The organism is Aeromonas sp. TW 6 (genome assembly GCF_013168745.1).
In the GTDB taxonomy this organism is placed as follows: Bacteria; Pseudomonadota; Gammaproteobacteria; order Enterobacterales; family Aeromonadaceae; genus Aeromonas; species Aeromonas caviae.
Genome location: NZ_JABERS010000016.1, coordinates 1 through 90,880, shown reverse-complemented (window position 1 = coordinate 90,880; position 90,880 = coordinate 1). Strand labels below are relative to the sequence as shown.

General features: G+C 59.3%; 82 protein-coding genes and 1 pseudogene. 45 read left to right on the top strand and 38 right to left on the bottom strand.

All coding sequences use genetic code 11. The features are described from left to right. The 3 genes and pseudogenes from HKD46_RS10205 to HKD46_RS10195 form a co-directional block, all read left to right on the top strand. The coding region (locus HKD46_RS10205) for an RNA-guided endonuclease TnpB family protein (RefSeq protein ID WP_185219256.1) at positions 1–401 on the top strand (401 nt) is incomplete at its 5' end. 52 nt (positions 402–453) lie between these two features. Beyond that, a pseudogene (locus HKD46_RS21565) lies at positions 454–3,099 on the top strand (response regulator); the annotation flags it as partial. Further along, on the top strand, positions 3,096–4,112 hold the full coding sequence (locus HKD46_RS10195; protein ID WP_113978922.1) for an HD domain-containing phosphohydrolase: 1,017 nt from the start codon (positions 3,096–3,098) through the stop codon (positions 4,110–4,112). The pseudogene HKD46_RS21565 and the gene HKD46_RS10195, both read left to right, overlap by 4 nt. Here HKD46_RS10195 and HKD46_RS10190 read toward each other — a convergent pair. From HKD46_RS10190 to HKD46_RS10175, 4 genes are all read right to left on the bottom strand, one after another. Next, complete coding sequence (locus HKD46_RS10190) at positions 4,088–4,732, bottom strand: MBL fold metallo-hydrolase (protein ID WP_113978923.1); 645 nt, start codon at positions 4,730–4,732, stop codon at positions 4,088–4,090. The two genes, HKD46_RS10195 and HKD46_RS10190, sit on opposite strands and share 25 nt — an antisense overlap. After that, complete coding sequence (gene mnmH, locus HKD46_RS10185; RefSeq protein WP_113978925.1) at positions 4,726–5,856, bottom strand: tRNA 2-selenouridine(34) synthase MnmH; 1,131 nt, start codon at positions 5,854–5,856, stop codon at positions 4,726–4,728. Before mnmH ends, HKD46_RS10190 begins: the two co-directional genes overlap by 7 nt. Continuing rightward, positions 5,853–6,890, bottom strand: a complete 1,038-nt coding sequence (selD, locus tag HKD46_RS10180; RefSeq protein WP_113978927.1) for a selenide, water dikinase SelD — start codon at positions 6,888–6,890, stop codon at positions 5,853–5,855. The genes mnmH and selD overlap by 4 nt, the downstream gene beginning before the upstream one ends. Before the next feature lie 348 nt (positions 6,891–7,238). Beyond that, positions 7,239–8,423: an acyltransferase gene (locus HKD46_RS10175; protein WP_113978928.1), complete on the bottom strand. Its 1,185-nt coding sequence runs from the start codon at positions 8,421–8,423 to the stop codon at positions 7,239–7,241. Between the two features lie 259 nt (positions 8,424–8,682). On the opposite strand from HKD46_RS10175, the gene HKD46_RS10170 reads away from it, so the two are divergent. After that, on the top strand, positions 8,683–9,318 hold the full coding sequence (locus HKD46_RS10170; RefSeq protein WP_171865370.1) for a glutathione S-transferase family protein: 636 nt from the start codon (positions 8,683–8,685) through the stop codon (positions 9,316–9,318). A 468-nt stretch (positions 9,319–9,786) separates the two neighbouring features. Here the strand turns inward: HKD46_RS10170 and HKD46_RS10165 are convergent, their stop codons facing one another. Next, positions 9,787–10,980: a class I SAM-dependent methyltransferase gene (locus tag HKD46_RS10165; RefSeq protein WP_171865369.1), complete on the bottom strand. Its 1,194-nt coding sequence runs from the start codon at positions 10,978–10,980 to the stop codon at positions 9,787–9,789. A 184-nt stretch (positions 10,981–11,164) separates the two neighbouring features. Then, the gene (locus HKD46_RS10160) at positions 11,165–12,595 is read right to left on the bottom strand and encodes a methyl-accepting chemotaxis protein (RefSeq protein ID WP_171865368.1); all 1,431 of its coding nucleotides are present in this window, start codon (positions 12,593–12,595) and stop codon (positions 11,165–11,167) included. Positions 12,596–12,680: 85 nt separating this feature from the next. On the opposite strand from HKD46_RS10160, the gene HKD46_RS10155 reads away from it, so the two are divergent. Next, on the top strand, positions 12,681–12,953 hold the full coding sequence (locus HKD46_RS10155) for an acylphosphatase (protein WP_010674727.1): 273 nt from the start codon (positions 12,681–12,683) through the stop codon (positions 12,951–12,953). Positions 12,954–12,965: 12 nt separating this feature from the next. Then, positions 12,966–13,700, top strand: coding sequence for a CHAD domain-containing protein (locus HKD46_RS10150; RefSeq protein WP_045524856.1), 735 nt, complete (start codon positions 12,966–12,968; stop codon positions 13,698–13,700). A 71-nt stretch (positions 13,701–13,771) separates the two neighbouring features. On the opposite strand, the gene metG is transcribed toward HKD46_RS10150, so the two are convergent. Continuing rightward, a complete protein-coding gene (metG, locus tag HKD46_RS10145) occupies positions 13,772–15,805 on the bottom strand; it encodes a methionine--tRNA ligase (protein WP_113978933.1) in 2,034 nt (677 codons plus the stop codon). 185 nt (positions 15,806–15,990) lie between these two features. On the opposite strand from metG, the gene apbC reads away from it, so the two are divergent. The 4 genes from apbC (at position 15,991) to HKD46_RS10125 (ending at position 20,265) form a co-directional block, all read left to right on the top strand. Continuing rightward, a complete protein-coding gene (apbC, locus tag HKD46_RS10140) occupies positions 15,991–17,073 on the top strand; it encodes an iron-sulfur cluster carrier protein ApbC (protein ID WP_113978935.1) in 1,083 nt (360 codons plus the stop codon). 108 nt (positions 17,074–17,181) lie between these two features. Further along, positions 17,182–17,826, top strand: a complete 645-nt coding sequence (udk, locus tag HKD46_RS10135) for a uridine kinase (protein WP_010674731.1) — start codon at positions 17,182–17,184, stop codon at positions 17,824–17,826. Between the two features lie 63 nt (positions 17,827–17,889). After that, positions 17,890–18,471, top strand: a complete 582-nt coding sequence (dcd, locus tag HKD46_RS10130) for a dCTP deaminase (protein WP_045524859.1) — start codon at positions 17,890–17,892, stop codon at positions 18,469–18,471. A gap of 321 nt (positions 18,472–18,792) precedes the next feature. Further along, the gene (locus HKD46_RS10125) at positions 18,793–20,265 is read left to right on the top strand and encodes an inorganic phosphate transporter (RefSeq protein ID WP_171865367.1); all 1,473 of its coding nucleotides are present in this window, start codon (positions 18,793–18,795) and stop codon (positions 20,263–20,265) included. Positions 20,266–20,912: 647 nt separating this feature from the next. Here the strand turns inward: HKD46_RS10125 and rne are convergent. Further along, positions 20,913–24,056, bottom strand: coding sequence for a ribonuclease E (gene rne, locus HKD46_RS10120; protein WP_161653383.1), 3,144 nt, complete (start codon positions 24,054–24,056; stop codon positions 20,913–20,915). A 414-nt stretch (positions 24,057–24,470) separates the two neighbouring features. On the opposite strand from rne, the gene rluC reads away from it, so the two are divergent. Then, positions 24,471–25,415 (top strand): 23S rRNA pseudouridine(955/2504/2580) synthase RluC, encoded by a 945-nt coding sequence (gene rluC, locus HKD46_RS10115; protein ID WP_201896700.1) that lies wholly within the window; start codon positions 24,471–24,473, stop codon positions 25,413–25,415. A gap of 52 nt (positions 25,416–25,467) precedes the next feature. On the opposite strand, the gene HKD46_RS10110 is transcribed toward rluC, so the two are convergent. Next, positions 25,468–26,049: a nucleoside triphosphate pyrophosphatase gene (locus HKD46_RS10110; protein ID WP_041215169.1), complete on the bottom strand. Its 582-nt coding sequence runs from the start codon at positions 26,047–26,049 to the stop codon at positions 25,468–25,470. A gap of 111 nt (positions 26,050–26,160) precedes the next feature. Between HKD46_RS10110 and HKD46_RS21340 the strand changes: the two genes are divergently transcribed. From HKD46_RS21340 to HKD46_RS10030, 17 genes are all read left to right on the top strand, one after another. Beyond that, positions 26,161–26,415 (top strand): hypothetical protein, encoded by a 255-nt coding sequence (locus tag HKD46_RS21340; RefSeq protein ID WP_234716530.1) that lies wholly within the window; start codon positions 26,161–26,163, stop codon positions 26,413–26,415. Positions 26,416–26,445: 30 nt separating this feature from the next. After that, positions 26,446–26,862 carry a hypothetical protein gene (locus HKD46_RS10105; RefSeq protein ID WP_234891602.1) on the top strand — a complete coding sequence of 139 codons (417 nt, stop codon included), beginning with the start codon at positions 26,446–26,448 and terminating at the stop codon, positions 26,860–26,862. 196 nt (positions 26,863–27,058) lie between these two features. Then, a complete protein-coding gene (gene yceD / locus HKD46_RS10100) occupies positions 27,059–27,580 on the top strand; it encodes a 23S rRNA accumulation protein YceD (protein ID WP_029314532.1) in 522 nt (173 codons plus the stop codon). 20 nt (positions 27,581–27,600) lie between these two features. Continuing rightward, the gene (rpmF, locus tag HKD46_RS10095; protein ID WP_005300935.1) at positions 27,601–27,768 is read left to right on the top strand and encodes a 50S ribosomal protein L32; all 168 of its coding nucleotides are present in this window, start codon (positions 27,601–27,603) and stop codon (positions 27,766–27,768) included. A gap of 9 nt (positions 27,769–27,777) precedes the next feature. Further along, positions 27,778–28,797 carry a phosphate acyltransferase PlsX gene (gene plsX, locus HKD46_RS10090; protein ID WP_010674739.1) on the top strand — a complete coding sequence of 340 codons (1,020 nt, stop codon included), beginning with the start codon at positions 27,778–27,780 and terminating at the stop codon, positions 28,795–28,797. Between the two features lie 6 nt (positions 28,798–28,803). Then, positions 28,804–29,763, top strand: coding sequence for a beta-ketoacyl-ACP synthase III (locus HKD46_RS10085; protein WP_010674740.1), 960 nt, complete (start codon positions 28,804–28,806; stop codon positions 29,761–29,763). Positions 29,764–29,829: 66 nt separating this feature from the next. Further along, a complete protein-coding gene (gene fabD, locus HKD46_RS10080) occupies positions 29,830–30,765 on the top strand; it encodes an ACP S-malonyltransferase (protein ID WP_042017641.1) in 936 nt (311 codons plus the stop codon). A gap of 13 nt (positions 30,766–30,778) precedes the next feature. After that, the gene (gene fabG, locus HKD46_RS10075) at positions 30,779–31,513 is read left to right on the top strand and encodes a 3-oxoacyl-ACP reductase FabG (RefSeq protein WP_039041169.1); all 735 of its coding nucleotides are present in this window, start codon (positions 30,779–30,781) and stop codon (positions 31,511–31,513) included. A gap of 157 nt (positions 31,514–31,670) precedes the next feature. Continuing rightward, the gene (gene acpP, locus HKD46_RS10070) at positions 31,671–31,907 is read left to right on the top strand and encodes an acyl carrier protein (RefSeq protein ID WP_005300909.1); all 237 of its coding nucleotides are present in this window, start codon (positions 31,671–31,673) and stop codon (positions 31,905–31,907) included. A gap of 81 nt (positions 31,908–31,988) precedes the next feature. Beyond that, the gene (gene fabF, locus HKD46_RS10065; RefSeq protein WP_171865366.1) at positions 31,989–33,230 is read left to right on the top strand and encodes a beta-ketoacyl-ACP synthase II; all 1,242 of its coding nucleotides are present in this window, start codon (positions 31,989–31,991) and stop codon (positions 33,228–33,230) included. A gap of 66 nt (positions 33,231–33,296) precedes the next feature. Continuing rightward, complete coding sequence (gene pabC, locus HKD46_RS10060) at positions 33,297–34,103, top strand: aminodeoxychorismate lyase (protein ID WP_041211426.1); 807 nt, start codon at positions 33,297–33,299, stop codon at positions 34,101–34,103. After that, a complete protein-coding gene (gene mltG / locus HKD46_RS10055) occupies positions 34,093–35,094 on the top strand; it encodes an endolytic transglycosylase MltG (RefSeq protein ID WP_029314535.1) in 1,002 nt (333 codons plus the stop codon). The genes pabC and mltG overlap by 11 nt, the downstream gene beginning before the upstream one ends. After that, entirely contained in the window at positions 35,094–35,735 is a 642-nt protein-coding gene (gene tmk, locus HKD46_RS10050; protein WP_045524868.1) for a dTMP kinase, read from the top strand. Before mltG ends, tmk begins: the two co-directional genes overlap by 1 nt. After that, positions 35,720–36,667, top strand: a complete 948-nt coding sequence (gene holB, locus HKD46_RS10045; RefSeq protein WP_042017644.1) for a DNA polymerase III subunit delta' — start codon at positions 35,720–35,722, stop codon at positions 36,665–36,667. Before tmk ends, holB begins: the two co-directional genes overlap by 16 nt. 12 nt (positions 36,668–36,679) lie before the next feature. Further along, positions 36,680–37,459 carry a TatD family hydrolase gene (locus HKD46_RS10040; protein ID WP_103243122.1) on the top strand — a complete coding sequence of 260 codons (780 nt, stop codon included), beginning with the start codon at positions 36,680–36,682 and terminating at the stop codon, positions 37,457–37,459. Positions 37,460–37,757: 298 nt separating this feature from the next. Beyond that, positions 37,758–38,786: a tyrosine-type recombinase/integrase gene (locus HKD46_RS10035; protein ID WP_261999920.1), complete on the top strand. Its 1,029-nt coding sequence runs from the start codon at positions 37,758–37,760 to the stop codon at positions 38,784–38,786. Positions 38,787–38,949: 163 nt separating this feature from the next. Continuing rightward, on the top strand, positions 38,950–39,234 hold the full coding sequence (locus HKD46_RS10030) for a RepB family protein (RefSeq protein WP_143237543.1): 285 nt from the start codon (positions 38,950–38,952) through the stop codon (positions 39,232–39,234). Positions 39,235–39,468: 234 nt separating this feature from the next. Here HKD46_RS10030 and rsmF read toward each other — a convergent pair whose 3' ends face one another. The 4 genes from rsmF to HKD46_RS10010 all read right to left on the bottom strand — a co-directional run bounded on the left by rsmF (position 39,469) and on the right by HKD46_RS10010 (position 44,863). Further along, positions 39,469–40,899, bottom strand: coding sequence for a 16S rRNA (cytosine(1407)-C(5))-methyltransferase RsmF (gene rsmF, locus HKD46_RS10025; RefSeq protein WP_171865371.1), 1,431 nt, complete (start codon positions 40,897–40,899; stop codon positions 39,469–39,471). 129 nt (positions 40,900–41,028) lie between these two features. Continuing rightward, positions 41,029–43,581 carry an MlaD family protein gene (locus tag HKD46_RS10020; protein WP_171865364.1) on the bottom strand — a complete coding sequence of 851 codons (2,553 nt, stop codon included), beginning with the start codon at positions 43,579–43,581 and terminating at the stop codon, positions 41,029–41,031. Positions 43,582–43,632: 51 nt separating this feature from the next. Further along, positions 43,633–44,241, bottom strand: coding sequence for a paraquat-inducible protein A (locus HKD46_RS10015; RefSeq protein ID WP_010674753.1), 609 nt, complete (start codon positions 44,239–44,241; stop codon positions 43,633–43,635). After that, a complete protein-coding gene (locus tag HKD46_RS10010) occupies positions 44,219–44,863 on the bottom strand; it encodes a paraquat-inducible protein A (RefSeq protein ID WP_010674754.1) in 645 nt (214 codons plus the stop codon). Before HKD46_RS10010 ends, HKD46_RS10015 begins: the two co-directional genes overlap by 23 nt. Positions 44,864–45,083: 220 nt before the next feature. On the opposite strand from HKD46_RS10010, the gene HKD46_RS10005 reads away from it, so the two are divergent. The 3 genes from HKD46_RS10005 (at position 45,084) to HKD46_RS09995 (ending at position 47,501) form a co-directional block, all read left to right on the top strand. Further along, positions 45,084–45,389 (top strand): YebG family protein, encoded by a 306-nt coding sequence (locus HKD46_RS10005; RefSeq protein WP_128271377.1) that lies wholly within the window; start codon positions 45,084–45,086, stop codon positions 45,387–45,389. 280 nt (positions 45,390–45,669) lie between these two features. Continuing rightward, a complete protein-coding gene (locus HKD46_RS10000) occupies positions 45,670–46,965 on the top strand; it encodes a site-specific integrase (RefSeq protein WP_171865363.1) in 1,296 nt (431 codons plus the stop codon). A gap of 179 nt (positions 46,966–47,144) precedes the next feature. Next, the gene (locus HKD46_RS09995; protein ID WP_171865362.1) at positions 47,145–47,501 is read left to right on the top strand and encodes a DUF3653 domain-containing protein; all 357 of its coding nucleotides are present in this window, start codon (positions 47,145–47,147) and stop codon (positions 47,499–47,501) included. Positions 47,502–47,626: 125 nt separating this feature from the next. Here HKD46_RS09995 and HKD46_RS09990 read toward each other — a convergent pair whose 3' ends face one another. From HKD46_RS09990 to HKD46_RS09950, 9 genes are all read right to left on the bottom strand, one after another. After that, on the bottom strand, positions 47,627–48,058 hold the full coding sequence (locus tag HKD46_RS09990) for a hypothetical protein (RefSeq protein WP_171865361.1): 432 nt from the start codon (positions 48,056–48,058) through the stop codon (positions 47,627–47,629). Positions 48,059–48,306: 248 nt separating this feature from the next. Continuing rightward, positions 48,307–48,480 (bottom strand): hypothetical protein, encoded by a 174-nt coding sequence (locus tag HKD46_RS09985; RefSeq protein WP_171865360.1) that lies wholly within the window; start codon positions 48,478–48,480, stop codon positions 48,307–48,309. A gap of 29 nt (positions 48,481–48,509) precedes the next feature. Then, on the bottom strand, positions 48,510–49,712 hold the full coding sequence (locus tag HKD46_RS09980) for a zonular occludens toxin domain-containing protein (RefSeq protein ID WP_171865359.1): 1,203 nt from the start codon (positions 49,710–49,712) through the stop codon (positions 48,510–48,512). Between the two features lie 9 nt (positions 49,713–49,721). Beyond that, positions 49,722–50,042, bottom strand: a complete 321-nt coding sequence (locus HKD46_RS09975) for a DUF5455 family protein (RefSeq protein ID WP_139736329.1) — start codon at positions 50,040–50,042, stop codon at positions 49,722–49,724. Beyond that, positions 50,042–51,394 carry a hypothetical protein gene (locus HKD46_RS09970; RefSeq protein WP_171865358.1) on the bottom strand — a complete coding sequence of 451 codons (1,353 nt, stop codon included), beginning with the start codon at positions 51,392–51,394 and terminating at the stop codon, positions 50,042–50,044. The genes HKD46_RS09975 and HKD46_RS09970 overlap by 1 nt, the downstream gene beginning before the upstream one ends. A gap of 64 nt (positions 51,395–51,458) precedes the next feature. Then, positions 51,459–51,701 carry a hypothetical protein gene (locus tag HKD46_RS09965; RefSeq protein ID WP_106886770.1) on the bottom strand — a complete coding sequence of 81 codons (243 nt, stop codon included), beginning with the start codon at positions 51,699–51,701 and terminating at the stop codon, positions 51,459–51,461. Between the two features lie 271 nt (positions 51,702–51,972). Beyond that, positions 51,973–52,287: a chemotaxis protein gene (locus tag HKD46_RS09960; protein ID WP_171865357.1), complete on the bottom strand. Its 315-nt coding sequence runs from the start codon at positions 52,285–52,287 to the stop codon at positions 51,973–51,975. A gap of 54 nt (positions 52,288–52,341) precedes the next feature. Then, positions 52,342–54,612 (bottom strand): replication endonuclease, encoded by a 2,271-nt coding sequence (locus HKD46_RS09955; RefSeq protein ID WP_171865356.1) that lies wholly within the window; start codon positions 54,610–54,612, stop codon positions 52,342–52,344. After that, positions 54,609–54,956 carry a hypothetical protein gene (locus tag HKD46_RS09950; protein ID WP_171865355.1) on the bottom strand — a complete coding sequence of 116 codons (348 nt, stop codon included), beginning with the start codon at positions 54,954–54,956 and terminating at the stop codon, positions 54,609–54,611. Before HKD46_RS09950 ends, HKD46_RS09955 begins: the two co-directional genes overlap by 4 nt. Before the next feature lie 127 nt (positions 54,957–55,083). On the opposite strand from HKD46_RS09950, the gene HKD46_RS09945 reads away from it, so the two are divergent. The 3 genes from HKD46_RS09945 to fabA all read left to right on the top strand — a co-directional run bounded on the left by HKD46_RS09945 (position 55,084) and on the right by fabA (position 58,145). Continuing rightward, positions 55,084–55,446 carry a DUF3693 domain-containing protein gene (locus HKD46_RS09945; protein WP_171865354.1) on the top strand — a complete coding sequence of 121 codons (363 nt, stop codon included), beginning with the start codon at positions 55,084–55,086 and terminating at the stop codon, positions 55,444–55,446. 80 nt (positions 55,447–55,526) lie between these two features. Beyond that, on the top strand, positions 55,527–57,506 hold the full coding sequence (locus HKD46_RS09940; RefSeq protein ID WP_029314542.1) for a Lon protease family protein: 1,980 nt from the start codon (positions 55,527–55,529) through the stop codon (positions 57,504–57,506). Between the two features lie 78 nt (positions 57,507–57,584). After that, positions 57,585–58,145, top strand: coding sequence for a 3-hydroxyacyl-[acyl-carrier-protein] dehydratase FabA (gene fabA / locus HKD46_RS09935; RefSeq protein ID WP_010674758.1), 561 nt, complete (start codon positions 57,585–57,587; stop codon positions 58,143–58,145). An 80-nt stretch (positions 58,146–58,225) separates the two neighbouring features. On the opposite strand, the gene rmf is transcribed toward fabA, so the two are convergent. From rmf to HKD46_RS09865, 14 genes are all read right to left on the bottom strand, one after another. Next, positions 58,226–58,405, bottom strand: a complete 180-nt coding sequence (gene rmf, locus HKD46_RS09930; protein ID WP_005315693.1) for a ribosome modulation factor — start codon at positions 58,403–58,405, stop codon at positions 58,226–58,228. Positions 58,406–58,561: 156 nt separating this feature from the next. Continuing rightward, entirely contained in the window at positions 58,562–60,211 is a 1,650-nt protein-coding gene (locus HKD46_RS09925) for a DUF3466 family protein (protein WP_010674760.1), read from the bottom strand. A gap of 8 nt (positions 60,212–60,219) precedes the next feature. Continuing rightward, positions 60,220–62,130, bottom strand: a complete 1,911-nt coding sequence (locus HKD46_RS09920; protein WP_128295909.1) for an ABC transporter ATP-binding protein — start codon at positions 62,128–62,130, stop codon at positions 60,220–60,222. Between the two features lie 72 nt (positions 62,131–62,202). Continuing rightward, on the bottom strand, positions 62,203–62,430 hold the full coding sequence (locus HKD46_RS09915) for a glutaredoxin family protein (RefSeq protein ID WP_010674762.1): 228 nt from the start codon (positions 62,428–62,430) through the stop codon (positions 62,203–62,205). Further along, positions 62,430–64,601: a bifunctional 23S rRNA (guanine(2069)-N(7))-methyltransferase RlmK/23S rRNA (guanine(2445)-N(2))-methyltransferase RlmL gene (rlmKL, locus tag HKD46_RS09910; RefSeq protein ID WP_010674763.1), complete on the bottom strand. Its 2,172-nt coding sequence runs from the start codon at positions 64,599–64,601 to the stop codon at positions 62,430–62,432. The genes HKD46_RS09915 and rlmKL overlap by 1 nt, the downstream gene beginning before the upstream one ends. Before the next feature lie 307 nt (positions 64,602–64,908). Continuing rightward, entirely contained in the window at positions 64,909–65,445 is a 537-nt protein-coding gene (locus HKD46_RS09905; RefSeq protein ID WP_029314546.1) for a cell division protein ZapC, read from the bottom strand. Between the two features lie 85 nt (positions 65,446–65,530). Next, positions 65,531–66,541 (bottom strand): quinone-dependent dihydroorotate dehydrogenase, encoded by a 1,011-nt coding sequence (gene pyrD / locus HKD46_RS09900; protein ID WP_010674765.1) that lies wholly within the window; start codon positions 66,539–66,541, stop codon positions 65,531–65,533. Between the two features lie 47 nt (positions 66,542–66,588). Continuing rightward, positions 66,589–71,451 (bottom strand): NAD-glutamate dehydrogenase, encoded by a 4,863-nt coding sequence (locus HKD46_RS09895; protein WP_124814390.1) that lies wholly within the window; start codon positions 71,449–71,451, stop codon positions 66,589–66,591. A gap of 274 nt (positions 71,452–71,725) precedes the next feature. After that, a complete protein-coding gene (locus HKD46_RS09890) occupies positions 71,726–71,947 on the bottom strand; it encodes a DUF2835 family protein (RefSeq protein WP_010674767.1) in 222 nt (73 codons plus the stop codon). A gap of 67 nt (positions 71,948–72,014) precedes the next feature. Beyond that, complete coding sequence (pepN, locus tag HKD46_RS09885) at positions 72,015–74,639, bottom strand: aminopeptidase N (RefSeq protein WP_161470529.1); 2,625 nt, start codon at positions 74,637–74,639, stop codon at positions 72,015–72,017. 129 nt (positions 74,640–74,768) lie between these two features. Then, a complete protein-coding gene (gene prc, locus HKD46_RS09880; RefSeq protein ID WP_041211433.1) occupies positions 74,769–76,784 on the bottom strand; it encodes a carboxy terminal-processing peptidase in 2,016 nt (671 codons plus the stop codon). Positions 76,785–76,792: 8 nt separating this feature from the next. After that, positions 76,793–77,437, bottom strand: a complete 645-nt coding sequence (gene proQ, locus HKD46_RS09875; RefSeq protein WP_010674770.1) for an RNA chaperone ProQ — start codon at positions 77,435–77,437, stop codon at positions 76,793–76,795. 101 nt (positions 77,438–77,538) lie between these two features. Beyond that, positions 77,539–77,997 (bottom strand): GAF domain-containing protein, encoded by a 459-nt coding sequence (locus HKD46_RS09870; protein ID WP_010674771.1) that lies wholly within the window; start codon positions 77,995–77,997, stop codon positions 77,539–77,541. A gap of 108 nt (positions 77,998–78,105) precedes the next feature. Continuing rightward, positions 78,106–78,564 carry a hypothetical protein gene (locus tag HKD46_RS09865; protein WP_171865353.1) on the bottom strand — a complete coding sequence of 153 codons (459 nt, stop codon included), beginning with the start codon at positions 78,562–78,564 and terminating at the stop codon, positions 78,106–78,108. A gap of 279 nt (positions 78,565–78,843) precedes the next feature. Here HKD46_RS09865 and ccoN point away from each other — a divergent pair, with 279 nt between their 5' ends. The 11 genes from ccoN to ttcA all read left to right on the top strand — a co-directional run bounded on the left by ccoN (position 78,844) and on the right by ttcA (position 89,010). Next, complete coding sequence (gene ccoN, locus HKD46_RS09860; RefSeq protein WP_010674773.1) at positions 78,844–80,268, top strand: cytochrome-c oxidase, cbb3-type subunit I; 1,425 nt, start codon at positions 78,844–78,846, stop codon at positions 80,266–80,268. Between the two features lie 18 nt (positions 80,269–80,286). After that, complete coding sequence (gene ccoO / locus HKD46_RS09855) at positions 80,287–80,901, top strand: cytochrome-c oxidase, cbb3-type subunit II (protein ID WP_010674774.1); 615 nt, start codon at positions 80,287–80,289, stop codon at positions 80,899–80,901. 11 nt (positions 80,902–80,912) lie between these two features. Continuing rightward, positions 80,913–81,092, top strand: coding sequence for a CcoQ/FixQ family Cbb3-type cytochrome c oxidase assembly chaperone (locus HKD46_RS09850; protein WP_010674775.1), 180 nt, complete (start codon positions 80,913–80,915; stop codon positions 81,090–81,092). Next, positions 81,092–82,081: a cytochrome-c oxidase, cbb3-type subunit III gene (gene ccoP / locus HKD46_RS09845; protein ID WP_039040785.1), complete on the top strand. Its 990-nt coding sequence runs from the start codon at positions 81,092–81,094 to the stop codon at positions 82,079–82,081. The genes HKD46_RS09850 and ccoP overlap by 1 nt, the downstream gene beginning before the upstream one ends. 113 nt (positions 82,082–82,194) lie before the next feature. Next, complete coding sequence (locus HKD46_RS09840) at positions 82,195–82,683, top strand: FixH family protein (RefSeq protein ID WP_010674777.1); 489 nt, start codon at positions 82,195–82,197, stop codon at positions 82,681–82,683. Between the two features lie 88 nt (positions 82,684–82,771). Beyond that, positions 82,772–85,168 carry a heavy metal translocating P-type ATPase gene (locus tag HKD46_RS09835; RefSeq protein WP_171865352.1) on the top strand — a complete coding sequence of 799 codons (2,397 nt, stop codon included), beginning with the start codon at positions 82,772–82,774 and terminating at the stop codon, positions 85,166–85,168. An 82-nt stretch (positions 85,169–85,250) separates the two neighbouring features. After that, on the top strand, positions 85,251–85,457 hold the full coding sequence (gene ccoS / locus HKD46_RS09830) for a cbb3-type cytochrome oxidase assembly protein CcoS (protein ID WP_041211434.1): 207 nt from the start codon (positions 85,251–85,253) through the stop codon (positions 85,455–85,457). Continuing rightward, entirely contained in the window at positions 85,441–86,127 is a 687-nt protein-coding gene (locus tag HKD46_RS09825) for a sulfite exporter TauE/SafE family protein (protein WP_010674780.1), read from the top strand. Before ccoS ends, HKD46_RS09825 begins: the two co-directional genes overlap by 17 nt. Before the next feature lie 68 nt (positions 86,128–86,195). Further along, on the top strand, positions 86,196–86,951 hold the full coding sequence (locus tag HKD46_RS09820) for an FNR family transcription factor (RefSeq protein ID WP_010674781.1): 756 nt from the start codon (positions 86,196–86,198) through the stop codon (positions 86,949–86,951). A gap of 135 nt (positions 86,952–87,086) precedes the next feature. Beyond that, complete coding sequence (uspE, locus tag HKD46_RS09815) at positions 87,087–88,034, top strand: universal stress protein UspE (protein WP_161470531.1); 948 nt, start codon at positions 87,087–87,089, stop codon at positions 88,032–88,034. Positions 88,035–88,101: 67 nt separating this feature from the next. Beyond that, entirely contained in the window at positions 88,102–89,010 is a 909-nt protein-coding gene (ttcA, locus tag HKD46_RS09810; protein ID WP_010674783.1) for a tRNA 2-thiocytidine(32) synthetase TtcA, read from the top strand. Positions 89,011–89,081: 71 nt separating this feature from the next. Here the strand turns inward: ttcA and HKD46_RS09805 are convergent, their stop codons facing one another. Both HKD46_RS09805 and HKD46_RS09800 read right to left on the bottom strand, forming a co-directional pair. After that, a complete protein-coding gene (locus HKD46_RS09805; protein WP_041211435.1) occupies positions 89,082–89,744 on the bottom strand; it encodes a DUF2987 domain-containing protein in 663 nt (220 codons plus the stop codon). 60 nt (positions 89,745–89,804) lie between these two features. After that, a complete protein-coding gene (locus HKD46_RS09800) occupies positions 89,805–90,560 on the bottom strand; it encodes a hypothetical protein (protein WP_161470532.1) in 756 nt (251 codons plus the stop codon). Positions 90,561–90,880 lie beyond the last annotated feature (320 nt).

Sequence of the window (90,880 nt, the reverse complement as noted above, 5' to 3'; positions counted from 1 at the left end):
TTGCCAGCATGTCAAAATCAGCAGCGGGCACGACCAGTCAGCCGGGGCGCAACGTCCGGGCAAAATCAGGGCTGAATCGTTCGATATTAGATCAGGGCTGGTTTGAACTGCGCCGCCAGCTCGAATACAAGCAGGCATGGCGAGGTGGTCAGGTGTTGGCGATAAACCCGGCCTACACCAGCCAGCAGTGCGCCTGTTGTGGGCATACTGCGAAGGATAACCGCCAGACGCAAAGCCAGTTTAAATGCGCTGCGTGTGGTTATGAGGCGAACGCCGATGTGAATGGCGCTCGCAATATTTTAGCGGCGGGACACGCCGTTTTAGCCTGTGGAGGCGCGGTGCAATCAGGCCGCCCGATGAAGCAGGAACCCGGTACTGCGCGAGCAGCTATCACCCAGTAATGGGAATCCCCCTCCTGTGACGCGAAGCGCTAAGGTGGGGGAGGATGTCAAGATCCGCATTGCCAAGCGTCTGCGCCTTGGGGGACGTGATCTTGGTCTGCTGCTAATCAACGTTCAGGCTGCCCGTATGCTCAAGGAGTTTGCCGACAACCGCGGCAAGGCAGCCGATCACATCATGCTGTTCAACCAGGACGGATACTGGCTGCGCAGCCCGGACCCATCCCGGGAGTGGGGCTTCATGCTCGAGCGCCCGGATCTGACTCTGAAGCAGACTTCTCCCCAGGCCTGGCAGGCGTTCTGGGACGCATCAAACGGCCAGATGGAGTCTGCCGACGGACTCTGGAGCTGGACCACCCTGTACCCGGCACAGAATCATGATCAGCTGATCTGGAAAGCCGCGTCCCTGGTGCCGCACAGCGAGCTGCAGGCCATTCGCACTCATATCTGGGGGATCATCTTGGCCGCCAGCGCCGTGCTGCTGCTGTTGTTTGGTGCCGGTGTGGCTGCACTGGTGCGCAGCAGGCACAAGGAGCAACTGGCCCAGCAGGAAGCGGCCAGGTTGGCACAGGTCAAAGGTGATTTCATCGCCAACATGAGCCACGAGATCCGCACCCCCATGAACGCCATCATGGGGCTGACCTACCTGCTCGAACAGGGAGGGCTCGAGGATGGTCAGCATGCCCTGGTGCGCAAAATCCACCAGGCCGGGCAGGCGCTGCTCGGGATCATCAACGACATCCTCGATTTCTCCAAGATTGAGTCGGGTCGGCTCAAGCTTGAGCGGGTGCCATTCAGTCTCGAAGAGGTGCTCGATCACGTGGCGGCCATCATGTCCACCTGCGTTGGCCAGAAGCACCTCAAACTGGTGGTGAGCAGTGCCCCCGAGCCGGTTTCCCATCTGATTGGGGACGCCCTGCGCCTCGAGCAGGTGCTGCTCAACCTGACCGGCAATGCCATCAAGTTTACCGAACGCGGCGAGGTGGAGGTCAAGGTTGTGCTGGAATCAGAGCAAGACGGCATGGCCACCTTGCTGTTTCGGGTGCGCGACACCGGGATCGGCATTCCCCCCGAGCAGCAGGCCAACATTTTCAATGCATTCTCCCAGGCAGACTCCTCCACCAGTCGCCGCTTCGGGGGCACCGGGCTTGGTCTGACCATCAGTCGCCGCCTGGTGAATCTGATGGGGGGGACATCGGCGTCACCAGCGAGCTTGGCAAGGGGAGCGAATTCTGGTTCCGCGTCCGGCTGGAGCAGGGGGAGCGGCCCGAGGCCTTGAACGAGCGCCTGCAGCACATCTCGCTGCTCATCGCCGACGACAATCAGGTGACCCGCGACGCCCTGTCGATGACGGTGGGTTCCCTCGGATGGCAGTCGCGGGTGGTGGAGTCCGGTGAGCAGGCGCTGCACCATCTGCTGCGCCAGGGGGAGCGTTTTGACGTGATCCTGCTCGACTGGATCATGCCGGGCATGGACGGGCTCGAGACCTGCCTGGCCATTCGCCGCGCCTTCGAGCAGCAGGAGCGTTCACCCATCATCATCATGGCGACCGCCTATTCCCAGGATGAACTGATGCACCGCCCCGGCTCGGATCAGGTGGATCTGGTGCTGCACAAACCGGTCACCGGCTCCAGTCTCTACAACGCGGTGGCACGTCTCATCCACGAGAAGCGCGAGCATGTGGAGCCCCTTGAGAGTGGCCAGCGCCGTCTGCGCCTGCCGGGCGTGCACATACTGCTGGTGGATGACAGCGACATCAACCTGGAGGTGGCGACCCGCTTGTTGCAACGGGAGGGGGCCGAGGTGATCACCGCCATCGATGGGGAGCGAGCCCTGGCCTGCCTGGCAGATCCGGCACGGCGCATCGATCTGGTACTCATGGATGTGCAGATGCCAGTGATGGATGGCTACGAGGCGACCCGTCGCCTGCGTCTGCTGCCGGGGCGGGAGGAGACTCCCGTGCTGGCACTCACCGCAGGGGTATTCAAGGATCAGCGGGAGGCGGCGCTGGCCTCTGGCATGAACGACTTCATCGCCAAGCCGCTCGATGTGGAGCAGCTTATCGCGACCTTGCTGCGTTATCTGCCGGACTGTGTCCTGCCGCTCACAGTGAGCGACGAGCCACTCCCCCATGAGCCGGTGGCCGGCATCGATATCGATACCGGACTGCGCAACTGGGGTGAAGCCTCGGTCTATCTTAAATACCTGCGGCGTTTTCGCGATGACTACATGACGGTTGGTACCGTGTTGCCGGACTATATCGCCCAGCACGAGACCGATGCGGCCGCGAGCCTGACCCACAAGCTCAAGGGGGGGGCGGGGAGCCTGTCACTCACCGATGTGGCGCGTATCAGTGCCGAGTTGAACGAGGCCATCGAGCAGGGTGGCGACACCAGCCAGCTTATCGCACCCTTCCTCGAGGCCCTGGAGCGTGCACAACACTCCATCGATACCTATGCCGGGCGCGGTCAGTTCCCCGCTGGCCCAGGGGGAAGCGCGGGAGGTCTGCCTGCACGCCCTGCATCAGGCCCTGGTGAGCGAGGATCTGGATCTGATTGAGCCGGCGCTGAGCCAGGCAAGGAGTCACTTGCCTTGCGAGCTGGTGAGCGAAATAAGTGCAGCCCTGGAGCTGTTCGATATCCCGTTCGCCACCCGCAAGCTGGAGGATTATCTGGAGGATCGGGAGGAACCTGCGCCATGAGTCGACCGCGCGTGTTGATCATCGACGACGAGCCGAGCAACCTCGGGTTGCTGCGGCAAATCCTCAAGGAGGAGTACAACCTCTTCTTTGCCAAAGGGGGAGAGGAGGGATTGGCCGCCGTGGGGCGTCACGAGCCGGCACTTATCCTGCTGGACGTGCGCATGCCCGATATGGATGGTTACGAAGTGTGCCGTCGGCTCAAGGCCGATCCGGCTCATGCCGGGATCCCGGTGCTCTTTATCACCGCGAGCGACAACGCAGACAGCGAGAGCCAGGGGTTCGAGGCGGGCGGAGTGGATTATATCTACAAGCCGGTCTGTCCGAGCACGGTGCGTGCCCGGGTGCGCAATCATCTCTCCCTGGTGCGCCTCGATCAGCTCGAGTGCAGCTATCGCACTGCCATCGTCATGCTGAGCGAGGCGGGCCACTACAACGACACCGACACCGGGGTGCATATCTGGCGCATGGCCGCATACGCCCGGGCCCTGGCTGATGCGGCTGGCTGGAGCCCGGAGCAGTCGGATCTGCTGGAGCTGGCGGCCCCCATGCACGACATGGGCAAGATTGGTATCCCCGATCACATCCTCAAGAAGCCTGGCCCCCTCACCGAGGAGGAGTGGGTCATCATGCGAAGTCACCCGCGCATCGGTTACGAGATTTTGAGGCGATCCGATGCCCCCATTTTTCGCATGGCGGCGGAGATTGCCCTGCACCACCACGAGAAATGGGACGGCTCCGGCTACCCCGCCGGCGAGACCGGCGAGGGGATCCCCGAGGCGTCGCGGATCGTGGCCATCGCCGACGTCTTTGACGCCCTGAGCGTGCGTCGTCCCTACAAGGAGCCCTGGCCCCTGGACCGGGTGCTGGCCACCATGCGCGATGGCTCCGGCCAGCACTTCGATCCCCGGCTGCTCTCCCGTTTTCTCGAGATCATGCCGGAGATCTTGCGCCTCAAGGCTCAATGGGATTCCCGCGAGGAGCGGGGGGATTACCAGATGGGCTGTGTCAGATAGGGATTGCTGGCCCGTTCGTGACCAAAGGTGGAGCTCGGGCCATGGCCCGGAATAAAGACGATCTCATCGCCAAGGGGCAGCAGGGTCTCGGTGATCGACTTGATCAGCGTCCCGTGATCCCCGCGCGGGAAATCGGTGCGGCCTATGCTGCCGGCAAAGAGCACATCCCCCACCCATGCGAGGTATTCTGCCTGGCAGAGCAGCACGATGTGGCCCGGAGTGTGGCCCGGGCAGAAATAGACATCCAGCTTGCACCGGCCCAGCTGCACCTTGTCACCCTGTGCAAGCCAGTGATCGGGGGTGAAGGCCGGTGTGTGGGAGAAGCCGAACATCTGACTCTGCTGGGGCAGGATATCGAGCCAGAAGGCATCCTCCTTGTGGGGGCCGGTAATGGCGACACCGGTTCTCTCGCGCAGCTCGGCGGCGGCGCCCACATGATCCAGATGGCCGTGGGTCAGCAGGATATGGGTGAGGGTCAGCCCCCGTTTGGCTATGGCTGCCAGCAGCTTGTCCGCCTCGCCGCCGGGATCGACGAGGGCAGCCTGGCGGGTCTCGTCACACCAGATAAGGGAACAATTCTGGGCGAACTGGGTGACCGGGATCACCTCGAACTTCAACATGTGGGACTCTCCTGAGGGGTCTGAAGGGGGGAGCGTTTGGCGAAGAAGGCGAGGCAGGCCTCCTTGTCACCACGAAACAGGATCCGCTCGCGCTTGTTGTCCAGCTGATAGCGGTACATGGGGTCATAGTAGCGAGTCAGCAGCAGCCTGATCCAGACCAGATGGGCGCGGGTGTCCCCGCTCTGGGCCTGTTCCCTGAGGGCGGCCTGCAACAGCCCATCGAGTTCGCGATAATCCTTGTCCCCGAGTCGGCGCTTGAGCCTGGCCATGGCGTCGGTGAGGTAGCCGGCAAACAGCGGCCAGCCTGCATCTGGCCCATGGAACTCCAGATAGCGCAGCCAGAGATCCTGCACGTAATCGGTGCGGATCTGCTCGGCCCGTGCCTCCTGCGGCACCTCCACCACCACCAGAGGAGCCCGGCACATGGCCTCATAAAGGTTGAGTGGCAGGGCGCAGCGACCGATGAGACGGCTCTCGTCTTCCAGCACAAACTGTGATTCCCCCCGGTTGCGACGCTGAAGCAGCTCGATGGCAAGCCGGTTTTCGAAGTCGATGTTGCCGGGTTGCCCACCCGGCAGCTGGCCAAACGACGACCCCCTGTGACGGGCGTGCCCTTCCAGATCCACCGCCTGGGTGATGTGCGCCAGCATGTGGGTCTTGCCGGAGCCGGTCATGCCGGTCAGCACGGTCCAGTCGCACTCTGCACTGGCCTTCTCCTGGGTCTCGATGAGAAAGTGGCGCAGCGCCTTGTAGCCGCCCGCGACCCGGGGGCGGGTGATGCCGGCCTCGGCCAGCCACTGCTGCACTGTCTGGGAGCGCAGGCCGCCGCGAAAACAGTAGAGCAGGGCGTCGGGTTGCTGGCGCAACCTGGCCAGCCAGCCTTCCATGCGCGCGGCGCGCACCGCGCCACCCACCAGTTGATGGCCCAGGGTGATGGCTGCGGCCTGTCCCTCCTGCTTGTAACAGGTACCGACCCGGGCACGCTCCTCGTCCGTCATCAGCGGCAGGCTGACGGCGGTGGGAAAGGCCCCTTCCTTGAACTCGACGGGGGCACGCAGATCGATGAGTGGAACCTCATCCAAAAAGATCTGGGCGTAATCCGTGGCCAGTGGCAGGGCACTCATTGGACAACCTCGATGAACTGGTTGCCGGTGCTGGCCTGCAACTGGCCGATGGGAGAGAGGGTCAGCCCTGCCTGTGCGGCAATGGCAAGGAGCTCGGCTTCACTTTCTTTACCGACGGCCACCAGCAGGCCGCCGCTGGTCTGCGGGTCACACAGGATGTTGCGGGTGCGATCATCCATGGCACCCAGCTTGTCACCATAGGAGTCGAAGTTGCGCAGGGTACCGCCCGGTACGCAGCCCTCACTCAGGTAGTAATCCACCTCGTCAAGCAGCGGCAGCGCCTTGAAGTCCAGGCGGGCACTGACGCTGGAACCTTCGCACATCTCCAACAGGTGGCCTGCCAGTCCAAAACCGGTCACGTCGGTCATGGCGTGTACGCCGGGTAAGGCGGCGAAGCGCTGGCCAATCTTGTTGAGGGTGCACATGGCATCCGGGGCCAGTTGCTCATGCTCGGGCTTGAGCTTGCCCTTCTTCTGGGCTGTGGTGAGGATGCCGATGCCAAGCGGCTTGGTCAGATAGAGGGTGTCGCCCACCTGGGCGGTGTTATTCTGCTTGATGGCGTTGAGTGGCACGATACCGGTCACCGCAAGACCGAAGATGGGCTCGGGGGCGTCGATGCTGTGACCGCCTGCCAGAGAAATGCCCGCCTCGTGACACACCTGGCGACCCCCGTCGATCACCTTCTGGGCCACTTCAGGTGCGAGTATGTTGACGGGCCAGCCGAGGATGGCGATGGCGACGATGGGCTTGCCGCCCATGGCGTAGATATCGCTGATGGCGTTGGTGGCGGCGATGCGACCGAAGGTGAAGGGATCGTCGACGATGGGCATGAAGAAGTCGGTGGTGGAGACGATGCCCTGACCGTTACCGATGTCCACCACGGCGGCGTCATCTTTGCTGCTGTTGCCGACCACCAGGGTGGGGTCGTCAAAGCCCGGGATCTGGCTCTTCAAGATGGTGTCGAGCACCTTGGGGGAGATTTTGCAACCGCAGCCAGCGCCGTGGCTGTATTGGGTCAGACGAATGGAAGACATGCTTTCCCCTTGTGTGGGCAGACTTGCGTGTGCCAATAACTGCTGTGGCACCGTCAAATGTGCGCGCAAAAATAGGGTGGCCCTGGCGGCCTGTGAACACAGTGATGTCAGGCTGCCTGGCAGGACGGGAGGAGGGCAAGGATGCGCCGGCGAAGCCCCGCCGAGGACCACAGGACGGGCCATTATGCCACAGACGGCCCTCTTGATTCGAACTGAAATTCACACAAAGCGCAGGGGATCGTCGGGTTCAAAAAGATCCGTACCCTTCGCCTTGCTCAGGCTAGTCTCACTTTGAGCCGCCCCGACGACGTGCTGGTCTTGCATCGGGGCTGCATGTGGCGACGGAAACTAGCCAGCTTGCTCCATCACTGGTTGGGGAGCCTTGCCTAGCCGGCGCAGTCGCCGTTGCAGCGGCCGCTCCAGCAGGGTGTAGCTCAGCGCCGAGAGCCCGATCAGCACGGCGAGCATCAACAGGGTGGCCAGCACCCCCAGCAAGGGGTTGGTCTGGGCGTACCACCACGCGGTGAGCCCCGGCGCCAGAGAGTGGACAAGCTCGCAGCCGGTGAGCAACACCAGGGCGTGGAGCAGGTAGATGGAGTAGGAGAGATCCCCCAGCCAGTTGGTGAAGCGGTTGTCCAGGAGGCGCAGCAGCGGGCTCTGGCGATCGCCCTGGCAGGCGGCAATCCAGATCAGCAACACGTAGGCGCTGATCAGCAGCAGGGTCAGCTGCGGCGTCATGGTGAACTGCATCAGCGCGAAGGGGAGCAAAAAGGCGAGCAGCAGCGGCAGATCCCGCTGCATCATGGGCCACTGGCGGGCAGCCTTCACCTTCGGCAGCAGCCAGAGGCCGAGCACGAATTCACTCACCCCGCGCCCGATGGCCAGCGCCCCGCTGGTGACATCCAGGGTACCGCGACTGTGCACGATAAAGGCCAGCACCGTCAGGGCCAGCAAGGGGGCGAGGTTGCTCCAGCGGCTGCGGGTGACGGCGAGGGGAATGAGCAGCGGAAACAGCAGATAGCTAATCCACTCCACGCTGAGCGACCAGGCGGCGAAGTTCCAGGTCAATCCGTGATCGGTCACCACCTGCAGCAGCAACAGGCTGCTTGGCAGCGCCTCGGCCGGGGTAAAGGGTGAGCCGAACGGAGGCATTCCTTCCCACTCCCACATCTTGAACAGGGGGCCGGCGTAGAAGCCAATCCCATGGTGGGCCTTGTAGAGCTCCCAGCCCACCAGCAGCAGCAGGGTCACCAGGTAGAGGGGATACACCCGGGTGAGCCGCAGCCAGAGGAAGCGGCCATAACTTATGGTGCGGGGCGTGCGGGCGAAAGCCTCCCCGTAGACATGGGCCAGCACCAGCCCGCTCAAGATAAAGAAGAGATCGACCCAGAGGTAGCCGTTCTCGATGAGTTGGGTGTGGCCGGCGATCGACTCCATCCACTGGGGGAAGAGCAGCAAGCGGGCGTGGAACAGCACCACCATCAGGGCAGCGATGCCCCGCAGCGGCGTCAACAGCGGCAATGATTGATTCATGACGGGATCCTTGATGATGTTCAGCTTGGCCTGACATCGATTTTTGTTGTGGTGCCGCTCATCAACCCTGATGAGTCGGCTGCCCCGGCTTGGCGGCCACAGGCGGGATCACCCTACCTAAAAGAGAGTCATACGGGTGTGATTGCCGTCATGAATGGGCGTTTATCATCCCAGAACCAGCATGGGATAGGGACGCATCGAAAATAGAGAGGGGATCTAGACTAGGGAAGTCATCCCTCTGAGCGTCAGGAACATCCTCATGAAACTCTATGCCCACCCCTTTTCGTCCTACAGCCAGAAAGTGCTGATCGCTCTCTACGAGAATGCCACCCTGTTCGAATACCGGAACCTCGAAGAGCCGGCGGCCAGCGCCGAACTTGCCGCCCTTTGGCCACTCAAGCGCTTCCCGGTGTTGCTGGATGATGGTCGCTGCATCCTCGAGAGCAGCACCATCGTCGCCCATCTGCAGGCGCACCATCCGGGCCCCGTCAGCCTGATCCCGCCCGGCGATGCGGGTCTGGAGGTGCATATGCTGGATCGCGTCTTCGACAACTATGTGATGACGCCGATGCAAAAAGTGGTGCTGGATGCGCTGCGCCCGGCCGCTGATCGCGACCACTATGGCGTAGCGGAGGCCCGCGAGATGCTCAATCAGATCTACCCCTGGCTTGATCAGCGACTGGAAGGACGCCACTGGATTGCCGGCGCAGACTTCACGCTGGCCGATTGCGCCGCCGCCCCCTCGCTCTTCTACGCCGACGAGATCCCGGCTGGCTATGGCCGTCTGCGTGCCTATCGCGCCCGTCTGCTCAATCATCCCTCCATCGTGCGGGTGGTGGAGGAGGCGAGGCCATTTCGACACTACTTCCCGCTGGGCGCGCCAGCGCGTGATTGAGCGGGATGACTTGTGGTGGGCGAGTATTGTCGCCCCAGGCAATGTGCGAGGCGGACAAGGGGCATGGCGTGATCCATTGCAGGGGAAAACAGCAATATTCATTCAAATGAGTGGGTATGCGTTTATGGCTGATATTTCCCCGAGGATTTTTTAATATTGATGCGTAATATTTCATGCTTTTGCATATAGCAAATGCCGGGCATGTCTCTGCTGGTGGGTTGTGTAGTGAAAGAGAGATGAGAATCGGGTTAACGATGCGGCAACCTTTGATTGAAGATGGCAGTCGTCAGTCGAAGAGGAGGGATGGGGGCAGCAATCGCTGTTGGTGGCAAAGTCGGGGGGAGGTTGTCTCTTTGGCGGCCGCATAAAAAAAGCCCGCTTTGATCGCGGGCTTTTTGATGACTAGCAGAACCCAGCCTGGCCCGGATCTGGCACCGGGAACAAGGGGGCTGCGCTGGTCTGCTCGGCTTAGCGGGCGCGCACCACCAGTCCCTTGAGGTAGAAGCCTTCCGGATAGGCGGTGCCGATGGGGTGATCGGATGCCTGGGAGAGGAGCTCCAGGATCTGGGCATCACGGCCGGCATCGAGGGCCGCATCGGCCACTATCTTCTGGAACAGGCTCTGCTCCATCAGGCCGGAGCAGGAGTAGGTCAAGAGCACGCCACCCGGCGCCAGCAGTTGGAACGCCAGCATGTTGATGTCCTTGTAGCCGCGGCAGGCGCCCAGCAGCTGGGCCTTGCTCTCGGCAAACTTGGGCGGATCCAGCACGATGACATCGAACTTCTCGCCCTTCTCGCGATATTCGCGCAAGAGCTTGAAGACGTCGTGACGCACGAACTGGGTGTTGCTGGTATCGAGACCGTTCAGCTCGGCGTTCTGGCGGGCGATGTCCAGCGCATTCTGGGAGAGATCGACGTTGACTACCTCCTTGGCACCGCCCTGGAGGGCATAGACCCCGAAACCGCCGGTGTAGCAGAAGCAGTTGAGCACCCGCTTGCCTTCAGTGTATTTCGCTGCGGCAAGGCGGTTGTCCCGCTGATCCAGATAGAAACCCGTCTTGTGACCGTTACGAATATCGACCAGGATCTTGACGCCGCCATTCTCCTCGATCACCACGGGGTCGGTCGGGGTCTCGCCATGGATGACGCCGGTGCGCTCCTTCAGCCCTTCCTTCTTGCGCACGGCCACGTCGGAGCGCTCATAGATGCTGCACTCGGGGTAGAGGGTGCGCAGGGCCTGGGTGATGAGCTCGCGCTGGAACTCGGCACCGGCGGAGAGGATCTGGCACACCAGGAAGTCGGCGTAGCGGTCTATAGTCAGGCCCGGCAGGCCGTCGGATTCGGCGGCGCAGAGGCGATAGCCGGTGAGGCCCTGACGCTTGATAAGCGGATCCCGGGACTCTTGGGCATATTTGAGACGGCGGATGAAGAAGTCGAGATCGACGGTCTCGTCCTTGTCGAAGGTCCAGACCCGGGCACGGATCTGGGAGCTGCCGGACCAGGCGCCACGGGCGAGCCATTTGCCGTCATGGGTGAAGATCTCGACGGTATCGCCGTCAACGGGGTTGCCCTGCACCCGCTCAATGCCCTTGGAGAAGATCCAGGGGTGGCGACGCAGCAGGGATTTTTCGCGGCCTTTGACGAGATAGATGGAAGCGCTCATGGGTAGTTGCCGATGGTAGAAAAGAAGGGGGCATATAGTAGGGGCTGTGAGGGTAGGCACGCAAGCCGCGTCTACCGGGATCCGTGCATCCTCACGCGGTCAGGGTCGGACGGGCTGTTTCGCGCGTCCCCAGCGCCTGGCCCAGACGCGGCAGGCCATCTGGAGGATGGCCTGCCGGAGGGGGTCAGATCCGCAGGCCGGTGAGCGCCTGACCGAGTTCGCTGGCGGTTCCCTTGAGGCCGGTGGTGCCGGCGACCGCCGCGCTGGCGGACTCCTCCACCCGGCTCGCCTCGTGGCGCACCTTGTCGAGGTTGCGGGTGATCTCTTCTGCCACCGAACTCTGCTCTTCGCTGGAGGTGGCGATCTGGGTGCTCATCTCCAGCACCGCATCGCTGTGGTTGCTGAGCCGCTCGATGTCCATGCCCACCTCGGTGATGAGCTGCTGGCTGTCGGCCGCGCGCCCCACCGTCTTCTCCATGATGTCGTTCAACGCCCCGGTCCCGGCCTGGAGCTCCTCGATCATCTGCTGGATTTCCACCGTGGCCTGCTGGGTGCGGCTGGCGAGGGTGCGCACCTCGTCGGCCACCACCGCAAAGCCGCGTCCCTGTTCACCGGCGCGGGCGGCCTCGATGGCGGCGTTGAGGGCCAGCAGGTTGGTTTGCTGGGAGATGGCGTTGATGACGTTGACCACTTCGTTGATGCGATTGGCGTTGTGAGTCAGCCGCTCGACCGCGCCCGAGGCATTGCCAATCTCGTCTGCCAGGGTGCGGATGGCGGTGATGGTACGTGCCACCCGCTGTGCCCCGTGAGTCGCCTCGTCGCTGGACTGGCGGGTTTGCAGCAGGGTGTCGTTGGCGTTGCGGGCCACTTCCCGGATGGCGGCGGACATCTGCTCCATGGCGGCGGCCAGGGAGTCCATGTGCTGGCGCTGGGCGCGGGCAAGCTGCTCGCCGTCGCTGGCATGCTCGCGAAATTCGTCGGCGGCCAGGGTAAGGGCATCGGCGGACTCTTCCACCAGTTGCACTATCTTGTGCTGGCGGTCGGTGAAGGTGTCGATGCTGCCCGCCAGAATGGAGAACTCATCGCGCACCGGGAAGAAATTGAGCCGGAAGGTGAGATCGCCGTTCGCTACCGTCTGCAATGCCTTGTTGGTGGAGTAGAGGGCCCCCGAGACGAAGGTCATCAGATAGTGAGTGATGAGGGCCAGCAGGGCGGCCAGCACCGCGATGATGGTGAGCGTGGTGCCCTGACCATCCCAGAGGGCGTAGTGACTCGTATCCAGGGTGCCGGAGACGACGCCCGCCTGACCTGCGCTGGCGCCATAGCGATAGATGTCCCCTTGCTGGCTAAGGCCGGTGGCGGTGCCAGGCGTGAGTACGAGATCCGCGGGCAGGGTAAGGGTCGGCTGCTGGCTCACCAGCTGGGCCGTGGTCTCGACCCGCCCTTTTAGCTGATCCACTCTGAGCTGCATCGCCTGATCATGGCCGTCGGCCAGCAGATACCAGGTGAGGAAGGCGATGAACACCAGGGGGCACCAGAAGGTGATGAGAAATTTCTCGCTGATCGTGAGGTGAATGAGATAACGGTCAACCCACCGAAACTTTACTTCTTTCATAATGGTATTGCGTCCTGCAAGGGGAAGAGAGTGTCGCGCTCATTATCGCCCCGGGGAAAAATTACTTAAGGGAAAGGTGTGATAAATGGGAGAGCAATCGTTTGTCGTGCGGGTGTGGGGTCAGGTTCAGGGAGTGGGGTTTCGCTACTTCACCCGGGAGCGGGCGCTGCAACTGGGGCTGCGGGGGCATGCCTACAACCTGGAAGATGGCTCGGTGGAAATCCTGATTGCCGGTCCCGAACAGAAGGTACAGATGATGCTGGGCTGGCTTGAGCACGGGCCCCGAACCGCCACCGTCACCCGAATGGAGTGCACCCAGGCGTTGCCACCCACCGGAACCGGTTTTCATACCAACTAGCCGGGAGGGTTCATGGGGGAGAGCGGGATTGCGCAGGCCAACCGGCTCGTTGGGCAATATCGGGGGGCGACCCTGGCACTGCGCCAGCACAAGGGGATGGAAGAGGTGCATGCCTACCGGATAGCGGCCCGCCGCCTGCTGGCGCTGCTCGCCCTGTGGCGACCCCTCATTCATGAGCCCGAGCTGGAGCGGCGATTGACCCGTGCCGTCGGCACGCTCTCCGCCCTGCGCGATGCCCAGGTCTATGCGCAGCATCATGGTGGCTCGCTTCGGCAGAACCGCTTGCCACGGGTCCCCCTGTTGACCGGCCTGCTTGCCCGTTGGCTGGCCCGACTGGAAGAGGTGCCCGTCGGTGTCGATCTCTTGCCGCTGTTTCAGCTGCATCTGGCGCTGTCACTGTCGGATGCACTGGCGAAGACCACCTCCCTTCCTGTGGGCATCAGGGCGAAACTTCGGTGCTGGCACCGGCTGCGCCTGGTGCTGAAACAGGCGCGCTACGGGATGGAGCTGCTGACGGCACAGGGGGGAGGGGATCCGGCCTGGTTGTCCATGCTGGTGAGCTGGCAGGAGCGGCTTGGGCAATTGCAGGACAGGCGCCAATGGCTAAGACGCCTTGGGGGCGAAACGGGGCGAGGCCAGCAACGGCGAGCCCTGAAAACAGAGATCCGCTGCCAACTACTGCAACTGGATTGCCATCAGGCGGAGCTGGTCGGCCTTCGCATGGCATTGCTGCAGAGCGGGCAGTAAGCACCCCACAAGGTAAAAAAAGAGAGGCCATTGGCCTCTCTTTTCATTGGGACTGTCCGGGAAGGGGCGTATTACTTCACGCGCATGCCCGGCTGGGCACCTTCCTGGGGCTCGAGGATCCAGAGATCCTTGCCACCTGGACCTGCCGCCAGCACCATGCCTTCGGACATGCCAAAGCGCATCTTGCGCGGGGCCAGGTTGGCCACCATCACGGTCAGCTTGCCTTCCAGATCTTCCGGGTTGTAGGCAGACTTGATACCGGCAAACACCTGACGGGTTTCGCCGCCGATGTCCAGCTGCAACTTCAGCAGCTTCTCGGCTTCCGGCACCGCTTCGGCCTTTTTGATCAGCGCCACCCGCAGGTCAATCTTGGCAAAGTCGTCGTAGGTGATGGTCTCGCTGATGGGATCGTCCACCAGGGGGCCTGCCGGTTTCTTGCTCTGCTCCTTGGCGAGATCTTCCTTGGACGCTTCCACCATGGCATCCACCTTGGCGGACTCGATGCGGGAGAAGAGCGCCTTGAAGGGGGCGACGCCGTGGTCGACCAGAGGGGCGGCGATGCCGTCCCAGGTCAGGGTCTCGCCGAGGAAGGCTTCGGCGCGCTCGGCCAGTTGCGGCATGACGGGCTTCAAGTAGGCCATCAGCACGCGGAACAGGTTGATGCCGACGGAGCAGACGGCTTGCAGCTCGGCATCCGCCCCTTCCTGCTTGGCGATGACCCAGGGAGCCTTGTCGTCCACATAGCGGTTGGCCTTGTCGGCCAGGGCCATGATCTCGCGGATGGCGCGGCTGAATTCGCGCGCTTCATAGGCTTCGGCGATGCTGGTGCTGGCGTTGGCAAACTCGGCGTAGAGTGCGGGCTCGGCGCAGGTGGCGGCCAGCTTGCCGTCAAAACGCTTGGCGATAAAGCCGGCGTTGCGAGAGGCCAGGTTGACCAGCTTGTTGACCACGTCGGCGTTGACGCGGGAGACGAAGTCTTCGAGGTTCAAGTCCAGATCGTCGATGCGGCTGTTGAGCTTGGCGGCGTAGTAGTAACGCAGGCACTCCGGATCCAGGTGCTTGAGATAGGTGGACGCCTTGATGAAGGTGCCCTTGGACTTGGACATCTTGGCGCCGTTGACGGTTACATAGCCGTGCACGTTTACCTTGGTCGGCTTGCGGAAGTTCGCGCCTTCCAGCATGGCCGGCCAGAACAGGCAGTGGAAGTAGGCGATGTCCTTGCCGATGAAGTGATAGAGCTCGGCGTCGGAGTCCGCTTTCCAGTAGCTGTCGAAGTCGATGTCGCCGCGCTTGTTGCACAGGTTCTTGAACGACGCCATGTAGCCGATGGGGGCGTCCAGCCAGACATAGAAGTATTTGCCGGGGGCACCGGGAATTTCGAAGCCGAAGTAGGGGGCGTCACGGGTGATGTCCCACTGCTGCAGGCCGCTTTCGAACCACTCTTGCATCTTGTTGGCCATCTCTTCCTGGATGGCGCCGGAGCCGCGCACCCAGTCGGCGAGCCAGGCTTCGAACTGGGGCAGGTCGAAGAAGAAGTGCTCGGAGTCCTTCATCACCGGGGTCGCACCGGAGACGGCGGATTTCGGATCAATCAGCTCGGTCGGGCTGTAGGTGGCGCCGCACGCGTCGCAGTTGTCACCGTACTGATCGGGGGACTTGCACTTGGGGCAGGTGCCCTTGACGAAGCGATCCGGCAGGAACATGGATTTTTCCGGATCGAACAGTTGGGAGATGGTGCGGATCTTGATTTTGCCGGACTCTTTGAGGCGGCCATAGATCACGCCCGCCAGCTCGCGGTTCTCGTCGCTGTGGGTGGAGTGGTAGTTGTCGAAGCTGATGTTGAAACCGGCAAAATCCCCCTGGTGCTCCTGGGAGACGGCGGCAATCATCTCTTCCGGCGAGATCCCCATCTGCTGCGCCTTGAGCATGATGGGCGTACCGTGGGCATCGTCGGCACAGACGAAATGCACCTGATGGCCACGCATTCGCTGATAACGAACCCAGATATCGGCCTGGATGTGTTCCAGCATGTGGCCGAGATGGATGGAGCCGTTGGCATAGGGGAGGGCGCAGGTTACCAGCATTCTACGAGGATCAGTTGCCATAATACGTTCTTTATGTGCCTGTTGGGATGATACAGTGCCGTGCATGTTACCCGAATTGGGGGCGGCCTGCCTAGGGTTGTGGCCCCCGGTGCCCTGACTGGCGGCATCACGATGACGTCGGCAAGCCACTGATTTATGTGCGGTAACCGTTCACCTCAGCATAACGACAACATAATGGGGAGTTAATGGTGATTGATTCAGTAAAACAGATCCTGGCCGAATTTAAGCCGGCAGGATGGGGCAAGGATCTGGTCGCGGCCGGTTTTGTGCGTTCCGTCGAGCGGCACGAACAGACCCTGGCCATCACGCTGGTGCTGCCCTTTGCCGGCCAGTCCCTGTTTGAACAGATCAAAGAGGAGTTCGATTCCCGGCTGCGCAGCGCAACCGGTGCGACCCGCATCGACTGGACGGGGGAGATAGACGTGGCCAGCATGCCCCGCGCGCAGCAACTGGCGGCGGTGCAGGGGATCCGCAATATCCTGGTGGTTGCCTCCGGCAAGGGAGGGGTGGGCAAGTCCACTACCGCGGTCAACCTGGCGCTGGCGCTGCAAAAAGAGGGGGCGCGGGTCGCCCTGCTGGATGCGGACATCTATGGCCCCTCCATCCCGACCATGACGGGGACCCTCAAGGAGCGCCCTGTCAGCTTTGATGGCAAGCTGATGGAGCCGGTGATGGCCTGCGGCATCAAGAGCAACAGCATCGGTTATCTGGTGGCCGAGCAGGATGCCACCATCTGGCGCGGTCCCATGGCGAGCAAGGCACTCGGGCAGATCCTGCACGAGACCCGCTGGGGCGAGGTGGACTACCTGGTGGTGGACATGCCCCCGGGCACTGGCGATATCCAGCTGACGTTGGCCCAGCAGGTGCCCACCACGGCGGCGGTGATCGTCACGACGCCCCAGGATGTGGCGCTGGCAGATGCCCGCAAAGGGATTGCTATGTTCAACAAGGTCAATGTGCCTGTGCTTGGCATCGTCGAGAACATGAGTTACCACGTCTGCAGCGCCTGCGGGCATCACGAGCCGTTGTTCGGTACCGGCGGTGGCCAGAAGATGGCGGAGCAGTATCACGTGGCGCTGCTTGGTCAGTTGCCGCTGCATATCGACATTCGCCAGCACATGGATGACGGCTGCCCCACCGTGTTCGGTGCGCCGGATGGCGAGCTGTCACAGACTTACCTGAAACTGGCTCGCCGGGTAGGGGCCGAGCTCTATTTCAGTGCAAAACCGATTGCGACCCCGCTCTACACGGTGGCGCTGGACGAATAATCGGCGTTCGGCCAATGGGGACGGATTTGGGGTGGGCATGGCCACCCCTTTTTCATATAATGGATCGGTTTAAACAATCCCCAGTGCTCTTCTCTTTAGGTATTTTCAATGTCTGATACTCAACATTCCTGCGTGATCATCGGTATTGCTGGTGCATCCGCGTCCGGCAAGAGTCTTATCGCCCAAACCATCTATGAAGAGCTGGTGGCCGAGCTGGGAGCGGGTCAGATTGGTGTGATCACCGAGGATTGCTACTACCGTGATCAGACCCACCTGACCATGGAAGAGCGGGTCAAGACCAACTATGACCACCCCAATGCCCTGGATCACGATCTGCTGGTGCAGCATCTGACCCAGCTGACGCAAGGGGAGGCGGTCAACATCCCCCAGTACTCCTATACCGAGCACACGCGCATGACCGAGGTCACTACCTTTGCACCGCGCCGTGTCATCATCCTCGAAGGGATACTGCTGTTGACTGACAGCCGCCTGCGCGAACTGATGGACGCCTCCATCTTCATGGATACCCCGCTCGACATCTGTTTGCTGCGCCGTCTGGTGCGCGATGTGCAGGAGCGCGGTCGTACCATGGACTCCGTGCTCAAGCAGTATCAGAAGACTGTGCGTCCCATGTTCATGCAGTTCATCGACCCGTCCAAGCAGTATGCTGACGTGATCGTGCCCCGTGGCGGCAAGAACCGCATCGCCATCGACATGCTCAAGGCGCGTATCCGCCATATGTTGATTGGTTGAGAGAAAACAAGCCGGGTGATGCCCGGCTTTTTTTAATGAATCTTTTGTCAGGAGAGTCGCAGAATGCGTCTTTGTGATACCGATATCGAACGGCACCTGGATGAAGGCAAGATCGTCATCGAGCCGAGGCCCGGTGTTGAGCGGATCAGCGGCGTCAGCGTCGATGTGCTGCTGGGCAACGAGTTTCGGGTGTTTCGCGATCATACCGCGCCTTATATCGACCTTGGCGGTACCAGTATCGAGATGGCCGATGCCATCGAGCGGGTGATGAGCGAGGAGATCCACGTGCCGGACGGTGAAGCCTTCTATCTGCACCCGGGTCAGCTGGCGCTGGCGGTGACCTATGAATCGGTTACCTTGCCCGCCGATATCGTCGGCTGGCTGGATGGTCGCTCCTCCCTGGCTCGCCTGGGCCTTATGGTGCACGTCACCGCCCACCGCATCGATCCGGGCTGGTCCGGTCGCATCGTGCTGGAGTTTTACAACGGCGGCAAGTTGCCTCTGGCCCTGCGTCCCAAGATGAAGATCGGTGCCCTGAACTTCGAGATGCTGTCAGGTACCGCGGCTCGCCCGTACAACAAACGGGAAAATGCCAAATACAAGAGTCAGCAAGGGGCTGTGGCCAGCCGGATCAACCAGGATTGATCCCCGCACCGTGCGGCTTGTCTATCGAGGAGGGTGCCAAGGCACCCTCTTTTTTTATCTGACAAAAGGAAACGGGCGTGCCGAGCGGGTTGAAAAGCGGCCTTTTTCGGGACATTGAGCCATGCTCAGGCTTTGATTGGCGCCTATCCACAGCAATGGAATGGACTTAAATTAATCCTCGACAAGCCCCGTTCCTACAGGCCCTAAGACATTTTCTGACGGAATGCCCTTTTTTTTTTTTGCTGAAATATTTCAACAACGGGTATGGCGCATCGAGCCTTCTGGCATAATCCGCCGCAACTCATAAACAGGTTCGTTTTTATGTTTGAAATGTTTAGTGGTTTGGGTTTGTGGTGGTCAATCGGTTTGGTATTGGCCGTTTTTTTTGTGCTGGCCTATGAATTCATCAACGGCTTTCACGATACCGCCAACGCGGTAGCAACGGTTATCTATACCAAGGCGATGCCGGCTCATATGGCGGTGGTGGCTTCCGGTCTGTTCAATTTCGCCGGTGTCATGCTGGGTGGATTGGGGGTGGCCTACGCCATCGTTCATCTGCTGCCCATCGATCTGCTGCTTGGCATGGACTCCACCCAGGGTCTGATCATGGTGTTCTCCCTGCTGTTCTCGGCCATCGTCTGGAACCTGGGAACCTGGTACTTCGGCATTCCGGCATCCAGCTCCCACACCCTGATCGGTTCCATCCTGGGAGTAGGCGGTGCCTATGCCCTGATCAGCCATCAACCCCTGAAAGAGGGTATCAACGTCGGCAAAGCCATCGACATCATGCTCTCTCTCATCATCTCTCCCACAGTGGGCTTCATCATTGCCGCCTTGCTGCTGTTCGCCATGAAGCGCGTATGGCTTGGCAGCAAGATCCACAAGACCCCGGAAGAGCGCTTGCTGGTGGACGGCAAGAAGCATCCACCGTTCTGGGCCCGTGTCACACTGATTTGTTCCGCAATGGGGGTGAGCTTCGTGCACGGCTCCAACGATGGTCAGAAAGGCATCGGTCTGGTGATGCTGGTGCTGATCTGCATGGCGCCTGCCTATTTTGCGCTGGACATGAACAGCCGATCCTATGACCTGGACAGAACCCAGGATGCCAACCAGCGCATCATGGAGATCTACCAGCGTAACCAGGATCAGGTTTCCCATCTGGTGAACTTCAGTGTCCCTGCCAAAGCCCAGGAGGAGCTGATGAGCCACTGTGCGGCAGGGGAGGCCCTGCAGGCCATGGCGACCCTCGACAAGCGTCTGGGCCAGGTGCGCACCTACGAGGAGATGAACCTGGTGGATCGCCGCGAGGTGCGTCGTCTGCTGCTGTGCATCGACGACACTGCCCGCAAGGTCTCCAAATTGTCGCTGCCGGCCAAGGAGCTGACCGATCTCGCCAAATGGCGCAAGGATCTGACCGCCACGGCCGAATATGCGCCGACCTGGGTCATCGTGTCCATCGCCCTGGCGCTCGGTTGCGGCACCATGGTGGGCTGGCGTCGTATCGTCTACACGGTAGGGGAGAAGATCGGTTCCTCCGGCATGACCTACAGCCAGGGCATTGCAGCCCAGATCACGGCCGCCGCGTCCATCGGGATTGCGAGTCTGACCGGGATGCCGGTGTCCACCACCCACATTCTCTCCTCTGCGGTGGCGGGGACCATGGTGGCCAACAAGTCCGGCCTGCAGAGCCAGACCATCAAGACCATTCTGCTGGCCTGGGTGCTGACATTGCCGCTCACCATGCTGCTCTCCGGCGGTCTCTTCCTGCTGAACAACCATCTCTTTGGCGGATAAGCGCGACAGTCATTGGAAATGAAACAAGGGCCTTCGGGCCCTTTTTTGTTGCCTGGTGAATGTCACGTCATACGGCAATAGTTCAATGAGTGATAGCTATATGCCATCAGACAAGCAGTTGAACAGCAATATCTATCACCTTGTTTGTTTCTCTGCATCCCTGAACCACCTGTTGTGCACAGTGAGGGCAGCATCCTTGTTACGAGCCGACCCTTGCACGTGAAGCTGAAGGGAGGGCGTTCAACGGGTCTATGATCCTCACCAGAAATGATGAGAGTGAAGAGTGCCACAGGTTGCCCTATGTCTGGCATTCCCGTTCAACCTGGGTTGTCTCAGCCACCACTGAATACACCGACTGTGCTACCAAAGGGGAACGCTGCCAGACTGTTTGCCAATGGCTTCATATGCTGTCAATGCACGGACCCTGTCGACAAAGCAGAGCATGTCGTGATGCTTTGACAGAGATGAATCCTCTGTCTGGTGTGTTATTCACGTCTTGTTTGGACTGGGTGTCTGTGGTCGCTGAACATCGGGAAAGCGGCGGATATCGAACGGGCAGGGGGGAGAGCAAGGCGATGTCAGCCCCAAAAAAGAGAAAAAAAAGAGCCACACGATGTGTGGCTCTTTATTCAGACTAACGAGTCTGCTCAGGGGCGACCGGCCGGGCTGGTTGCCACGTTGCTGGCAGCGGTGCTGCCACCGTGGCGACCGGAGGTCACGACTTCGCTGCGTACCAGGGGAGCGTACTCCACGGGTTCACGGGGTGTCGGGGCAGGAGCCGCAGCCGGCGTTGCCATGGGGGCATAAGCCTTGCGGGCACGGGCCAATACACCGGCACCCTTGCTGACCTTCACTTCGGGGCTGGTTGCTGGCTCGGTTTGCACCACTGCAGCCGGCATCTCGACGACCTTCGCCTCGGCGGTGGCCGTCTCCTCAGCGATCACGACAGGTGCCGCTTCAGCAACCGGTGCAACCTCTTCTGGGATGGCCTCCACTTGCTGGGTCTGCTCGACAGCGTCGATCAAGGCTACAGGTTCGTCATGAGAGGCGGTGTCGACGATAGGTTCGACCATCTCGGGTTCGACAACTGCCACTTCGGCGGCGGGTTCAGCGTCTGCTTGCGCAGCCTGTTCAACTTCGTCAGTGGAGGGCGCGTCCACTGCCTGGGCTGCCAGTGCTTGCTCTGCCGCTTCCTCAGCAACGGCTTCAGCCACCACGTGCTCGGTCAGAGCGGCGGAGGCCTGCAGGGCTGCTGCAACCGCTTCTGCGCTCGGAATGGTGATGACAGGCACAACCGGTTCTTCCACCTTCACCTGAGCCGCATCGGCCTGGGCCGCGGTAGTCAGCTGCACTTCACCTTGTGCTTCGTCTTCACGCTGGCCACGAGCCTCTTCGTTGATGCGCTTGCGACGTTGCCCTTCGATGCGCTGATTGCGCGGGGTACGGCGGGAACGACGCTGACCTTCGCCTTGCTCTTCTTGCTGCTCAGCGGCGGCTTGCACGTCGGCGACATCGATGATTTGCTCGTCAGTCGGCAGGGCAGGGGTGTCGGTCGCGGCGACATCGACACGGATCTGCTTGCGCAGTTGGCGACGTTCGCGGCGCTCGGCCACTTTTTGCTCTTTTTCCTGACGCGGTTCAGCGCTGGCGACCGCAGTATCAACGGTATCAACCGCCTCGACGATCACCTCTGCACGGGGTTCGCGGGGGGCGCGAGGTTCACGAGCCGGACGCGGGGCACGAGGTTCGCGCTCCTGGCGGGGTTCGCGAGGCTCACGCTCCATGCGCTGCTCGGTGCGCACTTCGCCACGGGGTTCCCGTTCCTGGCGCGGTTCCCGCTCTTGACGAGGCTCACGCTCTTTGCGCGGGCGACGATTGCGATCACTGCTCTCGCGGCTGGCTGCGCCTTCACGCTTCTCGCCGGCCTCGGCATTGCGACTGCCGCGGTTGTCGTCGCGACGACCACGTTGACCACGGCTGCGGGATTCATCGCGCTGGTGACGGTGCCCGTCATCCTTGCGAGCTTCGCGCTGGGCGGCCGGTTTGTCGGCAGGCGCCTTCACCTCGGCCGGAGCCGCATCGGAGGAGGCACCGAACAGGCCGGAGAAGGCCTTGGCCAGCTTGCCAAAGAAGCCGACTTGTTCTGCAACCGGAGCGGGAGTCGCAACAGGAGCCGGGGCGGCGGGCGCAACCGGCTGAGGAGCCGGGGCAAACCCTTGCAGCAGCGGTTGTTCACGCTCGACTACCTGAGCTTGGCGCGGCTGGTAGACCGGCTTGGCAATCTCGGTTTTGAGCTCGTAGCTGGCCGCTTCTGGGATCTCGTTCTGACGGATGCGGGTCACTTCGTAGTGCGGGGTTTCCAGATGCTGGTTCGGAATGATGTAGACACGCACATCATTGCGCTGTTCCAGATTGGCGATGGAGGTACGCTTCTCGTTGAGCAGATAGGCGGCCACATCGACCGGCACCTGGGCATGCACCTGCTCGGTGTTGTCCTTCATGGCCTCTTCTTCGATGAGACGCAGGATGGACAGGGCGAGGGATTCGTTGTCACGGATGACCCCCTGACCCTGGCAACGGGGGCAGATATGGCTGCTGGACTCGTTGAGGGAGGGACGCAGACGCTGGCGAGACATCTCCAGCAGACCGAAACGGGAGATACGGCCCAGCTGGATACGGGCACGATCCTGATGCACCGCTTCACGCAGACGGTTTTCCACTTCGCGCTGATGGCGAAGCGGGGTCATGTCGATGAAGTCGATGACAATCAGGCCACCTAGGTCACGCAGGCGCAGCTGGCGAGCGATCTCATCGGCCGCTTCCAGGTTGGTCTGCAGGGCGGTCTCTTCGATATCGCAGCCCTTGGTGGCGCGGGAGGAGTTGATATCGATGGAGGTCAGTGCTTCGGTCGGATCGATGACGATGCTGCCGCCGGAGGGCAGGCGCACTTCGCGCTGGAAGGCTGACTCGATCTGGCTCTCGATCTGGAAGTGGTTGAACAGGGCGACATCACCCTTGTAGAGCTTCACGCGATTGAGGAAATCGGGACGGACCAGCTCGATATGTGACTTGGCGCGCTCGAAGATGACCGGGTTGTCGATCAGGATCTCGCCCACATCGCGACGCAGATAGTCACGGATGGCGCGCACGATGACGTTGCTCTCCTGGTGAATGAGCACCGGAGCGGAACGTTGTTGTGACGCCTTATGGATGGAGTCCCAGTGATTGAGCAGAACGTTCAGATCCCACTCCAGCTCTTCCGGGGACTTGCCCACACCGGCGGTGCGCACGATGAGGCCCATGCCGTCCGGTACGGTCAGTCCGCTCAGGGCTTCCTTCAGCTCGGTCCGCTCGTCACCCTCGATGCGACGGGAGATGCCGCCGGCACGGGGGTTGTTCGGCATCAGCACCAGGTAGCTGCCAGCCAGACTGATGAAGGTGGTGAGGGCTGCACCCTTGGTACCACGCTCTTCCTTGTCGATCTGGACAATCACTTCCTGGCCTTCGCGGACCACTTCTTTGATGTTGGGACGACCCTGATAGGAGTAACCGGAGGGGAAGTAATTGCGGGCGATTTCCTTTAACGGCAGGAAACCGTGGCGTTCGGCGCCATAGTCAACAAAAGCAGCTTCGAGACTGGGTTCTACTCGGGTGATTTTGCCCTTGTAAATGTTCGCTTTTTTCTGCTCGTGTCCCGGACTTTCAATATCCAAATCGTAGAGCTGTTGTCCGTCAACCAGCGCTACGCGCAACTCCTCTTCCTGAGTCGCGTTGATTAGCATTCTTTTCATTGAGTTCTCATTATTTTGTCATTTTGATTCCTCCACTGGGTCCTGCCGGCGCCGGCCTCGGGTCTTCAGCATGCTGGGGCAACCTCCCGGTTGGGGTATGCATGAGGCGCAAACTAAGGGCACTCTGGTTCAGCCTTCTCGAGAGGGCGTGAATTAAGGATACCGATGTGGAGACAATTTACGTCGGCTCTGTTTGTGTTCTCCATGCGTTGTACCTCGCACCCGGGAACCGTCATGTTCTTGTATACACGGTGTTTCGGGATTGGGTGGCATACATTTTGGCCACTTAGTACAAGGCTTGAACACAATGACAAAACCTTGTTTATTATCCCATTTAAACCACTTTTATAGCAAGACGCCATTTTTTAACAAAGCATGCAGCCAAGGGCTGTCGGCGGTGTTAAAATCCGCGCCATGACACAGATACATCAACAAGTGCAGCTGCTCACCATCGAAGCTGAGCATGACGGGCAGCGCATCGACAATTTTCTCAAGACTCAGTTAAAGGGCGTCCCCAAGAGCCTGATTTATCGCATCCTTCGAAAAGGGGAGGTGCGGGTCAACAAGAAGCGCATCAAACCGGAATACAAGCTTTGTGCCGGTGACGAGGTGCGGGTGCCCCCCGTGCGTGTGGCCGAGAAGAATGAGTTGCCTTCTGCCAACCTCGGCAGCATCCAGCGTCTGGAGAGCCAGATCCTGTTTGAAGACGACGCCATGATAGTGCTAAACAAGCCGTCCGGCATGGCAGTGCACGGCGGCAGCGGCCTCAGTTTTGGCGTCATCGAAGGGCTGCGTGCTCTGCGCCCCGAAGCCCGTTTCCTCGAACTGGTGCACCGGCTGGATCGCGACACCTCCGGCGTGCTGCTGGTTGCCAAGAAGCGCAGTGCCCTGCGCAGCCTGCACGAGCAGTTGCGGGTCAAGACCATGCGCAAGCAGTATCTGGCGCTGGTGCGCGGCCAGTGGCAACCCCACGTCAAGGTGGTCAATGCGCCACTTCGCAAAAATGATCTGCAATCCGGCGAGCGGGTGGTGCGGGTCAGCAGCGATGGCAAACCTTCCGAGACCCGGTTCCGGATTACCCGTCAGTTTGCCGAGGCCACACTGGTCGAGTGCAGTCCCATCACTGGCCGTACTCACCAGATCCGTGTCCACACCCAGCACGCCGGCCATCCCATCGCCTGCGATGACAAATATGGTGAGGCCGGGTTTGATGAAAAGATGCGAGGGCAGGGGCTAAAGCGTTTGTTCCTGCACGCCTGGAAGCTCACCTTTACTCATCCGGTGGACGACCGGGAGATGCAGGTGGAAGCGCCATTGTCACCGGAGCTTGAGGCGTTCCTCGCCAAGCTGCCACGCTGACAACCATGAAAAACGGGAGCCTTGGCTCCCGTTTTTCATGGCAGAGTTCTTGTTATGGGAGAGCCAGGCCGTGGCGACCCAGGAGATCAACCAAGCCTATCAGGGGAAGACCGACAAGGGCGTTGGGATCACGCCCCTCCAGCGCCTTGAACAAGACGATGCCCATTCCCTCGCACTTGAAGCTGCCGGCACAATCCAGAGGACGTTCGGCCTCCACATAGCGACGGATGGCGGCTTCATCGAGCGAACGAAAATGCACGGTGAAAGGCTCGACGAGCTGCTCGGCATGGCCATTTGCAGCATTGATCACGCACAGCCCGGTGTAAAAGATGACGCGCTTGCCTTGTGCCCGCAGCAACTGCTCGACCGCCTTCTCCACCGTGCCGGGTTTGCCGAGGATCTGCCCGTCACAGACGCACACCTGATCTGAACCGATGATCAATCCTTGATCACGGTCAGCGGCAACGGCATTCGCCTTGGCAAACGCCAATCTGCTGACCAGAGCTTCTGCGGTCTCCCCGTGTCGCGCCGTCTCATCGACTTGAGGCGCAGCACAGTGAAATGGCTGACCGAGTTTTTCCAGCAAGGTCTTGCGGTAGGACGAGGTGGACGCGAGGATCAAGGAAGGCTGCATGTTTTGATGATATCCATTTATAAATCAATTGGTTGATTCTATCTGTGCAGATGGGGCCACGCAAACAGGAGATGTCTACAGCGGGACTCGCCTAATTAGCGGGAAGCATGCATGCTGAGGAAACCACAGCACAAACACAAGAGATCGGAATTGAGCGTGATGACACGATATGCGGCCTTGGTCATGGCACTGATCTCCTTCGCCAGCTGGGCAGGGACATGGCAACTTCGCCAGGGGGATGAGGGGGTGATGCTTTGGACCCAGCCACATCCTCCGACCTCTTTTCAGGCCTTACGTCTGGAGATGCGCGTGAATGCCGATCCTGGCGCGCTGATCACGGTACTGCGCAACACGGTGCGCCATTAAGAGTGGTTGCCCCAGAGCCGTGAAGTCAGGGTGCTGGCCAGATCTGGTCCCGACGATGATCTGGTCTATACCCGCCTGGCGTCTCCCTGGCCGGTGCAAGACAGGGAGCTCATCACCCGCTCCCATTTGAGTCGACGCATCGATTGCGGCCTGACTCTCGAGGTGTGGGCAGAGCCGAATGCCCTGCCATTGCATGCAGGGCTGTTCCGGATCCAGGAAAGCGCTGGACGGTGGGAGGCGCTACCCCAACGGGATGGCAGCACACTCGTTCGGCTCGAAACCTATACCAACCCGGGCAACATCTTGCCGGGCTGGCTGGTCAATCCCATTGCCATCAAGGCTGCCGTGGGCAGTTTCAAAGCCATACGCAGACTGATGGAAGCCGAGCCCAGAGTGGCTGCGACACCAGGCCTGCTGGGGAGAGACCCGCGCTGTTCTGCCACCTGATGAGACACCAAGGAGCACATCCGGTGGACAGACAGGAGAGGGGAACAGGATCCTGTGCCAGATCCTGCACGATATGGCATAATCGGCCACCGATGAGCACAAGTTCCTCTTGCAGGGGCCTGTGAAGGTAAAATCATCGGCGGTAAGGACTTTTTCCTTTGACTATCCCTTGTTGGACCTATAATATTCGCGCCCTATGCAAAAGGTGAAGTTGCCCGTTAAGGTTGATCCAGTCCGTAATGCCTTGAAGCTACTCGATTATGTCGGGATAGTGGAAAAGTCGCAGATGCCCAGGCTGGAGGAATCAACCGAAGGCTTGCGAAGTGATGTGGATGTCACACTGCACTTTGGCAAAGATGTCCAGAAGTTGACCGTTATGAAAGGCACTGCCCATGCCAAGGTCGACCTGGTTTGCCAGCGTTGTGGTGAGACGTTTGAACACCTTTGTGAAGCTAGTTTTATTTACACTCCGCTGTTCGAAAGAACAAACGAGGAAGAACTGCCGGAAGCTTATGAGCCCATTGAGTTGGACGAAAACGGCGAGATAGATCTTCATCAAATCCTGGAGGATGAACTCATCCTCTCGTTGCCTCAGGTAGCCATGCATCCGGTGGATGTGTGTCCCAGAGGAAACATGGAGATGACCTGGGGTGAAATCGAACCTGCTGATGAGCGGCCGAATCCCTTTGCAGTTCTTGAAGCGCTCAAACGTAAGTGAATTTTAGGAGTTAGCCTACCATGGCCGTACAACAGAACCGTAAAACCCGCGCCAAGCGTGGCATGCGTCGTTCCCACGATGCGCTGACCACCGCTGCCCTGACTGTTGATCAGACCAGTGGCGAAATTCATCGTCGTCACCACGTGACTGCCGATGGTTTCTACCGCGGTAAAAAGGTAATCGCTTAAGGATTGCCTTTGTCTACGCAAACTGTCGCGCTAGACATAATGGGGGGAGATATCGGCCCCTCGGAAACAGTGCCTGCCGCCGTGCAGGCACTGTCTCTTCTACCCCAGCTAAAACTTGTTCTGGTCGGTGATCAACACCAGACCGCCTCTCTTCTGCAGCAACATGGCTTGCTCAACCACCCTCGCGTTCGTCTCGTGCATGCCTCCCAGGTCGTGGGCATGGGCGAAAAGCCTATCGTGGCGCTGCGTACCCTGAAAGACTCCTCCATGCGCGTGACCCTGGATCTGGTCAAGAGCGGCGCTGCCGATGCCTGTGTCAGTGCAGGCAACACCGGTGCCTTGATGGCCATGGCCAAGTGCGTGCTCAAATCCTTGCCCGGTGTTGACCGGCCAGCCCTCATCAAGGCGCTGCCCACATTGAGTGGAAAGCGGACCGTGATGCTGGATCTGGGTGCGAACGTGAGCTGCGATGCCGACACCCTGCTGCAATTTGCCGTGATGGGCGCCGTAGTCGCAGAGAAGGTGGAGGGGATACCTTCACCCAGAGTGGCACTGCTCAACGTAGGGGAGGAGGAGATCAAGGGCAACGACCTGGTGCGCCACAGCGCCGAGTTGCTGCGCCAATGCTCCGCCCTAAATTTTGTCGGTTTCATTGAGGGGGACAGGATCTTCAGCGGCGAGTGCGACGTGATCGTCTGCGACGGTTTCGTGGGCAACGTGGCGCTCAAGACCGCGGAGGGGGTGGTGCGGATGATGGCCGAACTGGCCGGATATCCGCGCAAAAAACGCAGTTTTCTTGGTCGACTCGCCGGATTTATGTTCAAACGGCGTTTCTCTTACCTGAACCCCGACCAGTATAATGGCGCGAGTCTGTTAGGATTGCGCGGCATTGTGGTAAAAAGCCATGGGCGGGCCGAGCGCCGCGCTCTGTGTCATGCGATTCTGCTGGCCGCACAAGAAGCCAGACATCAACTTCCATTGCAAATTGCAGATCGCCTTGAATCTGTCTTTTCCGACAGGGATTTATAAAACTCTATGCATAGCAAAATTCTGGGTACTGGCAGTTATCTGCCGAGTTCGGTTCGTACCAACGCCGATCTTGAACAGATGGTTGAAACCAGTGACGAATGGATCGTGGAACGCACCGGGATCCGTGAACGCCGTATCGCCGGAGCCGACGAAACCGTCGCGACCCTTTCTCATCAGGCGGCCTTGCGTGCGCTTGATGCGGCAGGTCTGACTGCCGCCGATCTGGACATGATAGTGCTGGCCACTACCAGCGCAGAGAATGCCTTCCCAGCTGCTGCCTGTGAACTGCAGGGGCTGCTTGACGTACCGGGGATCCCGGCGTTTGACGTAGCCGCCGCCTGTGCCGGCTTTACATATGCTCTCGCCATCGCCGATCAGTTCGTCAAATCCGGCGCTGCTCGCCACGTGCTGGTTGTCGGTGCGGACGTGCTGTCACGCATGTGCGATCCCGAGGATCGCGGCACCATCATCCTGTTCGGGGATGGGGCAGGGGCCGTGGTCATCGGTGCCAGCGACACTCCTGGGATCCTCTCCACCCATCTGCATGCCGATGGCCGTTATGGCGAGCTGCTCAAACTGCCGCAGCCCCGTCGCGGCATGCCGGGTGCTGAGCTCGAAGCCTACATGTACATGAAGGGCAACGATGTCTTCAAGGTGGCGGTGACACGCCTTAGCGAGATCGTGACCGAAACCCTGGCTGCGGCCAACGTCGAGCCGAGCGAGCTGGACTGGCTGGTGCCCCATCAAGCCAACTTCCGCATCATCAATGCCACCGCGAAGAAACTCGGCATGGGGCTCGACAAGGTGATCCTGACCCTGGATCGTCATGGCAATACCTCCGCGGCCTCCGTGCCCATCGCCTTCGATGAAGGGGTGCGCGATGGTCGCATCAAACCCGGCCAGCTGGTCCTGCTGGAAGCCTTCGGCGGCGGTTTTGCCTGGGGCTCTGCGCTGGTTCGCCTCTGATACCGAGCGGTGCCCGGTCCTCGGGCGCCCGCTTACCGAATTCGTCTTACCTTAAAGGAATCAATGATGACCCGATTTGCCATTGCCTTCCCGGGACAAGGCTCCCAGAGCGTCGGCATGCTGGCCGAGCTGGCCGAGCAACACGCCGTGATTAAAGAGACCTTCGCCGAGGCGAGCCAGGTGCTGGGTTATGACCTGTTTGCCCTGGTTATGGCAGGCCCGGCCGAGGATCTCAACAAGACCTGGCGTACCCAGCCAGCGCTGTTGACCGCCTCCGTCGCGCTGTGGCGCCTGTGGCAACAACAAGGCGGGGCAACCCCTGCCGTGATGGCCGGCCACAGCCTGGGGGAATACTCCGCTCTGGTGTGCAGCGGCGCGCTGGCGTTTGCCGATGCCGTCAAACTGGTCGAGCTGCGTGGTCTGGCCATGCAGGAAGCCGTACCGGAAGGCACTGGCGCCATGGCTGCCATCATCGGTCTGGACAACGAAAGCATCGCTGCCAACTGTGAGAAAGCGGCCCAGGGGCAGGTGGTCTCTCCGGTCAACTTCAACTCTCCAGGCCAGGTGGTCATCGCCGGCCACAAAGAGGCGGTCGAGCGTGCCAACGTGCTGATGAAAGAGTCAGGTGCCAAGCGTGCCCTGCCGCTGCCGGTCTCCGTGCCCTCCCACTGCGCCCTGATGAAACCGGCCGCAGAAAAGCTGGCCGCCGCCCTGGATGGGATCGAGATCAAGGTTCCTGCCATCGCCGTCATCAATAATGTCGACGTCTCTTGTGAGCAGGATCCTGCCGCCATCAAGCAAGCCCTGGTGCGTCAGCTGTTCAGCCCGGTTCGCTGGACGGAAACGGTAGAGCGCATGGCCAACGACGGTGTTACCCTCGAAATCGAGATGGGCCCGGGCAAGGTATTGACCGGCCTGGCCAAGCGCATCGATGCGCGAGTGGAAGGTATTCACGCCAACGACGCCGCCTCGTTCGAGCAGGCGCTGGCCCAGATCAAGTAAACAGGAGCAAGTCATGAGTTTTACCGATAAGGTTGTGTTGGTCACTGGCGCCAGCCGTGGCATTGGTCGTGCGATTGCGGAGACGTTTGCTGCTCGTGGCGCCAAAGTCGTGGGGACCGCGACCAGCGAGAGCGGTGCCGAAGCGATCAGTGCTTACCTGGGTGAGCAAGGCTGCGGCATGGCACTGAACGTGACCAGTCAGGAATCCATCGAAACCGTCTTCGCCGCCATCAAGGCGCGTTTTGGCGACATCGACATCCTGATCAACAACGCCGGCATCACCCGCGACAACCTGCTGATGCGGATGAAGGATGACGAGTGGAACGAGATCATCGACACCAATCTCACCTCCCTGTACCGTCTGAGCAAGCCGGTATTGCGTGCCATGATGAAAAAGCGCAACGGTCGCATCATCAGCATCGGTTCCGTAGTCGGCACCATGGGCAACGCTGGTCAGGTCAACTATGCTGCTGCCAAGGCTGGTCTGGTTGGCTTTACCAAGTCGCTGGCCCGTGAAGTGGCATCCCGTGGCATCACGGTGAATGCGGTTGCTCCCGGTTTCATCGAGACCGACATGACCAAGGCGCTCAATGAAGAGCAGCGCGCCGGCATCATGAATCAGGTGCCTGCCGCCCGTTTGGGCGATCCGAAAGAAATTGCTGCCGCTGTGGTATTCTTGGCATCGGATGATGCCGCCTATATTACCGGCGAAACCCTGCATGTTAATGGCGGGATGTACATGGTGTAATCAATTTGTCGTGAGTTCTGTTCAAATTTGCGATAATACGCCGAAGTTTGGCGAATTTCGTGGTTTGACCAGCGGCAAGTCACTTGCAAACTCACGTCAATTGAATACACTACCCCAACCAGACGCAATAGCGTATTTTTAAAGGAAAATTCAGGTCATGAGCAACATCGAAGAACGCGTAAAGAAAATCATCATCGAACAACTGGGTGTTAAAGAAGAAGACGTGAAGAACGCTGCCTCCTTCGTCGACGACCTGGGCGCTGACTCTTTGGATACCGTTGAACTGGTAATGGCGCTGGAAGAAGAATTCGATACCGAAATTCCTGATGAAGAAGCCGAGAAGATCACCACTGTTCAAGCGGCTATCGACTACATCACCGCTAATCAGGAATAAATTCCTGTTCTGAAAGAAGCGGCCCAAGGGCCGCTTCTTTTATGTTTACCCCTTTCAAAACACCTCTCGGAGACTACCTCAGTGTCAAAACGCAGAGTCGTGGTGACCGGCTTGGGGATGCTTTCCCCGGTAGGCAACACTGCCGAATCCAGCTGGCAAGCCCTGCTCAAAGGGCAGAGCGGCATTTCCCTCATCGACCACTTTGATGCAAGCGAGTTCGCAACCCGTTTCGCAGGCCTGGTCAAGGATTTCGACCCCGAAGAGTTCGGCATCAACCGCAAAGAAGCCCGCAAGATGGATCTCTTCATCCAGTATGGCGTGGCGGCGGGTGTTCAGGCCCTGGAAGATTCCGGCCTGGTCATCAGCGAAGAGAACGCGGAGCGGGTAGGCGTTGCCATCGGCTCCGGTATCGGCGGTCTGGGTCTGATTGAGCAGAACCACAGCAGCCTCATCAATGGCGGCCCCCGCAAGCTGAGCCCTTTCTTCGTTCCGTCCACCATCATCAATATGGTGTCCGGTCATCTTTCCATCATGAAAGGCATGCAGGGCCCGAACATCGCCGTGACTACCGCCTGTACCACGGGTACCCATGCCATCGGCATGGCTGGCCGGATGATTGCCTATGGCGATGCGGACGTGATGGTCGCCGGTGGTGCCGAGAAAGCCTCCACCCCCATGGGCATGGGCGGCTTTGCCGCTGCCAAGGCGCTCTCCACCCGTAATGACGAACCGCAGAAGGCGAGCCGCCCCTGGGACAAGGATCGCGACGGTTTCGTGCTGGGCGACGGTGCCGGCGTGTTGGTGCTGGAAGAGTATGAACATGCCAAGGCCCGCGGCGCCAAGATCTATGCCGAGCTGGTCGGCTTTGGCATGAGCGGGGATGCCTATCACATGACGGCCCCTCCCTCGGACGGCGATGGTGGCGCACGCGCCATGAAGAACGCCATCAAGGATGCTGGCATCGCACCCGAGCAGATCGGTTACATCAATGCCCACGGTACCTCCACGCCCCTTGGGGATGTGGCAGAGCTGCGCGGCATGAAGAAGGTGTTTGGTGACCATGCCAGCGCCCTGATGGTCAGTTCCACCAAGTCCATGACAGGCCACCTGTTGGGTGCGGCTGGCGCCATCGAGGCGATCATCACTGTGCTCTCTCTGCGTGACCAGATGGTGCCTCCCACCATCAACCTGGACAACCCGGATGATGAGTGCGACCTGGATCTGGTGCCGCATGTTGCCAAGGCCGGCAGCTTCGAATATGCCCTCTCCAATTCCTTCGGTTTTGGCGGCACCAATGGCTCCCTGATCTTCAAACGCGTATAATTCGCTCTGGGCGAATGATAAGGCCCGATACGGCAGTATCGGGCCTTTTTTATCGGAGGGATCCCCTTGCTGATTAATGGAATACCCACAGAAACACTGTCAGCCAGGGATCGTGGACTGGCATACGGTGATGGTCATTTCACCACCATGCTGGTGAGGGAAGGGAAGGTACTCTGGTGGCAGGACCATCTGGCCCGGCTGCAACATGCCAACGCCCGGCTTGGTTTTGGCGAGCACTCCTGGGACCTGCTTGCCGACGAGGCGGCGCAGCTGGCTTCTGGGCAGACACAGGCTGTCGTCAAGATAATGCTGACCCGGGGCGCCGGTGGGCGGGGATATGACGGCGCAGGCTGTGACACGCCCACTCGCATCGTCTCTTTGGCACCTTATCCTGAGCATTATCATGATTGGCAGCAAACCGGCATCAATGCCCTGGTATGCCAGCAGCAGCTTGGGGACAGTCCCATGCTCGCCGGTCTCAAGACGCTGGGGCGCCTCGAACAAGTGATGTTGAAGCGCGAACTTGCTGCGCGCGGCGGGGTCGAAGGTATAGTCTTGAACAGCCGGGGATTTCTGGTAGAAGGGGTCAGCGCCAATCTGTTTTGGCGTCGCGGCAGGACGGTGTTCACACCGGATCTCACCCGCGCCGGGATCGATGGCATCATGCGCAAGCGCGTGATGACGATGCTTAAACAGATGGGCATTGAACTGCGTGTCGTTGAGGCTCCATTGGAGTCACTCTGGCAGGCGGAAGAGGTCTGGCTGACCAATACCCTGATGGGGATTGTCCCGGTCACCAGCATCGGGGATATGCACTATCCCAGTCCGGTATTGATCCGCCGTTTACAGGAGCGCTTGGTCATTGAAGTTTAATCGGCTTTACACCCTGCTCGCGGGGGCGGCACTCTCTGTCGCCGTTGCCGGAGGGTACGTGTATCACAAGTGGCAACAGGTGGAGACGCTCACCAACAAGGGGCCAACACGCCTCTTTACCGTCGAAAAAGGCGCCCATGCGGCGCGCCTGATTGCCGAACTGGGGGAGGGGGAAACCAGCCCCTGGGCGGTGCGCCTCTGGTTGCGCGGTCATCCCGAACTGGTGGCCATCAAGTCCGGCACTTATGAAATCAAGGAAGGGGCGCCGCTCAAGGAGACTCTCTCTCTCTTTGCTTCCGGCAAGGAGTTTCACTTCAGCCTGACCTTTGTCGAGGGATCCCGTTTTGAGGATTGGCTGAAGCAACTTTCCAGCGCCCCCTATCTGGAGCGCCTGACTCTGGAGCAGAGCGAAACCGAGCTGGCTCAGGAACTCGGCATCGAAAATGGCAAGCTGGAGGGGTGGTTCCTGCCGGAAACCTACGCCTATACCACTCATGCCAGCGATCTTTCCATTCTGCGCCGCGCCTATCAGGACATGAAAACGTTCCTGGAGGCTTCCTGGGAGAAGCGTCAGGCCAATCTGCCCTACAAGACTCCCTATGAAGCGCTCATCATGGCCTCCATCATCGAAAAAGAGACGGGCCAACCGGATGAACGGGCCCAGATTGCTTCTGTGTTCGTCAACCGTCTACGCCTTGGCATGAAGTTGCAGACCGACCCTACCGTCATCTACGGGGTGAAGGAGAGGTACGATGGCAACATTCGCCGCAGCGATCTGACCGACGTGAACCCCTACAACACCTATGTGATCGACGGTCTGCCTCCGACGCCCATCGCCATGCCGGGCAAGGCCTCCATCGAAGCGGCGCTCAACCCCAAATCGACCGACTATCTCTACTTCGTTGCCAAGGGGGGCGGTGCCCACTACTTCTCCAAGACCCTCGATGAACACAATCGGGCGGTGCGTGAATACATATTGAAGAAACCCTAATGTCTAAATTTATCGTGATTGAAGGATTGGAAGGGGCAGGGAAGAGCTCTGCGGTGCGCTATGTGACCGACTATCTGCAAGCCCACGGAGTAGCGCGGATCGAGTGCACCCGGGAACCGGGCGGCACGCCGCTGGCGGAACGAATGCGGGCCATTGTCAAGGAAGTACACGACGAGCGCCTGACCGTCGAGGCCGAGCTGCTGTTGATGTACGCCTCCCGGGTACAACTGGTGGAGACTAGGATCAAGCCGGCCCTGGCAGACGGCATCTGGGTAGTGGGCGATCGCCACGATCTTTCCTCTCAGGCCTATCAGGGGGGTGGCCGCGGCATCGATGCGAACCTCATCGGCGCCATCAAACGGGCGGTCCTCGGGGATTTCAAGCCGGATCTGACGCTCTATCTCGACATTGATCCTGCCATCGGCCTGCAGCGGGCCCGCCATCGCGGCGAGCTGGACAGGATTGAGCTGGAGCAGATCGGCTTCTTTGAACGTACCCGCCAGCGTTACCTCGAGTTGGCGGCCGCCGATGATTCCATCCAGGTCATCGATGCCGGATTGCCCCCGGAGCAAGTCAAAGCCGCCATCGAGGCAGCTCTTGAGCATTATCTGGCAAGCGAGGGACTATGTATCCCTGGCTGATCCCGGATTGGCATGCCTTGAGCGAGACGGCCCGGGCCGGACGGCTCGGGCACGCCTGGTTGCTGCTAGGCGATCCCGGCCTTGGCAAGGAGCAGCTTGCAGAGCGACTGGCGCGACTGCACCTGTGTCAGCATCCACAACGAGGTGAGCCCTGCGGTCAGTGCCACTCCTGCCAACTGTTTGAGAAGGGGCATCACCCGGATCTTGGCACCCTGGGGCCCGAGGGCAAGACCATAGGTGTCGAAGCCATCCGGGAGATTTGCAGCCGTCTCCAGAGCACGTCCCAGCTCGGTCGCGGAAAGGTGGTGATCATTCAGGAGGCGGAGCGCATGACGGAGTCCGCCGCGAATGCTTTGCTGAAGACGCTGGAAGAGCCGGCTGGCGACAGTCTGTTGCTGCTCATCGCATCCCGGGTATCTCGCCTGCTCCCCACCATCTTGAGCCGTTGTCACAAACATGTCTGCCAGCTCCCCTCTGAGGGGGAGACCCTTGCCTGGCTCGCCGAGCAGGGCCATCAGGCCACCCAGGCCCAGGTGCGGATCTGCCAGGGTGCGCCGCTGCGGGTGCTGAGCTACATCGAAGCACAGCAAGATGATGCCAGACGGGCATTGCTCGACGGATTTGTCTCGCTGGCATCGGCCCCCACCCGTGCGGCGAATGTCTGCGCCCAGTTGGCCGAGGATAATCAGGTCCGGCTGCACTGGTTGCAGCTCTTCCTGTGCGATGCCCTCAAGCTTCAGGCTGGCTGCGGCCATCATCAACTGGCGATGCCGGATCTTGCATCACTCAGCCAGCAACTGGCTGAGAGACACTCCAGCGAACGGCTCCTGGAAGCTGAACAGCAGCTGGTTGTGCTGAAAGAGGCTTGTCAGCCAGGGCAGCTTTCCAATCCCACCATCCATTTGATGAACTGGCTCAATCGCTGGTTATAAACAAGGTTGTCTATGTTACTCGTTGATTCCCATTGCCATCTCGATCGCTTGAGTTATGGCTCCAAGCAGACCGACATGGCCGATGTACTGGCCAAGGCGGCGCAGCAGAGCGTGGGATATTTTCTCTGCGTGAGTGTGACCCAGGCCCAGTTCCCGACCATGATGGAGGCCATCGCTCCCCATCCCCAGGTGTTTGCCTCCTGCGGTGTTCACCCGCTCAATCAGGATCCCGGGGTGGATGCTCCCTTGCTGCTGACTCAGGCGGCCGATGAGAGAGTGGTGGCCATCGGCGAAACCGGGCTCGACTACTTCTATTCACCGGAAAACAAGGATGTACAGCAAGCCTCTTTCCGCGAACATATCCGGGTAGCCCGGGCACTGAACAAACCGCTCATCATCCACACCCGGGATGCCCAGGAAGACACGCTGCGGATCATGCGAGAGGAGGGTGCCGAACAGGTGGGCGGAGTGCTGCACTGCTTCACCGAGTCCCTCGAAATGGCCGAGGCCGCGATGGCCATGGGGTTCTATATTTCCATCTCGGGAATAGCCACTTTCAAGAACGCCTCAGCCCTGCAGGCCGTGGTCAAGGCGTTGCCACTGGAACGACTGCTGGTTGAAACCGACTCTCCCTATTTGGCACCGGTTCCCCACCGGGGGAGGGAGAACGAGCCGGCCTTTGTTCGCGACGTTGCCCAATTTATCGCTGATCTTCGCCAGATATCGCTCGCCGAATTGGCGGAGGCCACCAGCCACAATTTCTTCGAATTGTTCAAGTTGGCAAAGCGATAACAGACAACGCCCCGCATAGCGGGGCGTTTTACTATGACAATCAGCACTATCATTCCATCCAAAAACAATCATGCCAAGTTGTTATCTCTCACTTTTTTTGCGGTGGATACTGATGAGATTAAATCCACAATCCTGATAAAACGGAGCAGAGATGACAGGGTACTTGAGAAATAAATGAGGGAGCTGATATGGGTTAAAGCAGTCTTCATAAGTATCGATAATATTCATTATCGATACTTGATAGATCTGGAAGATCCTGTAAGATCCACCGAAACTCCGCTTTAAATCATAGAGTTAAGTGAACTACCCACGCCTTCAAAACCCAGTTCAGCAATCCTTGCAAAGCGTCTTCGATCCTCAGCTGAACAGCCGGGCAAGACGCTTCCTGCGCAGCGCCAAAGCCGACTCCACCCTCAATGCCTATCAGGCAGATACCCGCATCTTTGTCTCCTGGTGCCAGCTCCATGGGCTGGATCCCTTGCAGACAACACACCACGACATCATGAATTTTCTGGCGGATCAGGCCGATGGCGTCCTGGCCAACTGGGTCTGGCTGGACAAGGAAGAAGGAAAGGGGGAGCTTCGCAACGGGGAACCTCGTAAACCGGCCACCCTGGTAAGACGGCTTGCCGGCATTCGCTATGCCTTCAAGCAGAAGGGGATCCACCCCATGCCGACCGAGCATGCGGAGATCAAGGAGATGATGCGGGGCATAGTACGGCTCGGTGATAACCGCAAACGCAAAACGGGGGCGCTGACCCTGAAACCATTGGCCTGCGTGCTGGACGAGATAGATACCAGCAACCTGGCGGGACTTCGGGATTACACCCTGTTGCTCCTGATGTTCAGTGGCGCCTTGCGCCGGTCGGAAGCAGCCAGGATCGAGGTGAATGACGTGCAGTTTGTTGGGCAGGGGATACGCCTTTGTCTCAAACCAAGCAAACATCAGCTCCATGAATCGGAGATAGCACTCATTCCAGGAACCCGGTATTGCCCGGTCTCTGCACTGCAACAATGGCTGAAAAAAAGCCGGATTGCTGAGGGCCCCCTGTTTCGTCGAATGAATCGCTGGGGACAGCTGATGACAGATCCCCTGGGGCCGCAAGGTATCAACTTGATGATCAAGCGGCGAACCGGCCAGGCCATCGACGATCTCCACGTCAGTGGCCACAGTTTGCGGCGGGGGTTCATCACCTCGGCGGTGACGGCGGGCAAGCCGATGAACAAGATCATCGAGGTGACAAGGCACAAGGACATGCGCACCTTGCAGGAATATTTCGATGATGCACACAAGTTCTCGGATCACGCCCTGGATGGGTTGTTATAGAAAACCGCGCTTATCCATTTTTTATGTTAAATTATATCCTGTTGATCTGGTGATATATTCATGTCGTCCTCCACAGACATCATGACGGTGGGGGAGTCGTAATCCGATTTACTTTCGTAGAAGATGCCAACGAAAAATGAGAGATAACATTCACGATATAGACATGTCGGAAGGTCACGATAGCCAGGAATTGAAGAAAAACGCTGCGCAAGAGAATGCCGAACGGCAGCGCCAGCACGTGAAGCGCAAGCAGGAAACCCACAGCCGGTTGCAATGCTGGATAAGCAATCGTCATGCAGAGCGGTTGGCCATGCTGGGGCAACAACTGGAAGACAGTCAGGCCTCCATCATCGAGCAGGCAATCGATCTGCTCTATCAGCACGAACTGCAACAAACGACCAACGCGCAGCAGAGCGATATCCCCGAGTCGGCAGACATACTCGAATAGACGATGGTATCGAACCGGCGTGATTGAAAAAGGAAGACAAAAAAAGCCAGGTACGAATTCCTTGTACCTGGCATAGGGGAATTGGCTCCTTGCAGAGCCGTGCGCTAACTGGTATGCGGATAGCCTTAAGCTTAGACAAGGCTCTAGGCATTTCAAGAACCGGATAAAAGTTCAACCAGAGTGGGGGTTTTTCAGACTCGAACAGGCGCTATTTTTGCTCGAGCGACCCCACTCTCACGCATTGAACAGGTTGTTGTCCCGTACCAGCTCCCGGGGCAGGGCATTCTTGATGCGACTCCCCACCCATTTCCCCATGCCGAGCGGGTGCCCCTGGTAACGAACGATCACTTCCCCAGTCCCGGGATCCTGCTCTGGCCAGACATCTCGTCCCATCATGAATTCACGGGCATTGGCGGCATCCAGCTCGACGCATCCCTTGCTCGCCTCATGGCCGTAAGCCAGAGCCCATTCATGGGTCAATCGATATCCCTTCTTGAAGGTTTCAGCCAGCTTGATGCCGATGCGATCAAAACGCAGCTTCCCCTGTACCTGCTCGAAGGCGTTAGGGAAGAGCCAGATCTCGTCATTGCGGCCAAACAGTTGGCCATGGGGCACGATGCCAAAATTCCCTTCAATCTCCCGCAGCATGGGGCCGGCCTCTTTCTCTGGCAGCGGTGAGAAGGGGAACTTGCCGAGCTTGCCCGGTTTGAACATGGTGTTGGGCACGGAGTGATGCTTGCGTAACCGGGCGACGAAAAAGCCTTCACTGTCGAAGATCTGGGGCCACACATGCAGGTATCCCTCCGGTGTACAGGCTTTCTCCGCTCCCGGGAAGAGATCGGCCAACGAGTCAAAGCTGAAGGCATCACCGAACTTCTCCTGCAACGACTGACAGACGGCCTGATTCTCTTGCAGGCTCAGGGTGCAGGTGGAGTAGACCAGTACGCCGCCGGGTTTGAGGGCGTGAAAAGCGCTCTCCAGCAGGCCACGCTGCACCGCGGCAATCTCGTCGATGCTCTCGAGACTCCAGTTGCGCAGCGCGTCTTCATCTTTTCGCACCGTCCCCTCGCCGGAGCAGGGGGCGTCGAGCAGGATGGCGTCGAAGGTTTCAGGCAGCCATTGGCCAAAGACCTTGGCATCGAAATGGGTCATGCCGACGTTGGTCACACCGCAGCGCTGGATATTGGCGCTCAGCACTTTCAACCTGCTGCTGGAAAACTCGTTGGCGATCAGCATGCCGCGGTTTTCCATCAGCGCCGCGATCTGGGTAGTCTTGGAGCCAGGGGCGGCGGCCGCGTCCAGCAACATGCCATCCCGTCTGGTTTGCTCACTGGCAAAGAGCGCCGTCACCGGCAACATGGAGCTCGCTTCCTGGATGTAGAAGAGGCCGCACAGATGCTCGGCCGTGTTGCCAAGGGGAACGCTCTCATCGCTGCGGGTGAGCCAGAAGCCGGCTTCACACCAGGGCACGGGTTCCAGCTGCCAGCCAAGCGGCACCATGCGGGCGACAAACTCGGATACCGTGATCTTGAGGGTGTTGACCCGGATGCTGCGCCGCAGCGGCTGCCGGCAACTCGCCACGAATGCCTCCATGGAGAGATGGGATGGCATGAACTCCGCAATGTGACGCAGGAAGTGATCGGGGAGGTAGGTGTTGTCGTGCACGGCGCAATCTCGCTGACCCAAAATGAGGGGTGACATCTTACCACAGTGCGTGGCCCTTCTTGATGGGGGAGTCCATGAGGCCATAAAAAAACCGGCACAAGGCCGGTTTTTGACGAGCAGGGAAATAACTCAGGGTAAGATGCGGGGACTCCACTCCAGCCACTCTTTTTCCGCCTTGGCATGAAGCGGATAACGATGGCCCGCCTTGACGGTCGCGCCCATCTCCCGCTCCGGCGTATTGAAGGCAATCCCGCCCGCCAGCAGGCTTTGCACCGTTTCGACCTCGATGGTGCCACCGGTCAGCCCGATATCGGCCTTGACCCCGGAGACATTCCAGAAGCGGCTGTTGGCGCGTATCAGATGGGCGTACTGTCCATCCACATTCACATCGATCAGTACCTCGCTGCCATCCCGGGCCAGGGTCACGCCGGTGACGCTGCCCACCACCATCTTGCGAAACAGCAGGGGGCTGCCCACGCTGATGCCATCGACGGAGGGGCTCTTGAGGGTCAGGGCAAGACCGACGGGGCCACTCTGGCTCAAGGGGAAGGTCTCCTTGCCAGCCCCCCGGCCCGGCGTCGCCTCCACAAAGGCCCCCTTGATCAGGGTATCGAGGTGGGCAACGCCCCCCAGCCCGACCTTGGCCTGCACCAGGGCATAGCGCGCCCCGGATTGCAGGAAGCGCGCGGCATATTGCTCATTCAGCTCGGCCTTGAAGCTTACCTGGCCCAGGGTCGGGTCCAGTTCCACCTGCTCCACCTTGCCGATGTCCACTCCGCGATAGCGGATGGGGCTGCCGACCCCGAGACCCGGGTTGTGATCCGCCGTGAGCGTGAGGGTGCGCACCTGGGAGCTTGCCTGCTCCTTGCTGTCAAAGAGCTGATGACTGCTGCGACCTGTCCCCAGCTTGTCGAATTCGATGGCACCACGCAGCAGGGTGGCGAGGTTCCCCATCTTGACCTGCACGCCATCGAGCCGGATCTTGCCGTCGATGGCGGCCTTCTTCCAGAACTGGGGTTGCTGCTTGAGCAAAGGAGCATAGATGGCATCGATCTCCAGGGTGATGGCCACACCGCGATCATCGGCATCCAGCGCCTTGACCTTGCCCGCTTCCAGTCCCAGGTAGAGGACGGGGGAGCCCACACCGATACCATCAGCCTGAGCGGCACGCAGCGTCCAGCTGACCGCTTTGGCATGGCGGCTCCCAAGCAGGGCCAGCTCCTGGCTGGGGTAGAGGCGGTCAATCCTGTCACCCTTCGCAGCCTGTACCAGCTTGATGCCCCCCGCCAACCAGGCACTGGCCGGGCTGGTCTCCACCTTGATACCGCTGAGATCCGCCTCCACCTGCAAGGGGGCGGCGCGATAGAAGCGAGCCCGTTGCAGCAGATGGCGATAACGCTCGTTCACCAGCAACTCGACACTGGCATTGCCGCCGGCATCCAGGGTCAGTGCCCCGAGCTGACCTATCTGCAACCCCTTGAACCAGAGCGGAGCCCCTTCGCTCAAACCGGCGAGATCCTCTGCCTGCAGGGTCAGCTTGATGCCGCCGCGCTGTGCCTGGCTCTCCAGGGTCATGGTGTTGACCCGTTTACCGGGTTCATAGTCCAGACGAATGGCGGGCCCGACCAGCAGGCGATCCGCATGCTTGATCCCGGCAGGGGAGAGAGAGACCGTCTCCCACACCAGACGACTCTTGCCGGTCACCCGGAACGCCTGTTCGGGGTTGATGAGGGCCGTCACGCTCCGTCCCTGTTCGGTGAGGCGAATGGGGTCGACTCGTCCAATCTCGATGCCCTCATAGAGGATGGGCATCCCTTCCTTGATGGGCAGAGTCCCCGCCTGGATGGTGATGCGCTCACCCCGGGCGGCCTCGGCCAACCCCTTGTAGAGGATGAAGTTGACCCCCTTTTGCGCCACGGGAGAATCCTTGGGGGAGTCAAACGCAATGCCGCCGCTCAGAATGGAGGTGAGACTGCCCGCTTCCACGCTGACGCCAGCCAGGCTGAAGGAGCCTTTGATACCGCTGATGTTCCAGAATCGGGTATCCGCCTTGACGAGGTGCTCGAAGCGCGGCTCGATCACCAGATCCAGGATCACGTTCTGGTTCTCTTCCCCAAGACGGGTGTTGATGACACTGCCCACCTCCAGCCCGCGGAAATAGATCTTGGCACCGATGCCCACCGACCCCAGAGAATCGGCTGTCAGGTGCAGGGTTCGCCCCTGGGCCTGATAACCGGGGGGAGGGCCATCCAGGGCATCGAACTCATCCTCCAGCGGGTTGTTCTCCCGTCCGGGTTGCAGGTTGATGTAGTTGCCGGACACCAGGGTGTCCAGGCCGGAGATCTCGGTCAGTGACGCCTTCGGACTCACCAGCCAGAAGTCGGAGCCCTTGCGTATGAGGGAGCGGGCACGGCTGTCCACCTTGGCCAGCACCGCAATCTTGCGACCATCCTGTGCCAGTTCCAGCTCCTGGACCACGCCGATGGCGACCCCCTGATAGCGCAACTGGGTCTTGCCCGGCAAGATACCGTTGCCCTGGGCAAAGTTGATGCGAATGAGTTGACCACTGCTCGTCCACTGCTGGTAGAGAAAGCCTCCCGCCAGCAAGAGGGCGATGAAGGGCAGCAACCAGACCGGTGATAACCAGCGGTGCTTCTCAATGACGGGCTCAGCCCCGACCATACCGACTCCTTACATTGGCTGTGATGCACAGCGCGTTCGACACAAAAAACATTAACGGGCCGCCTTGTCCCACAACAGGCGGGTATCGAGCATCCTGGCCGACATCATGGTGAGCACCACCACGCCGGCGAACGCCGTCGCCCCGGGGCCGGCACGCACGTTGAGCAGCACGCCGCGATCCACCAGGGCCACCATCAGCGAGATGACGAACAGGTCCAGCATGGACCAGCGTCCGATGAAATCGATGATGCGGTACATGACGAGCTGGCGTTTGCGGCGCACCGGCTTGCTGCGCTGCAACTGCCAGCAGATCCAGCCAAGGCCCAGGATCTTGCCGATGGGCACGATGATGCTCGCGGTCAGTACTATGGTGGCGATGCCGGACATCTTGCTGCGATAGAGCGCCATGATACCGCTGAAAATGGTATCGGACTGCAATAATCCCTTGTTGTAGAAGTGGGTGATGGGCAGCAGGTTCGCAGGCAACAACATGAAGGTGGCCAGCGCCAGCAGGCCCCATGACCAGGCGAGGGAATGGGGGATGCGCATCTGCAAGGGGGTGTGACAACGAGGGCAGCTCATGCCGTGTTGATGGCGCACCAGCAACCCGCAGGTATGGCAGCGGCAAAGCCCCAGTTCACGGGCGCTGATCGGGGACATGGTCCGGCTCCCGGGAGGCATGTTGCAGCGGAATCCGCTCCCAGTAAGGGGCAGGATCAAAAAGGATCAGCAGCGTCATGTTGAGCAGCATCAGACAACCCAGGCTTAGCAGACCACCTCCCAGGCGCACGTCGGCGATGTCGATAAGCTTGAACAGGGCGACAAGCAGGCTGACGATGTACACCTCCAGCATGGCCCAGTGGCGAAATACCTCGACCGCTTTGAGGGTCCACGCCAGCAGATGCCAGCGCTTGGCCAGGCCGGAGGCGAGGGCAAAGATCCCGAGCAGCAGCCCTGTCGGCGCCAGCACGGCGCACCAGAGCACCAGTGTTGCCACCCAGAGCTCGCTCTCGGCATACAGCATCATAATTCCCTTGATCAGGTTGGCGTCCGAGTTCACGCCCGCCAGACGAAGATAGATCAAAGGCTCAAAAAACGCGGAAGGCAGCAACAGGAATCCGGTGATGGTCAGCGCCATCAACTGGGAAGGGCGAAAGGCATAACGCCCATACAGATGCTGATGACAGCGGGGGCAATGGGCGTGACGGCGCAGCGGCAGCAACTTGCGTTCGATCAGCAAGTCACAGGCCGGACAGACAATCACCGAGTGCGGATCCGACATACGATTCAACCTGTTGAAGGAATTGATGAAATTTACCTTAAAACGCCTGCCCTGTCTTGCCGCGCTGCACAGCCCCCTTTGAAAAGACGTGTTTTCCGCTGTGAACTGGCCGCCGCCAGCCAAGCAGGGGCTGGCGATGCATGCCGACATGCTGAGGGTATTTGCAATACTGTATATACGTACATATACTTGCAATCACTATCATCAGGAGGGCGCCGCGATGGCCGTTGAGATCAAGTATGTTGTGGTACGTGGGGGAGTGGAGAAGATGACCTTTGCCAGCAAGAAAGAGGCGGATGCCTATGACAAACTGCTGGACACCGCCGATGAGCTGATGACACTGCTGGCGGGTGCGCCGGTCGCGCTTGCACCGGAGCAGCAGGAGAGTCTGGCCTTTTATCTGGCCGAGCAGCGGGATCAGTTGCAGCAGGTATTGCGCGGTGGAAAAGGGCAGGGGAATTCCCCCAAAGAAGACAAGCAGGATACTGAACTGCCAAAGGGGAAGCCCCTGAAGAGCGTGGCTTGAGACAAAAGGGCGGGGAAGGGGATGTGAGGAAGAACCCGCTATTTCATTCATGAAAAGTGCAACTTAAGTCATTGTCACGACTCTTTTCCCCGAGAATTTTCCAACCAGACCGCATATTTATTGAATATGCCGATTGCTCGTCATCATGGGGTATCACAGCAAGATGCCTCAGGTCGTTGCCCCCAAGGCGCACTGCAAGCCCTGATGCCGATAACCCCATTTATCGGCATCAGGGGGTTGCGGCCCCGTTCAAAACATTCAACCGACATCACACACCATCATGACTCATCCAGCACTTCCACCCGCCATGCCACTGTTCGATAGCGTGGACCACCTTGAAGCGGGCAATCCCCAGGTCAACCAGTACCTCGCCACCCTGAGTCTTGGCAAGGTCCCCGACGCGGGGATCGTGTATGAGCTGGCCGTCGACTGGCTGCTGGAGCAGCGCCACAGCGAAAACAACTACAAGACCTATCGCAGTGAGCTGACCACTTTTTTGCACTGGTGTTTTTGCGAGGTGGCCATCAGCCCCAGGGATCTCACCAGGCGCATCATGATGCGCTATCTCGACTATTGCCAGGCGCCACCGTCCGGACTGATTGCCTACCGCAACGTCGCCCAGTTCGTGCTCGACAAGGAGTGGGGGGAACGGTTGCCAAACCCCCTGTGGCGTCCGTTTCTGGGCAAGCGGGAACTGGGCCGGGAGCTGCCGTATCGACTGAGTGAGCAGGCGATGAAGACAAAACTCGCCATTTTGTCCGCCTTCTTCCAGTTTCTCATCCAGGAGGAGTACATGGATCGCAATCCGGCTCTCCTGCTGCAGCGGGTTAAACGTGCGGGCCCCCAGGAGGCTGGTGAAGACGCGCAATCCTTCACCGAACTGCAATGGTCCTATGTGATGCAAGCCGCCGAACAGCTCGCTGCCGAATGCCCGGCACAACATGAGCGCAGCCGCTTTCTCATCTGTCTGATGTATGCCTGTTATCTGCGGATTTCCGAGGTGGCGGCCAGGCCGGGTTTCAGCCCCGTCATGGGCCAGTTTCGACGTGACGCCAAAACGGGCGTCTGGGGTTATGACATTCCCCGCAGCAAAGGCGGTAAACGTCGCACCGTGGCCGTTTCTCAGGCTCTGCTCGAAGCCCTGGCTCGCTATCGTACCTTTCTTGGACTTTCGCCACTGCCGGCCCCCGGGGAGCAGACCCCGCTGTTCGTACGCCACAAGGCGGCGGCCCATGGCCGCGAACAAGGCGAACTCAATGCCAATCTGGGTATCCGCCAGCTACGGGACTTGGTAATGGCGGTATTTGAACAGGCCGCAAGCCTCGCCGAACAAGACGGTTTTGATCAGGATGCCGCTGAAATGCGAACCCTGACGCCGCACTCCATTCGCCATACCGGTATCACCCATGACATCAATCTGCACGGCCGGCCTTTATCCCACGTACAAGCCGATGCGGGACATGACAGCATCGACACCACCTCCAAGTACCTGCACACCGGCAACCGGGAACGTCACGAGAGTGCCAGCCGCAAGCCGCTGGACCACTTGCTCGACCATGACCGTACATATGATTGATAACCAGTGGTGAACAATAAAACTGCACTCATAACCAAGACGCGGGACCTAAAGACAATCCTTGATTGACCATGCCCTGGGACTCATAAATCCGACACTGCGCATAATTCATGATTACGTTTAAAGGGCCGATTCCGTCCCCGCTGACGATGTTGTCAGTTTCGGACGAGAATGAACGGATGCAACGTAATATCACAAAAAACTTTATATTTAGGTGGTTTGAGTGCGGTTTAAGTGAAGAAGAAACAGCAAAACTTTGTTTTGTTTCTGTGATGGAGGTCACGTTATGGGATGGTGGTAAAAAGATCCCAGACGTATGCAAACGAGTCATGAAGATGGCAGTTGGACGGGAGCTGCCAACCATCTTTACCCGCTACTGGGATGGCTGGCGAATGAATGGCCATCACCTGATAACCCCTGCTGGCACCTATCTATCGCGCCAGCGTCTGGAAATCATCGAATCCTATGGGTCTGAAGACTTGAAGGCGCTGAAAGACAATGCCGCGCTAAGGCGTTTGCCTACCTCTGAACGCTGATAGCCTCAAAAGCCGGTTTAGCAGGAGGAGGGGGGCCCCGCCTCTGGTCTAGATGGGCATGTTCCGCCGCCTACCGCATGGCGTCCCCATCGCCAGCAGTGGGCGGCTTGTAGGGGCTACGCCCCTCACTTCAAGTGACCATTGTGAATATACAGCTCCTTAGCAAACTGACGGAGCTGACGAATATCAGACCATTCAGAAGGAAAATAACCATCTAGGGCAGGAAGATTTAAAAGGTTTTCAAGAAGATGAAGAAGAAAAATAAAAGGGTATTCAGTTTCAGAGACTAAGGAAAAGAAAGTATCGTGCACTCGGTCACCACCAGTACGACGAGCAAACATAGAGCCATAGATAAACCAGGCCTTATCAGCATCAGTGAGAACAACAGGCTTATCAACAGGAGTATCTGAAACAGGCAAAGGTTCATGATTCCTGTATGCGGAAATCAATTGCCGAACCTGCTCAAGGCAACCATCCGGCACCCTGACCATCGTCGTTGTTTCTCCCTTGGGACGTCCGGCACCTGGACGAGCACCACCACGCTTTGCATCAGCCATTTCCGTATCTCCAATTGATTTCCGTTTACATTATTCATTATAGCAGATGAATGATTTACGTATACGAATTTCAATTGTTTTGGATAAAAAAAGAACTGGCCACGGCTTGGGATTAGGCGGGGTTGACGGGGTATCATCTAGCCTCGCTTCGCTCGGGCGCCCTTCGGGCGCAGGACGATGAAAGAGGGTCGCCCCCTATGGATAGACGCTATTCCTTTGGACAAAACAAGGGAGGAAAGGGGAAGAGATCAGGTCAGCTTTGCCAGGATGAATCCCGCCATAAATCCAAGCATCAGGCCGACGAGAAAGGCCGCATTGCCCGGTTTAACTGACGGGGTTAGGGAAAGTGGGGTAGGGGAAGAGCCACGGGGCCGTCTGAAGAGCTTGGGATTGTAGATATAGTCCTTTTTGTTCTTGTTCATCACTGGGCTCCTGCCGTGTGGTAAACACACTACAGCATAACCCGACCATGATAATCCACCGTTGATTTGAGGCCGTAACGACGCAACCAATATTGCCGACGAATGACGGGGCCGAGTTCGGGGTGAGAACGTGCTGTGGCGTAGCTGACAAGGCCCCAGCGCAGCAGGACAGAAGCAAGAGGAACGTTCTGGGATCGAGCAACATGGTCAGCGCACTTCATCATGACGTAGCGCGGGATAAGGAATGGATTGGTGATCGGGAATCGGATTTGAGGCGCATCCGATGAAGGGGATTTCGCCTGGTCTTTTGCACCATACCACTGATGGATGTAATTGGCCGGGAGGATGGTATAGCAGGCCCGCATATCAACGAAACGGGGTTCTGTGATGCGCTCACAATCGGGGGTGGCATCAATGGCTGACGGGTGCAAATAGGCCTCTTTATACTCGCCATTGCCGAGCCTGATGCGGCACTTGTACAAACCCTTTGAATCCCGTACCGGAAAATCAAAAAGCTCTTTGCCATCGTCAAATTCCTGGGCGGTGTCATAGGCCTTGTAGAGCCAGCGGCCCCAGGCGTATTTGGTGCCACAGGGGGATCCCGTGGTCTTGCTCTTGCCCTTGAAGTAGCTGGCAACGTGAACACGGGGAACTCGGAGCACAAACCGGATGAAGAGACGAGCGAACCAGATCAGCGGGTAGACAAGGAAACCCTTGGCCCCCATGGAAGCGCTGAACATGGTGTCGGTGCTGTAGCACCAGCAGACAGTGCGGCAAAGAGCATTGACGATCTGTTTGTCGATAGACTCGATATCCTGGACACCGAGGAACGCATTCCAGCCGCGCTTTCGAACAAGCCGGAGCCACTTGATAAGCTGGGCACGATCCGGATTGTTCCAGTCACGGGTATTCATGAAGAAGGCAGTTTCATCCAGGGCGAGGCAGCCATTTTTGGATTCGTCATAGAGCTGCTCTTCGGCAGACCAAAGGGCGGTTTTCTTGGGGCGGTCATAGGCATAGCCGAGGTTTTCAAGGTCGGACGAACGGGGCTCTTCGGGAAGCCGGATGATAGGAGTCTGTTTACCGATTTCATTGAGAGGCATGTGCTCGGGATAAACATCAATGTTGGTGGCAACTGGACGGCCCTCATTAAGATACCCGACCATGATATTGACCATATTAACGGTCTTACCCGCGCCAACAGGCCCCGTGACGAAATAAGGTGCTTTCATTGAACCCCCTTATTTCCCATCAAAGGCGGAACGGGCAAGCGCCATCTGCCAGATAAACAGCCATTGGGCAGCCTTGGCAACACCTATGGCAGCAATACAAGCGGCAGTGTTAGATGGAAGCAGTCCGAGGCCAAAGAGGATATAACCATTGGCAACACTGGATGTTGAAATACCTGCAAGCAGTCCATTGATGGCTGATGTAAACGTGACAACCATGGTAGTCATTGCAAGAATCAAGGCAGCAACAGCCGCCTTGCGCGAAAAGAAAGAAACTATTTTAGCGAACAACTCGCCAATCTTTTCTATCAAAAAAGCAATTAAAAGTTTCATTACCTACCTCCAACAACAGAAGTCATAGTACGGGACCATATAGAAAATATGTAAATGGCGGTGAGCATATTCAAAAACCAAAATATAAGAGGGTGGACAACTTCATTATAGGTTTGGCAAAAAGCCCCATTATCATCAGCATGGGCGGAGCCTGCTTGAATGGTGAACGTAAAAGGGTAGGGCTGACAATTACCAGTAGGAAGGGTCCACTTAAATATATTTGGCATGGTGGAAGGCGGTTGCGCTGTAGGGGCATCCGTTATCATCCCTTCCAAGTCCGCTTTTTCATCATTGAGCTTATCAAGGGCAGTGGCGGCAGGAGCCAGAGCAGAGGCGGCTTGTGTAACAGCAGCGGCATCAGCCTTGGCCTCAGCGGCAGCCTGTTTCTTAAGTATCTCCTCAAGCTGGGCTTGTGTAACAGGGGATTGAGCTGCTTGGTTAGCCGCATCAACGGCAGCCTCGGGATTTAACCCCTGTTGTAACTGACCAGCTAAAGCAGCAATCTCTGCCAGCTTCTCAGGGGAAACGTAATGGGCAGCATTAGGATTAGAGGATTGCAGTAAACCTTGAGCATAGAGATCAAGCAGCTCTTGGTCTGATTGCGTAACACCCGCGATATAGGGAACGGTGTCGGGGAAAATTTCAGGATACGGATAAGGCCAAGGGTCAGGGACCATAAAAGCCTGAGATGCGCTAACAGGGTCTTGAAGCATACGAGTTACTAAAGAGTCATATAATTGATCTTCTGATACAGGATTGTTATTGGTTGTAACGGACTGAATATTTTGAAGTTGCGCCAAACGGGGGTGTGGGGTATGCCCCCACTGATTCACAAAAAATATATCAACAGAAGTAGGGTTTTTTGTGAAATAAGAAAACTTATATTTATCTGGGGTGTTAGCGGCCATAGCAGCGATAGCAGCAGCACAATCCATAAGAAGAGTATTTGGCATGTTAACAGGGAATTGGGATGTGGTGTTTTTACAGGTTCCACGCCATGTAGTAAGGGGCTGGGTAACTTGATTTGTTAGTTCATCAATAGCCCAGCCAGCAGCAGCCATGGCAGCGAACCAACCAGCATACCAAGCATTCTTTTTAACCAATGAACCCAAATTACTTTTAACATGCCCCATGAATCTGGTTTTTGGGACGTCAACGGTTTTAATTTGATAAGGGTCATTTGCGGCAAAACCGCGAATAGTGGTACTGACTGTTATTGCTGTATTGGTAGCAGCAGTGACAGCATTAACCTTAATTATCTCAGCCTGCTTAATGACAGACGCCATGGAAAAAGCAGCCACGCCGCCGCTGAAAGTCAATAAGGCTGTAAAGAGTATGATGAACGGGCGCATATATCCCCCATAAAAAAGGGGGGCAGAGCCCCCCGACAGTACAGGGGCAAAGCCCCGAGGTTGATCAGCCTTGTGCACCCTTGCGGGCGAAGGTCTGGAGCAGACCGAAGCCGATGGACAGGGACAGAACAACAGCCATGATGGCGAAGCCAGCCGCAGAAGCGGTGCCAGCGTCAGCGATGACGGCAGTCTTGACGGCAGTCACGGCAGCAGCATCGATTTCAGCGGATGCGATACCGGAGACCAGGGCAGAGCCAGCAACCAGAACGGGAGCGGCGTACTTGCGAACCATGTTGCGAATTTTCATAATCAGTTTCCTTTTGATTACTGTTTCACTTATCAGAGATTGATAAGCGTTTACCACTATCAAGACCCGCGAGAGGCCTTTTCAAAAATCTGGCGAGTGTATCGATACACGACGCCAGAACCATATCCGACGAGCCAAACAAGCAGCCCGCCAGCGATATACAGTCCGATTACCGGTTCCATCAGCGTTGATTCCCCCCGTTGAACCCGAAGGCAAACAGCAGCAGATAGGAGGCAGCTACCAGCAGTTGGGAGTAGTCAACGTCCATGACTTACGCCTTTGCCTGGAGGCTGGCAGGGAGATCCACGAGGCGGAACCCGTTGTAGGAGCGGTGACGGTTGTTGTCATCACCGAACGAACCGGAGCGGTACTCGACCATGAATTCGGTCGGGCCTTTGCCCACAAGAGTCTTGAGGGATGCGTGGTATCCCGCAGTGACTTGCTCTTCAGTGATGGCCACATCAATGATCTGACTGGGGTCTGTGCAGAGGAGCTTGACCTGGCCAGTCGTGACTTTGCGGCCATCGCGGTCTTTGGTGGCGGTGGTGATGTCGGTGGCCGACAGGATTTGGGCGATGATTTTCATTCTCTTACCTCGATTCGTTGCGTTGTGTAGTTGGTGGTTGAGTGCTTCGGGCAGTTATTGACACGGGTCCAAGGGGACAGGAGGCGCGACTGGACAGGAGTCGCCAGCGCTGCGCGCTGCCCACTCCTGCCAGTCGGCCCAGTCCAGGGCAAGGAGTTGGGAGTTATCAAGGTCTTCCAAGAGCTTCTGCCGCCCCTCCTGATACAACTCGTCAGCCATGTGGAGGTATTCGCCTGTCTCAGTGGCGGTGATGAAGTAATCGCGAACGGCTTCAAGGATTTTCTTCTTCTGGGCTTCCCACGCTTCCAGGCTCTTGATCTGGTAACGCTTGAGGCGGGTGGCGATGTGGATCTGGTTGAACAGAAGGCCATCAATGGTGGCGCGGGCCTTGTCGCCATACTGGGTAATGCGCCCCTCGGGGCTAATGAGGAGTTCGAAATCCTCGGCGTTCTGGTGGTATGGACGACCCACGTTGCCAGCATTGAGGCGAGTGAAGGCGCGGGGAGTGGAGTAAGCAGGGCGAAGGGCCTGCTGGTCACGGGGGCAGAAGATGCCGCCCATGGCAACGCAGAACTCGGCCCAGTCACCAGCATCAGCAGAGCGCCGGCAGGCTTCAAGGAGCAGCCAATCAGCTTGGGAAAGGGATTCAAATCCGGGCATATCGTAATCCTGTGTAGACATGCGGCGCAGCTCACGCCATGAGGTGACAGTGGGGCCGCCTATCTGCTGAAACTGGCGGATGTTGTTGGCTCCCTTCCAGGCAAGGACGCGCTGAACGGTTTGAAGGGCAGCCGTACCCGTTTCGTAATCCTCACCAACAGCGAAGCCGTCAACGTTCTTGGCGATGTACTTGGAGCAGTAGCCAACAGCAGAGCCGCGCTTGAGAGATAACGGTTTGCAGGTAAAGCGATGCTTGCGGGCACCCGGCTCATCAGGGGAGTCTTTGAAGCACTCACGGCGGCAGATGGTGCGGAACTCATTGGCCTGCTTGTAGGGAACAAAGATGATGGCGTGCCAGTGGGGGGTGCCATCAGCATGAGGCTCAGCGAATCGAAATCCGTAAACAGATATTGGCTCTTTGGGGTTAGCGTCGGTGCCCTTGTCAGCGCAGCGACGGCCAATGTTGCGCCATACGCCATTGAGATAGGCTTGCCCATCCTTGACGGTAGGACGACCAGCATCCAACCAGTTGGGGTTAGGTTTGCCACCACTGGTGGGATGGAAACGGGAAGGGCAGGTTAAGGTGAGGAAGAGGGCGGCATGGCGCTCTTGCTTGGCAACCTGCTCAAACCCCTTGAGACGGGCCATCAGCTCGGCGCGTTGAACCTCAGGATTCGAGACGGAGGCATCTATAGCATCAGTGAGAGGACATCCATGAAGACCATCAGCAAGACTGACAGCAGCAAGACCTGAAAGAGTGGTTCTATTCTTGCGAGTACGGTGTACCCGGCGAGAGACAAGATAATCGGGTGAATAGGGCTGTCCGTTTTTATGAACAATTCCAGAAAGTCGTGAGGCGTCAAAGAGACGGCGAGCAGCAACACGACGTATAAGCCGAACCAAATGAACAGGGTCAACCCAACGATTGAGCCAATGGCACGGGCGAGGAGCATCGGGATTTTCGAAGTCATAGTCGAAATCGGGGTCTCGAAAATCGTATCCAACGAGTAAGGCGTGAGCAGCGCGAAACGCCGGGTATTCCTCTTCATCTCCATCGAAATAGTCCCTCCGAAGGGTCATCACGTGCTTGGCCAAGCGCTCAGCAAATGCCTCAAACCCTTCATCGTCAGAGGTGAGGGAGAGGGTACCGCAGTCGCCGGACACGTTCATGAGGTCGTAAAGCTCTTTGATACGCTGGTTCGCGGTGAGCAAATCGGCGTACTCAAGGGCTTGGCTGTAGGCAGAACGGAACCAGGGCAGGAGGTAGTGATTGCGCACGGTCATGTCATGACGGTGCTGGCAGTGCTCGGGAGCGTTGATGTCGCCATACTTGAGTAAGGCGGCGTCATCGAGGTAGGCGAACGAGCCTACCTGAATATGATGGGTCTCTTTGTCGGCGTAGTGGGCCTTGAGGTCTAAGGGGAGGGCGGCTTCTTCATCTTGCTGCCACTGCTCGCGGAGCATTGCGAGATACGGCTCAGACGAGCGGAGGCGGAGTAAATAAGCATCGCGATGTGAATAGCCATAGGAAACAAGGCGATGAAGACCAGGAAGAGGACGAAGGCTACAAGGAGAGAATCGCTCGCCGTCGATGGTACAAGCTCCAAAGGAAGATTTGGCATTGGAAAGGTCCTTTTGAGAGGGATAGAAGGGGAGGCGAATCATTTTTCACCCCCAATACCACAGTTGTTAGACACCGAAACAGCACCCGAAAGGCCAGGCATACAGCAAAGCCAATCACCAACAGCACGGGAATAAACTGCTGAAGACTGACATCCTTCAGGAGAATCGAAGTCAGTTTTGCCACAGAGCGGGCATTGAAAGGATGGAATGATGCCGATAACCCCATTTATCGGCGTAAAGGAGGGAATCTCATCATCCAATTCAGGGTCTAGATGGATGTCGCCGTCCAAAATGCAGAGGTAAGAACAGGCCTCACAGCCTTCACCGCCGCATTGCTGGCACACGTGGTAAACCGGGGGCTGTTGCTGTAAGGTCTGGCGTTCCATGGCACTTTACCTAGTTGCTATGTGATAACGCCTGTAGTTAAAACCTCAAGTTACCGCATTGCAATGTGTTAAAAGCCACCAGAAAGCCGTGTGTTAGACTTTGAAAAAACCGATAGGAGAAAGTTATATGGACTCGAAAGCGCTGTTAGCGGCCTACATGAGAGCCAAAAACATGACAATGCTGAAGGAAGCTGCCGAAGCATTGAGTTTTACCAGTCCTTACCTGACCGAAATCAATAAAGGACACAAGCAATTCTCTGATGAGATTGCAATTTTTATGGCAAAGGAAGCCGGACTAGACCCAGCAGAAGTGATGATTTCACTTCATGCAGTGAAAGCGAAGTCAGATGAAGCCAGACAGGAATGGTACGACATTCTAAAAAAGTATTGCGGGGCCTCCGCAGCCGCTCTGGTACTGGGCTGGACGATGATGGCGGCCCCTCAAAATGAGCCAAATCTAACCGCGCATAATGTATATTATGTTAAATGAAATATCTTGGTATTCTGTCACCCTCAACCGAACTGTGTATAATGGTGGCAATTGATCCTATCCCCGACCGGATGTCTTAAGTGGCTGAATTAACATCAGAACAATTAAAACCCGCTTTCTCGATTGAGCAGTTCCCCACACTTGGCGAACTCGACCCCATTCCGTTTGCCGCCCTGCAACCCAGAGCGATTTCGGGTATCAAACGGCTGGCCAGTTTTGATGGTGACTGCCCGGTCATGATCCTCAACGGTTTCCCCGGTGCAGATTACGAGAATGTCTGCCAGACCCTGATCGCCTCTTCGAATGGCAAGGATGGCGACCTGTTCGATCTCTGTTATACCGAGAATCTCAACAACCCTTTCAAGCCCATCTGGCTGCGCCTGCAACCGGGCTCGGGTTTCGAGTTCTGCGAAATGGTCGGTGAGCTGCTCAAGCTGATGAGCCACCATCTCGACGCCGAGCGGCTGGTCACCCGGATCATCCGCAAACAGAACAACGACCCCAAGATCGTGGATTTCCTCTCCGATCTGGCCGCCCATGTCGCCCAGGGCCTCGAGTTCCAGCACCCGGTGCTCATCAACCTGCTGATCCATCATGAGGATCAGCAAGCCCCTGTCGTCTACGGCCGTGACCTGAACTGGGATACCTTGTTCGGTTCCATCAACTATCAGACGGAACAAGGCTCCGTTTACGCCAACCAGCACCTTTTGGAACCTGGTCTGCTGCGGGAAGCCAACGGTGGTTACCTGATACTGCAGCTTGATGAGCTGCTGGATCAGCCTCATCTCTGGTTCAAGCTCAAGAACGCCATGCAAAAAGGCGAGCTGGACTGGAATGCCTATCAGGAAGGCAAGACGCTGACGCCGTTCTTCACCCCGGAGGCGACCCCCATCCGGTTCAAGTTGATCCTGGTCGGTGACAGGCTGGACGTGGCGGAATTCCAGATGCTGGACAGGGACATGGCGGAGCGCATCTTCCTGCGTGCCGATCTGGTCTCCGAAGTGAACATCGAGGAAGATCTCCCCGCCTTCCTGCAATATCTCGCCTGGCTGCGAGCGCGCTGGGCGCTGCTGGATTTCACCCCAGGTGCCCTCCTCGCCCTCTGTCGCCATGCCAGCCGCCTGTGTGACCACCAGGAGTGGCTATCCCTCTCCGAGGTACAGCTCGGCGCCATCATGCGCATGGCCGACAGCCTGGCCCGCGAGCTGGAAGCGATCTGCGTCACTGACGAACATATCCTGCTCGCCCTGGAAGAACAGGATTACCGCCTCAACTATCTGGTGGAGCAATCGGATCAGGGTGTCATCGACGGCCAGATCCTGCTGCAGACCGACGGTGAAGAGGTTGGCCAGATCAACGGGCTTTCCGTCATCCAGGTGGCCGGCCATCCCTATGACTTCGGGGAGCCGGTACGCCTCACCGCGACCGTCCACCTCGGGGATGGCGATGTTGCTGACATCGAGCGCAAGGCGGAGCTCGCCGGGCACATTCACGCCAAGGCCATGATGATCATCCACGGCTACCTCTCCAACAAGTTCGGCGCAGAGAACCCCTCGCCGCTCTCGGCCAACCTGGTGTTCGAGCAGTCATACCACGAGATCGATGGTGACAGCGCCTCCCTGACCGGCCTGTGTGCCCTGCTCTCCGCCCTCGCCCGCCAGCCCATCTATCAGCACTTCGCCGTGACCGGTGCGGTCGACCAGTTCGGCAATGTGCAGGCCGTGGGCGGCGTGAACGAGAAGATTGAGGGCTTCTTCCGGGTGTGCAAGATCCACGGTCTCACCGGAAAGCAAGGCATTCTGCTGCCAGGCACCAACGCCCAGCAGCTCAACCTCTCTGATGAAGTGATCGCGGCAGTAGAGGCCGGCCAGTTCCACATCCACCCGGTGGATCACGTGGAAGAGGCAATCGAGCTGCTCACCGGCTGCGTTGCTGGGGAGCCTGACATGCCGGATACCCTGTTTGGCCGCATCCAGGAGAGACTGGACGAACTCAATGGCACGGCAACCAAGAGTGGCGGCCTGCTGCGCAGCCTGCTGGACCGGCTGCTTGGCCGTTAAATGAAGTGATCGGAGTTGTTTGGCGAACATCTGTAAGCTAAATTGGCCCGGCTTTGACCCATATGAAGGATAAACAGCGTGACCCTAGATAACGACACCACTGATCCCCGCCTCTCCCTGTGCGAACAAGGCAAAGAGTCCTTTACCCGTGAAGAGCTGCTTGCCTGCAGCCGTGGCGAATTATTTGGTGAAGGTAACAGCCAGCTGCCCGCCCCCAACATGCTGATGATGGATCGCATCGTCAAGATCAACGACCATGGCGGCGAGCACGGCAAGGGTGAAATCCTGGCTGAACTCGATATCACGCCGGATCTCTGGTTCTTCGACTGCCACTTCCCCGGCGATCCCGTCATGCCTGGCTGCCTGGGCCTGGATGCCATGTGGCAACTGGTCGGCTTCTTCCTGGGCTGGAAAGGGGGTCCTGGCAAGGGACGTGCGCTGGGTGTCGGTGAAGTCAAGTTCACCGGCCAGATCCTGCCGACGGCCAAGAAGGTCACCTACAAAATCACCTTCAAGCGCGTCATCAACCGCAAACTGGTCATGGGCATTGCCGATGGCGTCGTGGAAGTGGATGGTCGCCCCATCTACAGCGCCACCGATCTGAAAGTGGGCCTGTTCAAAGACACCACCGCATTCTGATCCTGCTCCTGGGTGAGCAGAGACAACGTAAAGGGGCCACGATGGCCCCTTTCCTTTTGTAATGAGTGATGAAGTATCGGTTACTTCATGAAGAGGCCTGAGCCTCGCCCTTCCATGGCATCGCGCCAACCACCAAGCCAATGGCCCCTGGCATCCAGGCACTGGTACGGACACGCTTCTTTCTGTTTGCCGACTACGCCAGCCTGATAACCACGAGCGCGAGCTCTCTCCAGACGGTCCCGTTTCTGTCTCTTCATCATCTACGACCCTCTTCGTGGAACAAAAAAAGCGACCAGTTTTTCACCGGTCGCCTTCATCTTTACCCCAGGGGGGAGGCAGGGTCAAACAAAAATTCCATGCTATTCAGGGGTTGTGACACAAGATACTGAACTGCATTAATTTTTGATGACACTTATTTATCGCTGATAGCGACGCAGCCAGGCAAAGGGCAGCGCCAGCAGAGTCAACCAGAACAGGCTGCCACCACCGCCCTCGCCACCATCCTGACCGGTCTGGTTGTTGACCGGCGCATTGCTGACCACATAGCTGGCCGGGGCATTGCCCTGATAATCCGCCACGGCCGGCGTCAGTTTGACGGCGACCACGGTGGCGTTGGCGCGTTTGTTGAGGTCGCTCTCGCTGTCATAGCGATACGCCGTCGCGGCAATGGTGCCGTCGCTGCTGATGCCGCTGGCATAAGCGATGTGATAGTACTTGCCGTTCTGGGCACACTGCTTGTTGCCGGCGTCATCCTTGCCACAGATGAGATCGTTCAGATACCAGCTGTTGGCCGGGGCGGCCGCGTTCAGCAGGAAGGCTTCCTGCATGCGGTTGGTGCCATTGACCACCGGTTGGGTCTGATGGCGGGAGTCGCGCCAGCCAACCACCATGTTGTGCTCGTTGATGGCGGCCGCTTCCGAGCCTGCCCCCGAGACCGGCTTGTCTTGAAGAGGAAGGCTGGCCGCCGTACCCGGCTTGCTCAGGTTGAACAGGAACATCTCCACCGGGCGGTTCTGACCCTTGTTGATGCGATAGCGCTGGTTGCCGATCACGTAGCCGTTGTCGTTGACGGCCACGGCCCAGCTGTGTTGCAGCTTGGCATCGTCCTTGCCAGGCTCGCCATCCGGCAGCGGGATGATCTTGGTGGTGCCCACGGTGCCGGCAGCCGTATCCAGGGTCCAGTAGCTGGCGAGGTTGCGGCCATCCAGATCACCGGTGCCCACCTCGCCGGTAGAGCTGTAGCCCACGCCGTAGAGGGTGCCGTTGTACTTGGCCACGCCCAGTGCAGAAGCGGTTTGCAGCACCTCGTCACGCTGATGGCCATAGGTGCCGGCCTGCATCAGCTTGTTGAACCCGCCCGAGCTGTTGAGCAGCCAGAAACTCGCCTGGGTATCGACCCCGGGGCAGTAGCGGAAGTCACCGTACTGGCTGTCATTGCCCGTCTCGAAACACCACTTGTAGAAATCACCGCCCACCTTGTGGCGATACTTGTCGCTGGCCGCGGTACCGGTCACCAGATACTGACCGTTGTCCAGCTTCTTGATGGAGGTGGGTACGCTCAGGCCGTGGGTGCTGGCCGCATCCTTGAGCTCGACCGGGTTGCCGTCATTGACCACGGCAAAGGCGGTGCGCAGCTTGCCATTCATCTTGTAACCGACCCGATCCTCCGGAACATCCCCGAGGGCCGTCACCAGGCCATCGACCTCGGAGCTGGTCACGTAGCCCAGGTTGCTGCGTTGATCCACCTTGTCCAGGAAGTCGCGACGCCACTGGTAGGCAAAGCCCGAGTTGTCGCTCCAGAAGGAGTTGCAGACCGAGTTGGAGAGCATGCAACCCTGCTCGAAACGGAAACGATCCACCAGGAAGTCGGCAAACCGCACGGTGGAGAAGTATTCCGCCATGTTGTTCTTGGTGTTGAGCCCGATGAGGCCGTTGGCATCGCCGCTGATCCCGCTGGCATAGCCTTTGACTTCGTCATCGACGATGGTGAAAAAGGAGCTTTGTGCCGCCTGCGCGTTGAGGCTGGCGCCGACCAGGATGGCCAGCATGGATAATTGCTTTTTCATCTACTTCCTTAGTCTTGATGTTTCAACGCTTCCAACTCCTCCCAACGGGAGAAGGCGTGTTCCAATGCGGCCTCTGCCGCATTCAATGCATCCAGTTTGGGCTGGGTCTGCTCTGCTGGCAGGGAGAAGAAACCGGGGTGGTTAATCTCGGCCTGCAGGGCATCGAGTTCCATTTCCAACTGTTCCAGCCGGGCTGGCAGATTATCCAGCTCCAGTTGCAACTTGTAAGAGAGTTTTCGTGTTGTTTTCGCAGGCTCCGCTGCCGATGCGACAGGCTCTGCCACCTTGACCGGGGCCGGCTTGGCCGTCTGTTGGGCGGCCTGCAGGGCTCGTGTGGCCATCATGTCGGCGTAGCCCCCGACATAATCGCTGATCCGTCCATCCCCTTCAAACAGCCAGCAGCCGGTCACGGTATTGTCGATGAAACGGCGATCGTGGCTGACCAGCAGCAGGGTGCCCGGATAATCGGTGAGCAGCTCTTCCAGCAATTCCAGCGTTTCGACATCCAGGTCGTTGGTTGGTTCATCCAGAATCAACAAGTTACTGGGTTTGAGGAAGAGTTTGGCCAACAGTAGACGGTTTTTCTCGCCCCCTGACAAGGCCTTGACCGGGGTGCGCGCCCGCTTGGGCTCGAACAGGAAGTCCTGCAGGTAGCCAAGGATGTGGCGGGAGCGGCCGCGAACCATCACCTCCTGCTTGCCCTCCCCCACGTTGTCCACCACCGTCTTCTCGGGATCGAGCTGCTCACGGTATTGATCGAAGTAGGCCACTTCCAGGTTGGTCCCCTGGCGCACCGAGCCACGGCTCGCCTCGAGCTGGCCCATCAGCAGCTTGATCAGGGTCGACTTGCCGCAGCCGTTGGGGCCAACCAGAGCAATCTTGTCCCCGCGCAGCACCTGCAGATCCAGTCCCTGGAACAGGGTGCGATCACCAAAGTCCAGCCCCAGCCCCTCGGTCTCGAACATCAGCTTGCCGGAGCGGCCCGCCTCGTCCAGTTGCAGCTTGGCCTTGCCCTGCAGTTCCCGGCGCTGGGTGCGCTCCATGCGCATCGCCTTGAGGGCCCGCACCCGTCCCTCGTTGCGGGTACGACGCGCCTTGATCCCCTGGCGGACCCACACCTCTTCCTGGGCCAGCTTGCGGTCGAACTCGGCGTTTTTCAGCTCCTCGACCCGCAACCACTCCTCCTTGCCTTGCAGATATTCGTCATAGTTACCGGGCCAGGAGGTGATCACGCCGCGATCGAGATCGATGATCCGGGTCGCCAGCTTGTGGATGAACTCCCGGTCGTGGGAGATGAAGACGATGGCGCCACGAAAGTCCTTGAGGAACTCTTCCAGCCAGTTGATGGCATCGATGTCCAGATGGTTGGTCGGCTCGTCCAGCAGCAACAGGTCCGGGTCACACGCCAGGGCGCGGGCCAGAGCCACCTTGCGCAGCCAGCCGCCAGACAGACTGTCGAGCGTCACATCAGGGTCGAGATCGAGCAGGGTCAGCACCTGATTGATGCGGGTTTCGTACTGCCAGCCGTTCTGATAGTCGAGCTGCTCCTGCAACTGGCTCATGGTGCGAATGTTGGCATCGGAAGGGTCGTGCGCCAGGGCGTGGGAGACATGGTGGTACTGCTTGAGCAGCTCCCCTACCCCGGCCAGCCCTTCTGCGGCGTAATCGAACACGGTGATCTCGCTCGAGGCGGGCGGATCCTGCTCGAGGCGGGTCACTTTCAAATCTTGTTGCAACACCAGACGGCCGTCGTCCAGCGGCAGTTCGCTGGCAATCACCTTCATCAGGGTGGACTTGCCCGCCCCGTTGCGACCCACCAGACAGAGGCGCTCGCCCCGCTCTATGGTGAGCTCGGCATGGTCGAGCAGCGGAAAATCACTGAACGACAGGGACGCGCCGTGCAATGTCAAAAGAGCCATGTTTGTTCCTTATTGCTTATGAAAAAACGGGCGGCAGCGTGAATCTGCCCCCGTTTTGTCGTCAAATCCTGCTCACCCCTGTGCCAGCCAGCCTTGCAGCTCCCCCAGGGTGAAGGGCCAGCCCAGCTCCCGGCCGGCACTGTCTTGCAGCACCGGGATGCGCACCCGGTAAGCCTCGAGCCAGGCCTCCTCCTCCAGGATGTCGCAGCGGCGGGTCTGCGCGGCCATCCCGGCCTGTTCCACCAGCGTCCACGCCTGTTCGCACAGGTGGCAGCCGTCGGTGTGAAACAGGGTCAGCATCAGCCTTGTGCCTCGGCGTGGGTGATGATCCAGCAGTTGTGGATATGCTGGTTGCGCTCGAAGTCCTTGGGCCGGGTCTTGTTCGTGATGTTCTGCGCCTTGAGACCGATGGCGTCAAGGCCGGCCAAGTCCATCTTGAAGTGGCGTTTGTTGTTGGAGAAGACCAGGGTGCCGTCCGCCGCGAGCAGGCGCTTGAGGTGCTGCATCAACAGCAGGTGATCCCGCTGCACGTCGAAGCTCTCGTCCATCCGCTTGGAGTTGGAGAAGGTGGGCGGATCGATGAAGATGAGGTCGTACTGCTCGTCGGCTTCCGACAACCACTTCAGGCAGTCCGCCTGCACGAACTTGTGCTCGCGGCCCACCAGCGAGTTGAGGCGCATGTTGTCCTGGGCCCAGTTGAGGTAGGTGCGCGACATGTCCACCGTGGTGGTTTCGCGGGCGCCGCCGAGCCCCGCGTGCACGGTGGCACTGCCGGTGTAGGCGAACAGGTTCAGGAAGCGCTTGCCCCGAGCCATCTGGCCCAGCATGCGGCGGGTCTGACGGTGGTCGAGGAAGAGGCCGGTGTCCAGATAGTCGTAGAGGTTGACCCAGAGGCGTGCACCGTACTCCTGCACTTCCATCCGGTGCTGCTCTTCGGAGAGCTTCTGGTACTGCTGTTTGCCTTCCTGGCGCTCGCGCACCTTCAGGATCACCTTCTCGCCGTCCATGCCGGTCACCTTGATGGCGGCCTGCACCATGTCCAGCAGACGCTGGCGGGTTTTCTGGGCGGGAATGTCCTTGGGCGCCGCGTACTCCTGTACCACCAGATAATCCTGATAGCGGTCGATGGCGGCGTTGTATTCCGGCAAGTCCGCGTCATAGAGGCGGTAGCAATCGAGGTTCTCCTTGCTCGCCCATTTCTCGAGGGTCTTCAGATTCTTGCGCAGACGGTTGGCAAAGTCCTGGGCCACCTCTTTCTGGGAAGCGACGGCATCGAGGGCGATCTGGTAGTTGCGCAGCTGGCACTCGAGGGCGCCGTTGAACAGGCGATACTGCTTGTCGGCACGCAGGCGCAGGCAGCTCAGGAGTTCGGGAGAGGCGGAGAGAATGGTGACCTTCCACCCCTGGAAGCCGCGGCGCAGGGCATCGCCAAGGGCCTGATGCACTTCCAGCAACGCCGGGAATTCACCGAGACGCTCGCCATAGGGCGGGTTGGAGATAAGCATGCCGACCTGACGGCTCTCTCCTTCCACAGCCGGCATTGGCAGCGGATTTTCCAGCTTGGTGACATCGGCCTGCTTGAAGGTAATGAGATGATCCACGCCGGCGGCCTTGGCGTTGTCACGGGCCTTCATCAGGACCCGGGTATCCGCATCGCAACCGAACAGTTTCACCTCGCAGCGCTGCATGCCGCGCTTGGCACGTACCTGGGCTTCCATCATCAGACTCTGCCACAGTTCACCATCGTGTTGCAGCCAGCGATCGAAACCGAAGCGCTCACGGCGCAGCGCAGGCGCCATGTCGGCAGCGATGAAGGCCGCTTCAATCAGCAGGGTACCGGAGCCGCACATGGGGTCCATCATGGGCTCGCCGGCCCAGCCGCTGCGGGCAATCATGGCCGCCGCCAGGTTCTCTTTGAGGGGCGCCTCGCCGGTGCCCTGGCGATAGAAGCGCTGGTGCAGCGCCGGGCCTGACAAGTCCAGCGTGATATTGGCCTTGCCTTTGCCAAGGTGCGCCATGATGCGAATGTCCGGGGACTTCTTGTCCACATCCGGGCGCACGTGACCGCGCTTGGTGAAGCGATCGACGATGGCGTCCTTGATCTTCAGGGCACCGTACTGGGTATTGCGAATGGAGGCGTTGGTACCGGTAAAGTCCACCGCGATGGTGGCGGTACCGGAGAAGTGATCTTCCCAGGGAATGGTATGGGCCCCGAGGTAGAGGTCCAGATCGTCGTTCATCTGGAACTCGGAGAGCACAAGCACGATTCGGGAGGCAAAGCGGCTCCACAGACAGGCCTTGTAGCCGATGGCCAGTTCGCCCTTGAAGTGGACGCCGGCCACGGTCTCACGGACCTGCTCTGCACCCAGATTGGTCAGCTCGACGGCCAGCAGGTTTTCCAGCCCTTTGGGGCAGGTTGCAAAAAATTCTTTCATCACGCTCACGGGGATGCCATAAAAATAGTGCCGCATTATACCTTATCGGCCCGCGCTCGGCACTCGAACCTTGGACAAAGGCGCCATATAAACGGCAAGAGGCGCGGCAAACGCTCCCCTCCCCCTTGCGGGCGACAGGATCCCGCTCTTGGCTGGCAGTTGTCTACCATCACATTCGTAAAGAATTCGAAAATCTTGCCCGGACCAGGCAGAAAATGGTCGTGACGACCAGACGAAGGAAAAAGACAAATAATGGAACAAGAGAGAGACTGAGCGCTTAAATATCAGACCAATATAGCAGGCCTATAACGGACTTATTCGTCGCCATATAACGGCCCCGTCGTCAGCCCACTTCCCGATATTGTGTCTGTGCCCGAACTCTGGCTTGCATCCGGTTATTCATCACCTTGATCACGGCAAAGCGCGGCAGCGTCTTGCTGTTGGTCAGCACCAGCTCGTCGGTCAGGTTCAGGCAAACACTCGCCTGATCGCCGGCTTCGATGACCATGAATTCCCCCCTACCGTGGGGCGTATCCATCCACACCAGGGATCCCATATCCGGAATAACATGGGCCTGCTGTTCATGAAAGAACCAGCTTTGCGGCATCAGGGGTTTATAAAAACGGCTGACGGCGATGGCATTGAGGACCAGCTGGACCTGGTGGGGCGTACTCCAGTCGAGTTCAGCGGCCTTGTCCATCAACTGGTAATAGAGGGCGGCATCATCCACGCAAAAAGGCTGGGTGGTGAAAGAACAGGGAACAAGTTGTCGACCTTTATATTCGGTGGCAAATATCATGCGATCGGACAAATCCAGCATAAGGCGATCATCCTGAGCGTCATAATGCCACTGCCAATTGTCATTGGGTTGAATACACATGGTGGTGCCCTTATCTAAGCCGTCCCTCGACTTTATTCCATGTCGAGAATTTGAGCAACGTTAAATAAGGGCAACCGGTTATTTTTTAAATATGGGTAACGATCTCTTTGACCAGACTCGGCCCTTTATAAATAAAGCCGCTGTAAATCTGGACAAGACTGGCACCCGCTGCCAGTTTTTCCCGAGCCGCCATGGCGCTGTCGATACCACCCACACCGATAATGGGCAGGGCGCCGTCGAGGGCCTTGGCCAGGTGGCGAATAACCTCGGTGCTCTTGTGCTGGAGCGGACGACCGCTAAGCCCGCCAGCCTCTGCGGCATGGGGCATGTCATATATCATCTCCCGCTCCAGAGTGGTATTGGTGGCGATGACACCGTCAATACGGTTCTTGATCAAAGAGGCGGCTACCTGATCTATTTCATCGAGTGACAGATCCGGGGCAATTTTCACGGCCAGCGGCACATACTTTTTATATTTCTCGGCCAGCTCCTGTTGGCGCTGTTTCAATGCGGCCAGCAGTTCATCCAGTGCATCGCCATATTGCAATTGACGCAGACCCGGGGTGTTTGGCGAGGAAATATTGACCGCAATATAACCGGCGTGGTCATACACCTTGTCCATGCAGAGAAGGTAATCATCCTTGCCCTGCTCGATGGGGGTGTCCTTGTTCTTGCCGATATTGATGCCGATCACCCCCTGATATTTGGCCTCTTTCACCTTGGCCACCAGGTGATCGACTCCCTTGTTGTTGAATCCCATGCGATTGATGATCCCCTCGGCCGGGATCACCCGGAAGAGACGTGGCTTGTCATTGCCGCTCTGGGGTCTGGGGGTCACGGTACCGACCTCGATGAAACCGAACCCCATGGCGCCGAAGGCATCGATGCACTCCCCGTCTTTATCCAATCCCGCGGCCAGGCCCACCGGATTGGCAAAATTAAGCCCCATGACGGTGACGGGGCGTTTTGGCAGGGTGTTGCGGAAGAAACAATCGAGCGGTGTACCGAGAAGGCGGGGCAAATATTTGATGGAGAGATCGTGAGCCTGCTCCGGATTGAGTTTGAACAGGAAATGCCTGGCGAGTGGGTACAGCATGCTTGCTCCTTAAAAAAAGCCCCGGCAACTGGCCGGGGCTTTTGGGGTTATGCCGAGGTTCGGCAATTCAACTGGAGCAGGTTCAACTCTCGCAAGGCCACCGAGAACTTGGCGAACTCGTGGGTGCTGGTAGTCTTGAAGTCGGCCAACATATGGGTCCAACGGGACAAGAGCTGCTCATGCTCCGAAATCCAGTCGGCCAGTATGGTAGCGCATTCCCCCTGCTCTTTGCACCCTTCCAGTACCACGGAAGTGAGGCTGCGTTGCTGCCAGTCCAGATCTTCGCGGAAGGAGGCCCGCGCCATCGCCTGCCAGTGGTTGCCCACCGGCTGATGGTTGATCTGCTCGAGGAACCAGTGCAGATCCAGCTTGGCACCGAGACGGTAGTAAACGTTGGCGGCGCGCAGGATGTCGGTCTTGTGCTCCGCGGCGATCTGCGCCAGATCCAGGCAGGAGAACAGGCTGCTCATGTGGGCTACCTGACGGGCAATCTGCTCGGGTACCGCTTTGGCCACCAGGGCCGCGACCGCCTGCTGGTGCTCGGCCACTTCGCTCTCGTCCATCACCTCGTAGAGGTGCTCCGCCAGGGTCTCGAAGGCCGGGCGGAAGAAGGCGATGTTCTCGCCGATGCTCCAGCTGCGGTTGCGGGCACGCAGGAACCAGCGGGTGGCGCGGCGTACAATGCGGCGGCTGTAGAACATCAGCTCGAGCTGGGTGTTGGCATCCACCTGGTTGTCACACCCTTCGATGTCGCGCCACAGGGTATTGAGGCCGAACACCTCGCGGGCCATGGCGAAGCAGCAGGCCACTTCGGCCACCGAGGCACCGGTCTCGTCCTTCATCCGGCTGGCGAAGTTGAGCCCCATGTCGTTGACCAGCATGTTGGCCACCCGGGTCGCGATGATTTCGCCGCGCAGCGGATGCTGGGCAAGGGCCGCACCGAACTGCTGCTGCAGCTGGGTCGGGAAGCTGGTGACCAGCATGTTGGCCAGGAAGGGCTCGTCGGTCACTTCCGGGCAGTTGAGCTGCTCTTTGAGCACCATCTTGCCGTAGGCCACCAGCACCGCCAGCTCGGGACGGGTCAGCCCCTGCCCCGCCGCCATCCGCTCGGAGAGCTCCTCGTCGGTGGGGAGGAACTCGAGGCCGCGGTCCAGCTTGCCTTCCCGCTCCAGCCCCTGGATGAAGCGCTGCTGCTCTTTGAGCTGCTCGGCGCCACGGAACGCCGTGACCGAGATGGACTGGGACTGGCGATAGGCGTTGGTGATGACCACCTGCGCCACCGCATCCGTCATCTCGTAGAGCATCTGGTTGCGCTGCTTGAGGGTCAGATCCCCGGCGGCCACCAGCTGGTTCAGCAGGATCTTGATGTTCACCTCGTTGTCGGAGCAGTCCACGCCGCCCACGTTGTCGGTGAAGTCGGTGTTGATGCGACCACCCTGGCTCGCGTACTCCACCCGGCCGAGCTGGGTGAAGCCCAGGTTGCCACCCTCGCCCACGATGCGGGCACGCAGATCGCGACCGTTGACTCGCAGCACGTCGTTGCTGCGATCCCCGACGTCGGCGTCGCTCTCGCGGGCACTCTTCACATAAGTGCCGATGCCGCCGTTCCAGAGCAGGTCCACGTTCAGACAGAGCAGGGCCTTGATCAGCTCGTTCGGCGCCATGCTGGCCTTGTCAGTGCCGAGCAGGGTCTGCATCTCGGGGCTCAGCTTGATGGACTTGGCCGAGCGCAGGAAGATGCCGCCCCCCTTGGAGATGAGCTCACGGTTGTAGTCATCCCAGCTCGAGCCCGGCAGCTCGAACAGGCGCTTGCGCTCGACGAAGCTCCTGGCCGCATCCGGGGTCGGGTCGACGAAGATGTGCATGTGGTTGAAGGCGCCCACCAGCTGGATGTGCTCGGAGAGCAGCATGCCGTTGCCGAACACGTCGCCGGCCATGTCCCCAATACCCACGCAGGTGAAGTCGGTGGTCTGGCAGTTGATGCCAATCTCACGGAAGTGGCGCTTGACCGATTCCCAGGCGCCGCGGGCGGTGATGCCCATCTTTTTGTGGTCATAGCCCACCGAGCCGCCGGAGGCAAACGCATCGCCGAGCCAGTGGCCGTATTCGAGGCTTATCTCGTTGGCGATGTCGGAGAAGGTGGCGGTGCCCTTGTCGGCCGCCACTACCAGGTAGTAGTCATCCTCGTCGTGACGCACCACGGATTTTGGCGGGATCACCTCGCCGCCGATGATGTTGTCGGTCACATCGAGCAGGCCGCGGATGAACAGACGGTAGCAGGCCTTGCCCTCCTCCTGGATGACGGCACGGGGGGCGCCTGCCGGCATCTGCTTGCAATAGAAGCCGCCCTTGGCGCCCACCGGCACAATGACGGTGTTCTTCACCTGCTGGGCTTTCACCAGACCCAGCACTTCGGTGCGGAAGTCCTCCTTGCGATCGGACCAGCGCAGGCCGCCACGGGCCACCTTGCCCCAGCGCAGGTGTACCCCTTCCACTCGCGGGGAGTAGACGAAGATCTCGAACTTCGGCAGCGGCAGCGGCATGTCGGTGATGCTGGAGGGGGCCAGCTTGAAGGAGATGTAGGGCTTGATGTTGCCCGCCTTGTCCAGCTGGTAGTAGTTGGTGCGCAGGGTGGCGTCGATCATCTCCACATAGCGGCGAATGATGCGATCGTCATCCAGGTTGGCGACCTGATCCAGCTTGGCGGCGAGCTGCTCATGCAGCTTGGCGGATGCCTTGGCATCTTGCGATGGCACCTTGGCGTCCTGCTTGCCGGCCGGATCCAGACGCTGTTCGAACAGAGTGAACAGCAGCTCTGCGATATCCGGATAACGGGTCAGGGTCTCCTCGATATAGGACTGACTGAAGGAGACGCCGGTCTGGCGCATGTATTTGGCATAGGCCCGCAGCACGGATACCTGACGACCGGTGAGGCCGGCCCCCAGCACCAGACGGTTGAAGCCGTCATCTTCCAGGGTCTTGTTCCAGATGGCGGCGAAGGCCTGCTGGAAGCGCTGCTGGCTCTGCTCCAGATCGAACGGTTGCTCGCCCCGCAGCAGCATGGAGAAATCGAGGATCCAGAACACCTCGCCGGTGGGGGTCCGTACCTGATACGGGGTCTCGCCGATGACGCGCAGTCCCATGTTTTCCAGCATGGGCAGGACGTCGGAGAGGTGGATGGGTTCGCTTCGGTGGAACAGCTTGAGGCGTACCCGGCGATCGTTCTCCTCCTCCTGGGCGCGGTAGAACAGCATGCCAAGCGGCTCGGCCTCGCTCAATCCATCCAGGGCCATGATGTCCGCGACGGCAGAGCCCGGCAGCACATCTTCCTTGTAGGCACGGGGGAAGGCGGTGCTGAAACGGCGGCGCAGCTCGTTACCGCGGGCCTCGCCATAGTGGGAAAGCAGCACGGAATCCAGGCGGTCATCCCAGCTGCGGGCCGCTTCAATCAGGTTGTTCTGTACTTCGTTCACATCCACATCCACGTTGTTGTTGTTGACCCGCACTATGTAGTGGGTCCGTGCCAGCACGCCCTCGGTGAAGTAGACGTTGAACTCCACATCGATGCTGCTGCCAAAATATTTCTGCAAAATCTGCTGGGTCTTGACCCGCAGCGCCGTGTTGTAGCGCTCCTTGGTGACATAGACCATGCAGGAGAAGAAGCGGCCGTAGACGTCGCGGCGCACGAACAGGCGCAGCATGTCCCGCTCCTGCATCTCCAGCACGCCGAGACCGGTGGCCAGCAGCTCCTCTTCACGGGCCTGGATCAGCTCGTCGCGCGGGTAGGTTTCCAGCACGTTCAGCAGCGCCTTGTAGGCATGAGAGCCCGATTCAAAGCCGGAGGCGGCCATGATGCGCTCGAGGCGGTGGCTGATGAGGGGGATCTGGGTCGCACTGGTGTTGTAGATGGAGGAGGCATACAGGCCGATGAAGCGATCCTCTCCCACCACCTTGCCGTGCTCGTCGAAGCGCTTGATGCCGATGTAATCCACATAGGCCGGACGATGCACCCGGGACTTGCTGTTGGACTTGGTGAGGATCAGCAAGTCGGAACTGAGGGCCGCGTGACGGGCGCTGGCGGGCATGGTGCCGAGGCGCTGGCCTTCGTCCTTGATGGAGTTCTTCATCAGCCCCAGGCTGGACTCGGGCTGCGGCAGGATCTCGTGATCCCCCTCCACCGCCTTGACGTCGTAGCGACGATAACCCATCAGGGTGAAGTTGTGGGCGGCCACCCATTTGAGGAAGGCGACGCAGGAGTCCACCTCGGCCTGGCTGACCGGGTTCTTGCGTTTGGGCAGCTCCTCGATGATCTCGTTCAGGCGCGTCAGCATGGGCTGCCAGTCTCCCACCGCCAGGGCCACTTCCCGCGCCACCGAGTTGAGCTCGGCAGTCAGGGCGTCCATCTCCTCTTCACCGGTCAGGTGATCGATTTCGATGAGGAAGGCGGTTTCCACCGAGGTCTGCTCTGCGGTGTTGTCCAGATCCAGGATGGCGCCAATCTTGCCGCCTTCGCCGCGGATCAGGTGCAGCGGCTGGTGCAGCATCATGTGGGCGGTGATATTGAGACGCTTGAGGGCCATGCGGATGGAGTCCACCAGGAAGGGGGAATCCTGCAGGATGATCTCGACGATGGTATGGGGAGACTGCCATCCGTGGCGGGTCAGCTCGGGGTTGTAGACCCGGATATAGGGCTCGATGCCGGTACGGTGGTTGAGGGCATTCCACAGACTGAGGGCGGCGCCATAGAGATCGCTGTCATTGCGGTCATGCAGATCAGTGCTGGCCATGTTGCCGTAGAACTTGGCAACGAAACATTCGACCAGGGAGGCACTGTTTTTCGGCAATTTCTGGTGGATCAGACTGAGAACGTTTTCGAGCAGAACGGAGGTAGGGGCGTCTTTCAATGCCATTGCTAGTTTCCTTATCGGACGACATCACAGACACGGCGACATCCACCCAGGATGCCCACCGGTACAGAGTTGCAGCGAAGTGTAATGGCTTGGATCAAGGAAGGCGAGCAAAGGTGATAACGGGATGTTAAAAACAAGGGACAGATCACGGCTTGGGTTGTGATAAATTTTGCCAAGTTGGCAAAATTCAGAAAATCCCACTGGATGCCGCGCCATTTGCCGGATAGATAGTGACTTAAAGCAGATAATTACCCGGATTGATGTTCAAGTTTTGTTAATTTATGCGTTCCAGGGAAATGAAGCGATGATCGTCCTGGGTTTTCAGTCGAAAGTAGCCGTGAACGCCGCTCTCCGACACAAAACGCCGGATTTTCTCCAATCCCAGCTCCAGGGTCAGACCCTGCTCGGTACGTACCACCAGGCGGTTCACCTGCCCCTGGTACATCAACATGATCTCGTCGCGGCCAAGGGAGAGCCGAAAAGTGTATTGCCTCATGTCACCTCCTGGTCATCCATGAAAAACGGGCAGGAAAGCCAGGCTCCCCTGCCCGCCGTCGCGGCGCTTACTGTGCCAGCGCCTTGCTCACCTTCTCGAACAGATCCCGCGCCAGCCCGTCCAGGTTGGCCAGGCGGGTCAGCTCGGCGCGAACCAGCGCCTTGCGCCCCTCATCGAGCCGCTTGAACTGGATAAGCGGGGTGATGAGGCGGGACGCCACCTGGGGATTGACCTCGTTGAGCTCGATCAAGAGATCGGTCAGGAAGCGATAGCCGCTGCCATCGGCGGCGTGGAACTGCACCTGGTTGTTCATGGCGAAGCTGCCGATGAGCGCCCGCAGCCGGTTCGGGTTGCGGATGCTGAAGGTCGGGTGCGCCATCGCCTGCTTCACGTCATGGAGCACATCCTTGGCCGGCTTGGCCCCCACCAACCGCAGCCAGTTGTCCAGTACCAGGCCATCATGGGCCCATTTGCCTTCGAAGTCGGCCAAGAGCGCGGCGCGGCACGGCAGCAGATGGCTGTTGGCCACCTGGAGCGCCGCCAGGGTGTCGGTCATGTTGTCGGCAGCCTCGTACTGCTCGCGCACCAGGGTATCGGCCTTCGCGGCATCCAGCGCCGCCAGATAACCCAGCACCACACCCTTGAGGGCCCGCTTGGCCATGTCGGCATGGACCACCTGATAAGCCGGCAGACGCAGGCTCTCGTAGCACGCCAGCAGGCGGTCGCCGAAGGCGTGGGCCAATGCGGTCTGGATCCCGTTGCGCACCTGGTGGATGGCGTCGATGTCGGCCACCTCGAACAGCTCGGCCAGGGTCGCCTCCCCCGGCAGGGCCAGGATCTCTGCCTTGAGGGCGGGATCCAGTGCAGCCTCGTCCAGAATGGCGACAAAGGCCGCCAGCAGGGTGTGGGAGAGTTCAACCCCCTGCCCGTGCTGGACCCGGGCCACCCCGTCGATCACCGCCTTGTTGATCAGCATCTGGGCGGCGTCCCAGCGGGCAAACTCGTTGCGGGCATGACGCATCAGGAAGGCCAGGGCCTCGTCGCTGTAGTCATAGTGCAGCTTGACCGGGGCGGAGAAGTCTCGCAGCAGGGAGGGTATCGGTCTGACCGGCACTCGATCGAATTCGAACGTCTGCTGTGCTTCCAGCACGTCCAGCACATTGCCGATGGCCTTGCCCTGGTATTGCAGCGGGATGACGGCACCCTGTGCATCGTAGAGCTCGATGTCGAGGGGGATATGCAGCGGCAGCTTTTGTGGCTGATCCTGGGTCGGCGGCGTGTGCTGGCTCACGTGCAGACGATAGACACCGCTTTCGGCATCGTATTCGTCGGTCACGGTGAGCTCGGGGGTGCCGGACTGGCTGTACCAGCGGCGGAAGCGAGCGAGATCCACCCCGGAGGCATCCTCCATCGCCTGCACGAAGTCGTCGCAGGTGGCAGCAGAGCCGTCGTGACGCTCGAAGTAGAGTCGCATACCCGCCTGGAAGGCGTCCTCCCCCAGCAGGGTGTGCATCATGCGGATCACTTCAGAGCCCTTCTCGTAGACGGTCAGGGTGTAGAAGTTGTTCATCTCGATCACCACATCCGGGCGGATGGGGTGGGCCATGGGGCCGGCATCTTCGGCAAACTGCGGACCGCGCACGGTGCGCACGTTGTTGATGCGGTTGACGCCGCGCGACCCCAGATCGGAGGAGAACTCCTGATCCCGGAACACCGTCAGTCCCTCTTTGAGGCTTAACTGGAACCAGTCGCGGCAGGTGACGCGGTTGCCGGTCCAGTTGTGGAAATATTCGTGGCCGATCACCCGCTCGATGCCGTGGTAGTCCGCATCGGTGGCAGTGGCCGGGTTGGCCAGCACGAACTTGGAGTTGAAGATGTTGAGCCCCTTGTTCTCCATGGCCCCCATGTTGAAGAAGTCCACCGCCACGATCATGTAGATGTCGAGGTCATACTCGAGGCCGAAACGCTGCTCGTCCCAGCGCATGGAGTTGATGAGGCTCTCCATGGCGAAACCGGCGCGGTCCAGGTTGCCCTTGTCCACGAAGATCTCGAGCGCCACCTGGCGGCCGCTTTTGGTAATGAAGTGGTTGCGTTCCACATCGAAGTCCCCCGCCACCAAGGCGAAGAGGTAGCTCGGTTTGGGGAAGGGATCCTGCCACTGCACGAAGTGGCGACCGTCGTCCAGATCGCCGCTCGCGACCTTGTTGCCGTTGGAGAGCAGATAGGGGTACTTGGCCTTGTCGGCGGTGATGCGGGTACTGTAACGGGCCAGGATGTCCGGCCTGTCCATGTAATAGGTGATACGACGAAAGCCCTCGGCCTCGCACTGGGTGCAATAGGCATCGCCGGATTTGTAGAGCCCCTCCAGCGCCGTGTTGGCGGCGGGATCGATGTCGGTGACCACGGTCAGCACGCACTCGGCCGGCAGGTTGAACAGGGTCAGGCTGCTCTCTCCCTGCTCGTATTGCTGATAGGGCACGCCATCCACACTGACGCTGACAAGGTCAAGCCCCTCGCCATCCAGCACCAGGGGTTCGTTGTGATCGCCGCTGCGACGCAAACGGGAGATGGCGGTGACCCGGGTCAGGGGCTCTTGCAGCTGAAAATCGAGATCCAGACTGTCACACCAATAGAGGGGAGCCTGGTAATCCTGGCGATATTTGGCCGTCATGGCCTGAGGTTGTTCAGTCATTATTGTGTGCTTCCACGCTTTGTTATTGACGTGTCAGAGGCTGTCACAAGGCTCGGACAGGGTCAAATAGTTTGCATTCAGGCAAAAGAAAGGGCGACCCGAGTCGCCCTTGTCATTCCATTGCCAGCATCAGCTCTTCTTGCTGAGGGTGGCCAGATCCGCCGTTATGTTGGCCGCTTCCACCTGGTATTCGTCAGGTGCCTCGAAATCGGTCGGCAGTTCATCCAGGCTCTTCACCGTCGGCTTGCCAAGACGGGTCAGCCGCTCGTTGGCTCGCGCCAGCGCCTTCTCGTCCTGTTTGGCCTGTTCAGCCAGCCGCTCGGCTTCGTTCAGGGAGACCGACTTCTTGTCCTTGTCCGCCTGATACTCCTTGATGTCCTGCAGCACATAGGCAAATTCCGGATCCTTGGTGATCCGCGCCTCGTGGGCCGCTTTCAGCTTGGGCAGCAGGCTGGAGAAGTCCCCCAGTCGCTCGTAGCTGGCCGAGGCAATCTTGTCCCAGGGCAAGGCGTTGAACTCGCGGCTCTCCCCCGTCTCACCCGGCGCCACTGCGGTCGGGAAGGCGATATCGGGAGCAACCCCCTTGTTCTGGGTGCTGCCGCCATCGATACGGTAGAACTTGGCGATGGTGTACTGCACGTGACCCAGCGGCTGCTCGTAGAAGTCATAGACCTTGGCGAGGCTGCGATGCTGCTGCACCGTCCCCTTGCCGAACGAGTTTTCGCCGAGGATCAGCGCACGACCATAGTCCTGCATGGCGGCGGCAAAGATCTCGGAGGCCGAGGCGCTGTAGCGGTCGATCATCACCGACATGGGGCCACCGTAGTAGACATTGCCGTCGTCGTCTCCATTGACGGTGATGCGACCCATGTGATCACGGATCTGCACCACGGGGCCGCTGGCAAAGAAGAGACCGCTCAAGGCGGAAGCTTCCGTCAGGGCACCGCCGCCGTTACCGCGCAGATCGACGATGAGGCCGTCGATCTTCTGCTTGTTGAGGCTGGAGATCTCCTTGATCACGTCGTCGTGCAGGTTGACGTAGAAGCTCGGGATCTCGAGCACGCCGATCTTCTTGCCCTCGGCGGTGATCACCTTGGACTTGGCGGCTCTGTCTTCCAGACGCACCTTGTCACGCACCAGCTCCACCAGCTCGGTCTTGGCGGTCGCGCCCTTGCCGCGCTGGATCTCCAGCTTCACCTTGCTGCCCTTGGGCCCCTTGATGAGCTCGACCACGTCGTCAAGACGCCAGCCAATGACATCCACAATCTTGCCGTCGTCCTGCCCCACACCGGTGATCTTGTCATCGGGTTTCAGGTGATTGGACTTGGCCGCCGGGCCGCCTGGCACCAAGGAGCGGATGACGGTAAAGTCATCTTCCGCCTGCAGCACGGCCCCAATCCCTTCCAGCGAGAGGTTCATCTCGGTGTTGAACCGATCGGCGCTGCGCGGAGACAGATAGCTGGTGTGCGGTTCGATGGCGCGGGCGAAGGAGTTCATGAAGAGCTGGAACACGTCCTCGCTCTCGGTCTGGGACATCCGCTTGATGGCGTTGTTGTAACGCTTGCCAAGCAGCTCCTTGATCTCGGGCCACTCCTTGCCGCTGAGCTTGAGGCTCAGGGCATCGAACTTGACCCGCTGACGCCACAGCTCGTTGAGCTCGGCTTCATCCTTGGGCCAGGGAGCCCCTTCCCGATCGAAGACGTAATTGTCTTTCTGGGTAAAATCGAAGGGAGTGTCGAGCAGTTTGAGGGCGTATTCGAACCGCTCGTACCGCCGCTGCTGACTCAGGTTGAACATCTCGTAGGCCGGAGCCAGTCGCCCTCGCTCGAGGTCGGTGTCAAAACCGGTACGATATTTCTCAAAACGGCTGATGTCAGAGGCCAGAAACAGGTTGCGGCTGTAGTCCAGATTCTCCAGATACTTGTCAAAGATCACGGAGGAAAAGGCGTCGTCCAGCTTGAACTGTTTGTAGTGGGAGCGGGTAAACAGATTGGCAATTCGCTTGCTGGCCGTAGCATGTTGGCTCTCTTGAGCCAACACAGGCAAATCACTTTCCTTGAGCACCGGCTCGATGGCCTGTGCGAGCCCGGCAAGCGCCAGGCTACAGGCAACGAGTGAAAAACGAATCACGCCATGCTTCAACATTCGTCTCCTTAGAGAACCAGATGCTCGAACTTGACCCGCAACATCATGCCGGTCTGCAATTGAACCTGTACGTCATCCTTGGTCACTTCCTTGATGGTCGCAGGCACGGGGGACTTGCCCAGCACGACGCGAACGCCCTGCTCGACTTTCAGGGTAGCGGCATCCACTTTCACCAGCGGCGCATCGGCGACCGGTGCAGCCTTGGGAGCAGGGGCGGACTTGGGCTTGTCGGAGCGGGGAGCGTCAGCCTTGCGCGGCGCGTTGCGACGCGGCTGCTTGGGCTTGTCTTCCTTCTCCTTGGTGTTGGTGCGGCGGCTGGCAAAGACACGTTCCTTGCTCTCCTTGAGCGCCTGTTTGGCATGCTCGATGTGCTCTTCGGTGAGCAGCTCGCCCGGGTTGCCGTCCAGATCGACACGGGCCTGGCCAGCCTTGAGGCCATGCAGGTAACGCCAGCTGGAGGTGTATTGACGCAGAGCAGAGCGCAGCATGGTCTTGGAGACTCTCTCGTCATCAGCAAGACGCGCGGCCAGATCCTGGAAGATGCCAATCTTGAGTGGCTTGGCCTCTCCTTCAGCGATGAAGCAGGCCGGGAATTTCTCGACCAGGTAGGCGACGATCTCTTTACTGTTCTTCAGCTTTTCAGTGTTTTCCATGTATAACCTTGGCTTTCATATAGACGCACGGGCATGCCCGAACACAACAAAGGCCCCATTATAGAGAGCTTGGGACCTTTTGCGAACCATCTAGCAATGACTTAGAGCATGCTTTCCAAAATTTGCACCGTTTCTTCGAGGCCAATCCGGTCCTGCTCGTCAAAGCGGTTAAAGATTGGACTGTCGATGTCCAGCACCCCGATGATCTCCCCGCCACGGCGCAGCGGGATCACGATTTCCGAGTTGCTGGCACCATCGCACGCAATGTGCCCCGCGAACTGGTGAACGTCGTCCACCAGCTGGGTCTTGCCCTCGGCAACCGCAGTGCCACAGACGCCGCGCCCGACCGGGATGCGCACACAGGCCGGCTTGCCCTGGAACGGGCCGAGCACCAGGGTCTCGCCCTGCAGCAGGTAGAAACCAACCCAGTTGATGTCAGCCAGTTCCTGATTGAGCAGGGCAGACAGGTTTGCCAGGGTGGCGATCATGTCGGGTTCGCCCTCCAGCAATGCCTGGGCCTGCTGGTTGAGCGTGCGATAAAATGCTTGTTTTTCAATCATGATTAAATGAACTTCACTCCTTGATAATCAATGCAAGGTACCGTCCTGCCTGAAAATTTCAAATCAATTTTCAATTATCCCCCCTCCTGGGGCTCGATGAGAGTCCGTTCAACGTGCCGCGCCCAACGTCAGTTGATGGCGCTGGCCATTGCTCCACTCGATGGTCAGGAGCCAGTCCATCGCCTCTGCCGTACAACTTCCCACCTGGGTCACCCCTCGCCACCCCGTTTGGCTGGGTTCAAACAGCACGGGGATGAGCCCCATGAACATCTCCTTGCCCTCGAGCCAGGCCTTGACCGGCGTGATGGCCGGCACACCCCCTTGAAGGCGCAGGACAAAGTCATGTTCAGGGCGGATCGGCAAGCCATCGATGCTGACCGTCAGCGGGCGATCCCCGACGATGAGGCGGCAGGGGCTGTGGGACAGATCACAAATCTGAACATTGGTACCCTCTGCATGGTCGCTTCCTGTGCCTGAAAACCAGGTTCGATAGGCCATCAGGGAGAGCAAAATGACCAGCACCATGGACAGGTGGACGATTTTGCGTGAAGTGAGTCTCTCTTTCATGAAAAAACAGCTCTGTAAGGTACTTTGAAAATGTAATTTTCGTGATCTGGCGCAATGTAAAAAATGGCGGACATGAGACCCGCTGGAGCCAAATATATCACTGTTTGTACTGTTATTTTACCGGTCATTTCAGTATCATTCTCAATGGATTTTCATTTAACCACCTTTTGCTTTTCCTTTTATTAACAGATGTTAACGAGAGGATTTTGCAAAACCGGGGTGAAAATGGCCCAGGACACCGGGCAACACAAACAACAGCATCGGAAGCGGAATACAACGATGAGCCATACAACAAACCACCCTGAGTACAACTACACCGTTGTGCGCCAGTTCACCGTCATGACGATTGTCTGGGGTATCGTCGGCATGTCGGTGGGTGTATTGATTGCAGCCCAGCTGATCTGGCCTGCCCTCAACTTCGACACCCCCTGGCTGACATACAGCCGTCTGCGTCCCCTGCATACCAACGCGGTCATCTTCGCATTTGGTTGCAGCGCCCTGATGGCCACCTCCTTCTACGTGGTGCAGCGCACCTGTCAGGTCCGACTGTTTGGTGGTCCCCTCGCCTCCTTCGTGTTCTGGGGCTGGCAGGCGATCATTCTGTCTGCAGCCATCTCGCTGCCGCTGGGGTACACCACCTCCAAAGAGTACGCCGAGCTGGAGTGGCCCATCGACATCGCCATCGCCGTGGTCTGGGTGAGCTATGCCATCGTCTTCTTCGGCACCCTGGTCAAGCGCACCACCTCCCACATCTATGTGGCGAACTGGTTCTTCGGTGCCTTCATCATCACGGTGGCCGTACTGCACATCGTCAACAACATGGAAGTGCCGCTCTCCGGCATGAAGTCCTACTCCATGTACTCCGGTGCCATGGATGCCATGGTGCAGTGGTGGTATGGCCACAACGCGGTGGGCTTCCTGCTGACAGCGGGCTTCCTTGGCATGATGTACTATTTCGTGCCCAAGCAGGCGGGTCGCCCCGTCTACTCCTACCGCCTCTCCATCGTGCACTTCTGGGCGCTGATCTCCCTCTATATCTGGGCCGGTCCGCACCACCTGCACTATACCGCCCTGCCTGACTGGGCCCAGTCGCTGGGCATGGTGATGTCCCTCATCCTGTTCGTGCCCTCCTGGGGCGGCATGATCAACGGCATCATGACCCTCTCGGGTGCCTGGCACAAGCTGCGTTATGACCCCATCCTGCGCTTCCTGATCGTCTCCCTGTCGTTCTACGGCATGTCGACCTTCGAAGGCCCCATGATGGCGATCAAGACCGTCAACGCCCTCTCCCACTACACCGACTGGACTATCGGTCACGTTCACTCCGGTGCCCTGGGCTGGGTTGCCATGGTGTCCATCGGTGCCGTCTACCACCTGATCCCGAACCTGTTCGGGCAGGGGCGCATGTACAGCATCAAGCTCATCAACGTCCACTTCTGGCTGGCCACCGTGGGCACCGTGCTCTATATCGTCGCCATGTGGATTTCCGGTGTGATGCAGGGTCTGATGTGGCGTGCGGTCAACGACGACGGCACCCTGACCTACAGCTTCGTGGAGGCGCTGCAAGCTTCCTATCCCTTCTACTTCGTGCGCTTCCTGGGTGGCTGCTTCTTCGTCACCGGCATGCTGCTGATGGCCTACAACGCCTATCGCACCGTCACTGCGCCCAAGGGTTCTCTGGAACCCGTCGCACAGCCAGCCTGATTTGAAGGGGTTTAAAGCATGAGCAACAACAACCGTCACGAGATTTTTGAAAAAAGCGTCCCCATGCTGGTCATTGGCATCATCTTCGCCATCAGCCTGGGGGGCCTGGTGGAAATCACCCCCCTGTTCTTCCAGAAGCAGACCAACGAGCCGGTGGAGGGCCTCAAGCCCTACACCGCCCTGCAGATGGAAGGACGCGACATCTACATCCGCGAAGGCTGCACCGTCTGCCACAGCCAGATGATCCGCCCGTTCCGCGCCGAGACCGAACGCTACGGCCACTACTCGGTTGCCGGCGAGAGCGTGTGGGAGCACCCCTTCCTATGGGGCTCCAAGCGTACCGGCCCGGATCTGGCCCGGGTCGGCGGCCGCTACTCCGATGACTGGCATCGCGCCCACCTCATCAACCCGCGCGACGTAGTGCCCGAGTCCAACATGCCGGCCTTCCCCTGGCTCGAGACCAATGTGCTGAGCGGCGAGCTGACCGGCAAGAAGCTGGCTCTGTTCCGGGATCACTTCGGCGTGCCCTATACCGATGCCGACATCGCCGGTGCCGGTGAGGCCGTCAAGGGCAAGACCGAGCTGGATGCGCTGATCGCCTATCTGCAATCACTGGGCCATGCCCTGAAATAAGGAGTCGGGATATGGATTACGGCACATTTCGCGGCCTGTACACCCTGCTGCTGATGGTCATCATGATTGGCATCATCGTCTGGGCCTACAGCAAGCGCCGCAAGGCTTCTTTCGACGAGGCCGCCAACCTGGTTTTTGCCGATGACGAGCAACCCAGTGCTGATAACAAGAACGCAGGAGCGAAGCAATAATGAGCACTCTGTTTAGCATTTTTGTGACCGTCATAAGCCTTGGCACCATTCTCGGCTGCTTCCTGCTGCTGGCCTGGTGCATGAAGGACAAGATGGGAGCCGAAGAGGGCAAACCCATGGGTCACACCTTCGACGGCATCGAGGAGATCAACAATCCCCTGCCGAAGTGGTGGTCCTATATGTTCCTCTTCTTCATCGTCACCGGGCTCATCTACCTGCTCGCCTTCCCGGGCCTTGGCAACTTCAAGGGTCTGCTGGGCTGGCAGAGCTCCAACCAGGATGTGCGTTCCCTGGCCGAGTCCAAGGCGGCGGCCGAGTCTGCCAAGGCCGAAGGACGCGCGGTGGAATACGACCGGGAACTCGCCAAGGCCGACGAGATCTACGGCGCCAAGTTCCGCGAGCTGACCTATCAGGCTGACGGCAAGAGCTACAAGGAGATCACCGAGATCGCCAAGGATCCGGAAGCCCTGAAGGTGGGTCAGCGCCTGTTCCTGCAAAACTGTTCCCAGTGTCATGGCTCCGATGCCCGCGGTGGTCGCGGTTTCCCAAACCTGACCGACAGCGAATGGCAGTGGGGCGGCGCACCCGACCAGATCAAGACCACCATCATGGGCGGTCGTCAGGGGATCATGGCCGCCTGGGGCGAGATCCTGGGTCAGGACGGGGTGAAGGAGGTTGCCTCCTATGTGCTGAGCCTCTCCGGTCGCAAGGTTGATCTGGTGGAAGCCAAGAAAGGGGAAGCACGCTTTGCCATGTGCGCCGCCTGCCACGGTCCGGATGCCAAGGGCGGCATCGCCTTCGGCGCACCGGATCTCACCAACAACATCTGGCTCTATGGCGGCTCCCGTCAGGTGGTCGAACAGACCATCACCCACGGGCGCCACGGCGTGATGCCGGCCTGGAAGGACATTCTGGGGGAAGACAAGGTACATCTGCTCGCTTCCTACGTTTACAGCTTGTCCCACAACGATCGGCAAAATCAGCAGTAACATGTGATAAGCACGTGATTAATCAGCAAAAAGCCTCGACTCTTCGAGGCTTTTTGTTATCTTGTGTTGGCTGAATTACCGCCATTTCGTTAACCATTTGTTTCGGTAGCATCATGACTCAACCCTGGTATCGCCAATTCTGGCCCTGGTTCATCATCGCCCTCCCCTGCGCCGCCGTGGTAGGCAGCATCGCCACCGCCATCATTGCCAGCAAGGATGGGGTCAACCTGGTGGCGGAGGACTACTACAAGCAGGGCAAGGAGATTAACCAGGATCTCAGCAAGTTCGATCGCGCCGAGGCGCTCGGCATCCGTATCGCCCTCAATGTCAGCGACAAGGAGCTGACGTTAAATCCACTGTCCGGGGATTTCCCCCTCGGGCAGGCACTGCACCTCTCCCTGTTTCATCCCACGTTGGCGGGCCTGGACAGCGAACATCTGCTGACGGCCGATGGCAAGGGAGTCTATCGCCTGATGCTCGACAAGCCCCTCACCGGCAAGTGGCACGTGCGGGTCGATGCCTTCAACCATGAATGGCGCCTCCAGGAGACGGCACAACTGCCGACTCAGGCAGCGATTGAGCTCGATCCCAAGGGACGTTGAATCACGAAGGCAGGGTGATCGGCACGCCGGTCAGCCGCCCTTCTCCCCGACCCGGCCTGCAGGGCTGCATCAAAGAGGGATGATCACCATGACCGGCTGTTTTCACTGTGGTGAACCGGTTCCCACTGGCAGTAACTTTACTCTCGAGATCAAAGGCATCGTTCAGCCGATGTGTTGCCCTGGCTGTCAGGCCGTGGCACAGACCATTCTCGAATGCGGCCTCGCCAGTTATTACGAACACCGCACCGCTCCCGGCATCAAGGGGGAACTGGTGCCCGAAGAGCTCGCCGCCCTCACCCACTACGATCTGGCGGAGGTGCAGCAGGAGTTCATCACCGACACCGGTACGGGTCGCGAAACGACGCGCGAGATCCAGCTGACGGTGGAAGGTTTGACCTGCGCCGCCTGTGCCTGGCTCATCGAGCGGCACCTGATGACCCTGCGCGGTCTGCGTTACATCAACGTCAATACCACCACCCATCGCGCCCGCATCAAGTGGGATCCGGCCCAGCTCTCTTTGAGCGACATTCTCAAGGGCTTTGCCAGGGTCGGCTATCGCGCCTATCCCTTCCAGACTCATCAGCAGGAAGCGCTCTACGCCAAAGAGGTGCGCAGCTACATGTTCCGCATGGCGCTGGCCGGCCTTGGCTCCATGCAGGTGATGATGTGCGCCGTGGCACTCTACATGGACCTCTTCATCAGCGTGGAAGAGGAGTTCATGATCTACTTCAAGTGGATAAGCCTTCTGCTCTCCACCCCCATCATGATCTACTCGGCCCAGCCTTTTTACGTGGGGGCATGGCGCAGCCTGAAGCAGGGGCACCTCTCCATGGATGTGTCGGTGTCGCTGGCACTGATCGGCGCCTTCGTCGCCTCCATCTGGGCCACGGTCTTCAACACGGGTGAGGTCTATTACGACTCCATCACCATGTTCGTCTTCTTCCTGCTGTTGGGCCGTCTGCTGGAACTGCGAGCGAGGCGCAAGGCGTCGGAGTCGAGCTCCAACCTGGCGCGCCTGGTGCCCATCATGGCGACCCGCATCGATGATGACGGCGAACACGAGGTGGCCGCCAAGACGCTGCGAGTCGGAGACAGGGTGCGGGTACTTGCGGGGGCCACCCTGCCGGCAGACGGCATCGTCACCCTGGGCCAGGCCAGCCTCAACGAATCCATGCTGACTGGCGAACAGTTGCCTCTGCTCAAACAGGCCGGAGATCCCGTCTATGCAGGCACCATCAACACCGATGCCCCCCTGGAGATCCAGGTCAGCCATTCCATTGAAGAGTCGCGCCTGGCCCAGATCATGCGCCTGCAGGATCATGCTCTGGACGACAAGCCCGCCATCGCCCAGCTGGCGGACGTGCTGTCGCGCCACTTTATCCTGGTGCTCCTGATCATTGCGGCCGGGGTCTGGACCTTCTGGCATTTTCATGAGCCCGAGCGGGCCTTCTGGGTCACCCTGGCGGTGCTGGTGGCGACCTGCCCCTGCGCCCTCTCGCTGGCCACCCCGACCGCACTGACCTCGGCCACTGCCAACCTGACCCGCAGCGGCATCCTGCTGCGCCGCGGCCACGTGCTGGACATTCTGACCCGGGCCAACCGCATCGTGATGGACAAGACGGGAACCCTGACCACGGGCAACATCAGCCTGGTGAGCACCCAGCCCCTCGGCGAGCTCGACGCAGCCCGCTGCCTCGCACTCGCCCATGCCCTGGAGACCTACTCCGAGCACCCCATCGCCCGTGCGTTTCGAAGCAAACCACTGGCGGACGGGGTGCCGCTCGCCGCCAGCGACGTCACCCCCGTCATCGGCCACGGCGTGCAGGGAGTAATTGAGGGCAAGCATTACCGCATCGGCAGTGCACGCTGGCTCGAACTGGCGCAAGAAGAGAATGCCGCTCAAGGGCTGACCATCTATCTGGCCGATGAACACGGACTGCTGGCCCGTTTCATCCTGGCCGACACGCTGCGCCCCGATGCCGGTGCACTGATCCAGGCCTTCAAGGAGGCAGGCCTGCAAACCACCATTCTCACCGGCGACGGTTCGGACCAGGCGGACATGCTGGCCCGCGAGCTGGGGGTCGATGAGCTGGTAAAAGGGGTCACCCCGGACGGCAAGCTGGCCTATCTCAAGGCCCGGGAAGCGGCCGGGGATATCAGCATCATGGTGGGAGATGGCATCAACGACGCCCCTGTGCTGGCCGGCGCCCACGCGTCCTTTGCCATGGCGGGGGGCACGGATCTGGCCAAGAACAGTGCCGACGCCATCCTGCTGGCCGACGATCTCTCCCGTCTGCTGGCCGCCCGGGCCCTGGCCCTGCGCACTCGCAAGATCATCAAGGAGAACTTTGCCTGGTCCATCGGCTACAACCTGCTTGTGCTGCCGCTGGCGGCAAGTGGCTGGCTCCCCCCTTATCTGGCGGCTGCTGGCATGTCCCTGAGCTCCCTCATCGTGGTCACCAACTCCATGCGGCTCAACCGGTGAGCAGCCATCTGGCATCCTCCCGGGTGGCGGCACCTCTTGCCTCGCCGGGTTATCATCCCCCTTTCACCACAGGGTCCGCGCCATGAACATTATCTTCGTCCTCATCCCCATCGCCATCCTGTTCGTTGTCATTGCCGGCGCCGTCTTCTTCTGGGCCATCCGCTCCGAGCAGTTCGAGGATCTCGACAGGCAGGGCTCCAACATCCTGTTTGACGAGGAGCAGCGCCCCTTGCCCCCCTCTGAACAACAAGCAGAACAGGAAAACAGGCCCCATGACCAGCAGCCTTGACCTCATGGGCGCCCTGCTGGTCGGGCTTGCCGGTGCCGGCCACTGTATCGGCATGTGTGGCGGCGTGTCCGCAGCGCTCTCCATGGCCATACCTGCCGAGAAGCAGCATTTTTGGGGCAGGCTCGGTTATCTGCTCAACTACAACCTGGGGCGCATCCTGAGCTATGTGCTGGCGGGCGCGCTGGTGGGCGGCTTGCTCGCCACCACCACGGAGATAGGCGCTGGCAAACACGCCCTGGCAGGGCTTCGCCTCATCGCCGCCCTGCTGATGATAGCGCTCGGCCTCTACTTGGCTGGCTGGTGGCATGGCGTCTTGCTGCTCGAGCGCATCGGTGCGAAGTTCTGGCCTCTCATCAAGCCGCTGGCAGGCAGGTTTCTCCCGTTTACATCAGCCAGGCAGGCCCTCCCCTTTGGCATGATATGGGGCTGGCTCCCTTGCGGCCTCGTCTACTCCATGCTGACCTGGAGCGCTGCCGCAGGCTCCGCGAGTGGCGGGGCACTCATCATGCTCTTTTTCGGCCTCGGCACCCTGCCGACCCTGTTTGCGCTAGGGGGGCTGGCAGACCGATTGCGCTACTGGCTCACCCTGCGCAGCCTGCGCCTTGGGGGCGCCTTGCTGCTTATTGCCTACGGGATCCACACCCTCTGGATCGGGATGGCGTCCTTTTGAAACCCTATCCAAAACGGATGAGATGGTGGTAAACTTGTTTGATATAAATCAATTATTCATTTGAGCCTATGATCCCGGACAAGAAACCTGGCAGACGTATTCAGAGCGGTGGCTGTGCAATTCATTGCCAGGATTGCAGCATCAGCCAGCTCTGCATCCCCTTCACCCTGAACGATAACGAGCTCGATCAGCTCGACAGCATCATCGAGCGCAAAAAGCCGTTCCAGAAGGGTGAAGAGTTGTTCAAGGCCGGCGATGAGCTCAAGTCGCTCTATGCCATACGTTCCGGGACCATCAAGTCATACACCATCACCGAACAGGGTGACGAACAGATCACCGCCTTCCACCTCGCCGGTGATCTGGTCGGTTTCGACGCCATCCACAAGCAGGCCCACCCCTCCTTCGCCCAGGCGCTGGAAACCGCCATGGTGTGCGAAATACCGTTCGATGTGCTCGACGACCTCTCTGGCAAGATGCCCAAACTGCGCCAGCAGATCATGCGGCTGATGAGCAACGAGATCATGGGCGACCAGGAGATGATACTGCTGCTCTCCAAAAAGAACGCCGAAGAGCGCCTCGCTGCCTTCCTGCACAATCTCTCGGTTCGTTTCTCCGAGCGCGGCTTCTCCGCCAAGGAGTTCCGCCTCTCCATGACCCGTGGAGACATCGGCAACTACCTCGGTCTCACCGTCGAGACCATCAGCCGCCTGCTGGGCCGTTTCCAGAAATCCGGTCTCATCAGCGTCAAAGGCAAATACATTACTGTACTGGACAACGTTGCCTTGGGCGTCATGGCCGGAGCCACTCGTCCTCCCTGCGGTTAATCCCCGTTTATTCCTTTTTTGCCGGATCGGATCACCCTGAAATTTGATCCGGCACACCTTGCCGTCTCCCCCCTTGGACTAAGCTGTAATAGCTAAAGAGTTGCCATCATTGGCCTTTTTACCAAGGAGGAGAACATGGTCAAGTACCGAAACATTCTGGTGGTGATCAATCCCGAGGAGGAGCGCCAGATCGCGCTCGAGCGCGCGGTCAAGGTCGCCGAGCTGGATGAGGGCGCCCAGCTGACCCTGCTCCTGACGATTTACGACTTCTCTTACGAGATGACCGCCATGCTCTCGGCAGACGAGCGGGAAGAGATGCGCCATGGTGTCATCGCCCAGCGTCGGGAGTGGCTCGACGAGATCCTAACTCCCTATCGGGCCAGAGGGCTGGAATGCGAAGTGAAAGTGCTTTGGCACAACCGTCCCTTCGAGTGCGTCATTCAGGAAGTGCTGGAACAGCGTCACGATCTGGTCGTCAAGGCGACTCACAAACACTCCTTCCTGCAAACCTTCATCTTCACCCCCACCGACTGGCACCTGCTGCGCAAATGCCCCTGTCCGGTTCTGCTGGTAAAAGAAGGGCACTGTCAACGGGGGGGCAACCTGATTGCCGCCATCAACTGCTCGAGCGATGACAAGGAGCAGAAGGTGCTTAACGAGCGGATCACCCGCGAGGGGATCGCCATCGCCGAGCTGCTTGGTGCCAGTCTCTATCTGGTCAACACCTACCCGGGCACCCCGGTCAATGTCGCCATCGAACTGCCAGAGTTCGATCCCAACGCCTACAACGATGCCATTCGCAAACACCATGAAGATCTGCTGCGGGAACATGCCGATCAATTCGGCATCAACCACATGTGGACCAAGGTGGCGGAAGGCTTGCCGGAGGAGGTGCTGCCGGACATGGCGGACGATCTGAATGCCACCCTGATGATCATGGGATGCGTCGGCCGTACCGGCCTCTCTGCCGCCCTGCTTGGCAACACCGCCGAGCACGTGGTGGACAGGCTCAACTGCGACATTCTCATCCTCAAACCCGACGATTACAGCTGCCCTGTGGATGACAGGCGTCATCCTGCATAAGCGTTTCTTGCCCTCCCCCGGGACATGGCTATAATAAGCCGCTTATTTTTGTCCCGGGTTTGAGGCCATGCTAGAAGAGCTTAACGCCAAAGAGAAATACAGTTTCAACAAGCTGCAGAAACGTCTGCGGCGCAACGTGGGCCAGGCCATCGCCGACTTCAACATGATTGAAGAGGGTGACAAGATCATGGTCTGCCTGTCTGGCGGCAAGGACAGCTTTGCCATGCTCGACATCCTGATGAGCCTGAAGGCCAGCGCCCCCATCCATTTCGATCTGGTGGCCGTCAACCTGGATCAGAAGCAACCCGGCTTCCCCGAGCACGTGCTGCCCGAATACCTGAGCACTCTCGGCATCGACTTCAAGATCGTGGAAGAAGATACCTATTCCATCGTCAAGGAGAAGGTACCGGAGGGCAAGACTACCTGCGCGCTCTGCTCCCGCCTGCGCCGCGGCATTCTGTATCGCACCGCCCAGGAGCTGGGCTGTACCAAGATCGCCCTTGGCCATCACCGTGACGACATCCTCGAGACCCTGTTCCTCAACATGTTTTACGGTGGCAAGCTCAAATCCATGCCCCCCAAGCTGGTGAGCGACGATGGCAAGAACGTGGTGATCCGCCCCCTGGCCTACTGCAAGGAGAAAGATCTGGTGCGCTATGCCGAGGTCAAGGCCTTCCCCATCATCCCCTGCAACCTGTGCGGCTCCCAGGAGAACCTGCAGCGCCAGGCCATCAAGCAGATGATGCAGGAGTGGGATCGCCGCTTCCCAGGCCGTCTCGAGACCATGTTCACCGCCATTCAGGACGTGATCCCGAGCCACCTGCTCGATCACCAGCTGTTTGACTTCAAGAGCATCAATCGCGACTCCGGCATCATCGACGGTGGCGACAAGGCATTTGATCCGCCCGAGCTGCCCAAGGCGCCGCTGCTGGACATCGACGAGATGGACATGCTGGACGTGATTGAGGTGCGCTAAGCCCCGTCACCCACAAAAAAGGAGCGCCAGGCGCTCCTTTTTTCATTCTGGCAATCTGCGGACTCGGGTCGCTACTCCTTGTGTAGCCAGGGGGTCAGGCGCAGGATCTCCCCTTGCAGTTGCAGCTTGCCCTGGGCAAACCCCTTCAGCTGCGCATTGCTGAGCAGCAGTTGCCCCTGCTGCCAGGAGACGGCCTCCTGACGGGCACCCTCCACAAGGTAGGCTGTGCCTGCGGGCGCCACCATGGAGATTCGCACCCCTTCCATCTTGGGCAGGAAATACTGGCCGACCATGCCGGCCATCTTGTCGAGCAATCGCTGCATCTGCTGCTGACGCGAGACAAGTTCGGCCAGCGGCACCTCGGGTGTGGCGGGGGCGTCAGCCATCACCTGTACCGACAGATCACAGGCGGCGTGGGCCTCGGTGAGCCCCACCACCACGATCGCCTTGTCGAGGTTGAGATCATCGTCATAGGGCAGACGCAGTTCGCCATCCACCGTGACCTCGGCGGGCACATCCCTGTCCGGGGTCGAGACCCGGGCCGAGGTGAGCCCGCAGCGCCGACCGTTCTGTTGACTGGCCAGATAAAAGCCCAGTCTGGCGTGGCCAAATTCCCCCTTGGCGAAGGTCTTCATCTGGCTGTAGAAGGTGCCGTAGTCGAGTTCAAGGGACGGCTCAGCCTGTCCCAGCATGGGCATCAGCAGGAGCGCCGCCATCCCGTATCGCTTGTTCATATGCCATCCTTTTGCATCATGCTCCGGGCGGGTCGACACCGGCTGACCCCTGGTATTCCATTATGCGTTGAAATGATCCGGGCCCTGCCCGTCGTTGCCACTGGCAACCTCGGTCACTTCGACTGCCACCCCACACAGATCCCGGTAGAGAATGCCCTTGCAGTTGAAGTAGAGCGGCGCCACCCAGATAAGTCCCAGCCCCATGGGGATGAGCGCCAGGAAGAAGAGTGCCAGCATGACCCCGTGCAGCAGCACTATGCTGGGCCAGCCCCGGGCAAAGAGCTTGAGGGAGACCAGAATGGCCTGAGCCGGGGAAAGACCGCGCTCCAGCACCAGAGGTACGGTAAACACCAGCCCCATGCCCACCAGGGCGGAAGGGATGAAGGCCAGCATCACAGGCACACCCAGCAGCTCGAACAGGGGTCCAAACAGGCTGGTGATGAGGCTGCCGAGCAGACTCAGGCTGCCCAGGCGCAGGAAGTGGCGGAAGAAGTCGAACACCTGGCTCGGCCGGGCGCGTACCCCCACCGACTGCTGCAACCCCAGCATGTCGAGGGAGGAGGTCATGGGTGACATGATCACCGTGGCCAGCAGGCTCAGGATCAGGGCCATATCCATATCCCCTCCTTCACGGGCGACATAGGGCGTCAGCAAGGTATTGCTCAGCAGGATCCAGATTGCCATGACCCCGGCGATGGCCAGCGCCAATCCGAAACCGGTGCGACGAGTCTGTTGCCACCCCTCTTTCAACACCCCTTGCAGGTCCAGACGATATCCCTGGCTGAGGGACTGTTCGAGGGTTCCACCGATCCGCATTCTATTACTCAATTGACTGTCCAACATTCACTGACGACTGATCCAAGGTGGCACATTATAGCGGTTTGAACCGGCATGCGTAGCCGTTTTTCCTGTTATCTTCCGTTCAGAAAGCCATTGATACCAAAGGCCTTGCAGCCCTACTTGATGAAGTTCCCCTCACCCTTGGCCCCTCTGTCCAACGGGAGTAGGATGTTGACATCCTCCCCCACCTTAGCGCTTCGCGTCACAGGAGGGGGATTCCCATTACTGGGTGATAGCTGCTCGCGCAGTACCGGGTTCCTGCTTCATCGGGCGGCCTGATTGCACCACGCCTCCAC

Coding starts and splice junctions, on each gene's coding strand:
- HKD46_RS10195 (WP_113978922.1), top strand. CDS start 3,096: ATGAGTCGACCGCGCGTGTTGATCATCGACGACGAGCCGAGCAACCTC.
- HKD46_RS10190 (WP_113978923.1), bottom strand. CDS start 4,732: ATGTTGAAGTTCGAGGTGATCCCGGTCACCCAGTTCGCCCAGAATTGT.
- mnmH (WP_113978925.1), bottom strand. CDS start 5,856: ATGAGTGCCCTGCCACTGGCCACGGATTACGCCCAGATCTTTTTGGAT.
- selD (WP_113978927.1), bottom strand. CDS start 6,890: ATGTCTTCCATTCGTCTGACCCAATACAGCCACGGCGCTGGCTGCGGT.
- HKD46_RS10175 (WP_113978928.1), bottom strand. CDS start 8,423: ATGAATCAATCATTGCCGCTGTTGACGCCGCTGCGGGGCATCGCTGCC.
- HKD46_RS10170 (WP_171865370.1), top strand. CDS start 8,683: ATGAAACTCTATGCCCACCCCTTTTCGTCCTACAGCCAGAAAGTGCTG.
- HKD46_RS10165 (WP_171865369.1), bottom strand. CDS start 10,980: ATGAGCGCTTCCATCTATCTCGTCAAAGGCCGCGAAAAATCCCTGCTG.
- HKD46_RS10160 (WP_171865368.1), bottom strand. CDS start 12,595: ATGAAAGAAGTAAAGTTTCGGTGGGTTGACCGTTATCTCATTCACCTC.
- HKD46_RS10155 (WP_010674727.1), top strand. CDS start 12,681: ATGGGAGAGCAATCGTTTGTCGTGCGGGTGTGGGGTCAGGTTCAGGGA.
- HKD46_RS10150 (WP_045524856.1), top strand. CDS start 12,966: ATGGGGGAGAGCGGGATTGCGCAGGCCAACCGGCTCGTTGGGCAATAT.
- metG (WP_113978933.1), bottom strand. CDS start 15,805: ATGGCAACTGATCCTCGTAGAATGCTGGTAACCTGCGCCCTCCCCTAT.
- apbC (WP_113978935.1), top strand. CDS start 15,991: ATGGTGATTGATTCAGTAAAACAGATCCTGGCCGAATTTAAGCCGGCA.
- udk (WP_010674731.1), top strand. CDS start 17,182: ATGTCTGATACTCAACATTCCTGCGTGATCATCGGTATTGCTGGTGCA.
- dcd (WP_045524859.1), top strand. CDS start 17,890: ATGCGTCTTTGTGATACCGATATCGAACGGCACCTGGATGAAGGCAAG.
- HKD46_RS10125 (WP_171865367.1), top strand. CDS start 18,793: ATGTTTGAAATGTTTAGTGGTTTGGGTTTGTGGTGGTCAATCGGTTTG.
- rne (WP_161653383.1), bottom strand. CDS start 24,056: ATGAAAAGAATGCTAATCAACGCGACTCAGGAAGAGGAGTTGCGCGTA.
- rluC (WP_201896700.1), top strand. CDS start 24,471: ATGACACAGATACATCAACAAGTGCAGCTGCTCACCATCGAAGCTGAG.
- HKD46_RS10110 (WP_041215169.1), bottom strand. CDS start 26,049: ATGCAGCCTTCCTTGATCCTCGCGTCCACCTCGTCCTACCGCAAGACC.
- HKD46_RS21340 (WP_234716530.1), top strand. CDS start 26,161: ATGCTGAGGAAACCACAGCACAAACACAAGAGATCGGAATTGAGCGTG.
- yceD (WP_029314532.1), top strand. CDS start 27,059: ATGCAAAAGGTGAAGTTGCCCGTTAAGGTTGATCCAGTCCGTAATGCC.
- rpmF (WP_005300935.1), top strand. CDS start 27,601: ATGGCCGTACAACAGAACCGTAAAACCCGCGCCAAGCGTGGCATGCGT.
- HKD46_RS10085 (WP_010674740.1), top strand. CDS start 28,804: ATGCATAGCAAAATTCTGGGTACTGGCAGTTATCTGCCGAGTTCGGTT.
- fabD (WP_042017641.1), top strand. CDS start 29,830: ATGACCCGATTTGCCATTGCCTTCCCGGGACAAGGCTCCCAGAGCGTC.
- fabG (WP_039041169.1), top strand. CDS start 30,779: ATGAGTTTTACCGATAAGGTTGTGTTGGTCACTGGCGCCAGCCGTGGC.
- acpP (WP_005300909.1), top strand. CDS start 31,671: ATGAGCAACATCGAAGAACGCGTAAAGAAAATCATCATCGAACAACTG.
- tmk (WP_045524868.1), top strand. CDS start 35,094: ATGTCTAAATTTATCGTGATTGAAGGATTGGAAGGGGCAGGGAAGAGC.
- holB (WP_042017644.1), top strand. CDS start 35,720: ATGTATCCCTGGCTGATCCCGGATTGGCATGCCTTGAGCGAGACGGCC.
- HKD46_RS10040 (WP_103243122.1), top strand. CDS start 36,680: ATGTTACTCGTTGATTCCCATTGCCATCTCGATCGCTTGAGTTATGGC.
- HKD46_RS10030 (WP_143237543.1), top strand. CDS start 38,950: ATGTCGGAAGGTCACGATAGCCAGGAATTGAAGAAAAACGCTGCGCAA.
- HKD46_RS10020 (WP_171865364.1), bottom strand. CDS start 43,581: ATGGTCGGGGCTGAGCCCGTCATTGAGAAGCACCGCTGGTTATCACCG.
- HKD46_RS10015 (WP_010674753.1), bottom strand. CDS start 44,241: ATGTCCCCGATCAGCGCCCGTGAACTGGGGCTTTGCCGCTGCCATACC.
- HKD46_RS10010 (WP_010674754.1), bottom strand. CDS start 44,863: ATGTCGGATCCGCACTCGGTGATTGTCTGTCCGGCCTGTGACTTGCTG.
- HKD46_RS10005 (WP_128271377.1), top strand. CDS start 45,084: ATGGCCGTTGAGATCAAGTATGTTGTGGTACGTGGGGGAGTGGAGAAG.
- HKD46_RS10000 (WP_171865363.1), top strand. CDS start 45,670: ATGACTCATCCAGCACTTCCACCCGCCATGCCACTGTTCGATAGCGTG.
- HKD46_RS09995 (WP_171865362.1), top strand. CDS start 47,145: ATGCAACGTAATATCACAAAAAACTTTATATTTAGGTGGTTTGAGTGC.
- HKD46_RS09990 (WP_171865361.1), bottom strand. CDS start 48,058: ATGGCTGATGCAAAGCGTGGTGGTGCTCGTCCAGGTGCCGGACGTCCC.
- HKD46_RS09985 (WP_171865360.1), bottom strand. CDS start 48,480: ATGAACAAGAACAAAAAGGACTATATCTACAATCCCAAGCTCTTCAGA.
- HKD46_RS09980 (WP_171865359.1), bottom strand. CDS start 49,712: ATGAAAGCACCTTATTTCGTCACGGGGCCTGTTGGCGCGGGTAAGACC.
- HKD46_RS09975 (WP_139736329.1), bottom strand. CDS start 50,042: ATGAAACTTTTAATTGCTTTTTTGATAGAAAAGATTGGCGAGTTGTTC.
- HKD46_RS09970 (WP_171865358.1), bottom strand. CDS start 51,394: ATGCGCCCGTTCATCATACTCTTTACAGCCTTATTGACTTTCAGCGGC.
- HKD46_RS09965 (WP_106886770.1), bottom strand. CDS start 51,701: ATGAAAATTCGCAACATGGTTCGCAAGTACGCCGCTCCCGTTCTGGTT.
- HKD46_RS09960 (WP_171865357.1), bottom strand. CDS start 52,287: ATGAAAATCATCGCCCAAATCCTGTCGGCCACCGACATCACCACCGCC.
- HKD46_RS09955 (WP_171865356.1), bottom strand. CDS start 54,612: ATGATTCGCCTCCCCTTCTATCCCTCTCAAAAGGACCTTTCCAATGCC.
- HKD46_RS09950 (WP_171865355.1), bottom strand. CDS start 54,956: ATGGAACGCCAGACCTTACAGCAACAGCCCCCGGTTTACCACGTGTGC.
- HKD46_RS09945 (WP_171865354.1), top strand. CDS start 55,084: ATGGACTCGAAAGCGCTGTTAGCGGCCTACATGAGAGCCAAAAACATG.
- rmf (WP_005315693.1), bottom strand. CDS start 58,405: ATGATGAAGAGACAGAAACGGGACCGTCTGGAGAGAGCTCGCGCTCGT.
- HKD46_RS09925 (WP_010674760.1), bottom strand. CDS start 60,211: ATGAAAAAGCAATTATCCATGCTGGCCATCCTGGTCGGCGCCAGCCTC.
- HKD46_RS09920 (WP_128295909.1), bottom strand. CDS start 62,130: ATGGCTCTTTTGACATTGCACGGCGCGTCCCTGTCGTTCAGTGATTTT.
- HKD46_RS09915 (WP_010674762.1), bottom strand. CDS start 62,430: ATGCTGACCCTGTTTCACACCGACGGCTGCCACCTGTGCGAACAGGCG.
- rlmKL (WP_010674763.1), bottom strand. CDS start 64,601: ATGCGGCACTATTTTTATGGCATCCCCGTGAGCGTGATGAAAGAATTT.
- HKD46_RS09905 (WP_029314546.1), bottom strand. CDS start 65,445: ATGTGTATTCAACCCAATGACAATTGGCAGTGGCATTATGACGCTCAG.
- pyrD (WP_010674765.1), bottom strand. CDS start 66,541: ATGCTGTACCCACTCGCCAGGCATTTCCTGTTCAAACTCAATCCGGAG.
- HKD46_RS09895 (WP_124814390.1), bottom strand. CDS start 71,451: ATGGCATTGAAAGACGCCCCTACCTCCGTTCTGCTCGAAAACGTTCTC.
- HKD46_RS09890 (WP_010674767.1), bottom strand. CDS start 71,947: ATGAGGCAATACACTTTTCGGCTCTCCCTTGGCCGCGACGAGATCATG.
- pepN (WP_161470529.1), bottom strand. CDS start 74,639: ATGACTGAACAACCTCAGGCCATGACGGCCAAATATCGCCAGGATTAC.
- prc (WP_041211433.1), bottom strand. CDS start 76,784: ATGTTGAAGCATGGCGTGATTCGTTTTTCACTCGTTGCCTGTAGCCTG.
- proQ (WP_010674770.1), bottom strand. CDS start 77,437: ATGGAAAACACTGAAAAGCTGAAGAACAGTAAAGAGATCGTCGCCTAC.
- HKD46_RS09870 (WP_010674771.1), bottom strand. CDS start 77,997: ATGATTGAAAAACAAGCATTTTATCGCACGCTCAACCAGCAGGCCCAG.
- HKD46_RS09865 (WP_171865353.1), bottom strand. CDS start 78,564: ATGAAAGAGAGACTCACTTCACGCAAAATCGTCCACCTGTCCATGGTG.
- ccoN (WP_010674773.1), top strand. CDS start 78,844: ATGAGCCATACAACAAACCACCCTGAGTACAACTACACCGTTGTGCGC.
- ccoO (WP_010674774.1), top strand. CDS start 80,287: ATGAGCAACAACAACCGTCACGAGATTTTTGAAAAAAGCGTCCCCATG.
- HKD46_RS09850 (WP_010674775.1), top strand. CDS start 80,913: ATGGATTACGGCACATTTCGCGGCCTGTACACCCTGCTGCTGATGGTC.
- ccoP (WP_039040785.1), top strand. CDS start 81,092: ATGAGCACTCTGTTTAGCATTTTTGTGACCGTCATAAGCCTTGGCACC.
- HKD46_RS09840 (WP_010674777.1), top strand. CDS start 82,195: ATGACTCAACCCTGGTATCGCCAATTCTGGCCCTGGTTCATCATCGCC.
- HKD46_RS09835 (WP_171865352.1), top strand. CDS start 82,772: ATGACCGGCTGTTTTCACTGTGGTGAACCGGTTCCCACTGGCAGTAAC.
- ccoS (WP_041211434.1), top strand. CDS start 85,251: ATGAACATTATCTTCGTCCTCATCCCCATCGCCATCCTGTTCGTTGTC.
- HKD46_RS09825 (WP_010674780.1), top strand. CDS start 85,441: ATGACCAGCAGCCTTGACCTCATGGGCGCCCTGCTGGTCGGGCTTGCC.
- HKD46_RS09820 (WP_010674781.1), top strand. CDS start 86,196: ATGATCCCGGACAAGAAACCTGGCAGACGTATTCAGAGCGGTGGCTGT.
- uspE (WP_161470531.1), top strand. CDS start 87,087: ATGGTCAAGTACCGAAACATTCTGGTGGTGATCAATCCCGAGGAGGAG.
- ttcA (WP_010674783.1), top strand. CDS start 88,102: ATGCTAGAAGAGCTTAACGCCAAAGAGAAATACAGTTTCAACAAGCTG.
- HKD46_RS09805 (WP_041211435.1), bottom strand. CDS start 89,744: ATGAACAAGCGATACGGGATGGCGGCGCTCCTGCTGATGCCCATGCTG.
- HKD46_RS09800 (WP_161470532.1), bottom strand. CDS start 90,560: ATGCGGATCGGTGGAACCCTCGAACAGTCCCTCAGCCAGGGATATCGT.